General features: G+C 39.4%; 84 protein-coding genes and 1 riboswitch (2 of these 85 cut by a window edge). Of the genes, 63 read left to right on the plus strand and 21 right to left on the minus strand.

The window, feature by feature from the left end:
- The 9 genes from PQ460_RS04195 to cyoD form a co-directional block, all read left to right on the plus strand.
- Positions 1 to 421 carry the final stretch of an ABC transporter permease gene (locus PQ460_RS04195; protein WP_273613618.1) on the plus strand. 560 nt of this gene lie to the left of the window's left edge, so only the last 421 of its 981 coding nucleotides appear in the window; the start codon falls outside the window, past its left edge; it ends in the stop codon at positions 419 to 421.
- 31 nt (positions 422 to 452) lie between these two features.
- On the plus strand, positions 453 to 1,355 hold the full coding sequence (locus tag PQ460_RS04200; protein ID WP_273613617.1) for a carbohydrate ABC transporter permease: 903 nt from the start codon (positions 453 to 455) through the stop codon (positions 1,353 to 1,355).
- A 99-nt stretch (positions 1,356 to 1,454) separates the two neighbouring features.
- The gene (locus tag PQ460_RS04205) at positions 1,455 to 3,146 is read left to right on the plus strand and encodes an ABC transporter substrate-binding protein (protein WP_274171864.1); all 1,692 of its coding nucleotides are present in this window, start codon (positions 1,455 to 1,457) and stop codon (positions 3,144 to 3,146) included.
- A gap of 116 nt (positions 3,147 to 3,262) precedes the next feature.
- Positions 3,263 to 5,680 (plus strand): glycoside hydrolase family 95 protein, encoded by a 2,418-nt coding sequence (locus tag PQ460_RS04210; RefSeq protein ID WP_274171865.1) that lies wholly within the window; start codon positions 3,263 to 3,265, stop codon positions 5,678 to 5,680.
- 363 nt (positions 5,681 to 6,043) lie between these two features.
- Entirely contained in the window at positions 6,044 to 6,313 is a 270-nt protein-coding gene (locus PQ460_RS04215) for a hypothetical protein (protein WP_273613614.1), read from the plus strand.
- A gap of 286 nt (positions 6,314 to 6,599) precedes the next feature.
- Positions 6,600 to 7,631, plus strand: a complete 1,032-nt coding sequence (gene qoxA / locus PQ460_RS04220) for a cytochrome aa3 quinol oxidase subunit II (RefSeq protein WP_273613613.1) — start codon at positions 6,600 to 6,602, stop codon at positions 7,629 to 7,631.
- 68 nt (positions 7,632 to 7,699) lie between these two features.
- Entirely contained in the window at positions 7,700 to 9,676 is a 1,977-nt protein-coding gene (locus PQ460_RS04225; protein ID WP_273613612.1) for a cbb3-type cytochrome c oxidase subunit I, read from the plus strand.
- Positions 9,676 to 10,296 carry a cytochrome o ubiquinol oxidase subunit III gene (cyoC, locus tag PQ460_RS04230; RefSeq protein ID WP_273613611.1) on the plus strand — a complete coding sequence of 207 codons (621 nt, stop codon included), beginning with the start codon at positions 9,676 to 9,678 and terminating at the stop codon, positions 10,294 to 10,296. Before PQ460_RS04225 ends, cyoC begins: the two co-directional genes overlap by 1 nt.
- A gap of 1 nt (position 10,297) precedes the next feature.
- Positions 10,298 to 10,639, plus strand: a complete 342-nt coding sequence (cyoD, locus tag PQ460_RS04235; RefSeq protein WP_069325649.1) for a cytochrome o ubiquinol oxidase subunit IV — start codon at positions 10,298 to 10,300, stop codon at positions 10,637 to 10,639.
- 368 nt (positions 10,640 to 11,007) lie between these two features.
- On the opposite strand, the gene galU is transcribed toward cyoD, so the two are convergent.
- The 6 genes from galU to PQ460_RS04265 form a co-directional block, all read right to left on the minus strand.
- The gene (gene galU / locus PQ460_RS04240) at positions 11,008 to 11,901 is read right to left on the minus strand and encodes a UTP--glucose-1-phosphate uridylyltransferase GalU (protein ID WP_274171866.1); all 894 of its coding nucleotides are present in this window, start codon (positions 11,899 to 11,901) and stop codon (positions 11,008 to 11,010) included.
- 66 nt (positions 11,902 to 11,967) lie between these two features.
- A complete protein-coding gene (locus tag PQ460_RS04245) occupies positions 11,968 to 12,345 on the minus strand; it encodes a GtrA family protein (RefSeq protein ID WP_274171867.1) in 378 nt (125 codons plus the stop codon).
- Positions 12,332 to 13,336: a glycosyltransferase family 2 protein gene (locus tag PQ460_RS04250; RefSeq protein WP_273613608.1), complete on the minus strand. Its 1,005-nt coding sequence runs from the start codon at positions 13,334 to 13,336 to the stop codon at positions 12,332 to 12,334. The genes PQ460_RS04245 and PQ460_RS04250 overlap by 14 nt, the downstream gene beginning before the upstream one ends.
- A 48-nt stretch (positions 13,337 to 13,384) precedes the next feature.
- On the minus strand, positions 13,385 to 15,466 hold the full coding sequence (locus tag PQ460_RS04255; RefSeq protein WP_274171868.1) for an ArnT family glycosyltransferase: 2,082 nt from the start codon (positions 15,464 to 15,466) through the stop codon (positions 13,385 to 13,387).
- 244 nt (positions 15,467 to 15,710) lie between these two features.
- On the minus strand, positions 15,711 to 17,234 hold the full coding sequence (locus PQ460_RS04260) for a sensor histidine kinase (protein ID WP_274171869.1): 1,524 nt from the start codon (positions 17,232 to 17,234) through the stop codon (positions 15,711 to 15,713).
- A 2-nt stretch (positions 17,235 to 17,236) separates the two neighbouring features.
- Entirely contained in the window at positions 17,237 to 17,908 is a 672-nt protein-coding gene (locus tag PQ460_RS04265) for a response regulator transcription factor (RefSeq protein ID WP_273613605.1), read from the minus strand.
- Between the two features lie 263 nt (positions 17,909 to 18,171).
- Between PQ460_RS04265 and kduI the strand changes: the two genes are divergently transcribed.
- From kduI to PQ460_RS04305, 8 genes are all read left to right on the plus strand, one after another.
- On the plus strand, positions 18,172 to 19,002 hold the full coding sequence (gene kduI, locus PQ460_RS04270; RefSeq protein ID WP_273613604.1) for a 5-dehydro-4-deoxy-D-glucuronate isomerase: 831 nt from the start codon (positions 18,172 to 18,174) through the stop codon (positions 19,000 to 19,002).
- A gap of 44 nt (positions 19,003 to 19,046) precedes the next feature.
- A complete protein-coding gene (locus tag PQ460_RS04275) occupies positions 19,047 to 19,808 on the plus strand; it encodes a DeoR/GlpR family DNA-binding transcription regulator (protein WP_274171870.1) in 762 nt (253 codons plus the stop codon).
- Positions 19,809 to 19,825: 17 nt separating this feature from the next.
- Positions 19,826 to 20,578 (plus strand): 2-dehydro-3-deoxy-D-gluconate 5-dehydrogenase KduD, encoded by a 753-nt coding sequence (gene kduD, locus PQ460_RS04280; protein ID WP_274171871.1) that lies wholly within the window; start codon positions 19,826 to 19,828, stop codon positions 20,576 to 20,578.
- Positions 20,579 to 20,648: 70 nt separating this feature from the next.
- Positions 20,649 to 21,497 (plus strand): sugar phosphate isomerase/epimerase family protein, encoded by an 849-nt coding sequence (locus PQ460_RS04285; protein WP_337994007.1) that lies wholly within the window; start codon positions 20,649 to 20,651, stop codon positions 21,495 to 21,497.
- 201 nt (positions 21,498 to 21,698) lie between these two features.
- Positions 21,699 to 22,529, plus strand: coding sequence for an SDR family NAD(P)-dependent oxidoreductase (locus PQ460_RS04290; RefSeq protein ID WP_273613601.1), 831 nt, complete (start codon positions 21,699 to 21,701; stop codon positions 22,527 to 22,529).
- A gap of 268 nt (positions 22,530 to 22,797) precedes the next feature.
- Complete coding sequence (gene trxB / locus PQ460_RS04295; RefSeq protein ID WP_273613600.1) at positions 22,798 to 23,742, plus strand: thioredoxin-disulfide reductase; 945 nt, start codon at positions 22,798 to 22,800, stop codon at positions 23,740 to 23,742.
- Positions 23,743 to 23,848: 106 nt separating this feature from the next.
- Positions 23,849 to 24,082, plus strand: coding sequence for a glutaredoxin family protein (locus PQ460_RS04300; RefSeq protein ID WP_069325635.1), 234 nt, complete (start codon positions 23,849 to 23,851; stop codon positions 24,080 to 24,082).
- A gap of 175 nt (positions 24,083 to 24,257) precedes the next feature.
- Positions 24,258 to 24,401, plus strand: coding sequence for a hypothetical protein (locus tag PQ460_RS04305; protein WP_274171872.1), 144 nt, complete (start codon positions 24,258 to 24,260; stop codon positions 24,399 to 24,401).
- 204 nt (positions 24,402 to 24,605) lie between these two features.
- Here PQ460_RS04305 and PQ460_RS04310 read toward each other — a convergent pair whose 3' ends face one another.
- A complete protein-coding gene (locus PQ460_RS04310) occupies positions 24,606 to 25,769 on the minus strand; it encodes an ROK family protein (RefSeq protein ID WP_274171873.1) in 1,164 nt (387 codons plus the stop codon).
- Positions 25,770 to 26,003: 234 nt separating this feature from the next.
- Here PQ460_RS04310 and xylA point away from each other — a divergent pair, with 234 nt between their 5' ends.
- Positions 26,004 to 27,320 (plus strand): xylose isomerase, encoded by a 1,317-nt coding sequence (gene xylA, locus PQ460_RS04315; protein ID WP_069325632.1) that lies wholly within the window; start codon positions 26,004 to 26,006, stop codon positions 27,318 to 27,320.
- A gap of 635 nt (positions 27,321 to 27,955) precedes the next feature.
- Positions 27,956 to 29,452, plus strand: a complete 1,497-nt coding sequence (gene xylB, locus PQ460_RS04320; RefSeq protein WP_274171874.1) for a xylulokinase — start codon at positions 27,956 to 27,958, stop codon at positions 29,450 to 29,452.
- A gap of 124 nt (positions 29,453 to 29,576) precedes the next feature.
- On the opposite strand, the gene PQ460_RS04325 is transcribed toward xylB, so the two are convergent.
- A complete protein-coding gene (locus PQ460_RS04325; RefSeq protein WP_274171875.1) occupies positions 29,577 to 30,116 on the minus strand; it encodes a GrpB family protein in 540 nt (179 codons plus the stop codon).
- Between the two features lie 75 nt (positions 30,117 to 30,191).
- Between PQ460_RS04325 and PQ460_RS04330 the strand changes: the two genes are divergently transcribed.
- The 5 genes from PQ460_RS04330 to PQ460_RS04350 all read left to right on the plus strand — a co-directional run bounded on the left by PQ460_RS04330 (position 30,192) and on the right by PQ460_RS04350 (position 34,978).
- Positions 30,192 to 30,458, plus strand: a complete 267-nt coding sequence (locus PQ460_RS04330) for a hypothetical protein (RefSeq protein ID WP_274171876.1) — start codon at positions 30,192 to 30,194, stop codon at positions 30,456 to 30,458.
- A 16-nt stretch (positions 30,459 to 30,474) separates the two neighbouring features.
- The gene (locus PQ460_RS04335) at positions 30,475 to 30,804 is read left to right on the plus strand and encodes a DUF3139 domain-containing protein (protein ID WP_274171877.1); all 330 of its coding nucleotides are present in this window, start codon (positions 30,475 to 30,477) and stop codon (positions 30,802 to 30,804) included.
- A gap of 255 nt (positions 30,805 to 31,059) precedes the next feature.
- Positions 31,060 to 32,157, plus strand: a complete 1,098-nt coding sequence (locus tag PQ460_RS04340; RefSeq protein ID WP_274171878.1) for an alpha/beta hydrolase — start codon at positions 31,060 to 31,062, stop codon at positions 32,155 to 32,157.
- Positions 32,158 to 32,398: 241 nt separating this feature from the next.
- Complete coding sequence (locus tag PQ460_RS04345; RefSeq protein WP_274171879.1) at positions 32,399 to 33,520, plus strand: transglutaminase domain-containing protein; 1,122 nt, start codon at positions 32,399 to 32,401, stop codon at positions 33,518 to 33,520.
- Positions 33,521 to 34,045: 525 nt separating this feature from the next.
- Positions 34,046 to 34,978 (plus strand): arabinan endo-1,5-alpha-L-arabinosidase AbnA, encoded by a 933-nt coding sequence (locus PQ460_RS04350; RefSeq protein WP_273616359.1) that lies wholly within the window; start codon positions 34,046 to 34,048, stop codon positions 34,976 to 34,978.
- A gap of 190 nt (positions 34,979 to 35,168) precedes the next feature.
- Here the strand turns inward: PQ460_RS04350 and PQ460_RS04355 are convergent, their stop codons facing one another.
- The 7 genes from PQ460_RS04355 to PQ460_RS04385 all read right to left on the minus strand — a co-directional run bounded on the left by PQ460_RS04355 (position 35,169) and on the right by PQ460_RS04385 (position 42,448).
- Positions 35,169 to 36,647 carry an amino acid permease gene (locus PQ460_RS04355; protein WP_274171880.1) on the minus strand — a complete coding sequence of 493 codons (1,479 nt, stop codon included), beginning with the start codon at positions 36,645 to 36,647 and terminating at the stop codon, positions 35,169 to 35,171.
- A 147-nt stretch (positions 36,648 to 36,794) separates the two neighbouring features.
- Positions 36,795 to 36,992: riboswitch (Lysine riboswitch) on the minus strand.
- A gap of 136 nt (positions 36,993 to 37,128) precedes the next feature.
- A complete protein-coding gene (locus PQ460_RS04360) occupies positions 37,129 to 38,274 on the minus strand; it encodes a virulence factor (protein WP_274171881.1) in 1,146 nt (381 codons plus the stop codon).
- Between the two features lie 123 nt (positions 38,275 to 38,397).
- Positions 38,398 to 39,159, minus strand: a complete 762-nt coding sequence (locus PQ460_RS04365; RefSeq protein ID WP_274171882.1) for a DUF4253 domain-containing protein — start codon at positions 39,157 to 39,159, stop codon at positions 38,398 to 38,400.
- 158 nt (positions 39,160 to 39,317) lie between these two features.
- Entirely contained in the window at positions 39,318 to 39,653 is a 336-nt protein-coding gene (gene isdG, locus PQ460_RS04370) for a heme oxygenase (RefSeq protein WP_273613589.1), read from the minus strand.
- Positions 39,650 to 40,480, minus strand: a complete 831-nt coding sequence (locus tag PQ460_RS04375) for an ABC transporter ATP-binding protein (protein ID WP_274171883.1) — start codon at positions 40,478 to 40,480, stop codon at positions 39,650 to 39,652. The genes isdG and PQ460_RS04375 overlap by 4 nt, the downstream gene beginning before the upstream one ends.
- A complete protein-coding gene (locus PQ460_RS04380; RefSeq protein WP_273613587.1) occupies positions 40,477 to 41,481 on the minus strand; it encodes a FecCD family ABC transporter permease in 1,005 nt (334 codons plus the stop codon). Before PQ460_RS04380 ends, PQ460_RS04375 begins: the two co-directional genes overlap by 4 nt.
- Position 41,482: 1 nt before the next feature.
- Positions 41,483 to 42,448, minus strand: coding sequence for an ABC transporter substrate-binding protein (locus PQ460_RS04385; protein ID WP_274171884.1), 966 nt, complete (start codon positions 42,446 to 42,448; stop codon positions 41,483 to 41,485).
- Between the two features lie 393 nt (positions 42,449 to 42,841).
- Between PQ460_RS04385 and isdC the strand changes: the two genes are divergently transcribed.
- From isdC to PQ460_RS04440, 11 genes are all read left to right on the plus strand, one after another.
- Entirely contained in the window at positions 42,842 to 43,318 is a 477-nt protein-coding gene (isdC, locus tag PQ460_RS04390; protein WP_273613585.1) for a heme uptake protein IsdC, read from the plus strand.
- A gap of 28 nt (positions 43,319 to 43,346) precedes the next feature.
- Positions 43,347 to 43,829: an NEAT domain-containing protein gene (locus PQ460_RS04395; protein ID WP_273613584.1), complete on the plus strand. Its 483-nt coding sequence runs from the start codon at positions 43,347 to 43,349 to the stop codon at positions 43,827 to 43,829.
- A 122-nt stretch (positions 43,830 to 43,951) separates the two neighbouring features.
- Positions 43,952 to 44,443, plus strand: a complete 492-nt coding sequence (locus PQ460_RS04400; protein ID WP_273613583.1) for an NEAT domain-containing protein — start codon at positions 43,952 to 43,954, stop codon at positions 44,441 to 44,443.
- Positions 44,444 to 44,545: 102 nt separating this feature from the next.
- On the plus strand, positions 44,546 to 48,553 hold the full coding sequence (locus tag PQ460_RS04405) for an NEAT domain-containing protein (RefSeq protein ID WP_274171885.1): 4,008 nt from the start codon (positions 44,546 to 44,548) through the stop codon (positions 48,551 to 48,553).
- Positions 48,554 to 48,649: 96 nt separating this feature from the next.
- Complete coding sequence (isdE, locus tag PQ460_RS04410; RefSeq protein ID WP_274171886.1) at positions 48,650 to 49,546, plus strand: heme ABC transporter substrate-binding protein IsdE; 897 nt, start codon at positions 48,650 to 48,652, stop codon at positions 49,544 to 49,546.
- Between the two features lie 24 nt (positions 49,547 to 49,570).
- A complete protein-coding gene (locus tag PQ460_RS04415; RefSeq protein ID WP_274171887.1) occupies positions 49,571 to 50,635 on the plus strand; it encodes a FecCD family ABC transporter permease in 1,065 nt (354 codons plus the stop codon).
- The gene (locus tag PQ460_RS04420) at positions 50,625 to 51,401 is read left to right on the plus strand and encodes an ABC transporter ATP-binding protein (protein ID WP_274171888.1); all 777 of its coding nucleotides are present in this window, start codon (positions 50,625 to 50,627) and stop codon (positions 51,399 to 51,401) included. The genes PQ460_RS04415 and PQ460_RS04420 overlap by 11 nt, the downstream gene beginning before the upstream one ends.
- Positions 51,402 to 51,528: 127 nt before the next feature.
- Entirely contained in the window at positions 51,529 to 52,533 is a 1,005-nt protein-coding gene (locus PQ460_RS04425) for an MBL fold metallo-hydrolase (protein ID WP_274171889.1), read from the plus strand.
- A 323-nt stretch (positions 52,534 to 52,856) separates the two neighbouring features.
- Positions 52,857 to 54,482 (plus strand): ABC-F family ATP-binding cassette domain-containing protein, encoded by a 1,626-nt coding sequence (locus PQ460_RS04430; RefSeq protein ID WP_204827114.1) that lies wholly within the window; start codon positions 52,857 to 52,859, stop codon positions 54,480 to 54,482.
- 349 nt (positions 54,483 to 54,831) lie between these two features.
- Entirely contained in the window at positions 54,832 to 55,707 is an 876-nt protein-coding gene (locus PQ460_RS04435; protein WP_273613577.1) for a cation diffusion facilitator family transporter, read from the plus strand.
- Positions 55,708 to 55,741: 34 nt separating this feature from the next.
- Entirely contained in the window at positions 55,742 to 56,338 is a 597-nt protein-coding gene (locus PQ460_RS04440; protein ID WP_274171890.1) for a hypothetical protein, read from the plus strand.
- Positions 56,339 to 56,433: 95 nt separating this feature from the next.
- Here the strand turns inward: PQ460_RS04440 and PQ460_RS04445 are convergent, their stop codons facing one another.
- Positions 56,434 to 56,598 (minus strand): DUF1328 domain-containing protein, encoded by a 165-nt coding sequence (locus tag PQ460_RS04445; protein WP_083243274.1) that lies wholly within the window; start codon positions 56,596 to 56,598, stop codon positions 56,434 to 56,436.
- 333 nt (positions 56,599 to 56,931) lie between these two features.
- Between PQ460_RS04445 and PQ460_RS04450 the strand changes: the two genes are divergently transcribed.
- The 10 genes from PQ460_RS04450 (at position 56,932) to PQ460_RS04495 (ending at position 68,102) form a co-directional block, all read left to right on the plus strand.
- Positions 56,932 to 57,441, plus strand: a complete 510-nt coding sequence (locus PQ460_RS04450; RefSeq protein ID WP_273613575.1) for a DUF948 domain-containing protein — start codon at positions 56,932 to 56,934, stop codon at positions 57,439 to 57,441.
- A 96-nt stretch (positions 57,442 to 57,537) separates the two neighbouring features.
- Complete coding sequence (locus tag PQ460_RS04455; RefSeq protein WP_273613574.1) at positions 57,538 to 58,116, plus strand: hypothetical protein; 579 nt, start codon at positions 57,538 to 57,540, stop codon at positions 58,114 to 58,116.
- An 84-nt stretch (positions 58,117 to 58,200) separates the two neighbouring features.
- On the plus strand, positions 58,201 to 58,545 hold the full coding sequence (locus PQ460_RS04460) for a YflT domain-containing protein (RefSeq protein WP_273616358.1): 345 nt from the start codon (positions 58,201 to 58,203) through the stop codon (positions 58,543 to 58,545).
- Positions 58,546 to 58,745: 200 nt separating this feature from the next.
- Complete coding sequence (locus PQ460_RS04465) at positions 58,746 to 59,915, plus strand: PP2C family protein-serine/threonine phosphatase (protein WP_274172869.1); 1,170 nt, start codon at positions 58,746 to 58,748, stop codon at positions 59,913 to 59,915.
- Positions 59,912 to 63,619 carry a response regulator gene (locus PQ460_RS04470; RefSeq protein ID WP_274171891.1) on the plus strand — a complete coding sequence of 1,236 codons (3,708 nt, stop codon included), beginning with the start codon at positions 59,912 to 59,914 and terminating at the stop codon, positions 63,617 to 63,619. The genes PQ460_RS04465 and PQ460_RS04470 overlap by 4 nt, the downstream gene beginning before the upstream one ends.
- Before the next feature lie 164 nt (positions 63,620 to 63,783).
- Positions 63,784 to 64,617 carry a CheR family methyltransferase gene (locus PQ460_RS04475; RefSeq protein WP_273616357.1) on the plus strand — a complete coding sequence of 278 codons (834 nt, stop codon included), beginning with the start codon at positions 63,784 to 63,786 and terminating at the stop codon, positions 64,615 to 64,617.
- A gap of 18 nt (positions 64,618 to 64,635) precedes the next feature.
- Positions 64,636 to 66,306 carry a response regulator gene (locus PQ460_RS04480; protein ID WP_274171892.1) on the plus strand — a complete coding sequence of 557 codons (1,671 nt, stop codon included), beginning with the start codon at positions 64,636 to 64,638 and terminating at the stop codon, positions 66,304 to 66,306.
- 213 nt (positions 66,307 to 66,519) lie between these two features.
- Positions 66,520 to 66,858, plus strand: a complete 339-nt coding sequence (locus PQ460_RS04485) for an STAS domain-containing protein (RefSeq protein ID WP_069325604.1) — start codon at positions 66,520 to 66,522, stop codon at positions 66,856 to 66,858.
- A gap of 18 nt (positions 66,859 to 66,876) precedes the next feature.
- Positions 66,877 to 67,329, plus strand: coding sequence for an anti-sigma B factor RsbW (gene rsbW / locus PQ460_RS04490; RefSeq protein WP_204827123.1), 453 nt, complete (start codon positions 66,877 to 66,879; stop codon positions 67,327 to 67,329).
- A complete protein-coding gene (locus PQ460_RS04495; protein ID WP_069325602.1) occupies positions 67,326 to 68,102 on the plus strand; it encodes a sigma-70 family RNA polymerase sigma factor in 777 nt (258 codons plus the stop codon). The genes rsbW and PQ460_RS04495 overlap by 4 nt, the downstream gene beginning before the upstream one ends.
- Positions 68,103 to 68,331: 229 nt before the next feature.
- On the opposite strand, the gene PQ460_RS04500 is transcribed toward PQ460_RS04495, so the two are convergent.
- From PQ460_RS04500 to PQ460_RS04520, 5 genes are all read right to left on the minus strand, one after another.
- The gene (locus PQ460_RS04500; RefSeq protein ID WP_274171893.1) at positions 68,332 to 68,703 is read right to left on the minus strand and encodes a DUF5665 domain-containing protein; all 372 of its coding nucleotides are present in this window, start codon (positions 68,701 to 68,703) and stop codon (positions 68,332 to 68,334) included.
- Positions 68,704 to 68,821: 118 nt separating this feature from the next.
- Positions 68,822 to 69,388, minus strand: a complete 567-nt coding sequence (locus tag PQ460_RS04505; RefSeq protein WP_273613569.1) for a YtxH domain-containing protein — start codon at positions 69,386 to 69,388, stop codon at positions 68,822 to 68,824.
- 170 nt (positions 69,389 to 69,558) lie between these two features.
- A complete protein-coding gene (locus PQ460_RS04510) occupies positions 69,559 to 69,816 on the minus strand; it encodes a GlsB/YeaQ/YmgE family stress response membrane protein (protein ID WP_273613568.1) in 258 nt (85 codons plus the stop codon).
- Positions 69,817 to 69,936: 120 nt separating this feature from the next.
- A complete protein-coding gene (locus PQ460_RS04515; protein ID WP_273613567.1) occupies positions 69,937 to 70,665 on the minus strand; it encodes a phosphatase PAP2 family protein in 729 nt (242 codons plus the stop codon).
- 116 nt (positions 70,666 to 70,781) lie between these two features.
- A complete protein-coding gene (locus PQ460_RS04520; protein WP_204827128.1) occupies positions 70,782 to 71,006 on the minus strand; it encodes a DUF1128 domain-containing protein in 225 nt (74 codons plus the stop codon).
- Positions 71,007 to 71,182: 176 nt separating this feature from the next.
- Here PQ460_RS04520 and yyaC point away from each other — a divergent pair, with 176 nt between their 5' ends.
- From yyaC to PQ460_RS04610, 18 genes are all read left to right on the plus strand, one after another.
- Complete coding sequence (gene yyaC, locus PQ460_RS04525; protein WP_443147191.1) at positions 71,183 to 71,737, plus strand: spore protease YyaC; 555 nt, start codon at positions 71,183 to 71,185, stop codon at positions 71,735 to 71,737.
- 41 nt (positions 71,738 to 71,778) lie between these two features.
- On the plus strand, positions 71,779 to 72,576 hold the full coding sequence (locus PQ460_RS04530; RefSeq protein ID WP_274171894.1) for an alpha/beta fold hydrolase: 798 nt from the start codon (positions 71,779 to 71,781) through the stop codon (positions 72,574 to 72,576).
- A gap of 19 nt (positions 72,577 to 72,595) precedes the next feature.
- Positions 72,596 to 73,249: a DUF6483 family protein gene (locus PQ460_RS04535; protein ID WP_273613564.1), complete on the plus strand. Its 654-nt coding sequence runs from the start codon at positions 72,596 to 72,598 to the stop codon at positions 73,247 to 73,249.
- A gap of 29 nt (positions 73,250 to 73,278) precedes the next feature.
- On the plus strand, positions 73,279 to 74,460 hold the full coding sequence (locus PQ460_RS04540) for a class I SAM-dependent methyltransferase (protein WP_274171895.1): 1,182 nt from the start codon (positions 73,279 to 73,281) through the stop codon (positions 74,458 to 74,460).
- Positions 74,461 to 74,695: 235 nt separating this feature from the next.
- The gene (locus PQ460_RS04545) at positions 74,696 to 75,307 is read left to right on the plus strand and encodes an undecaprenyl phosphate transporter UptA (protein WP_273613562.1); all 612 of its coding nucleotides are present in this window, start codon (positions 74,696 to 74,698) and stop codon (positions 75,305 to 75,307) included.
- 4 nt (positions 75,308 to 75,311) lie between these two features.
- On the plus strand, positions 75,312 to 75,881 hold the full coding sequence (locus PQ460_RS04550) for a thioredoxin family protein (RefSeq protein WP_273613561.1): 570 nt from the start codon (positions 75,312 to 75,314) through the stop codon (positions 75,879 to 75,881).
- Between the two features lie 6 nt (positions 75,882 to 75,887).
- A complete protein-coding gene (locus PQ460_RS04555; RefSeq protein WP_373461988.1) occupies positions 75,888 to 76,523 on the plus strand; it encodes an MBL fold metallo-hydrolase in 636 nt (211 codons plus the stop codon).
- A gap of 252 nt (positions 76,524 to 76,775) precedes the next feature.
- Positions 76,776 to 77,153 carry an ATPase gene (locus PQ460_RS04560; RefSeq protein WP_273613560.1) on the plus strand — a complete coding sequence of 126 codons (378 nt, stop codon included), beginning with the start codon at positions 76,776 to 76,778 and terminating at the stop codon, positions 77,151 to 77,153.
- A gap of 129 nt (positions 77,154 to 77,282) precedes the next feature.
- Positions 77,283 to 77,570 carry an Asp-tRNA(Asn)/Glu-tRNA(Gln) amidotransferase subunit GatC gene (gatC, locus tag PQ460_RS04565; protein WP_273613559.1) on the plus strand — a complete coding sequence of 96 codons (288 nt, stop codon included), beginning with the start codon at positions 77,283 to 77,285 and terminating at the stop codon, positions 77,568 to 77,570.
- A gap of 48 nt (positions 77,571 to 77,618) precedes the next feature.
- Positions 77,619 to 79,073, plus strand: a complete 1,455-nt coding sequence (gene gatA, locus PQ460_RS04570; protein ID WP_274171896.1) for an Asp-tRNA(Asn)/Glu-tRNA(Gln) amidotransferase subunit GatA — start codon at positions 77,619 to 77,621, stop codon at positions 79,071 to 79,073.
- 30 nt (positions 79,074 to 79,103) lie between these two features.
- Positions 79,104 to 80,537, plus strand: coding sequence for an Asp-tRNA(Asn)/Glu-tRNA(Gln) amidotransferase subunit GatB (gene gatB / locus PQ460_RS04575; RefSeq protein WP_274171897.1), 1,434 nt, complete (start codon positions 79,104 to 79,106; stop codon positions 80,535 to 80,537).
- A 117-nt stretch (positions 80,538 to 80,654) separates the two neighbouring features.
- Positions 80,655 to 81,149: a GNAT family N-acetyltransferase gene (locus PQ460_RS04580; RefSeq protein WP_274171898.1), complete on the plus strand. Its 495-nt coding sequence runs from the start codon at positions 80,655 to 80,657 to the stop codon at positions 81,147 to 81,149.
- On the plus strand, positions 81,149 to 81,856 hold the full coding sequence (locus tag PQ460_RS04585; RefSeq protein WP_273613555.1) for an MgtC/SapB family protein: 708 nt from the start codon (positions 81,149 to 81,151) through the stop codon (positions 81,854 to 81,856). Before PQ460_RS04580 ends, PQ460_RS04585 begins: the two co-directional genes overlap by 1 nt.
- Before the next feature lie 29 nt (positions 81,857 to 81,885).
- Positions 81,886 to 82,461, plus strand: a complete 576-nt coding sequence (locus PQ460_RS04590; protein ID WP_274171899.1) for a hypothetical protein — start codon at positions 81,886 to 81,888, stop codon at positions 82,459 to 82,461.
- Complete coding sequence (locus tag PQ460_RS04595; RefSeq protein WP_274171900.1) at positions 82,451 to 83,857, plus strand: DUF4097 family beta strand repeat-containing protein; 1,407 nt, start codon at positions 82,451 to 82,453, stop codon at positions 83,855 to 83,857. Before PQ460_RS04590 ends, PQ460_RS04595 begins: the two co-directional genes overlap by 11 nt.
- Before the next feature lie 143 nt (positions 83,858 to 84,000).
- Complete coding sequence (perR, locus tag PQ460_RS04600; protein ID WP_204827141.1) at positions 84,001 to 84,435, plus strand: peroxide-responsive transcriptional repressor PerR; 435 nt, start codon at positions 84,001 to 84,003, stop codon at positions 84,433 to 84,435.
- A 209-nt stretch (positions 84,436 to 84,644) separates the two neighbouring features.
- Positions 84,645 to 86,267, plus strand: coding sequence for a glycosyl hydrolase family 18 protein (locus PQ460_RS04605; RefSeq protein ID WP_443147205.1), 1,623 nt, complete (start codon positions 84,645 to 84,647; stop codon positions 86,265 to 86,267).
- A gap of 209 nt (positions 86,268 to 86,476) precedes the next feature.
- Positions 86,477 to 87,329: the 5' portion of a nucleotidyltransferase-like protein gene (locus tag PQ460_RS04610; protein WP_273613551.1), read on the plus strand. It continues 32 nt past the right edge of the window; 853 of the gene's 885 nt are visible here — the first part of the coding sequence; the start codon lies at positions 86,477 to 86,479; its stop codon lies beyond the right edge, outside the window.

The raw sequence follows: 87,329 nt of genomic DNA on the forward strand, positions 1-87,329 counted from the left end.
GGGAATTGTAACCGCTTCAGATATTTGGAAAGAGATGGGTTGGAACACCATTATCTATCTGGCAGCGATCACAGGTATTGACCAGGAACAGTATGAAGCTTCTCGTGTAGACGGTGCTGGACGCTTTCGCCAAATGTGGCATATTACACTTCCAGGTATGCGTACCACGATTACCGTGCTGTTGATTATGTCGATCGGACATTTGGTGAGTATCGGTTTTGAGAAGCAATTCTTGCTCGGTAACAATTTGGTGCAAGATTATTCACAAGTGCTTGATTTGTACGCGTTGAAATATGGATTGGAAATGAACCGTTATTCGTACGGTACGGCTATTAGTATTTTCAACTCGGTGATTAGTATTATCTTGTTGTTTACAGCTAATGGAATTTTCAAGAAAACAACCAAAGAAAGCATTATGTAAATAATCTGTATTCAAAAGGAGGCGGGCGACCATGGCAGCAAACAAAGCTTTTAATGCGACCAGAGGCGATAAAATATTTGATATTTGTAATACGATCGTGATGTTAATGGTACTTGTAGTAACGTTATATCCTTTCTTGAACGTACTTGCGATTTCACTTAACCAATCGACAGATACAGTTCGAGGCGGTATTCATATTTTTCCAAGAGCATTTACATTAGAGAACTATGCCACTATTTTTCAATATCAAGGACTGTTAACTGGAGCATGGATTTCAGTATTAAGAACAGTAATTGGGACAGTACTTGGATTGCTTAGTGCTTCAATGCTAGCCTTCACATTGAGTAGAGTCGATTTTCAAGCTCGTAAATTTATTTCAACATTCTTAGCATTAACGATGTATGTTACTGCTGGATTGGTTCCAACGTTCTTGTTAATGAGAGATCTACACTTGATCGGAACATTCTGGGTCTATGTTTTACCAGGAATCGTGAGTGCATTTAACGTATTCATTATCCGTTCCTTTATCGATGGCTTACCGTATGCTTTGCAAGAATCAGCGAAGCTTGACGGAGCGAATGATTTTACAATTTATTGGAAAGTTATTTTGCCACTATGTAAGCCGGTACTTGCAACGATCGCTTTGTTCTTAGCAGTTGGACAATGGAACTCTTGGTTTGATACGTATCTGTATAATGCCAGCAGTCCTGAATGGACAACACTACAGTATGAGTTGATGAAAGTATTGCAACAAAGTACACAGCAAAGTGGTGCTGTGAATGCGAACGATATGGCGAAGCAGATGGCAAGTATTTCTCCAGAATCGATTCGAATGGCGATTACGATTGTCGTGACGTTACCAATTCTTATCGTATATCCGTTTTTGCAAAAGTATTTTGTCAGCGGTATGACGCTAGGTGCAGTGAAAGCTTAATATAGCTATCGGGTGGTGTGTCACCACCTTAGCATATACTTATTTCTACCCTGTTCTATGATTGAAGGACTATCTATATTCAAAAGGGAGGCAATTTTAATGCCGAGAAAATTATTCAGATATGCTTTGGCACCTATGTTAGTGGTAGCACTAGCAAGTGTAACTGCATGTGGAAGTTCAGATCCAGTAGAAACAGAAACTTCTGATGTGTCCACACCGATCACGATTTCCTTTTTTGGTTCTGATGCGAATCCAACGTGGAATAATATGCAGGATGATGTTGGTAAAGCAATCACCAAAGCAACGAATGTAACGCTCAATGCTGAATATGATGTAAGTGGTGGGGGTACACAGAAGATTGCTTTGATGACAGCTTCTGGTGACTATCCTGATATGATTACTCCTAAAGGTTCGATTAGTAAATTAGTAGAAGCTGGCGCATTGATCGATTTGACTGATCTTATTAATAAATATGGTCCTAATATCAAAAAAGTATATGGAGACGATTTGGCTCGCTTACAATATAGTAAAGAAGATCCTTCTATCTACGTATTGCCAACCAATGCAGGCGTAGGGCAAACAAGCTTTGACGCAGGTGGCGGCTTTGAAGTTCAAAATGCTGTAATGAAAGAACTAGGATATCCTAAAATCGAAACAGTTAAAGATTTCGAAAAAGTATTAAAAGAGTACAAAGAAAAAAATCCGACAATCAATGGACAACCAACGATTCCATTATCTCTTAATGCAGATGATTGGAAAATTCAGATTACAGTTACAAACCCAGCATTCTTATCAACAGGTGCACCGGATGATGGCGAATTCTACATCGACCCTGAGACCTATGAAGCACAACTTCATTACAAACGTCCGGAAGAAAAAGAATATTTCCGCTGGTTAAATCATATGTATAACGAAGGTTTGTTAGATCCTGAGACATTCACACAAAAAACAGACCAATACAATTCTAAAATTGCAAGTGGACGTGTTCTTGGTCTAATCGATCAAGATTGGGATTACCAACAAGCTGAAAATGCTCTAAAATCTTCAGGTATGACTGAACGTGCATACGGACATTATCCTGTTCAATTAACAACAGAAACAAAAGATCGTTCATTCCAAGATATCGGTGCACCAGTAGGTTACGGTATAGGGATTACTACTTCTGCGAAAGATCCGATCCGCATTATTAAATTCTTAGATTGGATGTCTTCAGATGAAGCTCAAGTCTTGAATCAATGGGGTATCGAAGGTAAGCAGTACAATATGAAAGATGGCAAACGTGTTATTCCTGCGGATGTACAAGACATGAAAACAAATGATAATACGAACTTTGTTAAAACAACAGGTGTAAGTGGATATACTATATTTGGTGTTCATTATGGTGATGGCGTGAAAGATCCATCAGGTAACTATTACACTACGAATTTCCCTGAACAAATTATTGCAGGTTACACAGCTTCCGAAAAAGAAACATTAAAAGCTTATGGTGCAACAACATGGAAAGACTTATTCCCGCAAAAAGATGAGTTCCCGGTTAAACCTTGGGGTGCAGCGTACAACTTACCAGCACCGGATGATCAAGAATACACAGTAAACTTCCAAAAAGGACAAGATATTGTTCGTAAACGTATTCCAGAGGCGATTTTAGCTTCTCCAGAAGAATTTGATGGCATTTACGATGAAATGGTTGCTGAGTTAAGTACAGAACCAATGAAAAAAATGGAAGCATCGTATACACAAATGATTAAAGATACCGTTGAATTGTGGAGCAAGCCTGTCACTGCAAAATAAACATCTTAGATAATTGCAAAAGCTGTGATACAGCACAAAGAGGGGCTTCGGATTAACGAAGCCCCTTTATGTATGAATTTCAAATGTACGAATTTCAATCAGGAGGTCATATACCGATGGATCAAAACAAGCAGTCGTTATGGAAACTATGGTACAACCAACCTGCACAACTCTGGGAAGAAGCGTTACCGATAGGGAATGGTCGTCTAGGAGGCATGGTATTCGGTGGTATACAGCAGGATCGTATTCAATTGAATGAAGATACATTATGGTCAGGGAAACCACGTGAGACAGTCAACCCTAGTAGTCTAGCTGAGTTATCTCATGTTCGAGAACTTATTTTTGATAACCAATTAGAAGAAGCACAATCGATTATTAACACCAGCATGTTAGGGCATGATACCGAAGGTTATCAACCTGTAGGCGACCTGTGGGTCGATATACAATACCCTGTGACTGAACCTGTAATTACAGATTATCATCGTGAGTTACTGGTAGATCAAGCGCTCACCCGTACATCATGGCAAGCAGATGGACATCGTATTGAAAAAGAAGTATTTGTCAGTCATCCGCATCAAGTGATGGTCTATCGGTTACGTAGTGATGGTCAGCAACCTCTGAATATTCGTGTACGACTAGATAGTGTACAACCACATCAACAGTACGCTCAAGATCATGAATTATCGTTAGCTGGCTATTGCTTGCCAAGTATCGAAGACTATCGCCAGATAGAACCACCTTACGCGTATGATGCACAAGCAGAGCAAGGTATTCAATTTCATGTAGGCGTCAAAGTGTATGTAGATCAAGGACATATTCAAGCAGAAGATCAGCACTTATCTATTCAAGAAGCACATGAAATTATGATTGTATTATCAGTCGTTACTAATTTTGAAGGATACGATCAAGTTCCGGGAAGTAGTGGACGTGTATTAGCAGAAGAATGTGTAGCTATTCTCAATCAAGCGGGAAGTATCGGATACCAGTCATTGTTAGAACAACATCTAGCAGATTATAGTAGTCTGTTTAATCGGGTAGAGCTTCAATTAGAAGATGAACAACATCTGTTAGCATCCGATCAAAGTATAACTGACCAAGAATTACCAACCGATCAGCGACTGCAACAATATCAACAGCATCGTCATGATCCAGATTTAGAAGCGTTATATTTTCATTATGGAAGATATTTGTTAATCTCCTCGTCCAGACCTGGAAGTGAGCCAGCTAATCTACAAGGGATATGGAATGAACATGTACAAGCTCCGTGGAATAGTGATTACACCACGAATATCAATACACAGATGAATTACTGGCCTGCTGAAGTGTGTCAGCTTTCTGAATGTCATCAACCGTTATTTCGTATGATAGAAGATCTGAGTGTAAGTGGTCAGGAAGCGGCGAAAGTGCATTATGGAGCCAAAGGTTGGACAACCCATCATAATAGTGATCTCTGGCGCTTGGCTGTTCCGACTCAAGGTGATGCAAGCTGGGCGTTCTGGCCTCTCGGTGGAATCTGGTTATGTGCGCATCTGTGGGAGCATTATGAATATCATCGTGATCTAGACTTTTTACGGGAAACGGCTTATCCGATTTTGAAAGAAGCTGCTAGGTTTGCACTGGATTGGTTGGTTGAAGATCGTGAAGGTTATTTGGTTACTGTTCCTTCGACTTCACCTGAAAATAAATTTTTAACTGCTTCTGGAGAAGTATGTAGTACATCAGCAGCATCTACGATGGATATGACATTGATCCGCGAATTATTAGATCACTGTATCACCAGCACAACATTGCTTGAAGTCGATCAAGATTGGGCAAGTGAGCTACAAGAGACTTATAAGCGCTTATATCCTTTTCATATTGGTCGTCATGGTCAATTACAAGAATGGTACCGGGATTATGAAGAGCATGAACCAGGGCATCGTCATGTGTCTCATTTGTATGGTCTGTATCCCGGGCATGAGATTAATCGTTATCAGACACCTGAGCTAGTAGAAGCTGCTCGTGTCTCGCTAGAACGACGTATTCAGCATGGCGGAGGACATACCGGATGGAGCTGTGCCTGGCTTATTAATCTGTATGCTCGTTTGTTGGATGGAGAGACTGCACATGAATTTGTAACTACGTTATTATCGCGTTCTACATATCCGAATCTATTTGATGCTCATCCTCCATTTCAGATTGATGGTAATTTTGGTGGAACCGCAGGTATTGCTGAAATGTTGCTTCAAAGCCATTTACAAGAACTACATCTACTGCCTGCGTTGCCACAAGTATGGAATAAAGGATTTGTGAAAGGGCTACGGGCACGTGGCGGATATACAGTAGATATGCACTGGCAACAAGGACAACTGGTAGAAGTGACAGTAGAATCGCAGTTTCATGGAACCTGTCGCTTGGTGAGTTCTATTGCTCTGCAATTGGAAGATCCATTAACAGCTTCTACATTGACTGAACCTAATGAGCAACAAACTGATTTTGTGCTGGAGTTTACTGCGGAAGCGGGGAGAAGTTATACATTACATGCAAAGGTCTAAAATTCGGGTCTAATCATACAGTTAATCTACGAATATTTTGACGAGAAGTAATGAAAAATATTTTTTCTTCTATATATAAATATATTCTTATCAAATATGTAACTATGAATATATTAATAGGGAGATGAACTAAGGCGATATTTTCTGTATTATACAGAGAATGTCGCCTTTTTGACCATGAAATACATACTATTTGACAATAATTTGTAATAAATAATATAGAAATAAGAAGAATATAATTAAATAACGAATCAAAAGGGGCAAATTGTGGTAATAGAGACTATAACAATAGAAACGTAATTTTTAAAGTGCTCCTAGTTTGGAGTAGCAATGGATACTAACATAAGAGGGGAGTGCTTAATTATGGCGACAAATACAAAAGGCCGTTCAAATTCACCCGGAAAAAATGCGCGTGGATTAACTCGTTTGCTAACAATTATAGGTTGGATTGCTTTTGTTGTTGGTGTAGTAACGATTATTTTGAATATCCAACCATTTAATGATAACAATGCTGGATTGATGATGGGTATCGGATGTGTAGTAGGAAGTGTATTTATTTACTTTATTGGTAAATCGATCGGTTCTATGCAAGTTCGTAATGAAGAAGGAAAAGAAAGTATCAATGATGATTAAAAAATGAGATTTACGATAAAATAAATCCTTTTTAATTAAATACATGCTCCTTTAAGAATTAATTCTTAAAGGGGCTTTTTTACGGAATCACAATATGATAATATATAAATAATGTGAAAAGATTCACGATAACCTGTTAATAAATTGACAGATTTGTTAACAAGTCAAAAAAATGTGGAATTTACACCTTCTATGGATACGCAAATAGCACACTTAGTGTTAACATAGAAATGTGTGGTTTCAATATTATGAACGTCTTAAACGTTATGTGAGAAAGGGGATTAAGATGAACAAAAAACCGGGTTCTCGTCTTATGATGTGGGTTATGATTATTGTGTCGGTTCTGTCACTCGCTTTGACGGTATGGGCACTTTATGCAGGTAGCCACAATTACTTTGTTCTCGATCCGAAAGGACCTATTGCTGCAGGACAAAGAGATCTAATCGTGATTTCCACGATTCTAACTGCCATTGTTATTGTTCCGGTAACGATACTCACTTTTGTTATAGTGTGGAGATACCGTGACAAACCAGGTAGAAAAGCAAAATATGATCCGGATTTCAACCACAGCACCAAGCTTGAAACCATCTGGTGGGGGATTCCAATCATCGTTATTGCTGTACTTGGTATTGTAACTGTGCGTTACACTTATGCATTAGAGCCTTCTGTAGCGATTCAATCACAGAAGGAACCTATTACAATCCAAGTTGCTTCTATGGACTGGAAATGGTTATTTATGTACCCGGGCGAAGGTATTGCTTCTGTGAACTCTATTACGATTCCAGAAGATACACCTGTACGATTTGAACTGACTTCTGATGCTCCGATGAACTCTTTCTGGGTGCCAGAACTTGGTGGACAAATTTATACGATGTCGGGTATGGCTATGACATTGTATCTACAAGCTGATCATCAGGGAACTTTCTTTGGATCAGGTGCTAACTTCAGTGGTGAGCATTTTTCCCAAATGAGATTCGATGTGAATGCTGTATCTGACGAGCAATATCAGACTTGGGTCAACAAAGTTAAAACCGAGTCTAAACCTATGAGTATGGAAACATACCAGTCGCTAACGGTTCCTGGAACTGCTGACAAACAAACGTTTTCTGCATTCCCGGAAGGTCTATTCCAACAACTTGTTACCAAATACTTGCCAGGCGGTTTAGCAGGCGGTAAAGATCGTGCTACTCATACCACTCCTTCTACTCAGATTGATGAGAAACAAAGTGAAGAAGGACAAAGTGATATGGGAACAGGCGATCACGATGGCATGGAAATGAATGATCAAGAAAGCACAGACACGAATACTAGCAATTAAGTTCAGATTTATTTGAAGTTAGTTGTACCGTAGCGTGTGACATAAAAGACAGGGAAAGGAGCTCCCCGATGCTCGAGAAAATTAAAGATTTTGCATCTGACTTTTTCGTCACCGGCGACCCACTAATTTACGGTGCAGATGTATCTATCGGACTTGCGATGATTGCTATCGTTGTGGGACTCACCTATTTCAAAAAATGGGGCTGGTTGTGGCGTAATTATTTAACAACAGTTGACCACAAAAAAATCGGTATCATGTATATTCTTGCTTCGATTTTGATGTTGTTCCGTGGCGGCGTGGATGCCATTATGATGCGTACTCAACTCGCATTCCCAAATCTCGAATTTTTACATCCTGAACATTATAATCAGGTATTTACGACGCATGGCGTAGTTATGATCCTGTTTATGGCGATGCCATTTATGTTCGGACTCTTTAATATCGTTGTTCCTCTTCAATTAGGAGCACGCGATGTAGCTTATCCATTCTTGAACGCATTAAGTTTCTGGTTGTTCTTCTTGGGTGCGATGCTATTTAACTTATCTTTCGTTATCGGTGGTTCACCGGATGCAGGATGGTTGAGTTATCCACCACTATCAGAACTCCAATTTAATCCAGGACCTGGACAGAACTTCTACATCTGGGGTATTCAGATCTCAGGTATTGGTTCACTTGCAACGGGTATTAACTTCTTGGTAACGATTATCAAAATGCGTGCACCAGGCATGACATTTATGAAAATGCCTATGTTTACATGGTCTGTATTCGCGACATGTATCATTATCATTTTCGCTTTCCCAATTTTGACAGTTACACTAGCACTATTGTTTATCGATAGGTTTGCGGGGGCTCACTTCTTTACACTCGATGGTGGCGGTAACCCGATGATGTATATCAACTTGATCTGGATGTGGGGTCACCCTGAGGTATACATTGTTATATTACCGGCGTTCGGTATTTTCTCCGAAATCGTCAGCGTATTCTCGCGTAAAAAGCTATTTGGTTACACATCCATGGTATTCGCCATGTTGATTATTGCATTCGTATCGTTCTTTACCTGGGCGCATCACTTCTTCACGATGGGTTCTGGCGCAGATGTTAATGCGTTCTTCGCATTATCAACGATGCTGATTGCAATTCCTACAGGGGTTAAAATCTTTAACTGGTTGTTTACGATGTATCGTGGTCGAATTCGCTTCGATCTGCCGATGCTCTGGACGATCGGATTTATCCCATGTTTTATTATCGGTGGTATGACAGGGGTTCTATTGTCTGTTGCTCCTGCTGACTTCCAGTATCATAACAGTTATTTCCTAATTGCTCACTTCCACCAAGTTCTTATCGGTGGTGTAGTATTCGGTTATTTCGCTGGTATGTACTACTGGTGGCCAAAAATGTTCGGTTTCAAACTGAACGAAACATTAGGTAGATGGGCATTCTGGTTCTGGAACATTGGTTTCTATGTATGTTTCATGCCTCAATACCTGCTTGGTCTAATGGGTATGACTCGTCGTATCAGTACATTTGATTGGGACACTGGCTGGGGTCCATTAAACGTTGTATCCACAATGGGTGCATACTTGATGGGTGTAGCGTTCTTGTTCCAAGTTCTTCAAATTGCTTATAGTATCAAAAATCGTGAAGTCGATACGACTGGCGATATCTGGGACGCTCATACTTTGGAATGGAGTATTCCTTCTCCTGCACCAGAGTATAACTTTGCAGTGGTTCCAGTTGTGGATAGTAGAGATCCGCTATGGGTTGAGAAACAGCGTCGTGCGGCTGGTAAGCTTCCGAAAAATCCGCCAAAACCTGTATATGCTCCAATTCATATGCCGAAAAACTCTGCAATTCCAATTATAATGTCAACATTCTTCTTTATTGCCGGATTCGGCTTTGTCTTCTTGTGGACTTGGATGGCGGTTCTTGGTCTGATTGGTGTAGCAGGTTGTATGATTGCTCGCTCTTTCCAATACGATACCGACTATTACATTCCAGTTGAAGAAATTGAGAAGACGGAAGCATCGATAAGGGGGACGGTCTAATGGCACAAGCTGTATCACAGCATGGTCACGACCATGATCATAGTCATGACCACGGGCATCACGATCCGCAAGAAATGAAGCTTCTTGGTTTCTGGATCTTCCTAATTACCGACGTTATCTTGTTCGGTACTTTATTTGCAACATATGTGGTTCTTCATAAAAACACTGCCGGTGGTCCCGGTGGTGCAGAAATATTCGAAATGCCTGGCGTTATCGCTGAGACATTTATCTTGTTAACAAGTAGTTTTACAAGCGGACTTGCTGTACTTGCTATGAACAAAGGAAATGTAAAACAACTTATTTCTTGGTTGATCGTTACTTTTATTCTAGGTGCAGCATTTATCGGGCTTGAAGTAACGGAGTTCGTGAAATTGATTGGAGAAGGACACGGAATCTCTGCAAGTGCATTCCTAAGTGCATTCTTCACACTTGTCGGAACTCACGGACTTCACGTCTCGGTTGGTCTAGTCTGGATGTTGTTATTGATTATCCAATTGTCTCGTCGTGGTATCACTGACGTAACACGCGGTAAAATTAACGTCATCAGCTTGTACTGGCACTTTTTGGACGCGGTATGGATCTTCTTGCTATCCGTCGTCTACTTGTTGGGGGTGATGTAATATGGCGCAGCATTCAACAGATTCACATGCACATGGTGAAGATCATGCTCATGGCTCGCTTAAATCTTATATCATTGGTTTTATCCTTTCGATTATCTTAACGATTATTCCGTTAGTTGTTGTTATGAACCATATGTTCCAAGCAACAGCAACGATTCTAATCATTATGATCACTGCGGTATTGCAGTTCGTTGTACAGCTATTCTTCTTTATGCATGTACGCGATCGTACAGGTAACCAACCGCGTTGGAACGTAATGGCTTTGATTTTTGGTCTAGCGATTGTATTGGTTGTTGTATCTGGTTCTGTATGGATCATGGCTTACAACGGCGTAGGATACTAATCCACTAGATAAGAACTCATAAGTGCAAGATACGAGATAGACTTTAAAAGCTCTTTTGCTGGATCTACTACAGATTGTTATGCTGTAGTGGTGAAAGTAAAAGAGCTTTTTTTGCTATAGCGTTTGATAGGGATGATTAGATTATGTAATCCAGGTAAGCCTAATTAATATCTAATTAAAGCACAACAGCAAATACAGTGCATTATCATAGTCGATGATGTAATACTGTAATAGATAACAACAGCAGTATAGCAAAAAGAGTCTTGTTCCGCTGTGACAAACAGCAAAGCAAGACTCATTTATAGATGTGATACATAATGTATAGCAGATACAAAATGATCATCATAATGTATAGCTACTTGAGAGCATTATCCTAATTGAGGGATAGAAGAAGTAACACGATATTGTAACTGATCCAAATACGTTTGAACTTCATCACGAAGTTCAGGACGCTGAAGAGCAAAATCAATTGTTGCTTTGACATAACCAAGCGGATCACCGATATCATAACGATTACCTTGAATTTCTAACGCTGCGATATGAGGTAAGCGTGAGATCGCATCGGTTAATTGAATTTCGCCACCTTTGCCAGGTAACGTATCTTCCAAATAATCAAAGATTTCAGGAGGCAATACGTACCGTCCTATCACTGCTAGATCAGATGGAGCATCTTCGATAGCCGGCTTTTCTACAATATCGCTAACAGGAATAATCGAATAAGGAGTGTTGGGTATGACCGATGGAGCGACAATCCCGTATTTATTTGTATGTTCATAAGGCACATGTTGTACACCTACAATCGCTGTAGAAGGATATACATTTTGATTCAATAATTGCTGTAATCCGGGTACTTCATTAACGATAAGATCATCACCCAGTAGTACCGCAAAAGGTTCATTTCCAACAAACTGCTTGGCGCACAAAATGGCATGTCCTAGACCTAAAGGTTTCTTTTGACGAATATAATGAATATCTGCCAGTTCCGAAATACGATTCACCTGTTCTAATAAAGCATGTTTCCCTTTGGAAGCTAAATCAAGTTCAAGTTCAATCGAATGGTCAAAATGATCTTCAATCGAGCGTTTGCCACGTCCGGTAACAATAAGGATAGATTCGATCCCACTAGCAACGGCTTCTTCAATAATATATTGAATCGCTGGTTTATCAACGATAGGTAACATTTCTTTTGGTTGTGCTTTGGTAGCAGGCAACAGACGTGTGCCAAGCCCAGCAGCAGGTATAATCGCTTTACGAACTTTCATCGGAATTCCTCCTGAATCTATATTGTTATCATACAGGTACGTTATATCTGTTATGCAGGCGTTTGATTAACGGAATACCCATAATTTACTGACTGTATAGTTGATTCCTAATCCCAAAATAGTTACTGCTATTTTGGCAATCCAGACCGGAATACTCGCAGGAACCAAGCTGATTGCAATAGCTGTAATAATAGCAACTGTTATATTTACCAGTAAAAAACGGATAATTTCTGAAAAGTCAAAGCCTTTACCACGTGCAAACGTCCAACGACGATTCCAGAGATAACTGTTCAGTGTTCCAGCGCCATAGCCGATAAACTGAGCGGCTACAACACCTGTAAAGCTCTGTAGTAGCATAAAAACAACAAAGTCGATCACAGTATTGGAGACACCAACTGTAGCAAATCGAATCGCTTGATTCGTAAATAATTTAGAAACCAGCATGACGTTGTTCGCTCATCATACGACGTTGTTCTTGCAATTGTTCATGCACAGGAAGTGGTTGTTCTTGAGCAAAATTTCTAGTTTGCTGTATCAGATAAAGAGGACGTTGCTTCACTTCATCATAGATCCGGCCAATATATTCACCGATAAGACCAAGAATGACTAACGTAATCCCATTTAAAAATAAGATCGTCGCTACGATAGAAGCCCACCCTGGTGTGGTTGAAAAATGTAGTAACTTCTGAGCCAGTACAAAGATCAGATAAAAGAAACTGAATAACGATACCACACTACCTAGAATACTAGCTAATTTTAAAGGCTTGAGCGAAAAAGCGACCAGTGCATCTGATGCAAACCGGATCATTTTTTTAAGAGGATATTTGGTTTCACCTGCAAAGCGTTCTTCACGTACATAACTGATAGATGTCTGGCGGAAGCCTACCCAGCTCACCAGACCACGAACAAATCGATTATTTTCTTTTAATGTTTTCATCGCTTCACATACTTTGCGATCGATTAAGCGAAAATCACCTGTATCCATCGGGATATCAATATCACTTAATTTGTTCAGTGTGCGATAGAACATCGAAGCAGACCATTTTTTAAAGCCTGTTTCACCTTTACGTTCTGCCCGGGTAGCATAGACGACATCGTAGCCTTCTTTCCATTTTTCGATCATTTGCAAAATCAATTCTGGTGGATCTTGAAGATCAGCATCAATAACAACGATCGCTTCACCTTGAGCATGATCCATACCCGCAGTAATCGCAATCTGATGACCAAAGTTACGGGAAAAGTCGATCCATTTCACAGATGTATCTTGGGCACAAAGCTGATTCACAATAGAAGCCGTTTGATCACGACTTCCATCGTTTACAAAAATTAATTCATAAGGTTCATTCGTTTGTTGCATCACTTCAGTCAGGCGACGGTAACATTCCATTACAACAGCTTCCTCATTATATACAGGTACAACGATTGAATATCGCATAGCTTTTCCTCCTTATAAATACATCTTTATGTCATCACAACAGTGGAGTTACGATTGATTTAATTCATATAAAGTCAGTTGAGAACTTCTGCCACCGCCACCGCGTTGAGAACGTTGAGAAGTCGTATCGGTTGATGTAGTAGAGTTAGCACTCCATTCACTTTGTGCAATTTCAGTGCCATGCGCTTGTACCCATGATGTCAAATCTGAGCTCCCACTACCCATACCGCCACCAAGAATCACATATTTAAGTTCGCCATTGGTGACTAGCGCTTCGAGTTGAGTCGTTGTCAGTGCAGTATCAGAGCCTTTGAATCCGCCCCATGCTATTACAGGAGATCCAGTAGCTAAAATAATCGGTGTAGCTGTCTGTGAAGAAGTAGTGGCTACCAGATATTTCTCACCAGTGTTATGTTGTTGCAAATAAGTGATCAAACCAGAATCAATAGTAGAGCTGTTACTGCGTCCGCTAGAGGTTGCTAATTCCGGTCCGGCAGAAGGTTGTGTAGAATTGCCTCCATAGATTGCTGGTGTTATCGACCAGTAGGCAGGTGCAACAAGTAAAGCGACAAGAGCAAGAGTGAGTGAGATTCTGTTCATCGATTGACGTGAACGAAGGGCAATCCCTATAGACACCAGTCCGATCAGAGCTGCTACAATACCAAGAATCATTTGATCTAACGAAATTGTAATATATAATCCAGTTGCGATCCCTATGAGCATAAATATCGTCAACCAGCGCTTGTGTATATTTTGCCATAAATAAGCGAACGCTGCACCTGTGAGAGCGGCAATCGCAGGAGCCATCATAATAAAGTAATAACGATGAATATGCCCTGCAATACTGAAAAAGATAATCATCGGTGCAAGCCATGCTACCCAGAACAGAACGATATGTCGTTGTTCCCTACGTTGCAACCATAATATCAGAGCACTTAATAAGGCTAAAGGAAGGAACCATGCGATTTGCCCTGCATTGGCTGTGCTGAATAATCGGAGCCATCCAGCATCACCAGCGTCATTACTACCACCGCCAGAACCACCCATTGCACCACTGCCAGATCGTCCGCCATCATTACCCCCACCAAATCCGCCTTGTGGTGGAGCATTTCCGTTAGTATTCTGAACAGAAGCGGTAGAATGATCTGCACTAACTGTAGTTGCAGGCTGATCCGATATTGTCGATGTTTTTGCATTGGATGTATCTGTTGAAGTGTTAGCTGTTGTTGGTGTGCTACTTGAGCGGATAGAGCTTGATGTTGCACTATTATTGCTACGACCATCAGGTGTACCGGATGGCATGGTACCCATTCCACCACTGCCGCCACTACCACTAGAATCACCTGTAAGACGACTGATTCCATTGTAGCCAAGCGCAAGTTCTAATACAGAGTTGGATGTTCCACTACTTCCTACAAAGGGACGTTGATCCGCAGGTGTAAGGTCAACAATGACTGCCCATGATAGAGAAATCATTCCCATCAATACACTAGCAGTTAACAAATGAAGTATTTTTTGTTTCCATTGTCCTTTACGAGCTAACCAGTAAAGAAGGTAGAACGCAGGGAGTACCATAAATGCTTGTAGCATTTTGGTATTAAATCCTACTCCAACTAGTCCGAATGCGATACAAAGGGTAAGTAGTTTGCCACTGCGTACACTTTTGAACAATAGATAAGTCGCTAGCATTAAAAAGAAAACTAGTGTGCTATCTGCATTATTCGTGCGACTAACAGCTACAGCGATTGGCGTTAACGCCATAATCAGCCCGGCGATACGTGCAGCAGTGATTCCAAAGTGAGGCTTAATTATGAGATACAGTAAAATAACGGAGCCAGCTAATCCAAGTGCAGATGGTAATGCTAGACTCCAACTATGGATTCCAAATAGTTTGGCGCTGATCGCTTGAAGCCAGAAAGCGACTGGTGGCTTATCAATCGTAATAAAACCACCAGGATCATAAGCATTGAAAAAGAAATTATGCCAGCTCTGCACCATGCTTGTAATAGCAGCGGTATAGTAACTGTTCAGGTCGCCTGATTGATTAATGTTATATAGCGAAAGACCCGCGGCGATAAGCGCCAGTATAGCTAAAATCGGATCTATCCTTCGAATGCGGGATTCTTTCACTTGTATATATCCTCCTTTGTTGATCACGTCGTATAACTTTATGTAAAAAATATAACAAGGGTTTATGAACAAAAAATGAACGTTGCCTTAAAGGCGGTTAAAGATTGCTATAAATACATATAAAAAAGCGAGAAACCCTTAACATACAAGGAATTTCTCGCTTATTGATACAAGCTGAATAGAACCTGAAAAGAATATATTGATATTGTAAAATGGGTCAACATCTAGCTCTTATTTAAAAAAGTTAAGAACCTTTGGGTTGTTCAACAGTTAACGGTAAAAAAACAGTCATTTTGGTTCCTTGTCCATCCCCACTAGATCCTTCTATTCGTCCACCATGCAATCCAATAATCTTCTGCACAATCGACAATCCTAATCCATTCCCACCGGTAACCGATGTACGTGACGTATCGACTTTATAAAAGCGATCAAAAATATGTTCTAAATGATCAGGTGCTATTCCGCAACCGGTATCTTGCACCGACGCTATAATCCATTGCTGATCATGTGTAAGCGTAATATAAATATTCCCTTGTTCCGGAGTGAACTTGATCGCATTCGATAATAAGTTAATCCATACCTGACTGAGTAAATCTTCATCTCCGTCAAATGTAATTTTGTCGAGATCGGCAGAAAGTTCGATATTTTTTTCCATCCAAAGAGGGACACAAGAAGCGACAGACATTCGGATCTGTTCATCCAGACGGAAAGGAACAGTATGAAGCTTAACGACATCGAGTGAAGCTAGTTTTAACAGATTGCTACTAAGCTTGGATAATCGTTCACTTTCTTGTTCAATAATCGTCAAATGTCTGACCTGCTCAGGAGAAGCACTATCTCGCAAAGCTCCTGCAAATCCACGAATAGAAGTCAGAGGAGTCTGAATCTCATGCGATACATTGGATACAAATTCTTGACGCATCGCTTCGATCTTAGATAATTCGCCAATCATTCGATTAAAGTTACGGCTTAATTCACCAATCTCATCGTTACGTCGTAGATTCACACGAACTTGATAATCGCCTTTGGCTACACGTCGGGTCGCTTCTGATAATTTGGCAATCGGCTTGGCAATTAAGCGAGCCGCAAATAAAAACAGTACAACCCCAATCACTAACATGACCGATAAGACTAAAAACATCCAACTATTAAATTGATTCACAAAATGACCGGGTGCAGGACGAGCAAAAAGAGCATATTTTTGACCATTACGCTCAAACGGTACACCGACATAACGAGGTTCTTTTTTATCTTTTGAATTAAAAAATGAAAAATCAAAACTAGGGACAGTGTTATTGGTAGTCGGTATAGCTGTAGGGTGATAGACCTGTCCATTTAATACTTCTTCTTTCACTGTCTCTGGAATATTCCATTGATTCAAAGGATCAGGAGGTGTTGGTTTTGCTTTATTTTTTGTATCTGTTGAGGTACTTGTTGTAGAAGCAGGCGGTGTCGGAGGTACAGGTGGAGGGGAAAGTCCCGGAGGCCCTCCCGGTCCTTCACCAATAGAACGATACGTCGTACCATCTGCGCCGATCACTACAATCTGCATCTGTCCGCCCTGACTATCTAGATATTTCTGAATCATATTTTTGGGAATAGAAGATTGAATCTCAGCCATAGACTTGGCATCTGCCAAAATACGATCTTCTACAAAGTTAACCTGTTGTCGTTGAAATACCCAATCAGACATCAGTAAAGTAATGACAAAGCTGGCTACTACAACTGCAATAAACGTAAGTACCAGCTGACTATAAATATTTTTCAACCTTATTTCACCTCAATCCGGTAACCGATGCCCCGAATTGTCTGAATCGTAAATCCATTTTCTTCTGTAAAACGATCGCGTAGACGCTTAATATGCACATCGACTGTACGCTCATCACCATCATAATCATGCCCCCAGATTTTTTCGATCAATTGATCGCGTGTAAAAATCTGTCCCGGGAATCCAGCAAGAGTATATAACAGATCAAATTCTTTGGCAGGCAAAGCTTGCAGACTACCATTTGTATCTGCTTCTTTGGTTGAAGCATCCAGTCTGACATTACCAATCGAAAGAGATTCGCCTGAAAAAATGCGATAGCGTCGCAATAAAGCTTTGACGCGCATAACCATTTCTTCAGCTACAAAAGGCTTCGCTAAATAATCATCTGTACCTAAGCGGAATCCTTTGATTTTGTCTTCAGATTCACCTTTGGCAGTCACTAGAAGAATCGGTACATCTCCATAATAACGGCGAATATCTTGCGTTAGTTGCCATCCGTCCATATGAGGCATCATCACATCCAGAATAATCAGATCCCATTTACCATTTCCAAGCATATCGAATGCTTCTTTACCATCTCGTGCCGTATGCACACTATATCCTTCACGACTCAAATACATATGAATTAATTCCAAAATGGAAGGATCATCATCAGCTATCAAAATACGTACCATATCGTAACGCTCCTTTACAAGTAATCAGATTAATCGTACCCAGTGCTTGCATTATCATATCAGATCAATATGAAGAATACATGAACGAGATAGTCTGACATTATGTAGATCATAACATCAACCCAGCAACACGCCTATCAACGAATTTGCAAAAAAATCCAAAAAGTGTGATTAATCACTTCCCAAAACGAACAATATGAACTAAAATGAACTTATATGAACATTAGTAATCCAAATTACACTTATTGAGAGGATGAATAATAATGGAAAACCGTTATGTGTCTCACCCGAATGATGTGAAATCTTTTGATACTGATCGTCTACGTGAGGAATTTTTGATCGAATCTTTATTTCAAACCGATGAACTTGTAACCGTATACAGTCATGTAGATCGCTATATTGTAGGCTCGGCTGTTCCTGCTTCAAAAGAGATTAAATTAGAAGTAAATCTTAAAGATATCGGAACAGACTTTTTCCTTGAGCGTCGTGAGATTGGAATTATTAATATTGGAGCTCCCGGTAAAGTTACCGCAGATGGTCAGGAATATGAAGTAGCTGCCAAAGAATGTCTGTATATCGGATTGGGCACCAAAGAAGTGACGTTTTCAGGTAGTGGCAGTGAGCCTGCTAAGTTCTACTTTGTATCCACACCAGCACACCATCAATATCCAACCGTAAAAGCAACCCAAGAAGATGCAACACCAAGTCATCTAGGTGATATCAAAACATCAAATGAGCGTACAATTTACAAATATATTCATCAAGGCGGTATTAAAAGCTGTCAGTTAGTGATGGGAATAACAGAACTGGCTCCAGGTAATATGTGGAATACAATGCCTTGTCATACTCATAACCGTCGTTCTGAAGTCTATCTGTATTTCAATCTGGATGAAAATGCGACAGTATTCCACTTTATGGGCGAACCGCAAAATACCAAACACCTTGTTGTACGTGATGGACAGGTAGCGATTTCTCCAAGCTGGTCGATCCATAGTGGCGTAGGTACAAGCAATTATACATTCTGTTGGGCAATGGCTGGCGAAAATCAAACGTTCGATGATATGGACGCAGTAGCTATGAAAGATTTAAAATAAACCCAAAACCATTCCGGCATCATACTGGAAGGGACGGGGGAATTATGAGTGCATTAAAGCGTCATGAACGCATTATGGAAATATTAATATCTCATCAAGAAGTAACAGTCAGTCAATTGAGCGAGATGATGAATGTTACAGGCAAAACGATTCGTGAAGATTTAGCCAAGTTAGAAGACATGGGATTGTTAACTCGTGTACATGGCGGAGCTGTACTGGCACAAAATGATCAATATGGCATTTTATCCGGTCAAGGAACCAATACCAAGCATATGTCTGAAAAAGTAGAAATCGCCGAGCGGGCGCTTCATTATATACAGCCTAATGATATTATTGCACTCGATGGAGGCAGTACTACGCTGGAGATCGCCAAGCGACTGCCTAATGTGCCATTAACTGTAGTTACCAATGACCTGTTTATTTTGAGTGAACTTGCTAAGCGTGAACAAGTACGTCTGGTCGTTCCTGGCGGGGAACGAACACGTAATATGTTGATTAGCTCGCAAGCGGTAGAGTATGTACGCAGTCTCAATATTCACAAAGCATTTGTATCTTCGACAGCGCTCCATCCTGAATTTGGATTATCGATCTATACAGGTGATCTGGTTCCTTTCAAAAAGGCACTGGTTGAAACAGCGCAACAAGTCTATGGAGTAGTCGATCATCAAAAGTTCGGACAATTTGCATTATGGACATTTGCTGCCTGCCAACAGCTCGATATGATTATTACTGATAGTGGATTGTCTACTGAACAGATAGAACATTTTAAACAATCCAATCTTCCATTGGATATCGCTACACAGTAGAAAGGATGAATATATTGATGAACAGTTTTGATTTGACCGGCAAAGTAGCTTTGGTTACAGGATCAAGCGGTGGTCTGGGACAGGGGATGGCATTAGGGCTTGCTCAAGCAGGAGCAGATATTATCTCGGTCTCTTATTCAAGCAGTCAAGATACAGTCGATAAAGTAAAAGCATTAGGACGTGAAGCGATTGATATCGAAGCTGATCTGAGCAAGCATGACCGATTAGAAGATGTAGTACATCAAGCATTAGCATTTAAAGGTAAAATTGATATTCTGGTCAACAATGCAGGTATTATCCGTCGTGCTCCAGCAGTGGATCATCCATGGAAAGACTTTGCCGATGTAATTGATATTAATTTAGAAACAGTGTTTTATCTGTCACAATTGGTCGGTCGTCATATGATCGAACAAGGAAGCGGTAAAATTATTAGTGTGGCTTCGATGTTGTCTTATCAAGGTGGTATCAATGTACCGGGTTATACAGCCAGTAAGCATGGGGTTGCAGGAATTACCAAAGCACTTGCGAATGAATGGGCAAGCAAAGGGATTCAGATCAATGCGATTGCTCCAGGTTATATGCTGACAGATAATACAGCACCGATTGTAGCTGATCCTGCTCGTTTTGATGCGATTACCGATCGTATTCCAGCAGGGCGCTGGGGAACAGCTGAGGATATGCAAGGACCTGTCGTCTTTTTAGCTTCCAAAGCTTCCGACTACTTGAATGGACATGTCATCTGTGTAGATGGCGGATGGATGGCACGCTAATTCGATTTGGATAGATTGTATCGATTAGCATGAATGTGTAGCACAGAATCTATAACAGAAAGGCAGTGTGATGATGAAACAAGGCGTACTTGCACATATTTATGGACAATTGCCACTTGCAGAACTTGCTGCTAAAGTGTCTGCTGGTGGATTCACTTCTGTTCAGTTAGCGCTTGCCAAAGCGATCTCGGATATAGATACATCAAATGGTCGATTAAGTCCCGGACTTGCTAATCATATTGCAGAACAATTTGATCGTCAGAATGTACGCATTGCTGTACTGGGTTGTTATATTGATCCTATTCATCCTGATCTCAGTGAACGTCGTCATGGCATCGAACGGTTCAAAGAACATTTACGATATGCGCGTGACTTCGGGTGTAGTATGGTCGCTACCGAAACAGGCGGGTATACGACCTATCAAGCATCAGAGCCGGAACGGTATGCAGAAGTGGGTTGGCGTATTTTGGAAGAAACAATATCTGAATTAGCTGAAGAAGCTGATAAATGGGGCGTACATATGGCCATCGAACCGGTTGCTGATCATACGCTTCATTCTACCGAGCGGATGTTACAGTTAATCGAGGATATTCCTACGACAGCGATAGGTATGCTGTTTGATCCTTGTAATATGATGAAAACGGAACATGTAGATCATCAAGAAGCTTTTTTACGGGATACATTTGAACAGTTAGCTCATCGGATGTTGTTGATCCATGCGAAAGATTTTACATTTGCACCGGATGGCAGTAAGCCTTATCGTACAGCAGGTACAGGTATATTGGATTATCCGTTATTTTTCCGTTTGCTTCAGGAGTACAAACCTCATATCGATATTTCGCTAGAGGGTGTACCTTTAGAAGACCTTCCACAAGCATCATTATATATGCGCAAGATCTGGCAAGACGTACAGGCTTAATGGTGTAGCTATTATTATTTTTCGATATTCTCCTTTTGAAGAATAGCCTTGATCGTAAGGCTATTCTTTTTTTTTGTAGAATGTGGCAAAATATTAAATCATTGCTATCGTTATCAATAAGCTTCATACTTTAAGTTCATGTTTAATTCTTCTTAACAGATGTATGAAGAAGCAGATAGGGATAAGAAGAAGGAGGGTACGATGAATAATTTACTACATCATCGAAATCGTAAAGTAGCTTTGATTACTGGAGCTGGCATAGGGCTTGGACGAGGAATCGCCAAAGTACTTGCTCATAAAGGATATCGTATTGCGCTTACATATCATTCAGAATCGGATGATATTGACAATGTGACTCAAGAATTATCACATATTTATGGAGCACAGCCGTTTGCTATTCAGACAGACCTTACGCAACCTGATCAGCCAGAATCGGTAATCAAGCAGACGTTAGAACATTTCGGAAGGATCGACTTGCTTGTTAATAATGCAGGTGGAGGCAACGGTACAGCCTTATTGGATCTGGAAATGGGAGATTTAGATCATTCGATCCATCTTAATTATCGCGCACCTATTCTAGCTTCCAAATATGCAGCCCAAGCGATGATTGATCAAGAAATTGCTGGAAATATTATTTTTATCACATCTTCCCGCGCAGAACGTGCTTATCCTACCGACAGCATCTATGGTGGCATGAAAGCTGCATTGATACGCTCAGCGGCTTCATTTGCACTGGAATTTGCTCCTTACGGTATACGGGTGAATTGTGTAGGCCCGGGTGCGACTGTAAATCGATTAGAGTACGATGCTATCAAGCAACCACTAGGACGTAAGATTCCTTTAGGTCGTATGGGTACACCTGCGGATATCGGCAAAGCAGTTGCATGGTTATCTTCTGATGATGCTTCTTATATTACAGGAATCAATTTACGTGTAGATGGCGGATTGATTTTGCCGGGTATGCCAGAAGATACTTCTCCAGAAGCAGGTTATGGCTGGGGCGTTATTTACGATCATTTAGACAAAGATTAAGTGATCATCCTATATGATATAGACTTCAAACCTGCGGACTTCTGTTATAGAAGAAAGCAGGTTTTATTTGTATGCCAAGTGATCCCTTCATGAAAACTTCATTTGACTATAGTCCTCCTTTTCCTCATAATTGGTAATAGTTTAGAATGATTATAAATTGTATGCAATTAATTTTAACTATTATCTATTAGCTCTTCACATTTATATTACTATACACATTCAGTTGGGTGTGATTATCATGCTCATCTTAAATATGGAGGAATGCAATATGTACAAATCAATTATTGTTGGAACAGGTCCTGCGGGACTAACTGCTGCGATCTACCTTGCTCGTGCGAATCTAAGCCCATTGATTATTGAAGGCCCACAACCAGGTGGTCAATTGACTACCACGACAGAAGTTGAAAATTTCCCGGGCTTCCCTGATGGTATTATGGGACCGGAATTGATGGACAATATGCGCAAACAAGCAGAGCGCTTTGGTGCAGAATTCCGTACAGGTTGGGTAAACAGTGTAGATCTTGGAGATCGTCCGTTCAAATTGCAAGTAGAAGGTATGGGCGAATTGGTTACCGAAACATTGATTATTTCTACAGGGGCTACAGCTAAATATCTAGGTATCCCTAACGAACAAGATAATATCGGACGCGGCGTAAGTACTTGCGCAACCTGCGATGGATTCTTTTTCCGCGGTAAAGAAATCGTGGTTGTCGGTGGTGGAGACTCTGCATTGGAAGAAGCTAGCTTTTTAACTCGTTTTGCTTCTAAAGTAACACTGGTTCACCGTCGCGAAGAATTGCGTGCTTCCAAAATCATGCAAGATCGTGCTCGTTCCAATGAAAAAATCGAATGGGCTTTGAACCAAAATCCACTTGAAGTGGTTGCTGGCGATAGCGGTGTAACAGGACTTAAAGTAATGAACAACAATACAGGGCAAGAAGAAATCATTCCTGCACATGGCGTATTCGTAGCGATTGGTCATCATCCCAATACAGGATTCTTGAACAATCAACTCACAACGGATGCGAATGGTTATATCGTATCTAACCCAGGTACGTCAGAGACTAATATTCCGGGCGTATTCGCTTGTGGCGATGTGCAAGATACTCGTTACCGTCAAGCGATTACAGCAGCAGGTAGTGGCTGTATGGCAGCGATGGATTGTGAGAAATTTATCGAAGCGTTGGAACATCAAGAAGTCGTTATGGGTTAATTGTATTTTATACAGATCTAACATATATAATATCTACAGGTAGCAGAATAGGTTCACGTTCTGCTATCTACATAATCTAATTTGATAAAAGGAGTGTTACATTATTATGGAAAAAGCTATCGTTTATACAAGTACTAACTGCCCGCATTGCAAACAGGTGAAAAGTTTTTTGAATGACAAAGGCATCGAATTCGAAGAGCGTAATATCGAATTAGAAGAAAAATATGCAGAAGAAGCTTGGAACATGGGTGTACGTGCTGTTCCAGTTACATTGATCGGTGAGTACAAAATTATGGGTATGAATATGACTCAATTTAACAAAGCACTAGCAGAAGCGTAAAATAAGCAAAAAAATAAACGGTAGCCCGGATGATGGGTTGCCGTTTTTTTTGTTGATTAGATAATCGTATAAGAATAAAGAAAAGCATGTACGTTGTGCAAATAAAGTACATTTGTATCAAAAAGATAATGTGGAGCATACTAACAGATGATATCGTATCTAAAATAACAACTGGGTGACAGCACGAAAAATCATAAAAAATCCAAAACCTGCGATCAAAAAGGATACGCCCTTTTTGCGCCTCGCTTGTGAGAAGTTAAACACACTCAGGCTTACTAATGGAACGATGATAAAAGAAAATAAAAACAACATTACGTAAAAAGGCAGCGAAATGTCGGCAGTTCCCAACAGGTTCATGGTAGCTCTCTCCGTTTCACATTCGTTCGTATTGCATAACACATAACGAAATTATAGACCGAAAGAGCAATAGATTTTCCACTAAAATAAGGCAATTTTACGTCAAATTTAAGATAAATAATTCACATTTACTATTAAAATAATTAAGAATTGTGTCCAAATGATATTAAAGCGATACTTTTACCCGACCTAGAAATTGTGAGACAGCCATATAGGCTGTACCGATCACAGTCGATTGATCTTGTAATTCGGAGTATTGAATGATTAACTTTTGGCGATGATAAGGAAGAGTTCTTCGGGATACCACCTCTTGTAAATACTGATCGATCCATGGTTCTGCCTGTCTCATATGCCCGCCAATAATCACTAATTCAGGGTTAAATCCATTGACTAGATTGGTAATACCAATACCTAGATATTCACCGATTTTTTGAAATAAATCTCTAGCTTCCGGTTCATCGAATTCAGCACGTCTTACCCAATCTGCGGTAGTACTACCGGGAATCGGTTCTTTGACAGCATGATCGTAAGCCAGTTCAGAAGCATATAATTCCCAACACCCCTGACTACCACAAGAACAAGGTAGACCGTAAGATTCTACAGACATATGCCCTGTTTCTCCTGCATAACCGCGGGAGCCTTTGTACAGTTCCCCTTCAATAATGATGCCAGAACCTATCCCTGTTCCTACACTGACATAGACCAGATGTTGAGCTTGTCTACCTGCACCGAACTGCAATTCTCCGAGTGCCCCTGCATTGGCTTCATTATCGACAATCACAGGAATATGAAATAAATGCTCTAATTGTTCTCGTAAAGCAACACCTTCCCAACCGAGATTGGGTGCAAATAATACATTTCCTTGTTCATCCACCATTCCTGGTACACCAACTCCCATACCGATAATTCCATGGATCGAATCAGGCAGATTGCGCAACAATACAGTCATTTCGGTCTGTAGCTGCTCAATAACATCAGTCACTTGATGGCTAGCAAGAGGAGAGGTCGAGTTGGCAATAATTTCACCTTCCAGATTGGTCAGAATCAAAATAAGCTCGTTGACTGTAATCTCTACCCCTGCGGCATAACCTGCATTTTTGTTAAACAACAAAATCAACGGCTTGCGTCCACCACTAGACTGTCCTTGACCGGATTCGATTACCAGTTGATCGTCAATCAATTCTTGTACAAGATTGGAGACTGTGGCTTTATTCAGTCCTGTTGATTGGGAGACTTGAGTACGTGATAGAGGAGCATACTGGCGAATATTATCTAACACCAGAGACTTATTTATCTTTTTGACAAGCGCTTGATCACCTGTGATTTTCATAATTTTCTTCCTTTCAGATGACTATTCACTAACTTTGTTTAACCGATAGACAAAGTATATCATATATGTTAGGATAGCGATGTAAACGATTTCTTTTTGATTATGTTGGATACATTGTTCTGCCAAATGATTGTTAGATGATCGATTTTAGGCGCACCTTCTCTGCTTACTAAGCCGCTCTAAAAGAGATTTTTGTAACAATCTCATACGAATGATAAGAGGAGGATTTTATTTATGGCTTACTTTGCAAATATCGAAAAAATTACTTACGAAGGTGTCCAATCCAAAAATCCATACGCTTTTAAATTTTATAACCCGACTCAAGTGATCGCTGGTAAAACAATGGAAGAACATTTGCGCTTCGGTATGGCTTACTGGCATACGATGGTAGCAGGTGGAGCTGATCCATTTGGTGTGAATACAGCAGTGCGTCCTTGGGATTCGTATACAGGTCTTGATCTTGCCAAAGCTCGTGCTGAAGCATTGTTTGAATTAATGGATAAGCTTGATATGCCTTACTTCTGTTTCCATGATGTAGATATCGCTCCTGAAGGAGATAGCTTGCGAGAATTTTACAGCAATATTGATACGATTGTCGACCTTTTAGAAGGATATATGAAACAATCCGGTAAAAAATTGCTCTGGAATACAGCGAATATGTTCAGTAATCCACGCTTTATGCATGGTGCAGCTTCAACGAGTAATGCAGATGTGTACGCTCATGCAGCGGCTCAGATCAAAAAAGGTCTTGAAGTAGGTAAACGTCTAGGTGCTGAAAACTATGTGTTCTGGGGCGGTCGTGAAGGGTATGAGACATTGCTCAATACGGACTATGCACTAGAACAAGATAATATTTCACGTATGTTCCATATGGCGATCGATTATGCGAAAGAAATTCAGTTTGATGCTCAATTCTTGATCGAACCCAAACCAAAAGAGCCGACAAAACATCAATATGATTTTGATGCGGCAACTACAATTGCTTTCTTGCAAAAAAATGGTCTGGATAAACATTTCAAATTGAACTTGGAAGCGAACCATGCGACGCTTGCAGGACACAATTTCCAACATGAATTACGTGTTGCTCGTACTAATGGTATGTTGGGATCACTGGATGCGAATCAGGGGGATCTATTGATCGGATGGGATACGGATGAATTCCCGGTAGATCTTTACGCGGCGACTTTAACGATGTATGAAGTGTTGCAAAATGGCGGTCTAGGTAAAGGTGGCGTTAACTTTGATGCGAAAGTACGTCGGCCTTCTTTTGAGCCAGAAGATTTATTCTTAGCTCATATCGCTGGAATGGATACTTTTGCTAAAGGTCTAACAACAGCAGCGCGTCTGATCGAAGATCGTGTATTCGAAGACTTTATCGACAAACGGTACAGCAGTTTCCAAGAAGGTATTGGAGCCGATGTGTTGAGCGGCAAAGCGACATTGTCTTCACTGGCAGAGTATGCGCTTAATAATGAGACTCCTCGTGCCAATGAATCTGGTCGTGAAGAATGGTTGAAATCTGTTCTTAATCAGTATTTGGTGACGGAATAAGAGGGATACACTTTAGGGATTAATTTAGTTTAAATATAGTGTACTAGCGTTAGAGCGCTACGAGAATTTATTCTTCTTGTCGTCGCTGGTAAGGTTGGATATCTTGGTTAGACTGCTAGGCAGTCGATATCCAACCTTAAAGGCGAGCGCTTCGCTCTTTCAGAAGAATAGATTCTCTTCGCTTGAGCGTGTAGATACTGTGGATGAGGATAGAAGATTAGAGCAAAAGATAATGCTAAAAGATAAGGTCAAAGGCATGTCTCCCTTATTCCCTTGTGGGGAGGGAGGCATTTTTTGATGCGGTAAGCATTTTGGGAAAATACTTTTGGTTTTGATATAGGGCAAAAATATAAATAAATATAAAGTTTTAAAAGATTAAAAGATTAAAAGATTAAAAGATTGAATGATTTATTGTGGGTAGATGTCTGCTATGAGTGCAGTTATGGGCGTAGAATACGTGATAATGGTTGGCAATAAGTTTAGAAATAATAAATAATGATTAGCATTTTATGTGATGAAAGAAAAATATATAGGTATGGAATTAAAGGTGTTATGAAGTGGTAAAAGGGACTTAATTTTTTTGATATATTTAGTAATTATTTGTGTAGCAAAGATAAATTGAAGGAGGGTTAAGGATGAGTTATGTGATTGGAGTTGATTTGGGGACGAGTGCGGTGAAGACGGTGTTGGTGGATAAGCAGGGGAATATTGCTTATGAGACGTCTGAATCGTATCCGTTATCTCAACCAAAAGCAGGATATAGCGAACAGAGTCCTGAAGATTGGGTAAAAGGGACGTTAACATCGCTTCGTCGGTTAGTAGAGATTTCAGGGGTAGCGTCTGAAGAAATTGAAGGGTTGAGCTTTTCGGGGCAAATGCATGGATTGGTGTTGTTGGATGGAGACAATAAGGTGATTCGTCCAGCGATTTTGTGGAATGATACACGTACCAGTAAGCAGTGTCGCCAGATTGAAGAGACGTTAGGTGATGAATTATTACAGATTGCTCGTAATCGGGCGTTGGAAGGATTTACATTGCCCAAAATTTTATGGGTGCAGGAAAATGAGCCAGAGCATATGGAAGCGGCACGATTAGTTTTGCTACCGAAAGATTATGTGCGTTACCAGTTAACAGGTGATCTAGCGATGGATTATTCCGATGCGGCAGGCACATTGTTACTCGATGTAACCGGTAAGCAGTGGAGTGAGAAGATCGCTTCAGCTTTTGATTTGCCTATGTCGTTGCTTCCGCGTCTAATCGAATCATTTGATGATGTAGGTGGATTATTGCCGGAAGTCGCTGAACAGACAGGATTGAGTGTAAATACACGCGTCTATGGTGGTGGAGCAGATAATGCTTGTGGTGCGATCGGTGCAGGAATTCTAAGTGAAGGGCAGACGATGTGCAGTATCGGTACATCCGGTGTCGTGCTGTCTTATGAAGAACGTAAAGATTTGGATTTTGCAGGGAAAGTTCATTTCTTTAATCATAGTGAGCAAGATGCTTTTTATATTATGGGTGTTACTCTTGCGGCAGGGTACAGTCTAGAATGGTTCCGCAGTGCATTTGGCAAAGACCTTTCATTTGACCAGTTATTGCATGGCGTGAACAATGTGGCGGCAGGTGCAGAAGGGCTGTTATTTACACCTTATATCGTAGGTGAACGTACACCTCATCCGGATGCAGATATTCGTGGAAGCTTTATCGGTATTGATGCCGCGCACAAGTTACCGCATTTTGCGCGTGCTGTATTGGAAGGAATTACATTCTCTTTACGAGAATCGATTGATATTTTACGCGAATCAGGCAAAAGTATCACTTCTGTCGTCTCGATCGGTGGCGGAGCGAAGAATGAGACCTGGTTGCAAATGCAAGCAGATATCTTTAACGCCGAGATTGTTCGTTTAGAAAATGAACAAGGGCCTGCTATGGGAGCGGCTATGTTGGCGGCTTATGGTAGCGGGTGGTTCCCATCTTTGCAAGACTGTGCAGCGGCATTTTTACGTCACGCGAAGTCTTACCAACCTGATCCGGAACGTGCTGAAAAGTATGATCAGTTATTTGCGATTTATCAGGATATTTATGGACAGACTGCTGAATTGAATAAACGTTTGGCGGCTTTTCGCGGATAGATAGACGTATAGATAGAAAAATAATAATTAATAAAAACCCTTCTTTTACAACACAAAGAAGGGTTTTTGCTTTAAAGTGGAAATATATTACAAAATCATTTTTGTTAAAGCAAAAATAGCATCGTTACAAAGAATGCTTCAAGCTAAAAATATAATGAACAAACTGTTCTTTGTGCGCGGTATATTCCTGGATTCCTTCACTTTGCAGATCAACAAATGATTGTTTAATTTTCTGATATTCTAGCTTTTGCTCGGGATGAGTATTTAGATAATCTCGAAAGAAAATAAGATTTTTCCAAATATCACTTTCAAACGTTACCATATGAATAAAATGAGTTTTAACATCGAACGTAGTATCTTTGAATTTAGCATATACATATTCATTTTCTCTTTGTACTTTCAGTCGATAAAATCCAATTGTTTTCAAATACTCATCATACATAGCTACTTGCTCTAAATGATCAACCCCGACAAGAATATCGATTACAGGTTTGGCTTGGATATTAGCAATCGCGGTACTTCCAATATGTTGTACTCTATTTGGATGTAATGAGGTGGCAGTACAGATGCTTTTTTTCATATTTTCAAATAATCCAATCCAGTCAGGATCATAATCAACAAGCTTGATTTGATTTTTAGCAATACCTAATTCATTTTTTGGCATATATACACATCCTTTTATAGAAATGATGAAGTTGTATTATAACTTGTTGAGAACAAATAAAGGAGGACAATTCATATGAAATTACGTATCCCCTTACTACTGTTATCGTTAAGTATGGCTTTGTGTTTGTCTTATAGTATCGGTTTGATCTGGGGAGAGAGTACTCAACAAATTGCTTATCTTTTATCGGTTGTAGGTTTGATCTTTTTATTTGAAAAAACAAAGATGAGTGAGCAAAAAGTGAATAGACTGGTAGGGATAGTTATAGGAATATCTGCTGTATGTGCAGGTTCCTTAGTAGAACTTCAAGATTGGTCATATGTAATAAACATGCTGACCTAAGAAAGGAGTAAAAGAGATGAAAAACCAAAACATTTCGCTCAAAATCTGTATTGTAGTCGTTATTAGCGCTCTTCTTTTTCATTTTGGAGTAGATTATTACAAAAAACAAGTGACTCAAAAAGTCATCAACTATCTGGTACTGGAAAAAGGATATCAAAGTACAGATATTGCTGAAATCAAAACGTATATTAGTAAAGCACCTGTAGTCAGCACAAGTGTAATATTCAAAGACGAAAGAAATGCAATGTATATGTATAAATCAGACAATGGACAAATGGAGCAGTATCATTGTATCCCTGCTATTAATGATTTGAAGCAAAAATATATTCATGCAGAAAATCCGTAATCTACATAGTAGTAAGCAATAGTACATAATAGTAAGTCGCGATAACCTACAATATAGTAAAATCGGAACTAACCATTTCGACATTAATCATTCTCCACTATAAATTATCCTTCATAAATAATAAAATTGTTTAGTATCTCAGACCAAATGTGTAATAATAGACATATGTTTAAATAAGTGTCGGCGAAATGGATTCTATTATACATTTCAAATATAAGATACATGATTTTTACATTAAAAAAAGGAGGAACCCTGATGGATAAACGGTATTGGTTAATTGGTGGCGTAAGTGGAGCAGTATTAGCACTTGCAGGAACAAGAATGGTATGGAATACAGCGGTCAAAGCGCAAACACCCAAACGTATTCCGGTAGAGCGTAAGCCTGCGATGCCTTATCAAGATATTGAATTTTTGAGTGACGGTCTACGTATTCAAGGGTGGTTTATTCCTTCCAAAATACAAGAAGATCTACAATATCCTACAGATCACAATACGATCAAAGATCCAACAGATCATATGGACTCTACAACGTCTGCACCATTGATGATTATTGCCCATGGTTGGGGTTCTAATCGTTCTCGGGTACTGCGCTATATTGAGCCATTATGGGAAGCAGGATATGCCCTTTTGATGTATGATGCGCGTAGTCATGGACATAGTGAACCGATTGAAGCACCTTCTGCATATACATTTCGGGATGATATTTTGGCGGCACTGGATTATGCTGTACATATTCCAGAGATTGATCCTCAGCGGATTGGAGTGTTAGGGCATTCTATGGGGGGACTGGGTACCATTTTGTCGCTTCCTTATGGATTGCCTGTACGAGCTGTTATTACCGATTCGATGCCTGCTCAATTTGAGAGTGTGCTTGAAGCTGAATTTAAGCGTCGGGGGCTACCACTATTTCCGATGGCTAATATTATTCCAAGAATCTGGTTTTATCGTTCTCATATTTCGCTCAAAGAATATCAACAGAAAAATACCGTATTCTCGATCAATGAAGCACGTAAAGAAGCCGATTTGCCGATTCTGATGATCCATTCGCGCGGAGACGCTTTTATTCCACCGACTGAATTAGAATTTGTTATGGGGCAAGTCACACCACCGATTGAGACATTATTTGTAGATACGAATGGACATAGTTCTTCACAAAAAGATCCTCATTTCTGGGCGAAAGTGTTGCCGTTTTTGGATGAACATGTAAAGCATGCTCAACCTAGAACCAAAGCGATTACTCAATCGCCTATCATAAATAAGACGACCGCCAAAAAAATGAATATTCGTGTATGGAAAAGTCCAATAAGTTGGCTTAAATCAGTAAATGAAAAAGCGTCTGCAACCGATAATTAAAATATAGTGATAAAGTAATATTATTCGTTAGTAATATCAAAATGGATACATATATCTCATGAAAATATGCGGTTGTGTACAATCCAGTTTATAACGACTATAATTAAGCTTATACTCTATAAATAAGTAAATATAATCGACAGATCGTCCTACAGATTATAACGCTTATCATTGCTAAGTTGCTCACTCACTATAGTTATGTTTACCTATTACCTACACGATGAAGGGCGGTTACGTCTGCATGAATAGATCAAGTCAACTTTGGGTGAAGACCCTTTTAGCCGGAACATTAGTATTTTCTACAGTTCCAGCGATTTCGTTTAGTGGTAATACTGCATACGCGGCTACTTCACAGATCACTGTAAACAGCGCATCAGATATCGTTGATCAATTGTACAAAGGATTAATGAACCGTAGTGCACAAGTAACATTTACGTACAAAGGCAGTACAGCCAAGTTAAAAGCAATGTTACAAGACTCATTTGAGACAGCATTGGAAAAAGATCCATATACGATGTATATCTTGGATAGCTATGGTCTAACATGGCGCAGTAATGCGTATTCTGCTCTGGTAACGGTAGATATGAAGTACCGTGAGACAGTCGCTCAGACTAAATATGTAAATGATCAAGTCGTTCAGACGGTTGCTCAAATTATTACACCGGGTATGAACGATCACCAGAAAGTAAAAGCGATTCATGATTGGGTAGTCCAACATCTGAAATATGATGAAACGTATACACGTTATACGGCTTATGAAGCATTGCATGATGGTACAGCTGTATGTCAGGGTTATGCGTTATTGACGTATGCGTTGCTCAAACAAGCTGGCGTAGAGAACAAAATTGTAGAAGGTACAGCAGGCGGAGAGCTTCATGCTTGGAACCTTGTGAATATCGATGGCAATTGGTACCACATGGATACAACATGGGATGATCCATTACCCGATCAAGGCGATGGAGTAGATACGAATTATTATCTACGTACCGATGCTCAGATGAAACAAGATCATAACTGGACCAAAACGTATCCTGCGGCAAATGTAGCTTACAAAGATACATTGAACACATTAATTGCTTCCGGTGGCGACACTTCAGGATTTTACAAACAATTGGAACAAAACTTAAATTATGCTGTAGATAACTCTCCAGCGGCAGTAGACTCAGCAACAGCTTTAAAAGAACAAGTGAAAAATGCTAAAGCAGGCGGACAATCTTCATTGGTATTCCGTTATAGCGGCAATATCACTAGCTTAAAAAGCGATCTAAGTCGTCTATCTTCTGTAGGAATCAAATCAATCTCCTACACTGTACAATCGCTAGGAAGTTCTAACGATCTTAAAGTTAACTTGTCTTGGAAATAAGATCTAAATAAAAGGTCGATAGACCACATTTATTATTTTTAAAAGAAGGGTCGGATATCATATCCGATCCTTTTTGCTGTTTTACCATTCTTTGTCGGCGCATTATTCATATCATTTTCACACCTTATAAGCATACAGATATACTCGTCTTATTTAGCAAATAAACCAATATTCTCAGAAAAATAAAGAGGTATATCGTATATAAAAAGATAAACGTTAATTCGATATTGTTATACATCTAAAAATGGTTATAAATTTTAAACGATGAATATACCTTTTCATAATGTATATTTCTATTTATAAATTAATATAAATGCTATTTAATAAACAAATATATTAATTAAATATACATAAAAATACCAATAAATTGCTTAGTGTAAAGTTGCTTTAATATTATATTGTACATAATTGAAAGCGCTTTATAATTAAATATAGGCGCTAAACGTTGCAACAGTAACAGATAGCGGACTTCGGAAGCAGGAGGCGAACATCATTCATATGAAGCTGAAAAGCAAATTAGTTTTAATGTTGACCTTAACAGCACTTCTTTTTTCTGTTGTACCTAACGGTAAAATTTTTGCGGCAGCCTGGCCATTATCAGGAGATGTCGGTGTCCATGATCCCTCTTTAATTAAAGAAGGAAATAGCTGGTACACTTTTTCGACCGGACAAGGTATTCAAGTTTTAAAATCCGATAATGGCAACAACTGGTATCGTGTACCACAAGTATTCTTATCTCCTCCAGCATGGTGGAAAACATATGTACCCAAACAAGCAACAAATGATGTCTGGGCGCCTGACGTAAAAACATATAATGGTCGTACATGGTTGTACTATTCGATTTCTTCTTTCGGTTCCAATACATCGGCTATTGGACTAGCTTCAGCAAGTAGTATCGGTGCAGGTAGCTGGCGTGATGATGGTCTAGTATTACGCACAACTTCAGGTTCTAACGATTACAATGCGATTGATCCTGAATTGGTAATCGATGCTTCTGGTAATCCATGGTTAGCTTTCGGTTCATTCTGGAGCGGTCTTAAATTAACCAAACTGGACAAAAATACAATGAAACCAACAGGCAGTATCACTTCGATCGCGGCTCGTCCTAACAATGGTGGAGCAATTGAAGCACCATCGATCACGTACCGTAACGGATACTACTACTTGTTCGCTTCTATTGATAACTGCTGTAAAGGTGTAAACAGTACGTACAAAATTGTCTATGGACGCTCTACAAGTATTACCGGTCCTTATGTAGATAAAAATGGTGTTAATATGCTTAATGGTGGCGGTACGATTTTAGATAGTGGTAACGCTCAATGGAAAGGCCCGGGTGGTGAAGACATCGTTGGCAATAATATTATTGCTCGTCATGCGTATGATGCCAATGATAATGGAGCACCCAAGCTGTTAATTAGTGATCTCAACTGGGATTCCAGTGGCTGGCCTACGTATTAGTAGTCGTCAATACAAGGTAAGCTGATCACGATTACTCTTCCTACCAATCATCAGCTTAAATCATAAATAGGAAGATATATAACTAGAAAAACACCTTCTACCTCTATAGTGCTTGGATAAGCATAGAGCGTAGAAGGTGTTTTTGGATTGAGTAGTATAGTTGTTTTGTTGAATGTTATAGCTGATGACTTTATTTTTTATCTAAAGAATGCCCGCTATTGAGATCACATTCTGTCAGTGGAACCACTTTTGTATGATTGATCAACTTATATCCTAACCATAAGATGAGAAATAACGGCACACTGATATATGAAGCGAAAATCGATTTCCAGTCAATAGCTTCCGGTGTAATATACGATAGACTTTGACCCAGAATAACTATAGCACATAACACAAAAGCAAATAATGGGCCAAATGGGAACCATTTTGCTTTGAAAGGCAACTCATCCATACTTTTACCCTGTGCGTAAAAAGCACGACGGAAGCGGTAATGACTAATTGCGATTCCAAGCCAGGTGATAAAGCCGCACATTCCTGAAGCATTAAGTAACCATTGATATACAATTCCATCCCCGAACAAAGAAGCTAGAAAAGCTAACATTCCTACAGCAGTCGTTAACAATAACGCATTTTGTGGAATCCCACGACGATTCAGTCGTCCGAAGATACGAGGCGCTTTGCCTTCTTTCGCCAGTGCATACAATACACGAGTAGAAGCATACATCCCCGAGTTACCGGCTGATAGAACCGAAGATAGGATAACAGCATTCATGACGGCTGCTGCAAACGCAAGCCCTGCTTTTTCAAATACCAGTGTAAATGGGCTGACACCTATATCGGTTAGCTCACCATTCAAAAGAGAAGGTGTAGTGTAAGGAATAATTAATCCAATCACCAAAATCGCTAAAATATAAAAAATGAGAATACGCCAGAATACCTGACGAATCGCTTTCGGTACATGTTCACGTGGATTTTCACTTTCACCGGCTGCAACCCCGATTAACTCTGTGCCTTGAAATGAAAATCCTGCCGCCATAAATACACCGATAAAGGCTAACAGTCCTCCATTAAACGGAGCATCCCCTACAGTAAAGTTGCTGAATCCTACCGCTTTGCCACCGAGAATCCCAAAGATCATTAACACCCCAACAACAAGAAAAAGAATAACAACTACAATTTTGATCATCGCGAACCAGTACTCCGATTCCCCGTAACCTTTAACAGACAGAACATTAAGTAAAAAGATAACCGCTAGAAACAATAGACTCCAGATAAACGAAGAACTTTCCGGGAACCAGTACTTAATAATAATCGTTGCTGCAGATAATTCCGCTGCAATCGTAATCGCCCAGTTGTACCAGAAATTCCAACCCATTGCGAATCCAAAAGCAGGATCAACATAACGAGCGGCATACGTATTGAACGAACCGGATTCAGGACGATACGTTGCCATTTCCCCTAGACTGGTCATTAGAAAATACACCATAATACCTACACAAGCATACGCGAGTAATGCACCGCCAGGGCCTGCCTGAGCAACGGCGCCACCACTGGCGAGAAATAGACCAGTACCGATCGAACCGCCGAGAGCGATCATCGTCATATGTCTTGCTCGTAGACCTGCTTTGAGTTCACGCGGTGGTGAAGATGGAGAAGATGAAGATGCCATAATAGTTATATACACTCCTTACTGAATTAAGCATATGAATTTATGCTGTGAATAAATAAAGGAAGGACATACATGCAAGAACACAACAAAAAAGACCACGTATATATACGTGATCCTTTAATTATGATCCGCACCATACTTTTCCTTTGTAAAGATAGCTCAACACAGGAATCATCTGTAGATGGTTCACTGTGACAGTTCTGTTCCTTTCGGAGACAGCCCCAGCATAACTAACAACAGAGCATTAGTTATACTTCGGCAACGATACCTTTTTATTTGGGATCAACAGCGGCTCTTACGCTTTCTCCAAATAGACTCATTATAGTTGCGACCTCTACCTCATCGGATATTGTGTGATGAGGCAATTATTATGAAATTAGTGTCATGGATAAGATGACTGTTTTCCAGTATACGTGTAGTCGTTTGATTTGACAACTACTTATATCATGAATCTCTCATGAAGAACAAATGATTATAATCATTAGACGTTATCTTTGGCACGACTTTTCGCCATTTGTTGCCAGATTGTCCCTGCGGCTTGTTCTCCGGATTCGATTCGTTCTAGAGCCATTTTGGCTTGTAAACTCACTTCGAATTCAGGATCATCCACAGCTAATTCTAATTCGTCACGTGCTTCTTCAGTTCCGACTTCATACAAGAAACGAGCAGCACGCCAGCGCACCAATTTACTGCTGTCTTTGAGTGTAGCTAGCATTGCTGGTGTTGCCGCAGGATCACCGATATCTGATAAAGTATCACCTGCTGTACGACGAACCGCTGCCGATTTATCTTGTAATGCTTGATATAATAGTTCCATCGCTGCAGGTGTTTTGAGATCACCGAGATAGACGACTGCAAGACGACGCAATTGCATTTTTTCATCAAATAAAGCTTTTTCGATTAAAGGTAAGCTATCTGCATCTGGTTGCAACAGATCAAAAGCCGCATAACGTACACGCCAATCTGGATTTTCAAGTGCTACAGCAATTTCATTTGCGTTCATTTCACGACGCTGTTCTACAAATTCTTCCTGACTTGCGCCATGAGAAATCGCTTGTTCGATAATCTTTTTCAATCGATCTTCTGGAAAAGCCGCTTCAAGCTCTTGTTCGACTTCACGTGCAATATCAGCAAGTTCACCATAACGAACACCATAATCAGTCAATTTGCGTTCTTTGATCATCGTAGCGACTGCTACTTCTGTCACTGCCTGTACAAATCGATCTGCTAGCCCAATACGTTCTTCTTTGGTTCCAGACTTCACCCGAATCTGCATCGGAATCCCGCGGAAAAATTGCACAAACACTTCAGCTTCACCAAAGTGCTCACCTGAGAGATCTGTCGGTACTTCAAATTTATTTTCTACACCTTCTTGACCCATCTGTGCTTGTACTTCATTTAAGATATCCGACCAGTCGGCACTTGCTTTACGATCCAACGCTACAAAGTCTGCGGTATGGAATACACTTTTGACTCCTGCAATATGAAGCATTTGCTGAATAAAAAGAGGAGCAGAGCGTTCATTCGCTAATGTATATGTTTTACGGATACCATGAGGTAATTGCTCATCAAGATGCAACATCATCGTATTCGGACTTGGCGTAGGTTCAATAGATGTGATTTTCATAATGTTGTAGATACCCTCCTTAGGAATCAAATGACTGATACAGCTATAGCCATTTGTTTTAAATTTAATATACTACCATCTTCATATTGTACCCCAAAAGAGGTATAGATGATTGCTCGTTTGTTAATCCCACCAGAAATACCAGAACTCTTGCTTTTGAAGATAATTAGCATATTGCCCAATCGACTCAAATGATTCCAAAACATACGAGCAGAACATAAAGTGTTCTTGAGCGAGTAATAAAGCTTCTTCATCAGTGACAGGTCTGATAGAGGCTTGTAAAATCCAAATACTTTCATTCACAATAATAGGAATAGCCTTATATTGTTGATGCCAGTACTGGAAAAGAGAAGCTTGAAGTATAGGAGCAGGGCATTCATTAAACCCACCCATAGGAACCATCAATGGAGCGATATATTCTCTGCTATTAGGTAAAGGAAGTGTAATCCATTGATCTGTTGGTTCACTTGCCGCATGAAAATCAGGCCATAACGAATCCACTTGTTGATATGGAATCAATCGCTCATCTAACCACGCATGTCCTTCCCATAATCTGCTATACATCTCATACAATGATGCCCAATTCATATGTTGTATAGACTTAGCGTGTTCAGCTAGATCAGTATCGAGTAATTGATGACTGACCAATGTTCTGAATGTATCCAATACATCCATCTGTTGCAGTAATGCTAACTGTTGATCGACATAATCGGTTAAGGAGTCGTAATCATCTAGCGTATCTTCCATCACTTCCTCAATATTATCATCAGGAATAACAAGTAATGAATAGGGTGTTCCTTTAGGTTGCATAGGAAATGTGATTTCTTTTGCTTCTATAGATAATGGGTTATATGGTTGCAAATAATTCAGTATTTCTGAACTCATCAATATCGCGCTCCTTTATCATCTTAAGTATGTATCTAAGTACTATCTGCTTTTAAATATAACGTAATCACTCCTATCAAAACAAATCAAAAACAACCCGTTCTATGAAAGAAGGGGTTGTTTGAAAGCTCAATCTTATTTCTAAAATAAGTCTGGTATTAGACGACAGCTTGATCGTTGGAAGATTGAAGAGGATCACGAACAATCTTTACATCATAAAAGGAAATTTTATTTTCGATAATATAATCCGGTGTAGAGCCATGAGCATGGGATTCGCGGAATGCGTCACTTTTAGTCCATCCTTGAAAAGCTTCTTTTGATGCCCAACGCGTACTGATCGTAACTTCTTCGAACTCTTTGCTATTTTGATTAACTAACACTTCAAGCCCTAAAAAGCCTTCCATGTATTCCACTTTGCCTACCTTGTCAAAACGCTCCACCAGTAAATGTGCACTACCTTTAGTTAATTTAGAAGTATTGGTTACAATAATCATATCAAATGACCTCCTGATTGATGATGGGGGATAACCGGCAAAATAAGTGGATAACCACCCTCAAATAGTATTCGAGCTTTCATATGGTAAATGTCATGAATAAATTCAGTCGTAAGAATCTGTTGTGGAATACCCGACGTAGCGACTTTGCCTTGCTTGAGTGCAATCATATAATCACAATAAGCGACAGCTTGTTGCAGATCATGTAGCACCATAACAATAGTTAATCCAGATTGCGCATTAATCCGTTTTAGCATATCCATGACTTCAAATTGATGCGCAATATCGAGAAAAGTGGTCGGTTCATCCAGTAGCAAAATATCGGTCTGTTGAGCCAGTGCCATCGCTATTCGTGTACGCTGTTGTTCACCTCCAGATAAAGTATGGAACATACGATCTCGATACTGTTCTATCCCTGTCCATTGCATCACCTGATCGACAATTGCTGTATCTGTTGTATTTTGAGCGGTATGCCAGCTTCGTCTATACGGTGATCGACCATAAGCGACCAGTTCATGCACAGTCAATTGAGGAAGCATCTCTTTCATTTGTGGTAGCATCGTAATCGTTGTCGATAATTCACGTAGAGAATAGCTAGTAATCTCACGATCTCCAATATGTACTTGCCCTTGATCTGGCTTGAGCAGTTTTGTAAGCAATCGCAATAAGGTGGATTTGCCAGACCCATTAGGTCCCACAATCGCGGTTATTTGACCTTTTGGCAGAGAAATATCAATCTGATCCAGACGAAAATGACCATTATCCAGACTGAGTTGCTTGCTCTCGATCGCTGCTGTTATTGTAGAAGGATGAATCGACTGTATCATGATAGACCGAACCTTCCTTTCCGTTTCAATAGGAATAAAAAGAATGGCGCTCCAATTACAGCAAGCAAAATACCAACAGGCAATTCAATCGACCCGAACCACGAACGTGCGACAGTATCTGCAAAAACAACCAGTGTTCCACCGCCAATCATTGAGAAGGGGAGTAAAAAGCGATAATCTTCTCCAATCATCAGCCGAATCATATGTGGAACAACAAGCCCCACAAATCCGACCAATCCTGCTACACTTACAGCAGCTCCTGCTAGAAAAGCTGACAATAAAATAATAAGCAAGCGATTCATTTCTACTCGTTGCCCTAACAATTGAGCAGCATCATCGCCAAGCAATAATAGATTGGCTGGCTTGATAGCTAATAGCGACAGGATCAACCCGCATACCGCATAAGGCGCCATAAATTCAAGATGATACCAGCTTCGTCCATTCAGTCCGCCGGATAACCAGGGAAGAACAGCTTGTACTCGATCACTATAAATGACCATAATCCCGTTAGTTAAGGCACCTAGTAGCGCATTAACAGCGACCCCGGCTAGAATAATTTTTACAGGCGAAGCTCCGCGATCCCATGCTAGTAAATAGATCAATACCGCTGTAACAAAAGCGCCCAAAAAAGCAGTTATCGGAAGTAGATAGCTTAACTGTGGTAACATCACCATTGTGATCATCGCTGTGATCCCGCCACCGGCAGAGACACCGATAATGCCTGGATCCGCTAACGGATTTTTCATCACACCTTGTAACAGTGCTCCAGCAGTAGCCAGACAAGCTCCGACCAACCAGCCAATCATCACACGCGGTAAGCGCAAATCTATCAAAATCGTACGATATGCAGATGGCTCCTGACCCCATAATATCGGTATCACTTCACTCAGTGGAATAGAGATAGAGCCATATAAGACACCATACAGACAAGCGATAATCGATAACAAAGGCAGAATAATAGCGACAAGCCATCGTCTGCGGTTACGTTGCTGTTTGTTCATCTTATGAACGTTCCGGATACAATATTTGATGAATCAAGTCCAAAGCATCGGTGACTTTAGTGCCAGGATTAGTGCCGAATAGCGTAGATGGAAGGACTTCCACTTGATTGTTCTGTACCGCTTTGATACTGTTCCATGCCGGATTGTTTTGCATTTCTTTCAAAAATCCAGCTTTGACTTCATCGGTATTACCATGAGTCATGATCATAATGTAATCAGGATTCGCTTGTACAACCTGCTCTGTATTGAGCTGTGCATATTGCGGAAAGTTTTGCAGACCGGGTAGATTAGCAGCGATATTATGACCACCTGCTACTTCGAGAATATTACCGCTTAATGAATTAGGCAAAGCCGCCATATACGTTCCGGGTGCTCCATACACAAGCAATACATTAGGTTTGGCAGTAGAGGTTGTGGAGTTCAATGTATGGATATGATCTTGTATCTGTTTGTTAAGTTGTTTGGCTTTTGTTTCTTGTTGCAATAGTTGTCCAAACAATGTAATTTGAGTCTGAATATCTTGAATAGAGTTAGCTCCTGTTAAGATCAGCTTAGAACCAATACCTTCAATCGCAGGGATATCTTTTTCATTCATAGGATAATTCCCGAGCACTACATCAGGTTGTAAAAAAGTAATCTTTTCCAGATCGACTTCATGGGTGGAACCGATTTGTTCTACTTGTTCAGCAGCGCTTACAACAGCAGGGCCATTAGAATTCGGTCGACCGACTACAGTTCCGCCCAGTGCATAGATAATATCCATATCGCCATTGCTGAGTGCAATAATACGCTGTGGGATCTGAGTGAGAGCGATCTGTCTTTTGGCAAAATCAGTAATTGTGATAGAAGCCTGTTGTGCTGTAGCAGCATTAGCAGAAGGAGTAGTAACATTCGTTGATGCCGCTGAACTACATCCGGTCATTACAAATAAGAGCAGAGCAGATGACCAGAGCAATGATGATTTCATGAGTATCCTCCTATAATTACTTTCGTTGCAAATGATAATCATTTTCAATTAAATTGTAACTAAATGATAATGAATATCAATTGAGTTGTCAATTGAAAATAAAATATTTTAGTTAAATTTTAGGATGAATTGGATATTAAATTTGAAGGCATATATAGGAAAAGGAATTTGAAAAAAGATAATTAAAATTCATATATCACAGATTTTATGATGATATTAACGTATTGACAACCACTGGAAGGTTGCTCTAATATCGGAGTTGTATCCACTTTGATTTGCGATCTTTTATCGTGAAAGGAGAGAATGAATCGCTCGGTAAGAGCTTATTTTTTTAATCTTAATTGAGAATGATAATCATTTAAAATTAAAGATTTTAGGAGGAATGCTGTCCATATGTATAAACGATATTCCGTAATCATACTTTCGCTCTTGATGGTTAGTCTTTTCGTCATAGGGATAACGCCTATCAATACGATACAAGCGGCTTCTTCCAAATTGGCTAACGGTACATATACCCTCAAGTACGACGTATTAAAAGCGGAAAATAATTCAGTCTCCATGGCAAATGATTACTTTGAGAAACCTGCCAAGTTATACGTGAAAAATGGAAAAATGACGATGCAGGTACAACTCAATCATAGTGAGTGGACCACGCAATTCAAAGTGAAATACAAAGGCAAGATTGTGGATACGAAAGTGATTCAAAGCAATAGTAAAAAGGATACACGGATTGTGCAATTTCCGATTGCCGATCTCAAAAATCCTATTGTATCTAAAATTCATGTAACAGTGAGTTCATACAATTATGATCATGACTATACGATTCGCTTAGCTTTAGATTCAAAAAGTCTGAAAGCGATCAAAAAATAAAATAAAACTAATAGGAGTGTGTTGAATAATGAACGCAGTAATGAACCGTATGGAAAAATGGGATTTGAAAAAAGTATTAATCGTTTTGATGATGGCAGCTTTGGCATTTGCAGTACTGGCTCCATTGTCAGCCAAATCAGCACATGCAGCTCTAGCAAACGGAACATATAGCGTAGATTATAAAGTATTAGCAGATGGTACAGAAAATACGTCTCGTCTAGATAGTTATGTTGTGAAGCCAGCTACAGTAACAGTAGTCAATGGCGTGAACACTGTTCGTCTAACGATCAAAAGCAGTAATTTGATTACAGCATTCAAAGTAGAACAAAATGGACAATTGGTAGATGCGACTGTAGTAAGTACAGATACGTCTGCTAACACAAGAGTAGTTGAGTTCCCTGTAGCTAACTTGGATAGCAAAGTAAACGCGTATGCAGAAATCAAAATCCCTGTGATTAATTACACAGGTAAATATAACGTACAACTGCAATTTGACACAGACAGTATCTAATTTAGAACGCTATACTATTCTATTGGCATTGGGGTGCGATAGATGAGTACGGATTGGCTTGAATGGTTAGATGTATGGCTTCAAATATGTAGACCACTACCTGTAGAAAAGAGGATATATCGATGAATATGATGATAAATACAGTAGAAAAATTTTCGTTCAAAAAAGTAGTCATGATGTTGATGATGGCGGCTCTAGTATTTGCAGGACTATCTCCATTTTCTGCAAAATCAGCACATGCTGCTATTCCTAATGGCACGTATTCTATTGATTACGTTGTATATGCAGATGGAACTACTAATGCTTCGTATATGGATAGCTCCGAGTATTCAGTCAAACCAGCGACTCTTGTCGTTACAAATGGTGTAGCTAAAGTCAAAGTAACATTGAAGCACAAAGACTGGATCAAATCATTTAAAACACAACAAAATGGTACGTATGTGGAAGCGACCACGACAACAAGTGGTGATACTAAAACATTTGAATTTCCGGTAAGCAACTTATCTGCTAAAGTGAACGCGCAAATTCATGTCGTAGTTCCTGCCGAAATCGCTGGCGTTCCTTACGACCATACGTACACAGTGCAATATTTGTTTGACGAAGATAGCATCTAACATATCTTCATCTATGTAAAAAAGTATTCCAAAATACAACGTACTTCTCTGGAGCTTTATGTTCTAGAGAAGTCTATTTTATTAACAGGGGGATTATGAACTTTGAAAAGGCAATTTAGAACTTATTTGATCGTATGTACTGTATTTTTGATGATGTTATCGTTGGTATCTCCGACGTTATCGGCTGTTTTTGCAGAAGAGACAAGCCCTTCATCAAGCAGTGCTTCAGGATCAAGTGTAACTGACGATACGTATTCTTCTTCGGGCACAACGTCTGAAGCAACAAGTCCGGCAACAACCCCTGCTACAGAAAAGCCATTATTTACAGTACAATCGAGTCAAAATTCAGTCACTACCGCTACATATGACACTTATGCAGACGGTGAATACACTATTGCTTATCAAGTGACGCGCACGAATGCTTCTGGAAAAGTTGTTGCTTCCAATATATTTAAATATCCTTCCAATGCGAAGACTCCAGGACAAATGATTATCAAAGATGGTCAATATCATTTCTTATTTGCAAGCGAAAATGCCTATTTATTTACCCAATTCAAAGCTACTGAGAACGATCAGACTCAAGATGCCAAAGTAACTTTAGATGATGGAAGTACGACTAAAGGGACAGTTGCTTTTGATGTATATGACATGTCCAAAGAAATCAATATTGCTTATACATTTAACGGATCTTCTTATAATGAACGGTTAACACTTGATCCCTCCACTTTGAAAGTTATAGACAAAACACCGCCTGTTATTCCAGTTGAACCTGCGACAGGAACGGAAACTTCTATTGCATATACAGTATTAAAAGATGGAACAAATGAAACATCGATGATGGATAGCTATTTGCAAAAGCCAGCTAAATTAATCACCAATGGAACCAAAAAATATATTCAACTGACATTGAATCAGAGCAGTTGGATCAAAGCATTACAGACAGATATCGATAAAGATGGAACCTATACGGATGTAGGATTGATTTCTGCAAATGAAACAGCCAATACACGTTTGGTACAGTTTGAAGCTGATTCATTATCCCAAACGAATCCGGTTATCAATGCTAAAGTGCATGTTGTAATGCCAGCAGGTACGATTCCAAATATGGGGGCTTATGATCAATGGTATACGGTTCAATTTAATTTTGACAAAGCTTCGATTCCATTATCGTTACCCGATGGGCAGTATAGCTTCAAGGTTGCGACGTTAAAAGAAAAAACAGATGATCCTTCGTCAATGGCTGCCTATTTTGGTAATCCAGCAACACTAGTAGCTAAAGATGGTAAGTACCAAGTCATTATGAATATTGTCAAAGATAGTTCAGTGATTACCTCTTTTCAAACAGAATACAATGGAGCATTGACCGAGACGAGTATTGTCAGTACAGACTCTACAGCGAACACGCGAGTCGTTACATTCCCGATCGCTAATCTAGAATCGATAGTCAAAGCCCAAGTGCATATCAAAACAGCATATGCAGGTTCAGTGTATGAAGCCGATTATCCAATTCGTTTTAAATGGGATACAAACAGTATTGGCCCGGTAGTCCTGCCTGTTCCAGATCAAACGACTCCCATTAATTATCAAGTATTCAAAAATAACAGTAGCGAAATATCAGTCATGGATGACTATGTAGAAAAACCAGCTACATTCATTATCAAAGATGAGAAAAAGTATATCCAACTTACACTTAAAAATAGTGCTTGGATCAAGTCATTACAAGTCGACGGCAACGGTGGGAAAAATTATACCGATGTGACTGTTATTTCGACGGATGTAGCAAAAAATACGAGAGTCATTCAATTTGAAGCAGAACATTTATCCAAAACGAATCCTGTTTTAAATGCTTATACACATGTAGTGGTTCCACCCGAAGTTACACCTGATTATGATCATTACTATACGGTTCAATTCAAATTTGACAGTACGCAATTACCAGAACCGACAACACCAACAGTGCCTACACCTGTAGCACTGGACAATGGAACGTATAGTATTCCGATGTCTACGTTAAAATCAACATCAGATGCGGTATCGACAATGGGTAGTTATTTCGATTCCAAAGTGACATTGACCGCAGTCGATGGTAACTATCAAGCTACGCTAAAAGTGATTAAAGATAGTTCAGTAATTACGGCTTTTAAAACAGAGCAAAAAGGTACGCTTACAGATACTCAAATCGTTAGCGAAGATAAGTTCAACAACACAAGAATCGTTACATTCCCTGTGACTGATCCGAGCCGCCCACTAAATGCTCAAGTGCATATCAAAACAGCATATGCAGGCTCTGTATATGAAGCTGACTATGCTATTCGTCTTCAATTCGATCTAGATAATATGACAGTGATTCCTACTACGCCAGAAGAGCCAACTACACCAACAGTACCTACGAATCCGGGTGAAGTGGCAGACGGGAAATATAGTGCTAACTTTGTAGCTTATAAGTTTAAAGAAAAAGACGAATCGGTGATGAATGGATATGTATTACATCCAGCAACCATCATCAAACGTTCAGGTAAGTTATATGTGCAAATTACTTTAAAAGAAAGCGATTGGATCAAAACATTTAAAGTAGGCGGAAGTGATGCGCAAGTCATTTCGACAAGTGGTAATCAACGTGTAGTTCAATTTGCAGTGAAAGACTTGTCAGAGACGATCGTTGTTAATACACATGTTGTTGTACCCGGACTGGAAATTGGTGGAGTCACTTATGATCATACGTACAATGTTGATTTCAAATTTGGCCCGCTGGGACCTTATGAAGAACCAAAAGCATCTACCACATCTACGCCAGTTATTCCATTGGATTACGATAAATTAAGCAATGGTAAGTACAAAATGCCTTTCCAGGTTCTTGTACCTAATTCATCTTCAGATGCAGTGTCTCCTGTGCAACGTTTTCTATCTAAAGATGAACCTGCTCAATTCGTGGTTGAAGGAGATCAACGGTATGTGATCGTAACTCTTCAAGATGCCAAAGAAGTAAAAGCATTACGTGTTAGCAATAATGGAGTCTATACAGATGCAGAAGTAACAGCAACCGATGAGCAAGCTAACACCAAAACAGTACGTTTCAGTGTAGCTGATTTTAAAAAGAATATTGCTGCGCAATTAGTCACAAGCAGTGGAGTGAGTATAGCGAGTACTCCGACAGATAGTGACAATAAGAACGAGACAGTCTATGATTTTGAATTTAAATTTGATACTGCCAAAGTCACCAAAGATACAACCGAGACGACCACAACAGTAGAAAAAGGAACCAATACCATCGAAGATGGTGAGTATACCGCTCAATATCGCATTTTACAAAATGGTAGTGAACAAAATTCTGTACTGGCTGATTATGTAGATCAGACGGCTCAACTGACTGCGAAAAATGGCAAAGTCTATGCCACGATTACGATCAAAAATAGTCAGGCTGTACCTACATTCCAGACTGATTTCGCAGGGAAATATACCGATCCAACGATTGTGACAAACACAGCAACAGACAACGCTCGTACGATTACATTTGAAGTGCCTAATCTGGATCAAAAGCTAAGTATTTTCAGTCAAGTGTCTATTCCAGATCGTTATATGAACAATGAGAAAATGGGCGGACAAATTATATTTGATCGCAATACACTCAAAGCGGATGGAGTCGAAGAAACAGTAACAGCACCTGCTCAAGACACACAACCAACAGTATCAACACCAAGCCATCCGACAACAGAAGTAACAGAACCACAAGCTACAACAGAACAAAAATATACGATTGCTTATAAAGTATACAAAGATCAAAGTAACGAACTATCAGTGATGAATGACTATGTGAACAAAAAAGCGACATTAATCGAAAAAGACGGTAAAACATTTGCTCAAATTACACTGGATAAAAGTAGCTGGATGCCAGTATTGCAAGTGAAGCAAAACGGTACTTTGCAAGATGTTGAAGTGATCTCAACTTCAGGTGATCAGCGTGTAGTGCAATTTGAAGTAGGTGATTTATCTCAAAAAATCAGTGCATACACCCATGTGATTGTGCCTGGATTAGTTATCGGCGGTGTCGCTTATGATCACTGGTACACCGTACAATTCCAGTTTGATCTAGCAAGCAAAAAAGAGCAGTAACTCGATCAATCTAATGATCATGTCTGTGAGTCTTGGTGCGATTGTGCCAGGACTTGTAGGCATGTAAGGGACAATCGATAGAAAGAGGGGAAATCAGTGAATGTAAAATATACAGCATGGTTGTTGGTCATTGTTCTTGTATTAGCCGGGTGTTCAACAGGTGCTAGAGCAGAACAATCTACATCCGCTAATCCATCTGCAACCGATTCAGCTTCATCTGCACGAATTGTCGCTACTACTGTAGCCATTACCGAAATTATGTCTGCGTTAGATCTTCCTTTAGTCGGTAAGCCAACCAGTACCAAAACATTACCTGAACAATATAAAGATATTCCAGATGTCGGTAATCCGATGAGCCCTGATATGGAAAAAGTATTATCTCTACAACCGACAGATGTATTGTCTGTAACTACGCTTCAATATGATCTTGAACCCAAATTCAAAGATTTAAATATGAATGCTGAATTTTTAAATTTTGAAAGTCTGCAAAAAATGGAAAATGAAATTTTGAAAATGGGAACCAAATTTGATCGCGTAGCTAAAGCTAAAGAAATTACAGGTCAGCTAGATGCCAAAGTAGCCGCAGTAAAAAAGGCAACCGCAGGCAAAAAATCACCTAAAGTATTAATCCTTCTCGGCGTACCGGGCAGTTATTTAGTAGCTACCGAACATTCGTATATTGGTGATCTAGTCAAAATTGCAGGTGGAACCAATATTGTACAAGGAGAAAATGTAGAATATTTAGCTTCAAATACTGAATATTTGCAAAAGTCTAATCCAGACATTATTTTGCGTGCTGCTCATGGTATGCCAGAAGAAGTCGTGAAGATGTTTGACGAAGATTTCAAAAGTAATGATATCTGGAAGCATTTTAATGCAGTCCAAACAGGGCAAGTGTATGATCTGCCTGAACCATTATTCGGCACAACAGCAAGTCTATCTGCTCCGCAAGCTTTTGATGAATTATTGAAAATGATGTACCCTTCCTCCTAATCGATCATATGAAGGATGTTATTAATGATAACTAAACCATCTACTGAATATGCGCAACAAGAAACTGAATATAATGTATCTCACCAACCTGTGTATTCTCGTCAAAACCGCAAAAGACTATGGAGCTTTATTGTCGTGTGTTTACTACTGATCGGTGTTGTTTTATTTTCAGCAATGACCGGTAGTCTTAAAGTAGGGGCATGGCAATTAGTACAAGGTCTATGGACAGGTACTGATAATCAGGTCAATGTAGTCCGAGATTTGCGTCTGCCTCGCATTATTGTAGCGATGATGGCAGGAGCGGCACTGGCAGTAGCAGGGGTATTGCTACAAGCTGTGATGAAGAATCCGTTAGCTGATTCTGGTGTGATCGGAATATCTTCTGGAGCGGCTTTGGTGTCTTTGATTGCTGTGACTGTATTTCCAACGTTATATTTCTGGATGCCTTTGTTTTCGTTTTTTGGCGGTGCGCTGGCATGTCTAATGGTGTATGGATTTTCATGGAAATCTGGACTGCATCCGATTCGCTTAATATTGATCGGTGTAGCGGTTAATGCGATCTTTTCAGGGCTCGGGCAATCATTTAATTATCGGGGAAGTTATGCAGTCACCAGTATTAATCAGGTGACCACCTCTACATTAGCGATGAAAAAGTGGGTCGATGTTGAGATTATTTTGATGTATGGTGGACTCGGGCTGATTCTAGCAATGCTTGTTTACTCATGGTGTAACTTTCTAGTGTTACAAGAAAAAACAGCCAAAAACTTAGGTCTGCATGTGACTCGTGCACGGCTTATCATTTCAGTGATTGCTGTTATTTTGGCGGCAACAGCAACAGCTATTGCCGGAGTGATTGTGTTTATTGGATTATTGATTCCTCATATTGCAAGGCAACTTGTAGGATCAGATCATAAATGGTTGATTCCTTTTTCAGCAGTAGCAGGAGCCTTATTATTACTACTAGCAGATACACTAGGTCGAACCGTACTGGCTCCTAATGAAATTCCAGCTTCAATTATTATGGCGGTCATTGGCGGCCCTTTTCTGATTTTCCTCATTACAAGGAGTGACCGTATCTATGGACGTTAACGATATTACTTTTTCGTATGATCGTCGTATTGATCGACTACATCAAGTGAATGCTCAGATTCAGCAGGGTAAAATCACTACGATTATTGGGCCTAATGGATGTGGCAAGTCTACATTACTGCATGTGATGTCGAACAATGCTGTACCCCGTCTCGGGCAAGTGATACTGGATGGCAAGCAAATTGCTCAGTACAAACCAAAAGAATTAGCACGCAAATTAGCTGTAGTGCATCAGCAAAATGAAGCACCGGCAGATCTTACAATCGAAAAGCTAGTTAGCTTCGGTCGATTACCACACCGTACATTATTTAGCAGTTCTCAAGAAGAAGATGAACAAGCGATCGAGTGGGCGCTAGACTGTACGAATTTACAAAGTAAAAGGTTCAGTACACTTGATCAATTATCTGGTGGCGAACAGCAACGGGTCTGGATTGCTATGGCACTTGCACAGCGAACACCGATTCTTTTTCTCGATGAACCAACGACCTATTTGGATATGTATTATCAATTAGAAATTATGGAATTGATTCACGATCTCAATGAACAGCATCAACTGACGATTGTGATGGTATTACATGATATCAATCAAGCGATTCGATACAGCCATCATCTGATTGCGATGAAAGAAGGCGCGATTATAGCCAGCGGATTACCGACAGATATGATCACTACCGATCTTATTCGTGATATTTATGGAGTCGAAGTGCTTGTTAGACGCGATCTTGAAGCAGGTCTGCATATAATTCCGATAGGGATAGGGCAGTAATAGGATCACTTGTAAGTAGTGCTTTTTTGTCTATTGGATCTAGGATTGACGAAGTGTAGCTTGATACGCTTTTTTGAAAATAGGGTAATAGTGGAAAAAGAAAAGCACTGAGGAGAGTGAGTAGCACATGCCGAAGATTCGCTATAACAATATGGATAATGTCAGTACGGATAAGACACTCAAACAGCTACGGCAATGGCGTGAAGAACGACGACTCAAAAATAAAGATTATTCCTATGTAGTGCCTAATCATCCACCTGAGATGGATTATTTACATCATAATCGTGAAGATGCTTCGATTACATGGGTAGGGCATTCTACCTTTTTTATACAATACGAAGGATTGAATATCGTTACCGATCCTGTATGGGCAAGTCGAATGGGCTTTCAAAAAAGAATAGGACAGCCCGGAATTCCGATTGTAGATGTTCCTCCAATCGATATTATTTTACTTTCTCATGCTCATTACGATCATATGCATATTAGTTCGATTCGTCAGCTTTACCGTAGTTCTACACTGATTATCGTTCCACAAGGGCTCAAAGCCAAAATGAAGCGTAAAGGATTTGCACGTTGTCATGAAATGCAGTGGTGGGAAACGTTTAAAGTAGGCGAGATCAATATTACGTTTGTACCCACTCAGCACTGGAGTCGGCGTACATTGTTAGATACCAATACATCACACTGGGGCGGGTATATTATAGAACCTGTGCATCATCCTGTGAGTTCAGAGCAGGCGGAACATCCTACTCATCATTCTATTGAGGAGAAAGTGCCGCCAACGATCTATTTTGCTGGAGATAGCGGTTATTTCCCGGGATTCACTGAAATTGGTAAACGCTACAAGATTCATATTACATTGATGCCGATAGGAGCCTATGAACCTGAATGGTTTATGAGCTCTCAACATACGACACCAGAAGAAGCAATTCGTGCTTTTTGCGATGTGCAAGCTGAGACGATGATACCGATGCATTACGGTACATTCCGTCTGGCTGACGATACTGCCCGCGAAGCATTAGATCGATTAGAAGCCGAACGACAACGTCTGGAGATCGCTGAAGAACGTATTCGTGTACTGGCTCATGGCGAGACTTTAATTGTGCATGGTAATACTCAGCCTAAGTTATAAATAGATAAGATGTAGAAAGAATACATGTATTGATAAGATACTAATAAATATTGCATATTTCGCCGTTTAACTGAGTTGAAGTTAAACGGTTTTTTGCTTTGCTGGATGATCGTGATATATCAAGTGATATTTTAACTGAGCAACTCACTTCAAATATTCAAACACATTTTTTCCAGTTTCCTCAATACTGCTGTTCGATTAGATGGTGTTGTGTGGTATACTATTGCCATCGGCAATTTTATGAAAACAGCGATGCTTATTTTCATAGAGGTCAACACGTCTACAACAAATACTTCACTAACGATAAGGATGGTAATGAATACATGATCAATACAACAGGTGTCACGCTTCGCTATGGTAAGCGCGCGCTTTTTGAAGATGTTAATATCAAGTTCACACCGGGTAACTGCTATGGTCTAATCGGTGCGAATGGTGCAGGTAAATCTACATTTTTAAAAATTCTTTCTGGTGAAATCGAGCCTAACCAAGGTGAAGTCCATATTACACCGGGCGAACGTTTAGCTATTTTGAAACAGAACCAGTCTGAATATGATGAATTTCCGGTGCTAGAGACTGTTATGATGGGTCACAAGCGTCTGTACGATATTATGAAAGAAAAAGATGCATTGTATGCCAAAGCTGATTTTACAGATGAAGATGGTATGCGTGCAGGCGAATTGGAAGCTGAATTCGCTGAAATGAACGGTTGGGAAGCAGAATCCGAAGCAGCAGAAATGCTAAACGGTCTGGATATCAAAACCGATATGCAATCCAAATTAATGAAAGAGCTTGGCGGTAACGAAAAAGTTCGCGTATTGCTGGCGCAAGCATTGTTCGGTCATCCGAATATCCTGTTACTGGATGAGCCTACCAACCACTTGGATATCGATTCGATTCACTGGTTAGAAAATTTCTTAGCCGATTATGATGGTACAGTTATCGTAGTCAGCCATGATCGTCACTTCTTGAATACCGTATGTACGCATATTGCCGATATCGACTTTGGTAAAATCCAAATGTATGTGGGTAACTATGATTTCTGGTACGAATCCAGTCAACTTGCTCTACAATTGGGTCGTGAACAGAATAAGAAAAAAGAAGACAAAGTCAAAGAACTACAAGCCTTTATCTTGCGTTTTAGTGCGAACAAGTCCAAGTCCAAACAAGCGACTTCTCGTAAAAAAATGCTCGACAAAATTACGCTTGATGATATTCGTCCTTCGAACCGTAAATATCCATTTATCAACTTCAAAGGTGAACGCGAAGCAGGTAAACAGTTATTGTTAGTAGATGGTTTGACGAAATCTATTGATGGCGAAAAAGTAATCGACAACTTAACATTCACAGTCAACAAAGGCGATAAAATTGCTTTGGTTGGTCCAAATGGATTACCAAAAACAACGTTATTCCAATTGTTGATGGGTGAGATCGAACCGGATGCAGGTACATTCCAATGGGGAATTACCACGTCTCAAGCTTATTTCCCGAATGATAACTCGGCTTACTTTGATGGCGTAGAAGATACATTAGTAGACTGGTTACGTCAGTATTCCAAAGATCCAGACGAATCATTCCTACGTGGATTCTTAGGACGTATGTTGTTCTCTGGTGACGAAGCGCTTAAAAAAGCGAACGTTCTATCTGGAGGAGAAAAAGTACGTTGTATGTTGTCCCGTATGATGTTGATGGGTGGTAACGTATTGCTACTAGATGAACCTACCAATCACTTGGACTTGGAATCTATCACAGCACTCAATAACGGTTTGACTGATTTTGATGGTACGATTATTCTAACGTCTCATGACCATCAGTTTATCCAAACGATTGCAAACCGTATTATCGAAATCACACCAACAGGTCTGATCGATCGTATGATGAGCTATGATGAATACTTGGAAAACAAAGAAGTTAAAGAAATGCGTGAACGGATGTACCCTGTACAAGTATAAGGATAGCAAAAGGATAAGATTAGAGTGAAACAGCGGCTCTTTACGGAGAGCCGTTTTTTATTTGCGCTCAGAGAAGGATTTTTTTGTGTAGAAGATAGCGATCTATATAGAAAAATTCGGCTCATTTTTCCTATGGGCAAAAATGTTGTATAGTCGTTACAAGATTTCGTCTGTCATACAACATTTGCTTGGTCTCACAACGTTTGACCTAACCTAAAACGTTTCTCTAGACCCACTATGTATTCGTTTGATAAGATAAACAAGCTCTACAGACGTATATGTACACAGGATATTTAAAAAAGATAATCTCAGCATTTTTGAATGCTTAATTTATAGCAGGGGGAACAAAATGGTTGATGTATATCAAAATATTAAGGCAGGGGAACGCGGAGCATGGGTTAGCATTATTAGCTATCTGGTATTGTCTGCTTTCAAATTAGTTATTGGTTATCTTTTTTTATCAAGTGCACTCAAAGCCGATGGGCTTAACAACTTAACAGATATTGTAGCTTCATTAGCTGTGCTGATCGGGTTGAAAATTTCGAGAAAACCGCCTGATTCTGATCATGCGTATGGACATTTCCGCGCAGAGACAGTTGCCGCATTAATTGCTTCTTTTATTATGGCGATGGTAGGCATACAGGTGCTCGTAGATGGTGTACAATCCCTGTTCGCAGGACGGGAAGAATCTCCGGCTTTATGGACAGCAGGTGTAGCTGTACTATGCGCTGTAGTGATGTATTTCGTATATCGCTATAATATTAAGCTTTCAAGACAAACGGGCAGTCAAGCGCTCAAAGCGGCGGCTAAAGACAATCTATCTGATGCGATGGTAAGTATAGGAGCAGCAGTAGGGATTATCGGTTCTCAATTTGGTATGCCGTGGTTAGATATTGTAGCCGCTCTTGCCGTCGGACTAATTATTTGCAAAACCGCATGGGAAATTCTAAGTGAATCAATGCATCGCTTAACTGATGGATTCGACGAAAAAGAATTACCTGGACTGCGTCAAACGATCGAATCGATTGATGGAGTGGAGCATATCAAAGATATCAAAGCTCGTGTGAATGGAAGTCAGACGTTGTTAGATGTAGTGATCGAGGTACAGCCGGATTTGACGATTATTGAAAGTCATGATATTACGGATGAGATTGAAGCCAAAATGGAATTAGTTCATAATATCCGATATGTTCATGTACATGTAGAACCAAAAACGATCAAATAAACACTACATTATATTGTATAAAGGGGCAGCTTACATGTCCGGTACACGTTCTACCACTCGGCGTATTCGTTTGTGGATCATTTGGATAATCAGCATCATTTTGGTAATAGGGATTGCAGGAGCAGCTACATTATATTGGGCAGCAGCGCCTGAACACCAGCTTAATCTGAACTATACAGATGTAGATACAACATCCAAAATTTTAGCAATGATCGAGACCAAAAAGTTACAGACGACTATTTCTCAAGATGAATTTAATCAATTAGCCAAAAAGGAATTGATAGATCGTGAAGATGAATTTCCGGTCGGTCTGAAAATGACCGGAGCGCAATTCACTCTGTATCACGATACGGTCAAAGCTGATCTAACAGGAACATATTTTGGTGTTCCTTTTGGAGCAATACTTGATTTTCATATTAGACGAGAAGATAATTTTTTGATTTTGGATCATCAAGCGACTCATGTTCGTCATGGAAATGTGCAAGGGGCACTGATTTCTCCTATTCGAATATCGTTAACTAAATATTTTCCTGCTATAGCAAATGTAAGCCAGATGGAATTTGAACAAGATCATATTCAAGTATCATTCAAGCTCAATTTGATGAGTCTACCCCGATTGTTATTGCGATAATGATAACGGGTACTTACATAACAAAAACGCTTATCTCTTGAAGAGATAAGCGTTTTTTGGTGTATTATAGTCATTTCTAACCGATTAGTGCTTTGTTAGAAACTACGTTTTCTGCCTGTAAACAAGCTGATCACGAACAATACTAAGAAGATAAAGAATAATACTTTAGCAATAGAAGCAGCAGCTTCAACAATTCCGAAGAATCCGAAGATACCAGCTACTAATGCAATGATTAGTAGGATAACAGACCATTTCAACATAAGTAATCACCATTCCTTTTCAATATTAAGTATAATTAAATAACGATTGAAATAATCGTAAAACGACTTCTATTGAGTAGATATGTATGTGTAATCTACGATGACTCAATGTTATGATGTCGTTGGTAGTTGTATCTTAACCGACAAAGTTTAGCTTGAAACAATTTACATTGTTTAAGCAAGCGTATCTTGATGCTCATAACGCCATCATGTTTCGGTGACAAAACTGAAGGGTAGTTATTGAGTAACATCTTGAAATGTTGACAGATACATTTTCTACTAGAGAAATGTAGTAACACCAAATCATATTGTGAAGAAAAGAGAGGGAATGCCATGATTATTGAGATTAGTGTAGCCGTTATCGCATTAGCATTTGTAGCACTTGTTATTTTCCTAATTAAAGTGCTTCAATCCGCAGCAAAATCTTTAGACAATGTATCTTCTACTTTGGTAGACGTACAAAAAACGATCGAAGAGTTAACGTATGAAGTGAAACAAACGATCCGTAACGTGAATGATATTACAGTGGATGTTGAACACAAACTAAAACAGGTTGATCCTTTAATGGAAACTGTAAAAAACTTGGGCGAAATCTTAAACGAAGTAACATTGTCTTCTAAAGATTTGTCGACACGTGTTATTGAAAAAGTAAAACATATTGGTGAAAGTAAACCAAAACCGGTTGCTTCTACAAAAACAGGCGTAAGCAATCAAGCGACTGCTTCTACACCTCAACAACGTACATTGCAATCGTACTCAGCTACATATAGCCACAGTAAAGCTACCAACTGGATGAAATGGGTAGATACAGCGGCTACAGTATGGCAAAGATATCGTAAATAAAAGGAATTTGTACATTTTTAAGGTCATTAACCAAAGGTATAACCGATAACAACGTATATTGTATTGAGAGTTTATACCGTAAGAAAGGGTGAGACGATGATTACTTTCATGATGTTACTTGCTGGCATATTGTCCCCTTACTCCGGTTCTGCTCAAGTATCCGCTGCTACTCCAGTACAAGCTGTTACAGCTGTACAAACTGCTGATTATGAAGCAACACCAGTATCTTATACTGAAGTAGCGACACCTAAGTTAACAGCTTCGACTGCGGTGTATTCAACGACTGACTCTGTTTATGATGAACAATATAGCCGTTTGAATGGAATTTCTTTGGCAGATACCAGAGAAGATGTTCTACGGATCAAAGGGAAACCGATGAATATTGTGACTAATGAGTTAGGCGATCAAGAATATCAATACAAAGATGTAAGTGTTGGTTTTCAAGATCAATGGATTACCTATATTAGTGTGCCCAAACAAGCAGGCAGATTTACACTAGATGGTCGGACATTAACGATAGACAAAGCCGAGATCAGACAAGAACTAGGTACTCCTGATTTTTCAGCAGAAGATGGAGAAGGTTATACTAATGGTATATCTGCTCTAAAAGTGTTTTATGATTCCAGCACAGGCGCTATTCGTAGCGTAGACATATTTGATGCAACTTCAGAATAACAGCCTATCATTTAAATGTTTCATTCCATGATAAGTAAGGTTAATACTATTCAATCATAAGTATATAGAGGAGAGTGGAGAATGATGAGTTCAACAGATTCCAAAGCTTATGCTAAAGTAGTCGAAAATGGTGTACAAGCAGTCGAAGAAGCTAAAAACCTGCGCAATACAGGATATAGCGTTGAAGAGATTTATGTACTTGCACATCAAAAAGACCGTACTGAAAAAATTGCAGAAACAGCTAATGCCAAAGAAGTTGGCGTGAAAGAAGAAGGAATGTTCGATTCTGTAGCTAACTTTTTCCGTTCACGGGGAGACGAATTGCGCTCCAAAATTACATCTATGGGCTTTACGAAAGAAGAGGCTGATTTCTATGAAAGTGAACTCGATTTGGGCAAAGTACTTGTTATTGCCAATCGTAAATCATAAAGAAGTTGTATCAAAATATAACAGTGAATCGTCTACCTTCAATTTTACTTTTTAGTAGAATTGAAGGTTTTTTGACGAGTTTTGATACAGCTTCTTTTTGGACAAAAGAGGTATTTGATCTATAATAGAAACTGCATTTGGTAATGAATATCAATCAGTATACGTCTAAAAAAGCTGAAATAAGGCGACAAGGAGAAATTATGCATATATTAATAGTTGATGATAACCCTACTAATGTGATTATTATTCGTGAAATTCTTAAGCGAGAAAAATATACAAATATAACGACTTCTTCTTCTGCACGTGAAATGTTTGGATATTTAGGGATTGAAGATTCAGGTGTAGTTAATGTACCGAAGATGAACAAAGTGGATCTGGTATTGCTAGATATGATGATGCCGGAAATGGATGGAATTGAAGCTTGTCGGATAGTGCAACAACATGATGAACTACGTGATATTCCGATTATTATGGTTACCGCTGTAGGGGATTCTAAAAAGTTAGCTGAAGCTTTGGATGCAGGGGCAGTCGATTATGTGACCAAACCGATTAACAAAGTGGAACTGTTAGCAAGAATTCGCCTTGCGTTACGCTTAAAACATGAAAAAGATTGGCACAAAGAGCGTGATCAACATATTCAAGATGAGTTGAAATTAGCAAGTCAGGTACAGCATGCTGTATTAAGTGTACCTATTCAAGAAACCAATATTCAAATTGAAGCACTTTACAAGCCTTCATTTGAACTAGCAGGAGATCTATATGCCTGGTATCCGTTAGGCGAAGGACGATATGGAGTTATTTTGTTAGATATGATGGGACATGGTATTTCTTCTTCTTTATTCTGTATGTTTATCGCTTCTGTATTGAAAGATACAGTAACGACTTATGTAGAACCAGAAAAAGTAATCCAGGAGCTGAATCGACGCTTTAACCAATTGCATATCGAAAATCAACTGGTGCAATACTACTTTACCGCTATTTATCTTGTTGTCGATACCAAATACAAACGGGTAGATTATGTAAATGCGGGTCATCCACCAGGACTATTTTTCCATGACGATGGGGAGATTACCAAATTATCCACCACTACATTCCCGGTTGGATTATTTGATCGTATTGAAGCAGAACCGAAAAGCTTTTCATATGAAGGCGCTGCTCACCTTGTCCTTTATACGGATGGTTTGCTGGAAATGGTTGAAGGTGATCAAGATGTACAATTAGAATTCTTGATCAATGAATTGAAATCCAGTCATCACATCAATAAACAACAGATTGAAAAAGTATTTTTTGACGAGATATCTTCACAAGAACGTGATGATGATAAATGCTTAGTATGGATTTCTTTGGCTGAAGGGGCGGAGCTTGGATGAAAATTAGAACGAAGCTGGTTATAGGATTCAGCGTTATCATTTTGACAATGATGACGCTGGCTTTTATCAGTTATGATCGAATGAATTACATGAATGCACAGTTAGATAAAGTGTATCAAGATCGGTATTTAAAAGTAAGATATTCTACAAGCTTGCGTGGGGATATGAATAGTATTGCCAAAGCATTAGCGAATCAATTGCTAAGCGCTTCATCAGAATCGGTATCCGAAAGTCGTGCTACTGTACAGAAGTTAAGTGATGATGCTCAAAAAAATGTAGATTTATTACAAAAGAGTGCTCAAACGTTAGAAGAAAAGCAAATGGTTAATGAAGTTGCCGATGCTTGGACAGACTTTGATGCTTATGGTGATCAAGTATTGAATCTATTAGAAGATAATCAGATTGCTCAAGCTAACAATTATCGTACCGGCACAGGGCTAGCTGCTCAGAATAATTTGGGTGCTTTAGCGAACGCATTAGCAGATTATCAAGACCTTGCAATCGATCAAGAAATAAAAAATGCGAATCAAGCATATCAGAACTCTATTCAAACAACCACCTTTGTCATGTTAGGTGGCATTTTGTTGAGTCTACTGATTATGTTATGGATTATTCCAAGTATTAGTAAAGGACTGGGAACAGTTTCCTTAATGATCAACGGTTTTTCGGAAGGGCGCTTACGGGCAATCAGCCGAATTAAAGTACAATCCAAAGACGAGATTGGCGATGTAGCTCGTGTGTTTCAAGAGATGGCAACGGATCTGGAACAGCAACGAGAAGCAGAGCATCGTTATCAAAAAGCACAACAAGATCAATCATGGCTCAACTCGAACAGTGCACGCATTACAGAGTTATTACGTGGCGTTAGCACATTAGAGCAGAGTGCACAGACATTTATCAATGAATTTTCTCCGACATTGGGCGCACATCTTGGTGCACTTTATGTACGTAAGATTAACAACCCTAATGAACTTGCTTTGCAAGCGTCTTATGCAGGGGAAGGTACATTACAAGCGAAGCCTACTTTGATGTTGGGAGAAGGTCTTGCAGGACAATGTGCTTCTGATCAACACCCTATCATGTTGGATCATGTACCTGATAATTATGTTTCTATTCATTCAGCAACAGGGCAGAACCCACCTCAAAGTATTATGATCTATCCGATTTTATTTGATGATGAATTGTTAGGTGTCATTGAATTAGCTTCTTTAGAAACATTTACAGAGTTGCAAAAACAATTACTTGCGCTGTTATGTCATAATTTAGGCGTGATTTTGAATAATATTAATCGTCGATTGCATATCGAAGAGTTATTGCGTGAATCGCAAGCGATGACGGAAGAATTGCAAAGTCAGTCTGAAGAATTGCAAATGCAACAAGAAGAACTAAAACGCACCAACGAAAATCTGGAAGAACAAACAGAAGAGTTGAAGCGTTCAGAAGATTTGTTACAACGTCAGCAAGAAGAGTTGGAACATTTCAACACAGAATTAATTGCGAAGACACGTGAATTGCAAGAACAAGTACAACAAGTGGAAGAGCAGAATCAAGAGATCGAACAAAGTCGTCACCGGTTAGAACAACAAGCACAACAATTATCAATAAGCAGTAAATACAAATCAGAATTCCTTGCTAATATGTCTCATGAATTACGTACTCCACTAAACAGTTTACTGATTCTTTCTCAATTGCTTACAGAGAACAAAGGCGGTAATCTGACCGAGAAACAGGTAGAGTATGCAAGCACGATCTATATGTCCGGAGCAGATCTACTAAAAATGATTGATGAAATTTTAGACTTGTCCAAAGTAGATGCAGGTAAAATGGATATCAATCTAGAGGCTGTACCGATGAAAGCGATCGAAACATTTGTAAATATGAACTTTGCTCCGGTGGCTATCCAAAAAGGAATAGATCTAAATATCAATATTGATGATAACGTTCCAGAAGCTGTAGTGACAGATGATCATCGAGTGAAGCAAGTGTTGCGTAATATGTTATCGAATGCGTTCAAATTTACAGATAAAGGTCATATTGATGTCAATATTAAAATTCCTGCTGCGGAACAAGTACCTTCTTATCTGAATCGTAAGCATGATTATATAGCTATTACAGTAAAAGATAGTGGTATTGGTATTCCAGCAGATAAACAAGATATTATTTTTGAAGCTTTCCAACAGGTAGATGGTACAACCAGTCGTAAGTATGGTGGTACAGGATTAGGATTATCGATCAGTCGTGAATTATCCCGTCTACTTGGTGGAGGAATCGGACTGGAATCGGAAGAAAATAAAGGCAGTGCTTTTACACTTTATTTGCCAAGACAAGATGCACTGACCGATGAACAGGTAACACAAGCAGAAGAATCGGATACAAATACAGCGAATCGTGATGTATATACACCAGCTGACTTTACAGAGCAATTGCTTCGCAATTCACCAGGTTCATTAACACCTAACAAAAATAGTATGAATGAAGAACAAATGATTATTCCACAACCATTAGCAGATGATCGAGATCGTTTGAGTAAAAACGATAAAGTTATTTTGATTATCGAAGATGATGTGAATTTTGCTAAAATCTTATTAGAAATGGCTCGTGGTCGTGGATTTAAAGCTTTAGTCGCTATGCAAGGTGATACAGGTATGCATATGGCCAAAACGTATATCCCGGATGCGATTATTCTTGATATCCAGCTACCTATTATGGATGGTTGGTCGATCTTGAGTGAACTGAAAAGTAATGCTCATACACGTCATATTCCTGTTCATGTGATCTCTGTCGTCGATGATGTGAAGCAAGGATTAATGATGGGAGCGATTGCCTATCTCAAAAAGCCATCAAGCAAAGAATCGCTTGAACAAGCATTCTCTCATTTGGAATCTTATACAGATCAAAGTCTCAAACAATTATTAATTGTAGAAGATGATGAAAATCAACGTAAATCGATTATTGAATTGATAGGACATGATGATGTTGCGATCACTGCTGTATCTACAGGTGTAGAAGCTCTTAATGAACTACGAAGCAAGCGTTATGATTGTATGGTGCTGGATCTGATGCTTACAGATATGACAGGCTTCGAATTATTAGATCGTATTCGTGATGATCAACAATTGAGTGATCTACCGATTATTATTTATACAGGTAAAGAACTCGATAATAAAGAAGAAACACAATTACGCAAATATGCAGAATCTATTATTATTAAAGATGTGAAATCTCCAGAGCGTTTGTTAGATGAGACTACGTTGTTCTTACATCGTGTCGAAGCTGATTTACCAGAAGATAAGCGTCGTATTTTACAAAAGCTGCATAATAAAGAAACATTGTTTGAAGGCAAACGCATTTTGTTAGTCGATGATGATGTACGTAACGTATTTGCTTTATCCAGTGTGTTAGAAGGATATCGGATGGATGTTACATTTGCTGAAAATGGACGGGAAGCGATAGAGCTTTTACAGCAGGATGATTTTGATCTGGTATTGATGGATATGATGATGCCAGAAATGGATGGATACGAAGCGATGCGTATTATTCGCCAAATTCCAGCTTATGAGAAATTACCAATTATTGCACTGACCGCGAAAGCGATGAAAGATGATCGAGCGAAATGTATTGAAGCCGGTGCTTCCGATTATGTGAAAAAACCGATTCAAACGGACCAACTTTTATCATTAATGCGTGTATGGTTGTATTCGTAAGTGAATAATTTGGGTAATGGATAGTAATACTGAAGTTTTATATCTTTCACAGACATTTTACACTTGAAAAATATACAAGAAATATTGAATCGGGGCTGAATATAATGACACAGACAGAACGTGACCAATTACCAATCAAATCCGAACCGCCCCAAGCGGATGAAATGATTGTCAATAATCTGGCAGAACGCGAAAATATCGAAGTTGATTTGCTTATGGATGGAGTTCATCGTCTATATGGTTACGATTTTCGCAATTATGCCAGAGCTTCTTTAACCAGACGAATCTGGCATCATGTGCATGCAGAGAATCTTAAATCTATCTCAGCACTTCAAGAAAAAGTACTGCATGATCGTGCTTGTTTTGAACGCTTAGTACAGAATTTATCGATACCGGTCACTGAAATGTTTCGTGACCCTTCTCTTTTTCGTATGTTTCGTGAGAAAGTCGTTCCTTTATTACGGACGTATCCTTATATTCGGATCTGGCATGCTGGATGTTCTACAGGAGAAGAAGTCTATTCAATGGCAATCTTATTGCATGAAGAGGGTTTGTTAGATAAAGCAAGAATTTATGCGACGGATATGAATAACCGTTCTTTGCAACAAGCGCGTGAAGGTGTATTTGGAATAGAACGTATGCAACTTTACACTAAAAATTATCTAGAAGCGGGCGGGAAGCGTTCGTTTTCTGAATATTATACAGCGAAATATAGTTCTGTAATCTTTCAACCGTTTTTACGAAAAAATATGATCTTTGCTGAGCATAATCTAGCAACAGATCGTTCATTTAACGAATTTAACGTTATTCTTTGCCGCAATGTTATGATTTATTTTAATGATGAATTACGTGATCAAGTTCACGGATTGTTCAACGAGAGCTTGAGTCGTTTTGGCATATTAGTACTGGGCTCCAAAGAATCGATGCAATTTACAGAATACAGTGATAGTTATGAATTATTGGATCGCGTAGAGAAAGTATATCGCAAAATTAATTAGAGATTGTAGGGGGATTCCATGAGGTTTCATGAACCGATTCATATCTTATTAGTAGATGATCGACCTGAAAACTTGCTCGCTCTGGAAGCCGTTCTTGAGAGTGAACGTTATAATCTGGTTAAAGCAACATCCGGTGAAGAAGCATTACGCTGTTTGCTAAAAGATGAATTTGCTGTAATTGTACTCGATGTACAGATGCCAGGGATGGACGGGATTGAAACGGCCAAACTAATCAAAGCGCGTGAAAAAACAAAAGAAATTCCGATCATTTTTATATCTGCAAATAGCAAAGAATCTGAGCACTTATTCGCAGGTTACTCTGCGGGTGCGATTGATTATATGGTCAAACCATTTATTCCACAGATCCTCAAGTCCAAAATTGAAGGATTTGTAAGTATGTATTTGACCAATAAACGTCATAAAACGCAATCGATGTTATTGCAACAAAAAACATTGGAATTGGAAAAAATCAATCAAGAATTAACGATAGCCAAAGAAGCAGCCGAAATCGCAGCCAAAGCAAAAACAGAATTTTTGGCAATGATGAGTCATGAGATTCGTACACCGATGAATGGTGTAATCGGCATGATTGATCTATTGATGGATACTGAACTTCAAGAAGAACAAAAAGAATATGCTTCGATTATTCGAAGCAGTGCAGATACATTGGTTATGGTGATTAACGATATTCTTGATTTTACCAAAATGGAATCCGGTAAAATGGAATTGGAAGAACATCCTTTCTCACTGGAAGCTTGTATTTCAGAAGTATTCAGTCTGTTCTCTGTCGATGCTGGCAAAAAAAATCTAGAGTTAATGTATTCTGTAACAGAAGATGTACCAGCTTATCTGTATGGAGATATGGCTCGCTTGCGCCAGGTATTGATCAATTTAACAGCGAATGCTATTAAATTTACAGATGAAGGCGGAGTTTATCTAGAAGTCATGATCAAAGATAAACTAGCGGATCGGTTAGAACTTGAATTTAGAGTAAAAGATACTGGAATTGGCATTGCTGAAGAGAAACGTGAACAATTATTCCAACCATTTTCACAGCTTGATTCTTCGATGACAAGAAAGTATGGTGGTACAGGTCTTGGCTTAGCTATTTGCAAAAACTTGGTCCAAATGATGGATGGCGATATTCGATTAGAGAATACACCGCTTCATGAAGGCTCAGGTGCTGTATTTGTATTTACGATTTGTACAGGCGAATATGTTATGGAGGATCCCACGCTTGGATTGTTAGAAGAGCGTGCAGAGCATCTATGGTCGAATAGACATTCATCGGCTCCTAATATTCTTGTTGTAGATGATCACCCTATCAATCAGAAATTAATGGTAAGTATGCTTAATCGTTTAGGATACAATCCGGATATGGCAGATGATGGAGAAGAAGCAATTCGAATGGCTTCGGTTCATCAATACGATTATATTTTTATGGATGTTCAAATGCCTAATATTGATGGCCTTGAAGCAACAAGAATGATTCGAAGTCTTCAAAAAGAAGAAAATCCTATTATTATTGCAATGACTGCTGATGTTATGGAAGGTATCAAAGGACGCTGTTTTGCAGCAGGCATGGATGATTACATTAGCAAGCCTGTCAAATTAATGAGTGTTAAAAATATGCTTGAACATTACTCTGCCAATCCTCATAATTATGAAACCAAAAAAACAGTCTTTTAAATAAAATAAGATTTGCTGATAAGAAAATAATGTTTATGTCCTGTAGTGAGCGTATACTTACAAGAGATAGAATTATTTTCTTATTTATACATTTGTTGAGACAATGAATTAAAGTAGTTTTACTGCTCTATTTTTTATGTTATATTTTGGATGTTTCAGAAGTTTTGCAGTTGGGTTATTAGTAAAGAAACCATTGTTCAGGGGAGAATGTCTATGACTACTAATAAAAATGAGAAATTTAATGTTGTAACTGAAATGGATGAAAGAGCATGCACCGTATTTTTAAGTGGGGAAATGGATTTATCGGTTGCTCCGGAATTCCGTCTTGTTATGGAACCGCTTGTTGGGGAAGCAGAACAAGATTTAATTATCAATATGAAAGACCTGAAATATATTGACAGTACTGGTATTGGTATTCTACTTTCGATTCTAAAAGCACGGCACGGTATGAATGCCAGCTTTACTGTTGAAGAAGTTCCTCCACAGATTCAAAAGTTATTTGAAATGACTGGTATTGCTAAGTTTTTTGTCCCTCAGGAGAATTCCCAATAGGAAAGGATCGAACATCGAATGAATGCTGATACTCAAAAAGTAGTTCTTAATTTGCCTGCGACGGCAGAATTTGTGGACGTTGTAAGACTAAATTTGTATGGAATTGCTTCTAAAATGGGCTTTTCTTATGAAGATATTGAAGATATGAAAGTAGCTGTCTCTGAAGCTTGTAATAACTCTGTGTTGTATGCGTACGGACAAGAGGGAGGACATGTGGAAGTGACTTTTGAAGTTGGTGAAGAAACATTATCCATTATTGTCGAAGATGAAGGGGAGAGCTTCGAATCAGTAAAGGATATGGGACAGAACAATACACTTCATGATAAAGACCTAAACGATGTACAAATCGGTGGATTAGGTTTTTATTTGATGCAAGCATTGATGGACAATGTGAGTATCGAAAATTCTGCTGGTCAAGGTACTCGTGTAGTATTATCTAAAAACCTTGCTCTAAGCGAGGAAACTGTATGAGTGAAAGATTAACTCCCCCCGAGTCTATGGACGAGGCAATCAGTATGATCTGGGAGTATCAACAAACAAAAGATAATGACATCGCTACAGTACTAATCAAAAAGTACGAGCCTATGGTCAAAATGGCTTCGGGTAAAATTGCCCGTAACCGACCGGACTTGTACGAAGATTTGTATCAAGTAGGTCAGATGGCATTAATCCGTTTGTTGCAGCAATACGATATCTCACTTGGGATTCCTTTCGAACCATATGCGATGAAGAGTATGATCGGGCATATGAAAAATTTCTTGCGCGATAAATCTTGGTACATACAGGTTCCCCGTCGTATTAAAGAAAAGGGAGCATTAGTACAACAAGCTATCGATGAATTGACCATGAAATTGGAACGTTCGCCCCATGTGCGTGAGATTGCTCATTTTCTAGATCTATCTGAAGAAGAAACAATTGAAGTTCTAGCTGGACGTGAATGCTATCACTATGTATCTTTGGATTCTCCACTTTCACAAGAGGAGAGTGCAGCTACACTAGGTGAATTGATTAGTGCAGATGTGAATGATTACGATTCTGTCGAGAAACGTATGGATTTACAACAAGCGCTTAGTCAATTGAAAGAGCAAGAACAAAAAGTATTGTTATTGGCTTTCCAGGAAGGTCAATCTCAACGCGCGATTGCTCAAAAGCTTGGTGTATCTCAGATGAGTGTATCCCGTATCCAAAAACGGGCAACTGAAAAGTTGAAGCAGATCATGTCAAATGCTTCTACTTCAGGCTAAATGCATTTTATATATGCTACGAAGTGCAGCAATGATGCTAGGATACTTTGGAAAATAGAAGATTGTTAAAATGCGCTTTATTGTTCCGAACAATGGAATAGTAAAAGCGCATTTTTTGTAAGTATACACAGCTAAATATATCAAAAAACCTCTATATTCAATCCCTATACTATGTAGGGGATATATTGAACATAGAGGTTTTTTGACTTTGATAGAAAATCATATCGTCTTATCTACCTTGAGAAGCTTTCACATAATCTAGAAGTTGAGCGATATATTCCCCGATCAGAGGCATATCTACTAACTGACTTAAAATAAAACCCAAGATACCTAGAACTACAATCGTTCCTAAAGATAGCCCTAGACCACGTGCTGCACCCGCAATAAAGTTAACAACCAGTCTGCGTTTGACACTACTATAGTTCTCAATAATGTCCTGAATCTCTGCTTTATCCAACGCTTCTGCAATCTGATCCAGACGTTCATTGAGTCGTTTTACTTCATGGCGTAATTCAAAAGGATGCTCTCCAATTTCGCTAGGAGGTTTGACGAGTTCTGGAGACCGTGGTGATACTTCCTTGTCTTTGGTGTCATGAGCCATCGGATATTCCCTCGCTTTCGTATAAATAATAAGATCAATTAAGTATATATTTCAGATGTTCTATGAACCGGACATAAAAATAGCCGACTGCAATGAGCCGGCTATTGGTGAATACCTATTAACGTGTAGGGAAACTTGTGTTGTTGCTACCCGTTGTAGAATTCACTTCTTTTTTCACTTCATTGCTTTTATTTTGAGCTTCTTTAGCTACATCGTTAGAAGCGCTTTTTACGTCTTTAGCAACGTCGTTAGAAGCATCTTTTACATCTTTGCTTACATTATCAGAAGCTTCTTTAACGTCTTTAGCTACGCTTTGAGCAGCATCAGCCAAAGAGTTACTTACTGTTTCTTTGTTTTCAGTAATAGATCTAGCTACATCTTTAGCTTTAGTAGATACCGTTTGAGCTAAAGAAACAGCAGAATCGCTTACTAGACCAGCTACTTGAGAAGTTTGATCTGCTACTGTAGTAGCAATCTCTTTCGTACGATCAGTTACATTACCTGCAACTTCTTTCGTTTTATCAGAAGCTTCTACAAATTTTTCAGAAATATCGCCGCGTAGTTCACGACCTGGTTTTGGTGCGAACAACAATGCTGCTGCTGCTCCCAACAATCCTCCGATAAATACACCTTTTACAAATGTAGAACTTGTTTGGACTGGGTACTGTTTTTCGACTTCATTCATTATTAATCACTCCTTGATTTAATTTAGATCGATTTGTCTGAACAGATCAATCTTTGTAAGTAAGAAAAAAATTAGCCATATGTTATTCCTTAATAAAGCTGTTCTCGAAGTTCAGGTATTTTGTGTAGCTCACGTTAAGTATGGCTTATATATGTGATGCTGGTAAAGGTTCAGGCTGTTCTTCTGAACAATCTGGAAACCAGACCAAGCAAAAACACAAAAATAGCAGTTCCTAGTATAGCAGGAATAATAGCAAAATCTCCAATCGTTGGTCCAAAATGACCAAATACGAGAGCGCCTAACCAAGCGCCTACAAATCCAGCAATAGCAGCCCCGATAATGCCACCTGGCATTTCATTACCTGCAAGTGCATTACCAATAACGCCGATAATAACCGCCATAACAATACTAATAATAATGCCCCACATCGTAATCGCCTCCTTTGCTGAACAAGTCAAAACACCTGTCGTAATATCAATCAGTTAGCAGTTTGTCTTACTTCGTATATAAACCCAGTACCAAAAGGTGAAACATTACATTTCTTCTATTCAATAGCGAATCGAAGCCCTTTGTTCATCGGAATGTCTCCATAAGTGTAAAGAATAAGCACAAGCAGACAGCCAAAGTGAACCAGCAATATAGCCACCAATAATATCTGTAGGGTAATGTACACCCAAATATACTCTAGATAGACCTATACCTACAATGAGAAAAATACCACAAATGACTGGAAGAGCAATCGACAAGTGACGTCTTCTACGATGCATTGACCAGATGACAAAAAGCATACCATACATCGCGGCTGCAATTGTAGAATGACCACTGGGGAAGCTATAACCTGAAGCATGCGTCCAAAATTCAAGATCAGGACGTGGACGCATAAAGAAAGATTTGAGCAATACATTGATTTGCCATGCGCCGGCTGTTGTAACGAGCAGAGCCAATCCTTCACGATACATATTATGGAACATAAATAAGATCGAAAATGATAATGCTACAAACACGGTAGAATAAAATGAACCCATATAAGTGAAAAATAACATAATCGTTCGTACAGGTTCTTCATGGAATGTACGTACATACGCTTGAAGCCCTTTTTCCCATGTGTGTATATCATATAATGCTATCGATTCAACAATCCATACGATTCCTCTTAATAATAGGAAGGAAGCTACACCTCCACCTACCAATACCATAACAATAAGGAGCCAGATCGGAATAGAAGAAAATCGTTGGGGTTGTTCATGTTTGGAATTAGAGAACTGCTCGGATGACATCTGTATCGCCTTCTTTCTTTACATAGAGTTATGTTTAATTTAACCCTAGTTTAACAAATGAATCGAATATAAAAAAAGCCTCTCCTTATTATTCAGGAAAGACTCATTCATTTTATTTATTTTTTACGTAAACGTCCTAATTCAGACACTAAAGCTTCTACTTCACTAATACTCAAGTTCGGCTTATTGATCACGATATCGTATACTTCTTGAATATCTTCGTATTGTTCGGTCGAAAAAGCAGAAGCTTGCATTGCTGCTCCGCTGGCCATCCGAAGTTTGGTTTTGATGCCTTCAATCATAAAAGCGATATTTTCTTGGGTAGGTTGAGACAGATCCATGAATGGGTTCTTCCTTTCTTCATTAAGCATTAGCTTATTTTTTGTATTGTATCATGGATAATGATGGGGAACCAATTATTTTGCGGTAACTTGTTGCATAAGGTAAAATGAGTATCGATAAGATACGCTATCGAATCGTACCTCAAGTACGTATATATGTTGATAAAAGGAGGGACATGGTTTTTATTATGATCAATCGTCGTTCCAGTCTGCTTCCTTATGATAATCAAGATCGTCGCAATGTAAATCAAGATGGACTGACTGATTTTTTTCGCGATATAAGAGCTACTCATGCTATAGATACATTAGCTTTTGTGTGTATTGGTACAGATCGTTCTACAGGAGATGCGTTAGGGCCTTTAACCGGTAGCGGGCTAGTCGCTTATGGACTGCCTCATGTTATAGGTACGATGGACTTTCCTTGTGATGCTCATAATCTTCATGAACGTATTCCCCAAATTGAAGATCATCTTCAAGTGATAGCTATTGATGCGTGTCTGGGTAGACATCATACTGTGGGGTTGTATAGTATAGGAGCAACTCCATTATTTCCTGCATTATCAGTAGGAGGACGTTTTCCCGGAGTAGGCAATTATAGTATCGCAGCGATTGTCAATGAAAATGGCCCCAAACCATATTGGACACTTCAGACCACTTCACTGCATACAGTGATGAATATGTCAAAAGATATTGTCCAAGCTGTTGTTCAAGGGCTAGGTATATTAAAATAAAAAGAATCAACGTTATTTCATTATTGATAGGAGATGAGGATATGAGTCAACCAACAGAACAGCAACCGATCAAATTACATTTTTCAGATACTGGTCAAGGAGAGCCGATTGTATTATTACATGGTTTTCTAGGAAGTTCAGCGTATTGGGATGAAGTAATTCCTCTTTTATCAAGACATTATCGTTGTATTGTGCCGGATCTGCGTGGACATGGTCATAGCCCTGTATCAACAGATCCTTATACGATAGAAGACATGGCGGCTGATGTGGTGAACGTATTAGATGAACTTGGTCTACAACAAGTGACTGTACTGGGGCACTCGATGGGTGGATATACTACATTAGCGTTGGTCGATCTATATCCTTCATATATTAAAGCGTGGGGACTTGTACATTCCACAGCATACGAAGATACAGAAGAAGCGAAGCAGAAGCGCTTGAATACCATTACACAGATTCGTACAACAGGTATTATCGACTTTGTCGATGGATTTGCTGAAGGGTTATTTGCTTCGCATTTAGTCTACAAATTACCTGAATCTGTATTAAAGGTAAAAGAGATCGGTTATATTACTTCTCCAGAAGGTGCATGTGGAGCAGCGGCGGCGATGCGAGAACGTCCTGAACGATTGCATATTATCCAAAACGCAAATGTTCCTGTATTATTAGTAGCCGGGGCAGATGATCCGATTGCTCCACCTGATCGAATGTTTATTGCAGATTCTACGAATATTACAACAGCAGTTATTCCAGATATTGCACATATGAGTATGATGGAAGCACCTGAACAATTGGTCAATATTATTCATGATTTTATGGAAAATCAACGAAAAGATTAATATTAAAGGCGGGATAGGAATGTTCAGAAATGATTACCTTATGGGTATGATTGAAGATATGGCATCGGTAATTTCGAAAGTATTCGGATTAAAGCAACAAAAGAAATTAACAGAAGCGCTCTGGGAATTGGATGATATGGTTCGCCAAAAGTTCCAGTTGAATAATGGATTGATTAACCGATTGCCAGCAGAAGAAGTAATAGAACTATTCCGTATCGGTTCAGTGGTTGAAGTCGATCGTCTGCAAGCATTAGCAAGATTGATGCGTGAAGAAGCAGATATTTACGAATTAAGTGAGCAAGAACAAGAAGCAGCCGTACGCCGAATTAAGTCTTTACATTTATTTTTATATTGTGCAGTTAATGATGCAGATCGGACAATGTTTGATTATCCAGAGCAGATCGATCAATTAACCGATGAATTAGCAGATTATGCGCTGCCAGCTGCGGTTGAGCATCTATTTGTCCAGTATGAAGAGCAAGAAGGCTACTACGATAATGCAGTAGATGCTTTGAAGCGTCTTACCGAGCTTGATCCTGCACAAGGTCATACAGAAGGTCAGGCGCTGTATCAACGTCTACTATTATTAAGCGATGAACAGTTAGAAGAAGGTGGCGTATCTCGTGCAGAGCTGACTACAGCACATGCCGAGCTTGAAGCCCAGTCAAATTAAGTTGAAAGACAGAAAGCGAGCTGTACACCATGGATTCACTGCAACGATTAATTACTCAATGTATCGAAGCTGGCGAGCTAATTACAGCAACTCTAAGCCAACTTCGTAAAAAAGATAATGATGCTTTTACCAAAGTCATCATCAAACCTGTCGAATTGAAAAAGCAACTTCATTACCAATTCGCATATCATTACAGCAACAAAGTGACTCATGATAATCTGTTACCAGCAGAAGCCATAACGACATTATTTGCATTATTGCAAGAAACGATGCGTCAAGGGCTTATCTGTACCAAAGAAGCGGATTATCAAGTGCTGATCAGCAAAAAGTATAAAGTATCTATTTTGACTAAAACACCAACCAAAACATCGACCGATCTTAATCATAATCGCAAAAAGCAATATATTCTTGAAGATGGCGAACCTGTTCCTTTTCTGATTGAACTAGGTATTATGAATGCAGACGGCAAAGTATTAGCTCGTAAATATGATAAGTTCCGCCAGATCAATCGCTTTTTGGAAATGGTACAAGATGTACTTCCTTCTTTACCGGTTAACAAAGAGTTAACGATTGTTGATTTTGGTTGTGGTAAATCATATCTTACATTTGCGCTCTATCATTATCTGAATATCCAACAACATCGTCCGCTAAATATTGTCGGTCTTGATCTCAAAGCAGATGTGATTGAACATTGTAGCCAATTAGCAGAAAAGCTTCATTATGATCAATTGAAGTTTTTAGTCGGTGATATTGCGGATTACAATGAGCTAGAACAAGTCGATATGGTAGTGACATTGCATGCTTGCGATACAGCAACAGATGCCGCGTTAGAAAAAGCAGTACGCTGGAACGCATCTGTTATTTTATCGGTTCCTTGCTGTCAGCATGAATTATTCAGCCAGATTCAGAACGATACTATGAGTCCACTGTTATCGCATGGTATTTTAAAAGAGCGTTTTTCTGCACTAGCTACCGATGCGATACGTGCCAAATTGCTTGATCTGTTAGGATACAAAACGCAATTGCTTGAATTTATAGACATGGAACATACACCCAAAAATATTTTGATTCGTGCTGTCAAAGCAGATACAGAGCAACCGGCGGAAATGTGGCAGGAATATACAGCATTTCGGGATATGATTCAAGCCAAGCCGTATCTTGAAAATGCATGCAAAGATCTGCTACAGCATTATCAAAAATCATTAGTATAATCTATATTTTATGGTATAATCCAAGCTGGATTCGTTGTTTAACAGCGAGTTCAGCTTTTTTCATGGGCAGAGGGGATTCAGTCACTCTGGTACATAGTGGAATGCCTTCTATGGGCTGTGCTAAAATAACAGAACATCGTGATAGCTGGCTTACTTGTACTGACATGGGAATACATAAATATGGGATACAGAGATACAGAACGATACACATCAAACAATGGGTTAAGGAGGATTGGTGGAAATTATATCTGATATTATTGCCCAATTATTGCATTGGGTTCAACAACTTGGGTATTTTGGAATTATGCTTGGATTGATGATCGAAGTCATTCCAAGTGAGATTGTACTGGCTTATGGAGGATATCTAGTCTCCACAGGAGCAATCAACTATTTTGGAGCTGTCTTTTTCGGAACAGTAGGGGGCGTTGTTGCTCAACTATTTATTTACTGGATAGGACGGTATGGCGGTAGACCTGTTTTAGAAAAGTACGGCAAATACATTTTGATCAAAAAAAGCCATATCGATCATGCCGAAGCATGGTTTGATAAATATGGTTCAGGTGTTATTTTTACAGCACGCTTTATTCCTGTTGTTCGTCATGCGATCTCGATTCCGGCAGGCATTTCTAGAATGTCACATATGCGCTTTATTTTATTGACTACCCTTGCAGTTATTCCATGGTCTGCGCTGTTTGTTTATCTAGGAATGGTACTTGGAAGTCAATGGGAACATATTGATGATATCGCTAGCAAATATACAGTACCATTGATTGTTGCAGCTATTGTGCTATTGGCAGCTTACTTTTTGGTTAAATGGAAGATGAAGAACAAAAAGAAGGGTGGCTAATCTTATGAACAAACCAAACTTAGCAGATAAATGGGAAAAAGGAATTTCTCCTCAGGAATTTATGGAGGGGATGACTCAAAATAAAGACGAATTTCATCATGGATACGAATTGTTTAATTGGACGGATTTAGATGATCATGAGTTTTTCAAATTGCTTGCTCATCGTGATGATTTGCGCTCATTAATTCTAGCAGCAGATTGGTGCGGAGATGTCGTTCGTAACGTTCCTGTCGTATTCCGTGCATTTGAAGAAGCAGAGATTCCAACCAAAATTCTGATTTTGGAAGATCATTTTGATACGATGGATGATTATTTAACAATGGGTGGTCGTTCTGTACCTGTCGTGATTATTACAGATACAGGTGGACATGTGCTTGCTCAGTGGGGACCTCGTCCAGAACACGTACAAGAATTAATGATCGCTTTCAAACAGGAAAATCCAGATCGTGAAGCACCAGACTATCAAGAAAAAATGGCTGTTGTCCGTAAAGGTATGGCTGAACGTTATGGTGAAGGTTCTGCTTCTCACGCTATGATTATTCGTGAATTGCGTGAAATTTTATCGGGGGTGTAATCCATTTTGTTCAAAATAGAAAGTTTTTCGTTAGGCCCTTTACAGACCAATGCGTATTTACTCATTGCTGAAAATAGTTCCGATGCGATAGTGATTGATCCAGGTATGAATCCAGGCGCGTTAGTTCGCCGCATCCAATCACTGAACCTCAACGTAGAAGCGATTTTGCTAACTCATGCTCACTTTGATCATATGGGCGGACTAGAAGAAGTGCGTACATTATGCAACTGCCCTGTATACCTGCATGATCTAGAAGCAGAGTGGTTAACCAATGCCAAATTAAACGGTTCTGCTAATTGGTCTCAAGTGACACCGCCAATTACAGCCGAACCTGCTGAATATGCTTTAGATGAAGGACAACAATTGAAGTTAATCGGTCATACCTTCACCGTATATCATACGCCAGGTCATTCACCGGGGAGTGTAAGCTTCCTTTGTGGTAAAGAACTATTTGCAGGTGATGTCTTATTCCGTATGGGTGTAGGTCGTACTGATCTTACAGGTGGTAGTGAACGCCAATTGATTGATTCTATTCGTACCAAGCTATATCGTTTGGCAGATGATGTGACGGTATATCCAGGTCATGGACCCAAAACGTCAATCGGTGCAGAGAAATCCAGTAATCCTTACGTTCCTGCTTAATTTGAAAGTACAATCTATTACAATCTTCGAAAAGAGTTCCAACACGCAAATCGAGATCATTTCTCTGGTTTGCGTGTTTTTTATTGAATAAGATTAATAATTGACCAGTAAATGACATGAATCGACTTTGGATATAGAAATAAACGTTATGCAAGTGTAATTAGCCTGATTTTTCGTAATAAAATTGGACATCGTTATTTTTTTTTAGTATGATACAGAAATAAAGTAGATAAAGCTAGGGGGAGTTACACGATGCTGCATTTAGGAGAAAAAATCGTAGTTGTCGCTGATACCTTTGAGCAAAGTCTGCCTGTAGGAGATTACGGATATGTTATTGCATATGACCGTAACCCTGATAATGCCTTCGATTATGTCATTCGTATTCCTAAGGTCAATCGTAATTTTTTTGTTCCTTCCGGTGATATTGAGCCAGAAGAACGGTTGCTCCGGCAGGAAGCTGAACGAGTCGGACGCGAGGCGCTAATCGATTATGCTCTAGCGACACATAATGAGAAATTATTTTATCATATTATGAATGGCGAAGAACTTCCATTTGTGGAAGAACCTTTGACGGATACTGTAGCGCAAGCAGATTTTGTAAAACAAATTAATTTGCGTGCTTGGATTTAAAGAGTCGGCTTGCCGGCTCTTTTTTATTATCTACAAATAACTAACGACTTATTATAGAACTTCAATTGAATTGTCACCTTATCTACCCTATAATTAAAAAAGTTATTTTCAGCGAGGGAGGAACCACAATTGAGTATTAATATCAATGATGTAGAGCATGTAGCCAAGCTAGCACGTTTGGATCTGAGCGAGCAGGAGAAAGAAATGTTTACTGCGCAGTTGAGTGCTATTTTGAAATATGCAGAAAAATTAAAAGAATTAGATACAGAAGAGGTAGAGCCGACTACTCATGTATTGCATTTAAGTAATGTAATGCGTGAAGATGAAGTTCACGAAAGTCTTCCGATTGAAAAAGTGTTGCGTAATGCACCAGACGATGAAGACGGACAATTCAAAGTACCTGCTGTACTGGAATAGACTATAGATCAACCACTGTGATCAACAGAATTGAAGGAGGAACCTGCATTGACTTTATTTGATTTGAGTCTGAATGAAATACATAATCGGCTTCATGCCAAAGACTTGGCAGTCACCGACCTTGTAGCTCAAGCATTCAAGACAATCGGTGAACAAGACGACAAAATACAAGCATACCTTACACTTAACGAAGAAGGCGCAACAGAGTCTGCCAAAGCACTAGATGAAAAGCTAGTGAGCGGAGAAGCGCGCGGATTACTGTTTGGACTTCCAGTAGGGGTTAAAGATAATATTGTGACAGAAGGGCTACGCACAACATGTGGTAGTCAATTTCTTAAAAATTACGATCCTATTTATAACGCAACCGTAGCGGACAAGCTTCGTCAAGCAGACGCTGTTACGATCGGCAAGCTAAATATGGATGAATTTGCTATGGGTGGTTCTAATGAGAACTCTAGCTTTGCACCTGTGCGCAATCCGTGGAACTTGGATTATGTTCCTGGAGGTTCAAGTGGTGGTTCAGCAGCAGCTGTAGCAGCAGGAGAAGCTTACTTTACGCTAGGATCAGATACAGGTGGATCAATTCGTCAGCCTGCTTCTTATTGTGGAGTTGTAGGATTGAAGCCCACTTACGGTCTTGTTTCTCGTTTTGGTATAGTTGCCTTTGCATCGTCGTTGGATCAGATAGGTCCTCTTACCAAAAATGTAGAAGATTCGGCTTATGTCTTACAAGCAATCGCTGGATATGATGCTAAAGATTCAACATCTGCAAAAGTGGATATTCCTGACTATGTAAGTGCATTGTCCGGTGAAATCAAAGGTCTCAAAATTGCAGTTCCTTCTGAATACATCGGTGAAGGTGTCGATGCAGAAGTGAAGCAATCGATTATGGATGCTTTGGCTGTATTAGAAGGATTGGGTGCAGAGTGGGAAGAAGTATCTTTACCACATACTGAATATGCAGTAGCCACATATTATCTGCTTGCTTCTTCTGAAGCTTCTTCCAACCTAGCACGCTTTGATGGCGTACGTTATGGTGTACGTGCAGAGAATCCTGGCAATCTATTAGAGTTGTATCATCAATCGCGTAGTGAAGGATTCGGAGATGAAGTAAAACGTCGTATTATGCTTGGAACATATGCGTTAAGTTCTGGTTATTATGATGCTTATTATTTAAAAGCACAAAAAGTACGTACATTGATCAAACGTGATTTTGATAATGTATTTGAAAAATATGATGTTATTATTGGACCTACTGCGCCGACAACAGCTTTTAAGTTAGGTTCGCAATTAGATGATCCATTAACAATGTATCTTAATGATATTTTGACGATTCCTGTAAGTCTTGCAGGTGTTCCAGCAATCAGTGTTCCTTGTGGATTTGCTTCTGGATTACCTGTAGGGATGCAAATTATCGGCAAAGCCTTCGACGAACAGACGGTTTTGCGCGTGGCACACGCTTTTGAACAAAATACCAATCATCAACAACGGCCGCAGCTCTAAAACCGTATGAAGAAGGAGGAACCTATCAGTATGTCCAAATACGAAACAGTAATCGGACTGGAAGTTCACGTTGAACTACATACCAAGTCCAAAATCTTTTGTGGCTGTTCTACAGCATTCGGTGCACCTGCCAATACACATACTTGCCCTGTTTGTCTCGGTCATCCAGGTGTATTGCCTGTACTAAATCGTCAAGCTGTTGATTACGCAATGAAAGCAGCAATGGCGATTAACTGTAAAATAGGCGATGTTAGTAAGTTTGATCGCAAAAACTATTTCTATCCTGATTCTCCCAAAGCGTATCAGATTTCTCAATTTGACCAACCAATCGGCGAACATGGTTGGGTTGATATTGAAGTGAATGGTACAACCAAGCGTATCGGGATTACACGTCTGCATTTAGAAGAAGATGCAGGTAAATTAACACATACATCCGGTGGATATGACTCTTTGGTTGATTTTAACCGTGTCGGTACACCTCTTATTGAAATTGTATCGGAGCCTGATATTTCTTCACCAGAAGAAGCACGTGCTTATTTAGAAAAGATTCGTGCGATTATGCAGTATTGCGATGTATCTGATGTGAAAATGGAAGAAGGATCACTTCGTTGTGATGCGAATATCAGTCTGCGCCCGGCAGGTCAAAAACAATTTGGTACTCGTGCTGAACTTAAAAATATGAACTCTTTCCGTGGTGTACAAAAAGGATTAGAGTATGAAGAATATCGTCAAGCTGAGATTTTGGATGATGGCGACAAAGTGATTCAAGAAACACGTCGCTGGGATGAAGCACAAGGCAAAACATTATCGATGCGTGGCAAAGAAGAATCGCACGATTATCGTTACTTCCCTGATCCAGATCTAGTGACATTGCATATCGATCAAGCATGGAAAGATCGTATTCAAGCTTCTATTCCTGAATTGCCTGATGCACGTAAAGCTCGTTACACTTCAGAATACGGATTGCCTGAATATGATGCAGGTGTTATCACCTCTTCCAAACCTTTAGCTGATCTATTTGAAGATAGCTTGACGTATACCAGTGATGCCAAATCGGTAGCGAACTGGATGCAAGGGGAATTGCTAGGTTATTTGAACGCAAATAGTCTTGAATTGGCCTCTGTTCCTTTAACAGGACAAGCACTAGGTGAATTGATTGGACTGATCGAAAAAGGAACCATCAGTAATAAAATTGCCAAAACCGTATTTAAAGAAATGCTACAGTCTGGCAAATTACCGCAACAAATTGTAGAAGAGCAAGGATTAACTCAGATTAGTGATGAAGGTGCAATCAAAGGTATTGTTGAAGCAGTTATCGCTGCGAATCCGCAGTCTGTTGAAGATTACCAAGCAGGCAAAGACAAAGCGATTGGCTTTTTAGTTGGACAAGTCATGAAGCAAAGTAAAGGCAAAGCGAATCCAGGTATGGTTAACAAACTATTGGCTGAATTATTGCCTCGCTAATCTGGCATCATCCCGGAATGATAAAGGAATATAGGGGCATGCCATATGGCATGTCTCTTTTATTATTCTTTTTTTTGCTTTTGAATACATTATATCTGGCGATCAAGGAGTGATCTTGTGATTCAAAAGTGTGTATTAGAAGATGACAATACCGTTCAACAAATATGGGCGTTACAACATATTGCTTATCGATTAGAAGCTGAATTGATCGGGTTCAAAGAACTTCCCCCATTAATGGATACGGTGGAAAGTATTCGTCGTTCTGGTGAAACGTTTTATGCGTATGTGAATGAGTACGAAGAAATTCAAGGTGTTATTTCTATAGAACAAGAAGAACATGATACATTAACAATCGCTCGAATGATGGTGCATCCGACTGCTTTTCGGCAAGGGATTGCAAGTCAATTGATTGAACATGTGTTTGCACAATATCCTAATGTTCCTTTATATATTGTATCGACAGGGAAGTTAAATCAACCTGCTGTCGCTTTATATGAAAAGTATGGATTTCGCCCGGTAGAGACATTTGAAGTAGCACCAGGTGTGAAATTAACAACATTTCATCGGTTAAATCCTGCTCTTTCTCAAGTAAGGGAGGACTCAGTTGACTAATGTCTGATCCCTGGTATATTACCAATGTTCATATTTTACTTCGTTTAGTTGCATCTATGCTGATGGGCGGATTGATCGGTTGGGAACGAGAGCGTTCTAGCCATGCAGCAGGACTTCGAACACATATTTTAGTATGTGTAGGTTCTACTTTGATTATGATGCTCTCAGTCTATGGATTTGCTGAATTTGTCAAAGAACCGAATGTAAGACTTGATCCGGCTCGCTTGGCTACAGCGGTTATTTCAGGTATCGGATTTTTGGGTGCAGGTACGATTTTATTTACAGGTAAAGCGATCACTGGTCTGACTACAGCCGCTTCACTTTGGGTAGTAGCTGCGATTGGTTTGGCGATTGGAGCTGGTTTTTATTTTGCAGCTTTTGTCTGTACATTGATCGTTCTTTTGAATTTGTGGGTACTTAATATCGTAGAACAACGTTATATTCGTCGCAGCAAAGATCATCAGATTACGATTGAAGGCATAGCAGGGACATTAACATTAGATAAAATCTCTCGCTTTATGGATAGCGAACATATCCAGATCAGAAAAGTCACTTATGTTAAAGAACGAGGCGGGATCAGTATGACATCTGATTTGTTAGTTACTGAACTTCGTTTGAGCGTAGTGATCAAGCACGAATACGATTCATTAGAATTGATAGGCAGTATTCAGAAGATTGAGGGAGTCACCGCAGTTGCTATTGAGTAAAAGCAAAGAAGAAGGAGGCATGATCAACAGTGAAGAAATCCCCTGCCAAGCTACCTCTCAAACGTAAATTTATCGCTGTTCTTATCGCTGCTATTCTTCCTGGATTTGGTCATATGTATCTAGGATTGGCGCAAAGGGGAATACAGTTTATTGCTGTTTTACTGCTTGATATTGCTGCCCTTTTTTATTTCACATCAAAAGGCATTCAGATCAACGTACCTCTTTTAATATTGTTAGCATTAATGATTCCTGTTATTTATTTTTATAATGTATATGATGTTTTGCAATCAACAGATTGGATTAACGATCATATAAAAGCATTGATTCCCAAGTACAAGCGCCGCAAGTCATTTGCAGGTGTACGTGGCATTTCATTCGGTTTAGTATTGATGGCTGAAGGATTATTAATCTGTATGTTTTTAGTACGACCGTATTGGCTACGCAATATCGTAAGCTTTTGGGGCGGTTATATTATCGCCGTCGTTTGTATAGTTATTGGAGTAGGACTGCTTGCTTTTCAAATAGTACGTATCTATCGTACGATTCAGAAACACAAATCTTCTGCTACATCTCAAGCGGTAGGAGGTGCTAGCAATGACCGGTAGAATTAGAGTAGGACGAATTACAGCTTCCCTGTTATGGATAGCATTGGGTATATTAATCTGGATAGATCAATGGAGCGGTGGTAGCCAATTAATGATCCTTCTCCAATGGTGGCCGCTTATTTTCGTGTGCTGGGGTTTGGAATACATTGTCTTTTATATGCTTTCCCGGCGTAACCGTATGAGATTTCGTTTAGATATCAAAGGAATACTGACAGCTGTGATTGCGACTGCGGCTATTTTTTTCGTGACCGAGCAGAATCAGTATTTATATTTATGGAGCAAAGTAAGCCTGGATTTAACCGCCGCTTCTTCTGAATTTAGCGAAGCATCTGGCAACCGAATAGAACTAACGCCGGTTGAGATTCCGGTAGATAAAGATACGGACGAATTAACAGTAGAAGGCATCAACGGAGATTTAATCGTTCATCGCGGAGATGTCGAAAAAATCGAAGTTCGCCCTGTTGTCTGGATCGATGAGATCAAAGCAGATGAAGCACAGAAAATTGCAGATGCTACAAGTATCGAAGTTTCAGAAGGCGATGAGATTTCAATTCGTCCACAGACCCAGACGTATGGGGAATCGAACAATCGCCAACCACGAATCAATATGGAGATTACATTACCTGAAAAAAGTCGGCTAGATATCAATGTGCAGACAACCAACGGTAAAGTCACTATGACCAATATTGAAGCATTACGCAATATTGCTGTACGTTCAGGAAATGGTAGTCTAATTATGCGTAACCTTGTAGGGGATATCAAAGCTCAGACGGTTAATGGAAATATGGACATTTCGTCTATTTTAGGTAATGTCGAAGCAGATACGAAGCAAGGCACATATAAAGCTAGCGATATTAGCGGCGCTGCCAAATTGTATACCCAAGTAGGTGATGTTTCATTAATCGGTGGACTTGGTGATATTGATGTCAACACAAGAAATGGTGATGTTATGGTGGATGAAGCCAATTTTGCAGTCAAAGCTGAATCGTTAAATGGAAATATAGAGATTCGTTCTGTCAGTATTGGCGGAGATTGGTCGGTATATAGCGCTGTTGGTGTCATTCATCTGTATTTACCACCTACAGGCGATTACAAAGTTTCCGGATCTAATAGTTATGGAACGATCAATACAGATTTACCGTTAAAAGTTGAAAAAAGAACAATCACAGGTGAATTTGGTACAGCAGATCATTCGATTCAGGTAGATGGTAATGGTGATTTGAATATTATGCGTAATAGTGATGTAATGATCAAAGATAATGACGATCAGACGATAGATCCATCCAATGCTGAAGAGACTGATTCTTCCACCAATTCGAAATCTTCTAGCAATATACCAAAAAGCAATACAACCAACACAGATGAAGCGGTCACAGAGTCCACCTCAGCCAACTAAAAGAGGTCGCGTTGACAATCCTCTTCATCTAACCGTACAATTAAAGCTGACGAATGTCTGCCTTGTCTGGTCACTTTCTTCTTTTATTAGTTCTTACCGGACATACAGTTTTTTTCGGAAAGTTCAATAAGGCGGTGAATAAGATGACGACAAGTGTTCAACACGCATTAGAACAACTCAAAGTCAGTGGCGTACGGATTACACCTCAACGTCATGCGATTTTAAGTTATTTATTAGAATCAATGGAACATCCAACAGCAGATGAAATTTATCGTTCGTTAGAACCTCAGTTTCCAAGTATGAGTGTAGCTACGGTATATAATAATTTGAAAATGTTTATTGAAGCAGGCATGGTGCACGAATTAACGTACGGTGATAATTCCAGTCGGTTCGATGCGAATATTACAGATCATTATCATGTCATTTGTCAGCAATGTGGCAAAATCGAAGATTTTAGTTATCCTTCTTTAGAAGCAGTAGAACAACAAGCAGCCAGGCATACAGGATTTCAGATTTCTGGGCATCGGATGGAGCTCTATGGAACTTGCGCACATTGCAGAGGCTTGAATCAACAGTAATTTCCAAAGCGCGAGAAACCGTATGGTTTTTCTCGCTTTTTTTATTAGATGTGCAACTAGCAGGGTAAAAGTAGAAAAGAACAGCATGAGTTTGAATCACGCAGCACAAGGAGGATACTTTGAATAGAAAAGAACGAGCACGTCTACGCAAATCAAACAAACGTCGTTGGTGGATACTAGGGTTTGCTGCTTTTTTAGTTGTAGGTTGGATGATATTTGAGATTTTCCCTAACCCTTTACATAAAGACCCAGATTGGAAAGGCCTAACCAAGCCTATTTTTATCAAAGGAGAGATCCTTCCTTATTCCGCAATAGGTACAGGAGATTCTTTACAGTTACCTCTGCCTGTTTTGCAAGAACAGATAGATCCCAAGATTCGCTATGAAGAAGCAACGCAATCAGTCATTTTAACAACAGATCGTAATCTAGTGCAATTACAAAGTGGAAGTAAAGATGCACAACTGAATATGAAATCAGTACAACTTCGATTTGCTCCTCAACAAGAAGGAGACATTTTGTACGTACCGCTAGCTCCACTCAAAGAAACGTATGGCATTAATGTATATGAAGATCCGACTACCGGTGCTGTGATTTTGTTAAAAGCAGGCGAAAAAGTTCAATACGCTCACACAGTTACAGGAGGATCAGACCAGACAGTAGCATTGCGAGCAGAAGCAGATATTCATTCTCGTATTTACAAAGACGTTCCTGATAACGCACGTTTACGTATTTGGGAGACTGGAGAAGGGTGGTATACCGTTCAGTTAGATAATGGGTATGTTGGTTATATGCAGAGCGATAACGTTGTTCTGGATGATTTAGAGACGGTATCAGTGCCACAGATGCCCGATAGTCGAGTCAATAGAGACTGGGCTGGTAAAAAAGTGAATCTAACATGGGAAGCAGTATATGAACGTCAACCTGATACTACAAAGATTGGCGAGTTACCAGGAGTTAATGTCGTCAGTCCGACATGGTTCGAAATTGTTGATAATACAGGAAATGTACGCAGTAAAGCCGATATGCATTATGTAAATTGGGCACACAACCGCAACAAAGAAGTATGGGGATTGATCACTAACAATTTTGATGCTGATATGACAACAAGAGCACTATCAACGTATGAGAATAGAAGTCGTGTTATATCACAACTATTAGAATATGCTAATCTGTACCAACTAGACGGGATCAATATTGATTTTGAAAGTGTCCATACCAAAGACGGTCCTAATGTAACTCAATTTGTACGCGAACTACGACCACTTGCTCTTCAAAAAGACCTGGTACTTTCAATGGATGTAACACCAAAGTCCAATAGTGAGCTATGGTCGAAATTTTTAGATCGTGAAGCATTGGCTCCTTCGTTAGATTATATGATGCTCATGGCGTACGATGAACACTGGGCAGCAAGCCCCAAATCTGGTTCAGTAGCTTCATTACCGTGGGTAGAAAAAGCAGTAAATCGTGTTCTGGAAGAAGATGAAGTGCCAGCTAACAAATTGATTCTGGGTGTTCCTTTATATGCGCGTGTATGGACAGAGAAGACTGAAGATGGCCAAACAAAAGTCTCATCCAAAGCATTAGGCATGAACGGCATTGCAGAATTAATCAAAGAAAAGAAATTATCACCGAAGTTAGACTCTAGCACAGGACAGAATTATGTAGAGTATCAACAAGACGGAGCACTCAAGCGAATTTGGATCGAGGATGAAGCGTCACTTCAAGCAAGAGTAGAACTTGCTCAAAAGCTTAATCTAGGTGGAGTCGCTTCATGGACACGTAGCTTAGGTGATGATCGCGCATGGAGTACATTATCCAAGATAGAGCAATAAATCATGGTGAATCAATAAGACTTCATCACCAATAAAGTAATCTTCTTTTATAAGGCTAGAGCATCTATAGAGTATTCATCTATAGGCGTTCTAGCCTTTTTTATAGAAATACTCACATTTCAAGCAGGAAAGGGATTCCAAATTGTAGAAATAAGTTCTATAGCGATAAAAACAATGAGTCAACTTTCAACCAAATGAAGGAGGACAACGTGGAATTAACTAATCTTTCTTTTCTACATGCACATTCCAATAACCATAAGATTATCGGGGCGGTTGCATCGAAAGGCCAAAACCAGCAATTCAATGGTTCACTTTTACATGATTTTGAAGTTCTTATTATTGTAGTATGCAGTTATCATGAGCAGGTAGAAGTTATCGAACATCGTATTGATGGATCAAATACACATGTACAAGTGATCTATGTCGATCAAGACATTCTAGAACAATGTATGATCACTGGAGATAACCGTATTATGATCGAACATTTCCTCAAAGGCGAATTGCTCTGGGATACCAATGAACAAGTAGATCATTTAAGAAAACAATTTATACACTTTTCCAGCCCTTTGCGTGAGCGTCGTATATTTTTAGAATTTACACAATTTCTAACACAATACGTAGAAGCCAAGCACCATATGAAACAGAATCAAGTCATGGATGCTTATAATAGTATTTTTCAAGCATTACAACACTGGGCAAGAATTGATCTATCTGAAAAAGGAATCTATCCTGAATCAGCAGTATGGGAACAAGTAAGGACATGCAAGCTAGACGTTTACAAATTATATGAACAACTAGCATTCAGTACAGAGACGATGGAGCAGCGAGTAGAGTTAGTATTACTAGCATGCGAATTTTCAGTCATGTCCAAAATGAGAGAATGTTCATCTATACTATTCCAAGTGCTTCGCAGCCGTAAGCAACCATGGAGCGTCAAAGAACTATTACAGCATCCTGACCTATCTCATGTAGGTAATATGCTACCTATGGTTATTCGCAAACTTGTATTTCGGTCATTGATCAATGAAGTCGTATCATGGAGACCAGAACAAGCAGGTGGAG

Origin of the sequence: Paenibacillus sp. KACC 21273 (genome assembly GCF_028736095.1) — a bacterium.
Classification (GTDB): domain Bacteria; phylum Bacillota; class Bacilli; order Paenibacillales; family Paenibacillaceae; genus Saccharibacillus; species Saccharibacillus kyungheensis.

Coding starts and splice junctions, on each gene's coding strand:
- PQ460_RS04485 (WP_069325604.1), top strand. CDS start 66,520: ATGACTACTAATAAAAATGAGAAATTTAATGTTGTAACTGAAATGGAT.
- PQ460_RS04265 (WP_273613605.1), bottom strand. CDS start 17,908: ATGGTACGTATTTTGATAGCTGATGATGATCCTTCCATTTTGGAATTA.
- PQ460_RS04250 (WP_273613608.1), bottom strand. CDS start 13,336: ATGCGATATTCAATCGTTGTACCTGTATATAATGAGGAAGCTGTTGTA.
- PQ460_RS04455 (WP_273613574.1), top strand. CDS start 57,538: ATGATTACTTTCATGATGTTACTTGCTGGCATATTGTCCCCTTACTCC.
- cyoD (WP_069325649.1), top strand. CDS start 10,298: ATGGCGCAGCATTCAACAGATTCACATGCACATGGTGAAGATCATGCT.
- xylB (WP_274171874.1), top strand. CDS start 27,956: ATGAGTTATGTGATTGGAGTTGATTTGGGGACGAGTGCGGTGAAGACG.
- PQ460_RS04345 (WP_274171879.1), top strand. CDS start 32,399: ATGAATAGATCAAGTCAACTTTGGGTGAAGACCCTTTTAGCCGGAACA.
- PQ460_RS04335 (WP_274171877.1), top strand. CDS start 30,475: ATGAAAAACCAAAACATTTCGCTCAAAATCTGTATTGTAGTCGTTATT.
- kduI (WP_273613604.1), top strand. CDS start 18,172: ATGGAAAACCGTTATGTGTCTCACCCGAATGATGTGAAATCTTTTGAT.
- PQ460_RS04480 (WP_274171892.1), top strand. CDS start 64,636: ATGAGGTTTCATGAACCGATTCATATCTTATTAGTAGATGATCGACCT.
- rsbW (WP_204827123.1), top strand. CDS start 66,877: ATGAATGCTGATACTCAAAAAGTAGTTCTTAATTTGCCTGCGACGGCA.
- PQ460_RS04550 (WP_273613561.1), top strand. CDS start 75,312: ATGAACAAACCAAACTTAGCAGATAAATGGGAAAAAGGAATTTCTCCT.
- PQ460_RS04440 (WP_274171890.1), top strand. CDS start 55,742: ATGTCCGGTACACGTTCTACCACTCGGCGTATTCGTTTGTGGATCATT.
- yyaC (WP_443147191.1), top strand. CDS start 71,183: ATGGTTTTTATTATGATCAATCGTCGTTCCAGTCTGCTTCCTTATGAT.
- PQ460_RS04430 (WP_204827114.1), top strand. CDS start 52,857: ATGATCAATACAACAGGTGTCACGCTTCGCTATGGTAAGCGCGCGCTT.
- PQ460_RS04285 (WP_337994007.1), top strand. CDS start 20,649: ATGATGAAACAAGGCGTACTTGCACATATTTATGGACAATTGCCACTT.
- PQ460_RS04360 (WP_274171881.1), bottom strand. CDS start 38,274: ATGAAAATCACATCTATTGAACCTACGCCAAGTCCGAATACGATGATG.
- PQ460_RS04225 (WP_273613612.1), top strand. CDS start 7,700: ATGCTCGAGAAAATTAAAGATTTTGCATCTGACTTTTTCGTCACCGGC.
- PQ460_RS04475 (WP_273616357.1), top strand. CDS start 63,784: ATGATTGTCAATAATCTGGCAGAACGCGAAAATATCGAAGTTGATTTG.
- PQ460_RS04395 (WP_273613584.1), top strand. CDS start 43,347: ATGAACGCAGTAATGAACCGTATGGAAAAATGGGATTTGAAAAAAGTA.
- PQ460_RS04465 (WP_274172869.1), top strand. CDS start 58,746: ATGCATATATTAATAGTTGATGATAACCCTACTAATGTGATTATTATT.
- PQ460_RS04585 (WP_273613555.1), top strand. CDS start 81,149: ATGTCTGATCCCTGGTATATTACCAATGTTCATATTTTACTTCGTTTA.
- PQ460_RS04595 (WP_274171900.1), top strand. CDS start 82,451: ATGACCGGTAGAATTAGAGTAGGACGAATTACAGCTTCCCTGTTATGG.
- PQ460_RS04375 (WP_274171883.1), bottom strand. CDS start 40,480: ATGATACAGTCGATTCATCCTTCTACAATAACAGCAGCGATCGAGAGC.
- PQ460_RS04420 (WP_274171888.1), top strand. CDS start 50,625: ATGGACGTTAACGATATTACTTTTTCGTATGATCGTCGTATTGATCGA.
- PQ460_RS04365 (WP_274171882.1), bottom strand. CDS start 39,159: ATGAGTTCAGAAATACTGAATTATTTGCAACCATATAACCCATTATCT.
- PQ460_RS04560 (WP_273613560.1), top strand. CDS start 76,776: ATGCTGCATTTAGGAGAAAAAATCGTAGTTGTCGCTGATACCTTTGAG.
- PQ460_RS04535 (WP_273613564.1), top strand. CDS start 72,596: ATGTTCAGAAATGATTACCTTATGGGTATGATTGAAGATATGGCATCG.
- PQ460_RS04530 (WP_274171894.1), top strand. CDS start 71,779: ATGAGTCAACCAACAGAACAGCAACCGATCAAATTACATTTTTCAGAT.
- kduD (WP_274171871.1), top strand. CDS start 19,826: ATGAACAGTTTTGATTTGACCGGCAAAGTAGCTTTGGTTACAGGATCA.
- PQ460_RS04540 (WP_274171895.1), top strand. CDS start 73,279: ATGGATTCACTGCAACGATTAATTACTCAATGTATCGAAGCTGGCGAG.
- PQ460_RS04340 (WP_274171878.1), top strand. CDS start 31,060: ATGGATAAACGGTATTGGTTAATTGGTGGCGTAAGTGGAGCAGTATTA.
- PQ460_RS04520 (WP_204827128.1), bottom strand. CDS start 71,006: ATGGATCTGTCTCAACCTACCCAAGAAAATATCGCTTTTATGATTGAA.
- PQ460_RS04275 (WP_274171870.1), top strand. CDS start 19,047: ATGAGTGCATTAAAGCGTCATGAACGCATTATGGAAATATTAATATCT.
- cyoC (WP_273613611.1), top strand. CDS start 9,676: ATGGCACAAGCTGTATCACAGCATGGTCACGACCATGATCATAGTCAT.
- PQ460_RS04505 (WP_273613569.1), bottom strand. CDS start 69,388: ATGAATGAAGTCGAAAAACAGTACCCAGTCCAAACAAGTTCTACATTT.
- PQ460_RS04415 (WP_274171887.1), top strand. CDS start 49,571: ATGATAACTAAACCATCTACTGAATATGCGCAACAAGAAACTGAATAT.
- PQ460_RS04205 (WP_274171864.1), top strand. CDS start 1,455: ATGCCGAGAAAATTATTCAGATATGCTTTGGCACCTATGTTAGTGGTA.
- PQ460_RS04385 (WP_274171884.1), bottom strand. CDS start 42,448: ATGAAATCATCATTGCTCTGGTCATCTGCTCTGCTCTTATTTGTAATG.
- PQ460_RS04290 (WP_273613601.1), top strand. CDS start 21,699: ATGAATAATTTACTACATCATCGAAATCGTAAAGTAGCTTTGATTACT.
- PQ460_RS04495 (WP_069325602.1), top strand. CDS start 67,326: ATGAGTGAAAGATTAACTCCCCCCGAGTCTATGGACGAGGCAATCAGT.
- PQ460_RS04425 (WP_274171889.1), top strand. CDS start 51,529: ATGCCGAAGATTCGCTATAACAATATGGATAATGTCAGTACGGATAAG.
- PQ460_RS04515 (WP_273613567.1), bottom strand. CDS start 70,665: ATGTCATCCGAGCAGTTCTCTAATTCCAAACATGAACAACCCCAACGA.
- PQ460_RS04355 (WP_274171880.1), bottom strand. CDS start 36,647: ATGGCATCTTCATCTTCTCCATCTTCACCACCGCGTGAACTCAAAGCA.
- galU (WP_274171866.1), bottom strand. CDS start 11,901: ATGAAAGTTCGTAAAGCGATTATACCTGCTGCTGGGCTTGGCACACGT.
- PQ460_RS04330 (WP_274171876.1), top strand. CDS start 30,192: ATGAAATTACGTATCCCCTTACTACTGTTATCGTTAAGTATGGCTTTG.
- PQ460_RS04460 (WP_273616358.1), top strand. CDS start 58,201: ATGAGTTCAACAGATTCCAAAGCTTATGCTAAAGTAGTCGAAAATGGT.
- PQ460_RS04215 (WP_273613614.1), top strand. CDS start 6,044: ATGGCGACAAATACAAAAGGCCGTTCAAATTCACCCGGAAAAAATGCG.
- PQ460_RS04500 (WP_274171893.1), bottom strand. CDS start 68,703: ATGGCTCATGACACCAAAGACAAGGAAGTATCACCACGGTCTCCAGAA.
- PQ460_RS04300 (WP_069325635.1), top strand. CDS start 23,849: ATGGAAAAAGCTATCGTTTATACAAGTACTAACTGCCCGCATTGCAAA.
- PQ460_RS04210 (WP_274171865.1), top strand. CDS start 3,263: ATGGATCAAAACAAGCAGTCGTTATGGAAACTATGGTACAACCAACCT.
- PQ460_RS04380 (WP_273613587.1), bottom strand. CDS start 41,481: ATGAACAAACAGCAACGTAACCGCAGACGATGGCTTGTCGCTATTATT.
- qoxA (WP_273613613.1), top strand. CDS start 6,600: ATGAACAAAAAACCGGGTTCTCGTCTTATGATGTGGGTTATGATTATT.
- trxB (WP_273613600.1), top strand. CDS start 22,798: ATGTACAAATCAATTATTGTTGGAACAGGTCCTGCGGGACTAACTGCT.
- PQ460_RS04445 (WP_083243274.1), bottom strand. CDS start 56,598: ATGTTGAAATGGTCTGTTATCCTACTAATCATTGCATTAGTAGCTGGT.
- PQ460_RS04200 (WP_273613617.1), top strand. CDS start 453: ATGGCAGCAAACAAAGCTTTTAATGCGACCAGAGGCGATAAAATATTT.
- PQ460_RS04435 (WP_273613577.1), top strand. CDS start 54,832: ATGGTTGATGTATATCAAAATATTAAGGCAGGGGAACGCGGAGCATGG.
- isdG (WP_273613589.1), bottom strand. CDS start 39,653: ATGATTATTGTAACCAATACTTCTAAATTAACTAAAGGTAGTGCACAT.
- PQ460_RS04450 (WP_273613575.1), top strand. CDS start 56,932: ATGATTATTGAGATTAGTGTAGCCGTTATCGCATTAGCATTTGTAGCA.
- isdC (WP_273613585.1), top strand. CDS start 42,842: ATGTATAAACGATATTCCGTAATCATACTTTCGCTCTTGATGGTTAGT.
- PQ460_RS04400 (WP_273613583.1), top strand. CDS start 43,952: ATGAATATGATGATAAATACAGTAGAAAAATTTTCGTTCAAAAAAGTA.
- PQ460_RS04325 (WP_274171875.1), bottom strand. CDS start 30,116: ATGCCAAAAAATGAATTAGGTATTGCTAAAAATCAAATCAAGCTTGTT.
- PQ460_RS04245 (WP_274171867.1), bottom strand. CDS start 12,345: ATGCTGGTTTCTAAATTATTTACGAATCAAGCGATTCGATTTGCTACA.
- xylA (WP_069325632.1), top strand. CDS start 26,004: ATGGCTTACTTTGCAAATATCGAAAAAATTACTTACGAAGGTGTCCAA.
- PQ460_RS04310 (WP_274171873.1), bottom strand. CDS start 25,769: ATGAAAATCACAGGTGATCAAGCGCTTGTCAAAAAGATAAATAAGTCT.
- gatB (WP_274171897.1), top strand. CDS start 79,104: ATGTCCAAATACGAAACAGTAATCGGACTGGAAGTTCACGTTGAACTA.
- perR (WP_204827141.1), top strand. CDS start 84,001: ATGACGACAAGTGTTCAACACGCATTAGAACAACTCAAAGTCAGTGGC.
- PQ460_RS04350 (WP_273616359.1), top strand. CDS start 34,046: ATGTTGACCTTAACAGCACTTCTTTTTTCTGTTGTACCTAACGGTAAA.
- PQ460_RS04510 (WP_273613568.1), bottom strand. CDS start 69,816: ATGTGGGGCATTATTATTAGTATTGTTATGGCGGTTATTATCGGCGTT.
- PQ460_RS04605 (WP_443147205.1), top strand. CDS start 84,645: ATGATATTTGAGATTTTCCCTAACCCTTTACATAAAGACCCAGATTGG.
- PQ460_RS04470 (WP_274171891.1), top strand. CDS start 59,912: ATGAAAATTAGAACGAAGCTGGTTATAGGATTCAGCGTTATCATTTTG.